This is a genomic window from Arcicella lustrica (assembly GCF_034930985.1).
Taxonomy (GTDB): domain Bacteria; phylum Bacteroidota; class Bacteroidia; order Cytophagales; family Spirosomataceae; genus Arcicella; species Arcicella lustrica.
Window position 1 is genome coordinate 576,367 of the sequence record NZ_JAYGIM010000001.1, and the last position, 115,343, is coordinate 691,709.

Consider the following 115,343-nt stretch of genomic DNA (forward strand, 5'->3'; position numbering starts at 1 on the left):
GATGAGAGGGAGATATGTAGTGAAAACTGTTATCAAATTAGATTATGTAGTAATAGAATTAAGTATAACATAAAACCTAGAAGATAATGGGGATTATTAAGGAAAGAGGTTTAGCTATTTCTACTTTAAAAAAGCTAACAGAAGATCCAAATAAGGTTTTATTTATACATTATTCCCAAAGTAATACATTTGATGATGACGATTATGGGAGTATTTCTCCTATTATTACATCAATAGTAATAAAATCTTTAGATGGACAAATTGATCAACAATTTGCAATTCATTTTGAGGCAGATAAGGCAGATATTCCAATTGATGAAATTCAAAACTCTTATCGCGATTTAGAACTACGTATATTGAAAGCATTTAATTCATTTGTCAAAAGGCATAGCGATTGTAATTGGATTCATTGGGATATGAAAAATATTCATTTTGGTTTTGAAGGTATTAAGCATAGATATGAAAAAATATTTGGCAACTTAAATGATTTTAATGAAATACCTGTAAATAATAAAAAAAATTTATTTGATATTATTGAAAAAATATATGGAGAGAAATTTGTAGATGGTTCAGATACTCTTAAATCATTAATGAAATGCAACTCAAACAATATTGACAATAATGCATATTTAAGCTCTGCAGTTGAATCAACAGAGTTTGGACGTAAAAATTTTGTAAATGTTATAAAATCGGTTGATTTAAAAGTAGATTTTATAAAAAAAGCAACAAACAAATTGATACAAAGGAAGTTGATTGTATCGAACAAAAATAGGTATGCTATATTTGCTGATACAGTTAATCATCCAATATTTACTTTTATTGGTTGGATAATTGGTATTATAGGTTTTTTTTTAACAATATGGTCTTTGAAATGATTAAAAAAATAAATCTATACCATGATTACAGCAAACAAAATTGAAAAGATAGTAAAAACAGGAGTATTGCATGCTCTTTATCGAGAAGATGGTGGTTGGTATCATCATTTAAAGAGATTTCCTGGTGCATTGTTTGATTATCATGGTTATGTGCTATTTGAAACGAAAGAGGATTATGACAACAATCCTTCTCTTATACATCGTCAGGATTTAAATGTGAAGAATGGAATATCTTCATTACCCAACTATAGAAAGTTTGTTACAGAAGAAATCAAACAAATAGAATCTTTAAAATCTACATCAAAAAAGATTATTATATCAGAACGAAAGATATTAAATATCATAAAATCTGATTTAGATTCGATTGAGGAAGAGAATTCAAACCATTTTGAAGGTGGAACTAAGAAACGCATGATTAGCTATTACGAACGGAATCAAAAGCTACGTGCAAAAGCAATCAAAATACATGGTACTACCTGTAAAGTATGTCAATTCAACTTTAAAGATAATTATGGAGTACATGGGGAAGATTACATTGAAGTTCATCATTTAGTACCTATCCATACACTTACAAAATCGACCAAAGTTAATCCTGAAACTGATATGATTGTTGTATGTTCAAACTGTCATCGAATGATTCACCGAAATAAATATCAACAATTAGCAATTGAAGAATTAATCAAATTACGGAATGATGTAATAAATTCAGTATAATAATGGCAAAAAAGAAAAGACATCATTATATACCAAGATTTTATCTTAAAAGGTTTTCAATAAATAATGAAGGCAAATTCCTAGGGTTGTACAATCATAATAGTGATATATTTGTTCAACAAGCTTCTTTGAGACATCAAGCTTATGAAAATTTTCTTTATGGAGAAGATGATGAAATAGAAAATGCTTTGGCTGACATGGAAGGGAATGTAGCAAGGATGTTTTACTATTGGACCGAAGAGAAACTACTCTATCCTCCACCATTAGAAACAGAGGGCTATAAATTATTAAAACGTTTTATTTTGTACCAGATTTTTAGAACTCCAAAGTCTGGCAATGATATGATACAAGCTCTTAATCAAGGATTTAAAACTCTTGTAAAGGAATGTGAGTCAGAGTTTTGGGGAAATATAAAAGATTGTACTATAGTGCATGAAAGTCCTGTTTTATTTGGACTTCTTAATTCTATTGGGCATGAACACTTATTAGACTATCTTGATTGTAAGTTTTTAGTAAATCTTTCACAATTGTCATTTATAACATCTGATGCTCCTGTAATTCTTTATAATCAATTATTGGAGAAGTCTGAAAACTATATGGGAGCTACTAGTCTTACAGCAAAGGGTCTTCAAATTTTTTATCCAATTCATCCACGATTAATGATTTGCTTATACGATTCTAAAGTCTACGACTTTGGTAATGGGTGTATCAATTGTTGCTCTACTGAATCAATTGAAGAAATACATCAATTAAATGGTTTACAACTTATCAATAGTAAGTCTCAAATTTTTTTTGATGAATTTATTTCAGAAGAATATATCAAGGAATTATGCGATCATTATGAAGAGTATAGAGGAACAGCAAAAAATATTAATAAAATTATCAATAAAGGTTCTAGAAAATTCTTTTTAACAAGTTCTGAAAAAACTCATATAGATTTGAGCTTAAGCTTTTTTAAGTTAAAAGTTAATCCAAATGACTTTACAAAGGAGCTTTGCCCAATAAGACACCCATCATTGGAACGGCCGTCAAATAAGGGAATATCTTTTGAAGATCAATTAAATTAAACTGCTATACTTCTTTTGTTACTATTTTCTATAATAGCACTTTTAAAAACAAATATTCCATTAACTAATAAATCTCATATCACCCCTTTAAAACTATTTTGAAAGGTCACAGTTTTATAAAAGTGTTCCAACATTTCAAACTAGTAATTTACATCCATAAACTATTTTACTTGGTTTTTAAGATAATCAAGCATTTCCGAATAATTTGGCTCAGTTGGCTTACGTAAATCATTATATTTATTTTTAGCCAAAGAGTCAAGAGCATCCTGGACAGATACTTCGCTAGTTAAAACTCCCATGTGGATTTTATTTAGGTTAATAATTGAGAGGTCATTAAGCTGACGCATAGTATAAATATCGAACTTTAACGCTCTTTGACTTGCTGAGTCTACAGCGTATACTCGGTAAATATCTTCAAGTTTACCAACGATAATTGCTCTATCTGATGGAAAATGGAGTTTTAAAAATGGCCAGCTTTCGGCTCTTAATGGCGTGAAATGAACATCAAGATTTAATGGATCCACAGTATTGTCTTTTTGTTCATGAAATGCTGACACCATTTCTTCGAATACACTTCCATTACCATGTCGGCGCAACTGAAACTCAATATATGATATAATACCGCTCTCGGATTTTTCGTATGGGAAATCTTTGTCACTCATTACGTCTTTGGCCAAGTCACCAAGTGGTGTGTCAAATGATACTTGTGATTTTAAAAATTCTATGATAGTCATAATATGAAATTTAATAAGAATAAATATGTGGTGAATAATCAAATGTGTAACGCTTATGGTATCTGATATTTATACAAGTTATAGACTTAAGTTTGGCAACATTTGCTAACGAAATATTTCATCCAATTTCCAAAGTAAATCCAGTGCGACCGGCCATCCTGAACGTACGTAAATATTTAGCAAATTCATGATTTGTGCAAATGCTTGTGGTTCTGTTAACATACTTTTATGGTCTGCCAGTAGTCGTTCTGTGTATTTAACCACCTCCTGGATTGCAGAATAATCGAAAGTATAATTGGTTCCTACAGCCATCGTAGTGATCTCGCTAGTAGTAGCTAAAGAAAACCGTGCATCAAAACGAAGTACTTCACCCATGATCTCAATAAAATAATGGGCACTGTGACCTTGCATATGCCCACCTTTCAATTGCCGTGATATACCAAGAATCTTTTCAAGTAACGGTTTGGCAAAAAAGTAAAAACGGAGTTGATGTTCCTGGTTTATTCTGATGGTGTTCTGCTGTGGGATTACTTGGCTGACTTGCATAGAAAAATAAATCTGTTTGATTACCGTATCGATAATTACAAAGGATTGTTGAACTTCTTCTATAACTTCGTCATTAGATTTTGTAGAAAGTAGCATTTTCTCACACATATTAAGTAACATCATTAATGTATCCAGCACCCTTACACTTTTTTCGACATCAGTAGGATCTAAATAATTACGATTTTCAGGCTTAATAATTTCAAACGCATTAGAGACCAAGACTGGGCCAATGGATAGATTATTTTCTAAGCATTGTCGCAGTATGTCTTTTATTCTCACATCTCCCGTAAATCTTAAAAAGGCTAATGCTATTGACAAAAATGAGGCCAGATATGAATAATGTCCTTCTGGTATTTTAAATATCTCCGACTTTGCCAGTTGATAAGCATTAATGAAGCGATCTGGTTCTGTTGTGAATATCTTAACGTTGTTAAGACGGCCAATAATTACAGATTTGGTAAACCAGTCTGTCTCTTTGTCAAGTCGTTCGTTAACTATTTCCCAAAAAAGTTCTTTTTGCGTAGGGTATAAATGATGTAAGGATTGCATGATACCAAACCTAGTTATGGCATTTTTGTCGTTAGCATACTGTTTGATAAGTGGTAATAGGTCAACATCTTTTGTACATGCAAATAATTTAGGAAGGGCAAAGGCAGCATTACTGCGAGGTGTTTGTGAATATATACTTCCTGGAGATGAATTTTTCTCCGCAAAGATATCTGAATCAGTATAATAATTCAGGCAAAAAAAGAGCATCTCTTTGAAAGTTATGTATTGCTCAGGTGATAGTTGAACCTCATGCTTAAGAGTTAAATTGGAATGAAGAACTATTCTGCAAACATCTGCGACATTGGTCAAAATAGTTTGTTTCAATCGCTGTGATACTTCGGTATTGTCTCTGACTATTACAAATGTTTTGTTTGCAGCTTTTAATGGCTCTGCATAGTTTTCTGCATCGGGAACATCATTCGAAAAATGATTTGTCAGCCACTCCATTTTCTGGTTTTCGGCAAGAAGTTGTTCATTTTCCTGTTTTTTGATGTCCACACCTTGCTCTGTCAAAAACATTTCGGTAGTATATATCTCAGAGGTTGAGGTATACGATACCAATGGTTCATTTTTCATCACTTCTGATGATGACATTATAGCAATGGATTTCGCCTCTGTTAGTCTTTCTTTGGGTATCCTACTGAGCAATCGCAAAATGTTCATATTTCCTAATGCTGACACACTGATATTTTCAGGATATGCTAGTATCGTTTTTTCCAATTGATGTACCTGTTCTTTGGTGTAAAATTGAATAGCTGATTCCAGAAATGTGCCAGCAGCAACGATAGTATCGTCGCAGTATAATATAGCTGGTTGTAACAGAAGATTAAATAATAGATCGTGTAAAATCTCTGGGTATGATGTCCCAAAGTCAAGTAGCATTTTCCAATTGTAAGCACTATTAGCACATGAGAAATACGATTTCAAGAGTATCTTTAGCAATTCAATTTCATTTGTGCTTATAAGTTTTTCAAAATAATTGAGAATGTACTGTGTATATTGAATGGGTTCTGTGCTACTCATAGGATGATACCACGAATGTGATAAATCAACCTGATAATGTGCATTTATGTCATCAACTAAAAAGTCAAACGGGATTTTAATTGTGTCGAGAATAACCAATCCGTCCAAATTCTTTTTTTTAATAAAATTATTTGAAATTGACAATGCGATGGGTATTGCCAGTTCTGGGCTAGAACTTATAAATTTCGGAAATATCTGTTGTAATCTATAATGACAAATATCAAATTGGTCATGTCTACTTGATGTAAAACTCATTAACACTCCGGAGTACATTGGTGCCTGATCGAAGGAATTTTCCTCATGAGCGGAAACTTTTTCATAGATTCTCGCACAAAATTGTGGATCAATCATATAAAACTCCTTAATATTTTCAGTTAAGGTAGAAACATAAGCGATGTTAAAATCTGGTTGGTCTATAATATCCAAAATCAGTTGTAAGCAAGTCCTTGATGCTTCAATGTCCGTTGAATAAGTTTTTGCAATAAGTGATATACCTGTATAGCTTGCCAGTTGGTCGACACTTTGGTTTACCTTATTAGCTAGTAGGAAATTTATTAGATTTCTCGCTGAATTTCCACATATTGAAAAAGTAGCAACATCTGCTTGTATAATAGGATCTTTAATCAATCCTTCGAGTATAAAACTAAAGTCCCATACAAAAGCTAATTGTAGATTAGTAGACAATCTTAAAAGTAACGAAGCCTGGGCTGCCTTATTTGTTGTTTCTTTTATGAATCGTAGTGCCTGTAGTACATTAATTGTCTGTGAAATATTATAAGAGGTAGGATCATCTAAAAATTTAAGCTGATTCGTATCAACAAATTCCTTTGCTACTATCGTTGAAGGTATGAGTTTATTAAACAAGGAAATCACATCATCTGTACTCAGAGATAATTCGTTATAAATCGTCCAAAACTTAGCAGGATTTACATACCATAGATTCGCAAAAAAATATATAAAACTTGGGCGTAGAAAGAATGGCCTTGCCTGATCAGCAGCAATAAATTGAAGTAGCTCTATTGTATTATCTTTTAATACAAGTTTACTGACTGCAAAATCAAATAGAATATTATGAGCAAAGGCCATTTTGGGTGAATAAGAACCCTGCTCTGTTAGTATGTTCTCTCCTAATAACTGTTCTGTGATTAATAGTTTATCAATGTCAATGTTACTCAAATAATCTAGTTTATCAACTGATATTACCCGATTTTCGACCATTTTTAGTGTAAAGTCTTTTAAAAACAATTCCATCTGAATAGATGGAGTAACCTTATACACTACTTTTATCCAATACATTTGGAGTAATTCAATTTCAGATTTTAATACTCTAATTGTGTCAGTACTGGTATCTGTTTTTGAAAGGATGATATCCAACAAAGAAAGGAAAAATGGTATTCTAAATATTTCTTTTAGTTTGGCTGTGCCTTCTTTATAAATGGTATTTAACTTTTGATACCCTGTAAGAAATTCACTAAGTTCTTTTTCAGATAGTATAGGAATTTTAAATCTCCGACAATGAATATTGTCATTGTTGAATTCAGCTGGAAACAATTCGATTAGCTTTTGTGATCGGATAGCATCATAAGTTCTTACACTAACCACAATTGACCAGTTAGGAAGCTGTTGTTTTGCCTTAGTAATCTGTTTAAGTATTACTGTTTTTAGCTTTTCATCTTTGATGGTATCATAGGCATCAAAGATGAAAATTCCTTTTGTATTGTCTGGTAAGCTGATAAGTCTAAGTGCATCAATCCAGTTTTCACCACTTACACCAAGTGCTTCAGCTATATCTTTATCGCTGCCATCGCTTAAAAAGTCTATTTGTACCATTGTTGCTGGAATTTTTTTTTCCAGTAATAGGCTAACCATTTTGCTTAATAAATAAGTTTTACCAACACCAGGTTCTCCGATAACCACCCCACTTTCCTGTTGAAAAAAGGTGTGCATTTCCTCAAGGAGTTTGCTTCTATCAATCTTCATTTCTGATTTCTTTGGCTAATGATTTGTCTTTTTTTAATATCCATTGGGGTAGGGTGCCCTTCTCTTCTGAAAAGTCAGTTTCTAGAATGTCTTCTTGTACAACAAGCCCGAGATCTTTAAAACCAGATGGCTTACTAAACACTAGTTCACAAAGTGTCACGGCGCTATCTATTGCCATCTTTTGATTTTTGTGTTTGTTCTTCCCCTTGTTTCCATCTGCAAAGTCGCAAATTCCTTTAACCAATATCCAATCGACCTTTCGTTGGTCGCAGGCAGTATAGATTCCAGCGCCCTCCATTTCGCCACCTTTTGCCTCGGGATACTCTTTCATTAATTGATTTTTGAATAATGTGTCGTCAATTAATTTCTCACCAGATAATATCAGACCTGGAATTATCTTAGGAATTCTACCTTTCTGTTCATAGCTCCATCCACTAACTGATTTAAACCGATCCAGTAATAGCGAGCTTGTAGCTCCTTCTTTTCCTCGGAACAATATATCATTTTTGCCTATTCTCTGTGGATCATAAGGTTGAATGCGCTCAGCAACCAATATATCACCTATTTTTTGCTTACTTTTGTTTGCACCAAAAGCAATTCCTACCATCAAAACAATTTTAGGGCTCCAGGTAGTTATTGCATCAAGAGTGGTAATGATTGATGCATTTTTTCCAATTGATCCCATCTCGTTGCAAGAAACATGTACAGTAAAAAATACACCAAATACACCTACATAGTAAGTGTATTTGTGCGTTTGAATTTGGAGAATATCAGTGAATCCAGGTAGCGGCTTTATATGTTCATGTAGAACTGTTTTTTCAATCTCGGTCGCTGTTACGATCAATAAATTGAATTTGGATTGATATGCATTGACAAAACTGTCATCTAAGTATTTATAAGTGGCCATTGAATTGAAGTTGTTCTAAAATGCTAAATTTATTGAAAAAAATAAGCATTTTGAAGTTTTGATAACTGTTATGAGTTAGCAATGTCAAGATTTAACTTGCAAATTTCTATCTGGAATAGTGTGAGAATTGTTTTCCATTATTATAAGGACTACACTACAACTTTTGATAAAGAGGTACTTTTAACCATTTCCAGTTATTCGACAATACAAACCAGAAGAACCTATTGGAGTATTTGGGCGAATTAGTAGGCTTGTGTATATACCAATTCTTCCAGAAACGTCGTTAACCTCAACTTGATTAAAAGCATTTGTTGTTTTCTTCCTATTTGTTGCTTTCAATCGTATAGTATAAATTGAGTTAATTTGGTAGGTATGGTATAGCTCTTTGTTTGAAATCGGTTCTTGGGTACCATCTACCCAAACAATAGTAGCAGACTCATACATATTTGAGGTATTAGTTACCGATACAACACCCTCTCCAGATTGTTTACTCACTTTGAAAGATGCTTGTGGCTCAATGTCAGATTTACAGCCACTGTAGATTAGAACTAATGAAGTTAATAGAACAAAATGTGTTTTTTTCATTTAAGTGTTATTATTAAGGGATAAAAAATGTTGTAAAAGTATTTATTTTAATATGAATATTTTAGCGTAAAAGTACCTGTTTTTATTGATTGTTTCTTTTCATTTAAAAAACGCTATTTTTTTAGATGATTGAGAGAACTAAAATGTTATAGCATTAATAGTAAATAAAAAACCTAACTGAGAAGCTCTTAGTTAGGTTTTTTTATTTACGAAATTTATTATTTATCAGTTTTGATATTATACCCCTTCCCTAAAACAGAAGTGTTGTAATTAACATAAGTAAAAAGAATAAGAGGTATAAAAAACCTTTTGGTTTCATATTTCGGTTGCAAAATACCATCTACTTGGTTTTGTTTACAAGCCTGCAAATACACTCGTTCTCTTCTTGTTTCCTCTGATTTCCCTCCGAAGGGGATAAAAAGAAACCAAACTTTACTGTAAGTTTTGTCAGATTCTACGTTTTTACCTACAATGATGTCTTCTTTTTTGAGATTTTGGATGTTAGCAGCTTGGTCGATGGTGTTAACACCCTGACCTACTCGGTTATGATTTACTGAAGTACAAGATGAAATAAACAGTGAAATAATTGAACTTAGGCCTATAATTGTCTTTTTCATTTAAGTTTTATATTTAAGGGATAAAAAATGTTGTAAAAGTATTTTGCTTTGTATGAATAGTTTAATGTAAAAATGCCTGTTTTTTTATTGATTGTTTCTTTTCATTTCAAGAATCACTCTTCTTTCATCTGGTTTTGCATATCTTTTTACATACTTTTCGTTCTTAATCCCTAATAAAACCATTAAAGCCTCATTAGTCCAACCCTTAACGTTCAAAAGCCAGTCTGATAGTGTTTTACGTCCTGCTTTAACAGAGATTTTCAAAATTAACTCTTCAGGAAACCCTAATTCATCTGCAATTAGTTTTAAAGTATCATTCATTTTAGAATTCGATTTGATTGAGATATTTTGCCAACCACCATACTTTTCAATTATTTGATGTACTTCCTGAAAGTATGGTACTTTAGCTGTAACAGTTGTTTTTACACGAGCTTTGAATAACCACTTTTCTCCATCAATACCTTTTCTCTCAGCTTTATTAATATTTGAATCATTTTGTGTGTTTTTGATAATTTCTTTAAGGTCGGCATAATGGAATCCAGTCCTACAATAAAGTACAAATACATCTGCTACTTCTTGCTTAGCCTTTGTCCGAAATTTATGATTTTTCAAAATCTCAAACTGGTCTTGAGTTAAAAAGATATTTTCATCTGGTTCGGGTTCTTTAAACATTATATCATAAATTGGAGTATGGTGGCATTGCTTTAAGTTTTTGAAACCCCATTTGGCAACTTGTTTAACCACTTGGCATCTTTTGTGTACAGTTAGTGGTGCAAAGGCTTGGATGTTTTTCATCCAGCTTCTGAACTTCCTCAACTTATTTACATCAAATTCACTGATTTTTAGGTTTAATTGTTTTTCATAAATAAAGAAATTCAGTAAACTATCTCTAACATTTTTATACTTTGTTAAAGTGCCTTTGCTCAATTCTTCTCTTTGCTCCAATGGGTCAGGTTCTTTGATTGCAATTAGAAACATATCGAATACTTCTATAAATGAAGGCTCTTTTAAATCAACTTCATTTTCACCCACCTTTAAAATAGCCTCTTTGAGCATTTTAACATTAAAGCTTTTTTTCTTTCGTAACAAATCGTTGTAAGCAATAAAAATGTCTGATTCGATTGTTGCTAATATTTCATTTTTAATTGAGGCATTAGGAGCATTACTTCTTACTCTCTTTTTCTCAATATCCCAATCTTCTGTAGCAATTTTGATGTTTGTTGAACCTAATTCTAACCTTTCTCCATTGTAAGAAATTTTCGTGTAGATTTTTGAAAAATTAACATCTTTACATCTGTGGCGGATAAACAGTATTTCCATACGGTGTCCAAGTATTTTTTTTGACTCATCGGTGATTAATATTATGTAGTTTAATTCTCAAATATTAAGAAACTATTAAATTAAGCACCGAAGCTTTTTGTGAAAATATTTTTCTTTCATCAAGTGCCACCAGTCAAAACTTTAGTGCCACCAAAAGTGCCACCAACTTGAAAGGTGTTTGTACAAGCATTTGAAAATGATATTTTGAATTTTGGGATGGGAATATTGCTTTGAATGGCTTAAAAGCAAAAAATCCTACCGTTTGGGCGGTAGGATTTCTTAGGAGAAAAAGAATATTTTCTGTGGATGTAGAGAGTGAGGGATTCGAACCCCCGGACCTGTTACAGTCAACAGTTTTCAAGACTGCCGCAATCGACCACTCTGCCAACTCTCTTCGTTTTTGATGATGCAAAATTAGTGCTTTCTTTCTTTTTGTGCAACTTTTACGCAAAAAAAATATCAAAAAAAATATCAGTGAATGTAAGTTTGGCTGATTATTAGGGAGTTAATGTGTAAAAAAACTTTAAAGTTTTTTTACACATATCTATTTTAAAGGTCGCTCAATGGCTTTTTGAGCTTGTTTTTTCAGTTTTATCTCTTTTTGATTTTAAAATGTAAAGCAATTTTGATCAAGTTTTTGATGATGAATCAAAGCCTACAAGGAAATATCAATCCAATAACGCAATACTTTAATTTTTGTAAAAAAATAATCAACAAAATATTATCAAATTGATTCATCAAGTAAATCTCAAAAAACTGACTTATGAATCAATTTTTAATGTTAAAGCTTTCAATTTTCTATCTTGTTTCACTCCTTAATCTAAAACTTTTGTCGTAAATTGTCGCCTATTTTAGTTTGATAAATAAGTACACGATGAACAAGATAAAACAACTCATTCAAAATCTTAGTGTTATTATTCAAACAGCGCTGTTGAATTCTCTGCATTTGCTTTGGCTTCAAATAGATAAATTGTTGGTAATAATATTGGGTGAAGAACAGGTACAAATACTTTATAAGCGCCTCGATAGTATAAAGGCTTATTTTTCAGATGCAAAACAAAAAATTAGCCAAAGTTTTGATAAAGAATCTGCTTATTATAAACCGATAAGAACACTTTGGAAATCATTTGTATGGACAGTACTGGCAGGTGTTTTCTATCTTTTTTGTATCCAAACCAACTTTTTGTGGTTAACTGGTGAAATGCCTTCGGTAGGAGAATTACAAAACCCTAAACTTTCTCAATCATCAGAGATTTATTCAGAAGATGGTGTTTTAATGGGGAAGTTTTTTCAAGAAAATCGCACACCTATCAAAAACTATAAAGACCTTTCTCCTTTTTTGGTAAAAGCATTAGTAGCTACAGAAGATGCTCGTTTTTATCAACATTCAGGAATTGACTTTAGAGCAATTTTTGGCGTAGTAGCTGGGATTGTCACTGGAGCAAGCGAACGTGGTGGTGGAAGTACCATTACGCAGCAATTGGCCAAAAACCTTTTTAAAACCCGTAAAAAAGAAGGAGTTGCCAAAAAAGGAGTATTTGGTTATGTACCAGTTTTGGGCAAGTTTGTCATCAAAACGAAAGAATGGTTAACAGCCATCAAACTTGAAAGATATTATACCAAAGAAGAAATTATTTTATGGTACTTGAACACCGTTGATTTTGGCAGTAATTCTTACGGAATAAAAGTAGCCGCCAAAACATATTTTAATACTTCACCAGATAGCTTAAATGTGCAAGAAGCTGCGGTATTAGTTGGAATGCAAAAAGCAACCAATACTTATAATCCTAGAAGGAATTACGATAAATCTTTGAAAAGAAGAAATACCGTTATGTCACAAATGGTGAAGTATGGTTATTTAACGAGAGTTCATTATGACTCGCTTTCAAAATTACCAATTAAGTTGAAAATAAATGAGGAATCTCCTTACGATGGTTCAAGTAATTATTTTAAAACAGCCGTAGCGAAAGCATTAAAAGAATGGGCAGATACAAGTGATGTTGAATTAGATTTGTATAGAGATGGACTAAAAATTATTACTACTGTCGATTCAAGAATGCAAATCTATGCAGAATCATCTGTACAGGAAGGAATGCGAGCTTTGCAAAAAACTTTTGATAATCATTGGTCTGGAAAAAATCCTTGGTCGGATGAAAAAGGAAATGAAATTCCGGGATTCATCGATACTGTTGCCAAAAGAACTAGCTATTATAAAGCTTTAGCAGCAAAATATAAAAACAACTCAGATTCTATTTGGCATTACATGAAAAATGTAAAGCGTAAAATGTGGGTTTACTCAAGAAATGGTTCTGGAGAAGAACAAATGACGATGAGTGCTTACGATTCTATTGTGTATTACAAGCGTTTTTTACAGGCTGGTATGATAAGTATGGATCCGTTCACGGGGCATATTAAAGCTTGGGTTGGTGGTTTAGATTTTCAATATTTTAAATATGACCACGTCAATCAAGGGCGTCGTCAACCTGGTTCTACTTTCAAACCATTTGTTTACACGACTGCAATTGATGGTCCGAAAGACATGTCGCCATGTACACAAATTAAGGATGAACCTTTTGAAATTGAAGTAGAAGAAAAAGGCGAGAAAAAAATCTGGCGACCACATAATGCCGACGGTCGATTTACTTATACTTCGATGTCGCTACGAAGGGCGATGGCTCGTTCTATCAACTCTTGTGCAGCTTGGCTAACGAATGAAGTCGGTCCCGATTCTGTAGTTTATTATGCTCATAAAATGGGTATTAAAAGTCCATTGGCGGCTGTTCCATCCATTGGTTTAGGGTCTAACGATGTTACTTTATTTGAGATGGTAGGTTCTTATGGCTGTTTCTTGAATGAAGGAATTTATACACAACCCATGTTGGTCGTTGAAATTCAAGATAGAAACGGAAATACGATTCATACTTTTGAGCCAGAACGCCATCAAGCCATCAGAAAAGAATCTGCTCAGTTAATGAGATACATGTTAGAAGGTGGTTTAGAAGAACAAGGAGGTACTTCACAAAACCTTTGGTCGTTTAAAGATTTATTTGATGGAAAAGACCGCTACAAATCACGTTTTGCTGGAAAAACGGGTACAACTTCTAATCATTCAGATGGTTGGTACATGGGTTTAACCAGTAATTTGGTAACAGGAACTTGGGTAGGAGGTGACGATCGTTCCATTCACTTTAGGAGTGGAGCTTATGGCGAAGGTTCTAAAACGGCATTGCCACTTTTTGGGCGATATATGTCAAAAGTGATTAAAGACCCAAGTCTTGAGGCATATCATCCTGTACCTTTTGAAAAATTAGATCCCAAACGAATTACTAAGCCTTTCAACTGTACGGTAAGATATGCTGCTGTAAACGATTCAACCAATGCCGATAGTAATTATGTTAGGTCTGATTCACTTGCACCAGTAAGGTCACCCAATGAAGCAAGACCAGATTCATCGGGTAGAGGAAATTAATTTATCGGAAAAATAGCAAGAGCATCTAAGTATATTTAGATGCTCTTTTAAATAAATTATAAAGTTATGACCAAAGAAAGCATCTCGGAATACTTCAAGGAATTACAAAATCAGATTTGTGCTGCCTTAGAAAATGCCGATGGAAAAGCAACTTTTCATGAGGATAATTGGCAGCGTGAAGGCGGTGGCGGAGGAAGAAGTAGAGTTATCCAAAACGGAAATGTTATCGAAAAAGGTGGAGTAATGTTTTCTGCTGTTTGGGGAGATTTACATGAAAAAATGTTAGCCTCAATGGGCTTGACAGAAAAGGTTGATTTTTTTGCAACAGGAGTATCTATCGTTTTGCATCCAAACAGTCCGAAAGTGCCTATTATTCACATGAATGTAAGGTACTTTGAGATGTCTAACGGAACATATTGGTTTGGCGGTGGAATAGACCTGACGCCACATTATGTTGTGGAAGAAGATGCAGTTTGGTTTCATCAATACTTAAAATCTGTTTGTGATCAACACGATGAAAGTTATTATCCTAAATTTAGAAATTGGGCGGATGATTACTTTTTCAATACGCATAGAAATGAAACTCGTGGGATTGGTGGAATATTTTTTGATTATCAAAAACCAAATGAATCTCGTAATAAACAGGACTTGTTTGCTTTTGTAAAAGCCATCGGAGAATCTTTTGCACCGATTTACACACATTTTATGCAAAAGAATAAAGATTTACCTTTTACTGAAAATGAAAAAACATTCCAAATGTTACGCCGTGGACGTTATGTAGAATTTAATTTAGTTCATGACAGAGGTACGAAGTTTGGACTCGAAACCAATGGACGAACAGAATCCATCTTGATGTCGATGCCACCAATGGCACAATGGGTTTATGATTATAAAGCAGAGAAGGGTTCGGAAGAAGAGAAAACCTTGAGTCTTTTAAAGAAGGGAATTAATTGGGTTTAGAGGCAACTCTAAACCTTTTTTTATTGATGACGAATTTTTTCTTCTAGTAATTTGATTTGAATTTGCAAAGATTTTATTTCAGAAACTTTACTTTCAAGCAATTGCTTTAGCAATTGTAATTGAATTCCCAAACCTTCTATTTGTTGGTGAAGTAATTTGTTATGAAATTCTAATTGTTTGGAAGGATTACTAAAATCGTTAATATTATCTTTTGGCGTTTCAACTTTAATCTGTTGATTTTGTCGTAATTCTTCCACAGAAACTACAGAAAAATCTAGTTTCTGCAAATTATCTAAGTTGATTCCGAAGTAATTACAAATCGCATCACAAACATCCAAAGAAGGGAAAGTATGCCCATTTTCATAATCAGACAATGCACTTTTACTTACATCCAGTATTTTGCCTAATGCTTCTAATGTCAACTTATTTCTTTTTCTCAGAATTCTGAGATTGGCACTAAACTTACTTTCCATTTAATCTTTGTATTTATTATGGCAATTGAAGTATTGATAGGATGTTCGTAAAATTAATAATTTGCTTAAATGGGTTTTTGTTATTTCAAACCAGAAAGGTCTCCGCAACATCTTTCGCAGAGACCTTTTTGTTTAATTATTCAACTAAAGTACATGCTTTGGCAGAAAAATTCAATTGATAGCTCCGAAGATATTACTCAGCATCTGCTGACCATACAATTTTTTTCTTTTTACCAACCACTAAAACAATTCTAGTTGGGCTTGGTAAAAGCATCAATCTTGCATTGGCAATTGGGTTTTCTTCTAATTCTACTTCAACACCAGCATCAGCACCTACTTCAATACCACCATCGCTAGTTTCTTTGAAAGAGCGAGCTAAATAAGCGGTTGGTAAAAGTACATCAGACTCTGGACAATATTCTTTGTGAATTTCTTGAAGAATATTTTCTAAAAAGTCGCCGTATTTATCGTTAAAATCATCTTCTAAATCGTGAAGTGCTTCTTCTACATCATCATAATCACGATGGTCGTAACCCATTTGGCTAAGAGCGATTCGTTTTTCAAACAAAGAAAGAAGTTCTTTATCAAGTTCCTGAATATTCATTGAATTAAATTTTGTAATTGATATATGATACAAAATTGCAAAGTCCTGCGTTGAATCTCAAATTTATCGACAAAAATTTATCTTTACAAAATCCTAAATTAAGAAGCTCAAGGGAGCTAAATCCCAAGCTTGTTGTGGATTATGTAAAATTTTTCCATCACTAATTTCTAATGGAGAAGCGATATTATTATGGTAAAGTTGCCCAGTTCCTAGTCCTTGAGGCAATGGATTGTTGAATTCTGCGGTAAATTGTGTGATGGCATTCAAACCAACATTCGATTCTAAAGCTGAAGTAAGCCACCAACCAATTTTTAAACGATTGGCATTTTCAATCCATTCTCTACATTGTTGAAAACCGCCAACTAAAGTAGGTTTCAAAATAATGTATTGAGGCATTATTTTTTTTAGCAATTTATATTTTTCAGTATATTCACGAACGCCGATGAGTTCTTCATCCAAAGCAATTGGGATAGGCGTAACCTTGCAAAGTTCTGCCATCAAATCTTCATTTCCTTGACGAATGGGCTGTTCAATAGAATGTAATTGGTATTCTGAAAGTCGTTGAAGCTTTGGTAATACTTCATCAATCGAAAAGGCTCCGTTGGCATCTACTCTTAACGTAACTTGTTCGGGTGTGTAGCGTTTTCGGATATATTCTAATAATTCACACTCTTTGTCAAAATCTATCGCCCCAACTTTTATTTTGATGGTATCATAACCAGCTTCCAATTTTTGGTCAATCTGGCGAAGCATAAAATCTTTACTTCCCATCCAAACCAATCCATTGATGTCAATTTGGCGTTCAGCTTTGGCAAAAGCATTGTTGAAAACTTTTCGTTTTCCACCATTCATTAAATCAAGCATGGCGGTTTCAAAACCGAAAACGACAGATGGAAATGATTTTTCTAATACTTGTTCAAGAATGATGTTGAGATTCCAAGGATAAACTTCTAATTCGAGCGTATTGAAGTTCTCGCAGATACCCAAAAGCTGTAATTCAAAATCTGGTCGGTCGTCGATACTGAGTCCTTTCAATGGCGCACACTCGCCTAAACCGAAAACCGTCGGGTTATCAGAGTCAAAAATCTTAATGAAGTAGCTATCTTTGTGCGTTAGCACACCCCGAGACGTTCCTGCCTCGAATTTAAAATCTAGCGTATATTTTGCAAAGACAGCTTTAAGACTCATTTTCTGGTAAGCCCAATTTTTTTAAAAGAATTTAGCAATAAGGTTTGTGCCGAAATAAATAAATTTCAGCAATTATTTTACATTAATCGTCTGATTGTCTGTGTATTAATGGTTCTGGAAAGATCTTCTGTGAGACAAGTACTCCGTTAAAGTATCTTAAAAGGGATTTGAAATTAGTAAAAAGTCAGAACTCTTTATGAATTTTGCAGTGTAAAATTTTTATTTTTTATGAAAACTGGAAATTAGATAATTTTTTGAATTTGATTTTAAAGAAAAAATAAAACCATAATCCCAGCAATAGCTAATATTTTGCTAGCGCCCATTTTATTCTTAATGCTAAAAATATGCGTTTTCTTCTTTTACCTTTTTCTTGGCTTTATGGTTTGGTTACCGATTTTAGAAATTACTGCTACGATAACCAGTTTTTTAGCGTGAGTACTTTTGAAAAACCAGTAATCAATATTGGTAATTTAACCGTTGGCGGAACAGGGAAAAGTCCACACGTTGAATATTTAATTCGTTTGCTTAGAAAGGATTTTAACATTGTTACGCTAAGTCGTGGTTATGGTCGAAAAACAAAAGGTTTTATTGTCGCAGATGAAAATGCTACAGCCGAAACGATAGGAGATGAGCCTATGCAGTTTTACAATAAATTTAAAAATGAAGTAAAAATTACAGTTGGTGAAAAAAGAGTAGAAGCTTTGAACACTATTTTTTCAAATTTCCTTGCAACAGATTTAGTGATTTTAGATGATGCCTTTCAACATCGTGCCGTAAAACCCTCTTTGAATATACTCTTGATGGATTTTCATCGACCGATTGACAAAGATTTTACTTTTCCTGCTGGCAGACTTCGTGAAAAAAGACATGGCGCTGAAAGAGCAGATATTTTAATCGTCAGTAAATGTCCTGATAATTTGTCAGAAACAGAGCAGCAACAAATTGCCAATAAAATTACTCCATACTTGTCAGCTGAAACGCCCATTTTTTTTACTGGAATTCGTTATGGAGAACCGCAAGTAATGAGTCAAAATTCAAACAAAGATTTTGCTGAAACAATATTATTGGTTTCGGGCATTGCCAGACCAGAACCTTTTGAAACGTATTGTCAGCAACATTTTAAAGTAACACAACATTTAATTTATAAAGATCATCATCATTTTACGGAACAAGATTTTAGGTTTATTTTGGATACTTTTGATAAAATTCCTGCAACAAAAAAAAGTATTTTGATGACAGAAAAAGATATGGTGAAATTTCAGATTTTTCTGGAAAGTGAAAAATCGAAAGCAATTCCAATGTTTTATTTGCCTATTGAAATTTACTTTCTGAATGAAAGTGAACAAGTATTTAATGAATTAGTATTGAAAAGCTGTAAATCATCAAAAAGTAAAGCCTAAATTGGTAGATAAAAGACTTTTATATTTTTTGAGTCATTACAAGCGAAATCCGCTTGACCCTCTTTCGCCTTTTTTATTTAATTTTGCATCGTGAATTTCAAAAGATATATCCTAACATTTTTAGGGCTTCTCATTTCAGAAGTCTTGTTGGCTCAGTTCTCTACTTCAGGTTTTGGTACGGGAACGCAATCAACCAATAATTTTCCACAAGGAAAAACAACAGATAAAGCTAAAAGTCCAACAGGAAGAGCAGGCGTAGATGACTCAACAAAAGTGATTTATGGACCAACTTCTACCAAGTACTTTTTAGAAGAAGATGTTTTTAATAATCGTAAAAAACTTTATACGATTGATACAACAATTGGCGAAGGACATAATTTCAATTTTGTTCAACGCTATAGAAATATGTACCAAGATTTAGGAAATATTGGTACAGCCATTCGTCCAATTTTCTTTCAAGCACCCGAACAAATCGGGACAATGCTTGGCTATGATGCCTATACATTGTACGCTTTCAAGCCCAATCAAGTACGATACTTCAATACTCGTTCGCCTTTTACCAATTTAGTTTATGTAACGGGTGGGAATACCCAAGATTTATTACAATTTGAATTCAGCCGAAATGTTGATTCTTTGTGGAATTTCAGCATCAATCTACAAAGAATTGTGAGTAACAAACAGTTGGTAACAAGTTCTACTTCTACCAATAAAAATGCTTTGGGTCATTGGGATTTTATGATTCATACCAATTACCAAACCAAAAACAGAAAGTATCAACTTTTGGCTTATGCCAATTTATCAGATCATAATTCAAACGATGAAGGCGGTGTTTTGCCACAAGGTAGAAGCTATGATTTGATACTTCAACAAGGTAATAATGCTGCTATTTTGAATAATGCTGCTACCAGAGATAAATTTTATAACCTTCATCTTTATCATGAATACGTGGGTTATAAAGCTTTTCAGGTATATCAAGTGCTTGATTATCAGACAAGAAAAGTACAATTCAGAGATCCAGATTATATTGCGAATTGGACGAACGGTTTTTATCCAATCGCTTACGATACTTTAGGAAAAGCTTCTCGCTATACCACAGATGCCACAGTAACGGGCAAAATGAAATTAGATTCACTTTATAACGAAAGTCAATACAGCATTTTTGAACATAAATCAGGTATCAAAGGCTTTTACAAAGGTTTTAATTATCGCTTGCATTTGCGTCAGCGTTTCTTTGGATTCACCAATCCTTTGTACAATTATAGCATTAGTAGAAATGAAAATTTCTTGGGAGTTTGGTTGAATCAATACTTCAAAGATAGTACAAGGGCTTTTGCTGAATTGGAATACTTATTAACAGGAAGTGATTTTAAATTGAATGTAGAATTTCAAGGAAAATGGTTAAATATTGGCGGAAAAGCCATGTCCACTTCGCCAACTTTGGTACAGCAAGTAACATTTAATGATGGTTTTCGCTGGGATAAAAATACTACAGCTTTCGTGACTGACCGTGGTATCAGTAACAATATGCAAACTTATCATGCTTATGCTTCGGCAAGTCCTAAGTTTGGGAAATTGACGCTTCGACCAAGTGTAGATATTAATTTAATCAACAGTTATATTTATTATGATACTCTGGCTTTTGTAAAACAGGCAACAGAAGATATTGCGATATTCAGGGCTGGTTTGGGAATGGATTTAAGAAAAGGAGCTTTTTCCACCATCAGCCAATTGTATTTGACAACAACAACTGGTCCAGATTTAATCAGAATTCCAAAGATATTTGCCAGTACTCGTTTAGCTTTTGATTTATTGTATAAGAAGAAACTCTTTATCCAAACAGGTTTAGAGCTTCATTATAAATCAAATTATTATGCCGATGCCTACATGCCAGCCATTCAGCAATTTCATTTGCAAGATAAACAGATGATAAATGGCTATTTGCAAGCAGATGCTTTTGCCGATATGCGTATCAACAGAGTGCGTTTATTTTTCAAATTTGCCAATGTAGCTCAGGGAATTTTAGGAAATGGATATTACGCCGCTCCAGGTTTTTTAGGAATGGGCAGAACTTTTGGCTTTGGCTTGCAGTGGTTGCTTTTTGATTAGTTAGTGAATGAGCGAATTAGTGATTTGTGAATGATTTTATTTTGTTTTAAAAAAATCTAAGTTGTTGCTCAATATCAAATTTAGTAATGAATTGTTAAGTCAAAATTTTGAAGTCAATCACTAAATCACTCATTCACAATTCACAATTTCAAAACATGACGAACGAACAAAAACAATACGCTACCAAAACGATGTTAGGATTAAAACTCCCGACTGACCCACGTTGGGTAAATATCGCTGAAAAAAATATTGAAGAAATCTTGATTGACCACGCTTATTGCGAGCAAAAAGCGGCTTCGTCTTGTATTTCATTAATAATTCAATTTCCTGAAAAAGAAAAACTCAGAGAAGTATTGATGCCTGTGGTTTCGGAAGAATGGGCGCATTTTAGAATGGTGATTAAAGAATTGGATAAACGTGGTTTGCCTTTGGGGAATCCTCGAAAAGATTTGTACGTGCATCAATTGTATGAAGGAATGAAACGTGGCGGTTCTCGTGAAGAACAACTGGGCGAAAGATTATTTATGAATGCCCTCATTGAAGCCCGCAGTTGCGAACGTTTTAGATTACTTTCTTTAGAAATTTCGGATGAAAGTCTTAGAGAATTCTACCATGAATTGATGATTTCGGAAGCGGGACATTACGTAAACTTTATTGACCTAGCGAAAGAGTACTTGTCTGAAAATTATGTAAAACAACGTTGGAATGAATGGCTAGAAATGGAAGCAAACATTATGAAAAATTTGGAGTTGAGAGGGGATAGAGTGCATTAAATTGAGGACTTTAGGATTTTGGGACTTTAAGACTTTAGGACAAAAGATTCAAGATGCAAGAGACAAGATTTTTTGATTTTGAGATAAAAGACTCAAGATACAAGAAGAAAGATTTTTTAGACTCTGGGATTTGAGAGCCAGAGATTTTTAAATTACAACTTGTCTTATACTAAGGTTTTGTTTTGTCTATAAAATAAAATTGATGTAGCGGCAACTCTTGCAGTTGCCGCATTCAAAATGGCAACCGCAAGGGATTGCCGCTACTTGTTTAGTTTATCAAGCTCTTTTATCTTTTTGTCAGCTTAATGAACTACATTTCATAATTTATACTTCATACTTCATACTTCATACTTCAAATTTATATTTATCTACAAAAAATGAAGTTTGATAAATTTTCAAATCTTCAAATTTCCAAACTTTCAAATTAAGCTCATGCAAACCTTCCTCGACCAAGCCGCTGAATATATTTTTAAACAACATTCCCTCAATCAGCTTAGTCGGGTTTGTATCGTGATTCCTTCTCGACGTGGGGTTTTGTACTTCAAAGATGCTTTGGCGAAGCTTTCTGATAAACCCTTTTTAGCTCCTGATGTACTGGCTATCGACGATTTTGTGAATACGATGACGGGCGTTCGCCAAATCGATCAAGTGGCTTTGTTGTTTGAATTGTACGATGTTTTTAAAGAAATTGACCCGAACGTTGTCTTTGAAAGATTTATGACTTGGGCAAGTACTTTGCTAAATGATTTTGATAAAATAGACCAATATTTAGTAGATGCCAAAGCCTTGTTTTCGTACATGACGGAAGCCAAAGCTATAGAACGTTGGCAAATGCAATTGGGAGAGTCGCAGAAAGATAAAAATCTTAAAACCGACCGCACCGACCGTTACTTCAAACTTTTCGAGAATATTTTTACGGTTTATCAAAACCTTCGTCAGCGTTTGGCAGACAAAGGTTTGCATTACCGTGGAATGGCTTATCGTGAATTAGCCGAAAATGTCGAAAAATATATTTTAAGCAAAGAGCGTCATACAAAGTATTACTTCGTAGGCTTTAATGCCTTGAGTGATGCCGAAGAAAAAATCATTCGTACTTTATTAAAAAGAAAAGATTTTGCCGAAACTCTTTGGGATTCAGACGCTTATTATCTCTACAACAAAGACCAAAAAGCTGGAAACTGGCTTCGCTATTATAAAAATGGCGATGAGAAAAATGGTATTACTCCTCTTTTTAATGAAGAATGGAAATGGCAGTCGGATGAATTATTAAAGGGTAAAAAGAAGATTCAAATTATTGGAGTAGCCAATGCAAGTGTACAAGCGAAAGTAGCTGGACATATTTTTAAGGATTGGGAAAATACTTCAAAAACAGACGCAACAGTTCCTAAATCGCAAACGGCTATTGTTTTGGGAGATGAGAATTTATTAGTACCTGTGATGAATTCTTTGGATGAATCAGTCAAAGATTTTAACGTCACGATGGGACTTTCTTTGCGAAATTCTATGCTTTTCACCTTGGTTGATGCCCTTTTTGAATTACAAAAGAATTTAGTAGAATTTAAAACAGAAGACGGCGGAACGGTAAAAATTCCAAAATTCTCACATCGACAAATTGTAAGAGTACTGAATCATCCATTTTTGAGGAGGTATGAGTTGATAAGGTTTAAAGTGGAACAAAATGAACCGAAAGAAAACCCCATCCGCAAAACCCTCCGTGAAATCACTGAAAGAAATCGTGTTTTTCTTAGCTCAAAAGAGCTTTTAGAAATTGCTGAAAATGAACCACTTTTCGAGAGTATTTTTAAACACTGGCATAACAAACCTAAAAATGCAGTCAAGTGTTTTTATGAGTTAATCGACTTATTAAGAGAAGTTTATAAAGAAAATCAAGATGCGATAGAAACTGAATATCTCTATCAATTTTACTTGATTTTACAAAGAATGGAAGTAATTCTGGAAGAACGTGGCGACACCGTTAGTATCCGAAGTTTCAAAACTTTCTTGTATGAATTGATTAAACAAACCAAAATTCCTTTTGAATCTGAAACGGATGAAAGTTTACAAATCATGGGAATGTTGGAAACCCGTACCCTTGATTTTGAAAAAGTAATCATTTTGTCGGTCAATGAAAAAACACTTCCGCAAGGTAAAAGACAAAATACTTTAATCCCTTTTGATGCCCTCAGCGACCCACAATTTAATTTACCTACTCATAATCACGCTGATGCTGTAATGGCTTACCACTTTTTTAGGCTCATGCAGCGTGCCAAAGAAGTAGTACTTGTGCATGTTTTGCCTTCGGATACTTATGGTGCTGGCGAGAAAAGTCGCTTTATTTTGCAGATTGAGCATGAATTATCTAAGCTAAATCCTAATCTTGATATTACTTATCCGAATGTAAAATTTATTGGTTTGGAAGAAACTGAGGATAAAGAAGAAACACCTTTGTTGATTCAAAAAACAGCCGATATTTTGGCATTTATTGAACAAGAAATTACTGAAAAGGGGATTTTCCCTTCTCAGATTAATCAGTTTTTGGATTGTTCGCTCAAGTATTATTTCACACGTATTGCTGGAATTGCTCAGGAAGAGGAAGTAGAAGAGAAAATAGGAGCGGATACGTTTGGGAATTGGATTCATAAAACTTTTGAAAATATCGACAAAACCTTTGTAGAAAAAGGAAGTAAAGTAGAGAAAGAAGATTTACAAACAGTACTCGAAAACATTGATACTTATCTGAAAGAAGCCTTTCTCCAAACCAATCAAGGTTTGAAAGCTGATGATGGCATGAACTTTATTCTCTACCAAATTGGGGAAACGATTGTTAAGAAATTTATCAATTACCAATTGGAAAATGAGGTTTTCCCGATTGAATTATTGGATGTAGAAAAAACGCTGAAAGTAACGTTCAATGCCCAAGTAAATGATAAAGTATTGCCAGTGAAAATTGCAGGTAGAATAGACCGATTGGATAGAGTGTCGGGCAATAAAATTAGAGTAATTGATTATAAAACGGGTAAAGTTGAAGCCAAAGAACTGACCATGAAACCAGAAGATTTGGAAGAAAAACTATTGGGCGATACTGATAAAGATAAATTCAGACAACTTTGGTTGTATAAATACATGGTATTGAAACAAATGCTTTCAACCAGAGGCTTGAGTATCAGAGGAACAAAATTGCCCGAAATTGATAATGAAGTAAGTGCAGGTATTTATTCATTCAGAAATATTGATGCAGGTTTATTAGAACAAAAAATCGCCTTCAATGCAGGCGAAACAGCGATGGACTTTGTAGTCGATTCCGAAAAATACTTACAACAATTCGTCAGCGATTTACTCAATCCCGAAACACCTTTTGAAAAAACCAAAGACCAAGACAAATGTCAATACTGCGATTATAAAAGGATTTGTGGGAGGTAAGTTTGATGATTCTTATCTCACAAATTCCGAGTCTTAACTCAGAAAAGCTGTATGCTAATACACTTTTTCTGACTTGCAATACACAAAATCTGAGTTAAGAGTCTGAGAAATGGAGTTAAAGCTCACTAAAAGTGTATTGTATCTCAGAAAATCCGAGTTAGTACTCAGATTGACTGCCTTATTACTCAGAGAAAGTGAGTTCTAATGCACAAAAGCTGTATTCAAGCTCAGTTTTTCTGAGAACACTCTCGTAAAATTTCATTGCTATAAAAAATAGCTGATGACTCACAGCTTAAATCAATGAAACTTCAATTCATGTCTCAACCCTGAATACTTTCTTAAATCTAAAGCCAAAGCACCAATTTTTAAGGAAACTTCTGCTCTTACTGGAATTTTATTTTCATCGTCGGTCACCCACATTTTTACAGATTCTTCATCTGAAAAGAAATTATTTTTAGGTAGCTGTGGCGTGATTTTGAAAGTACTTATTTTACCAAATTTGGTGTTAATCGTTTCTTTTCCACGATATTTCAAACGCATGTTATATACTTCGCCTTCAAAAAAGAAAGTAACTGGAACGGCATCACCAACATTCATTTTGGAAAAATCAATTGTTCTGATAAAATAATAGCCACTTACTACGTCTTGGATATATTTAGGAAGTGTGTAGTTTTTCTTCTCTTGTTCATCATTCAATTCGAATAATTTAGCCGTATTCGTATTATGATTAAAGATGACTCTTTGCTCTTTTCTATAATTTCCCTCTTGTTTTTTCATGTAAAACTGTTGAGGTAAAATCTGCGAAGCATCAATATAGGAAGTCCAAGTATCACGTACTTTGCTAATCCAATCTGTCACGCCAACGGTTCGGGCAACAATTCCAACTTTATAACAAGGACGCCCATTGGCATTTTGTAATTTATCATCAACATCAACAATCGCTTCAGCGGCATTTACAAAACCGTAATGCACACGATATTCAATATGCTCGCCAGTGCCAAAACTATCTTGTTCAATTACTCTTTCCTGAAGTGCTGATTTGAAACCCATTGCTGTGATGATGACGATGAGAAGCAAAAATATTTTTTTCATATCAATATCTACTGATTATATTTCTTTTGGAAGAATTTCAAAAACTGGTCGAAATTCCCATTAAATTGTTTTTGGAATATTTCTTCAAATTCATTCTGTTGAGAATGGTAGGTTTTAAAACCTACGAAATAGGCATTGTTGGGTAATTCTTTTTTGCTGATTTTTGGTTTGGGGAGTACTCGTAAGCTCTTATAAATAGTATCTTGGTTTACTTCAATTTTTTCAATTAACGCATACTTTAATGAATCCTTGCGTGCATCTAAAATATTTTTACCTTTGAAAGTTTGATAAAGGCTATCCAGTTTCAACGTTCCTCGGTTTAAATGTCTTACATACTTGTCTCGGATGATTTTTGCTTGAAGATATTTTTTTAATTCTGGCGAATCAAGACCATATTTATGAATTAAAAAACGCTTCGCACCATATTCTCCAATTGAATTTGCAAGGTTTTCACTTGTTTCATGATTATCCTTCACAAAAATTGTTCCATGAGACATTTCGTGAATAATAAGGTTCGCTAATTTCCCATCTGAGTAATAAAGCATACTTGATAAAATAGGTTCGGGTAGCCAACCTAATGTAGAGTATGCGATGCCTTGCCCCATTTCGGTATCATAACCTTTTTGTTTCCAAATATTTTCTTCTTGATAAGCAGCTGTAGAATCAAAAAAACCTTTGTAGGCAAAACTACCAATAATGGGGAAATCAAACATAACGGCTTCCATTTCATAGCGTTTTGCCACCGTCAGCAAGTAAACCAAAGGTTTGCCAGATTGGTCATAGAGCGTCTGATAGACATCTGGATTATCGTGTAATCCCAGAGAATCAATCGCAAAACGGCGTACTTCACCAATAAATAAGATACGTTTTTTTAAGGAATCGGGTACGGTTTTATCTGCTAAAACTTCTTGCAATGGACGAGTATTAAAAGCAACATCCAAACCGCCTTTGGCTTGTTGGTAAAAATAGACTACCCATACTCTTTGCCAGAAAAGTATTAAAGTAATTAGGGCTAAAAACAAAAAAACAATTTTATATTTTCGACGAATATTGAATGCCATAGAAAGCAGATATTTAATACGATTAAATTCATTGTGAGCAAATTATTGAAAATATCTTAGAATACACCTAAAATCTTTTGATATGAGTACCGATTTGCTTGCCACAAAATTATCATGATTTGAATAAATGCCTTAAAACAGCTAATCATTTTGTAACTTGCACAAAATTTCGGGAAACCAATTAAAGATACAAATCAACAATGAAACAAATCATCTTCACTGAAAAAGCACCCGCTGCTATCGGCCCATATTCGCAAGCAGTACTTTCTAATGGAACTTTGTACATTTCAGGGCAAATTGCCTTTGCTTTGGCAGAATCAGGAGCAAGTATTCAGGATGAAACTCGTCAGGTAATGGAAAATTTGAAAGCAATTTTAGAAGCTGCCAACATGACTTTCGCAAACGTAGTAAAAGCTTCTATTTTTGTAAAAGACATGAATAATTTTGTAGCCATTAATGGTGTTTATGGTGAATATTTTTCAGAGAATCCTCCTGCACGTGAAACCGTAGAAGTGGCACGCTTGCCAAAAGATGTGAATGTAGAGATTTCTTGTATTGCAGTAATTTAATTTTCAAAAAATGTCAGATCAAGTAAGAGTACGTTTTGCACCAAGTCCAACGGGAGCTTTGCACGTGGGCGGTGTTAGAACAGCATTATATAATTATTTATTAGCCAAAAAGTTGGGCGGTAAAATGTTACTTCGTATTGAAGATACCGACCAAACTCGTTTTGTAGAAGGTGCAGAAGATTATATCATCGAAGCCCTTTCGTGGATTGGTATTACAATTGATGAAGGCGTAGGAGTAGGCGGCCCACACGCACCATATCGCCAGTCAGAACGCAAGGCGATGTATATGGATTATGCGATGCAACTCATCAATTCAGGAAAAGCTTATTACGCTTTCGATTCAAGTGAAGAATTGGATGCTATGCGTCAAACTTTTGAAAGCCAAGGTTCAGCGTTTCAATATAATGCCGCTACTCGTGGACGTTTGAAAAACTCTTTGACGATTTCGGAAGAAGAAACACAAGCTAAAATTGCCGCAGGCGAGCCATTCGTGATTCGTTTGAAAGTACCAGCCAAAGAAGAAGTACGTTTCAAAGATATTATTCGTGACTGGGTTCATGTACATTCTTCAACGATGGACGATAAAGTACTGATGAAGTCGGACGGAATGCCAACTTATCACTTAGCCAACGTTGTGGACGACCATTTGATGGAAATTTCACACGTAATTCGTGGAGAAGAATGGTTGCCTTCAGCACCTTTACACGTATTATTGTATCGTGCTTTTGGTTGGGAAGATACCATGCCACAGTTTGCTCATTTACCTTTATTATTAAAACCAGAAGGAAATGGTAAACTTTCAAAACGTGATGCAGATTTAGGCGGTTTTCCAGTTTTCCCTTTAGAATGGAAAAATCCAGACGGTTCAATTGCGAAAGGTTTCAGAGAAGAAGGATATTTGAATGATGCAGTGGTGAATTTCTTAGCCTTTTTAGGTTGGAATCCTGGTACTGAGCAAGAATTATTCTCGATGAATGAATTAGTTGAAGCTTTTACTTTAGAAAGAATCAACAAAGCAGGAGCGAAGTTTGATATTAATAAAGCGAAGTGGTTCAATCAGCAATATTTGAAATTACGTTCTGATGAAACTTTGGCAACAGAATATTTGCCGAACTTTGAATTAGATAAAGCGTTGAAAATCGTACATTTATTCAAAGAAAGAGTAACTTTCCCACAAGAAATTACGAAAGAAGCAGAAGCGCTTTTTGTAGCACCAACTACTTACGACGAAGCCGTAGTTGCTTCAAAATGGAATGATGATGCGAAGAATGGAATCACTGCCTTCAAAGATGCTTTGCCAGCTTTAGATAATTTTGTAGCCGATGAAATCAAACACGTTTTGAATGATGAATTACAAAAATTGGGCATCAAAATGGGAAAAGTAATGCAAGCTTTACGTGTAGCAACCACTGGAGCAGGAGCAGGACCAGACTTAATGTTGTCGATGGAAATTATCGGAAAAGAAGCTGTGATTACTCGTTTGGAAAAGGCTTTGGCGGTTATGTAAGTGATGAGTTGTGAATTGTGAGTGATGAGTAATTAATATGTTGAATGTACTAATTTTGAACTTCAAATTTTCAAATTCATAAAATGGCAAAGAAAAAAGAAACTCCTAAAAAAGAACTCCCAAAAGTTCATAATGAACTTGATGGATTCGATATTTCAATCAACTCCTTTGGTGAAATCAATAGAAGTATTGATATTGAAAAAATCAATGAGTTTTTGAATAAACACATGGACGATAAAAAATTGAGAGGAAGAGAATAATCTTTGCTTTCAATCAATCAAAAGATGAATATAGATCAAGAATTATTACAAAAGATTGCTCATTTGGCTCGTTTAGAAATGCCAGAATCTGCTGAAAAGGAAATGAAAGATTCTTTGGAATCGGTATTGAATTGGATGTCGGAATTGGATGAAATTGATACTTCAAATGTAAAGCCACTCACGCACATGAGTTTAGAAATCAATGCTTTGCGTGAAGATAAAGTAATTCCAAATATCAGTCGTGAACAAGGTTTGAAAAATGCTCCTAAGCAAGATGGGGAATATTTCAGAGTTCCGAAAGTAATGGAGTCATAAAATTAAAAAAGAGGATGTCTTTCTAAGGCATCCTCTTTTTTGATGAATTATTTTTTGTTTTATAAAAGCTTGCTAATAATATTCTCAACAGATATTCCTTCTGCTTCTGCCTTGAAGTTTCTAACAATTCTGTGGCGAAGTACAGCCATTGCTACAGCCTTTACATCTTCAATATCTGGCGAATATTTTCCACTGAGTAAAGCATTACATTTAGCCGCTAAAATTAAGTTTTGAGAGGCTCTTGGTCCAGCTCCCCACTCTAAATATTTATTTGAAATAGCATCTGCTAATTCTGTGTTTGGTCTTGTTTTATGAACAAGCGTCACTGCATATTCTACTACATTATCAGCAATAGGTACTCTTCTTACCAATTGTTGATAGGCTAATATTTCTTCGCCTGAAACTTGTTGTACAACCTTATATTTCTTGTCTGAGGTCGTATTTTTAACAATGTCTAATTCTGCTTGATAAGATGGATAATCAAGCGTTACCATGAACATAAAACGGTCTAATTGTGCTTCTGGTAATGGATATGTTCCTTCTTGTTCAATTGGATTTTGAGTTGCTAAGACAAAGAAAGGTTTATCTAAAGCATATTTTTTTCCAGCAACTGTTACCGAATACTCTTGCATGGCTTCTAAAAGGGCAGATTGCGTTTTTGGGGGCGTTCTGTTTACTTCATCTGCTAAAACGATATTGGCAAAGATTGGACCTTTTACAAATCTGAAATTTCGTTCATTATCTAATGTTTCTGAACCGATAATGTCAGAAGGCATTAAATCTGGAGTGAATTGTATTCTGTTGAAATCTAAATCTAATGCACCAGCAATAGTTTGAATGAGAAGTGTTTTTGCTAAACCGGGTACACCAACCAATAAACAATGTCCTTGACAAAAGATAGCGGTAAGAAGCATTTTAACCGTTTCATCTTGACCGATAACAACCTTTCCGATTTCTGAAGTAAGTTTCTGATAGGATTCTTTTAAAGCATCAACTGCTTCAACATCTGACTTAAATTGAACCATATTTTCTATTTTGTTTGTCGATTTTGTGTCTTTTTACACACAAAATTTTACTTACTATTTTATGAGATGTACTTATAACGAAAAATGTCAGATTAATCGTAGTTTAACCTGACACAATTTAATTTAAAACAAGATTTTTACCAAAGAATAATGAATCTTAAAATCACTGATCATTCGTTTTCATGATATTACATTCTTTATATTCATCAACAATGTAAATAAATACATCGTTTTTGGCGGTAGCAAACCATTTTTCAATGGCAGTATTTCGTTTTCTGTTCAATGCGTAATTTGACATTCTTTGGAAATCGTCTTCTAAATTCGCATAGTGTGGAGGATGTTTTGCTTTGTAATATAAAATTCTTACTGCCGAACGTCCATCTTCAGTTCTGTATGGCATTGGTGGAGTAATTGTTCCTACCGTCATTGAATCAATCGTGAAATATAAACCAGATTCCATCGTGCCATCTAAAGCCATTTTTATCGAACGAGTTTGTGGGTCAGTAATCATTCCACCACCATCTTGTGTTGCTTTATCTTCTGAGAATTCTTTCGCAGCACGTTCAAATTTGATGCTATCTCTTTGAATTAATACTCTGATACTATCTAAGAATTTTGTTGGTTCTACAACGTCTAATCTTTGATAGTCTGGTCTTAATAAAATATGTAAAGCATGATATTCTTGTCCACGTACTTCTAATAATTTAATTAAGTGAAACCCAAATTCAGATTCTACTACATCCGACATTTGATTAGGCTTTAATTTCAACGCTGCTGCTTCAAATGGAGCAACCATTTGCCCACGTTTAGCAAAACCTAAATCGCCACCTCTTTTTCCTGAACCTAAATCTTCGGAATATAATTTAGCCATCTCTTCAAATGACTCCCCATTTTCAGCTCGTTTCTTATAATCGTATAACCTTTTGTATAATTCGTCTCTTTGTGACTTGGTTGTTTTTGCGAGCCTTACGATGTGTCCTATTTCTACTTCAGAAGGCATATAAGGAATAGAATCTTTAGGAATTGCTTCAAAGAAACGTCTTACTTCTTTAGGCGTAATTTTTACATCACTCGTAATTTTTTCTTGCATTTTACGAGTTGTCAATTGTTCTTTAATAGCTGAACGAAGTTCATCTTTTAAGGAAGCAATACTTTTGCCATAAGCTTCAACAATATTTTTCTGAGAGCCAAACTGTTGTTCCATTTGTTCCATTCTGGAAGTAAGTTCAGACTCTACTCTTTTGTCTTCAACAGTAATTGAGTCAATCTCAGATTTTGCTAACATCATTTTGCCAACTACTAAACTTTCAAAAATTTGACAAGTAGATGGTGCTCCAGCCTGACCACTTTGTTTGTATTGTTGTACTTGAGATTCTAACTCTGATTTTAAGATATAATGGTTGTCAACTTTTGCAATGATTTTATCAATTACAACTGGCGTTTGTGCCTGTATTGCTTGACAAAAAAGCAGACAGATTGCAAAAAGGGAAATGAAGAATTTCGAAAATTTCATCTAAAAAATGAATTAATATGAAACGTACAGGGCTTTATGGTTTTTGAAAATGTACGTAGATTGACAAAGATAACGTTTTTTAATCTCTAATTTGATATGCTTGCACCGTTAAAAAGTGTTAAGAACATCGTCTAAATCATAAAGACAGAATAAACAGGCTGTTGAATATGAAAAAAGTCAAAAGAGAAATGTATTTACTTCTGCTTTTGACTTTCTTGTTTAATCTAATACTCTTTGAATTTCACTTTCATTTATCGTTAATGGATACTTAGCTTTCAATTGATTGAGCCATTCATCAGATAGTTGTTTTTGGTAGTCTCTGGTTACTTGTCCACGAGCTTCTTTAAAAGTTTTTGTTCTTGGTTCTTCAACTTTCTGAATATTGATTGAAACAAATCTACCTTTGACGTTAATATTTTTTTCTCCTAAAGTCCATTCAACAGCACTTAAGTACTCATTTTCATCTTTTTTGAAATAACCTTCTTCGGCACTTAAACTGTTTGGTTTTAAAGCATTAAAACGTTTTACAACATCTTCCATCGAATCAGATAAGAATCTAATGCCAATTCTGCTGTTTTTACTTCTATCCGTTTTCGAGACTGGCTTATATTTTCCATCATCTTTTTCGATGATTCTCATTGGCGATACGCCACTATTGATTAAGAGATTCACCGCTTTTTTCGCTCTTTCTGCCGAAATACTTTCTTGCTCTTCAGGGTCGGAATTCCCAGTTACTTCAACAACATAATCTCTGTTTTTTAATAGAATGATGTTTAAATCATACAACATTTTTTGAGCATCGGCAGAGAATGCAGATTTATCTTTTTCAAAATAAATATCAGGAAATCTACGATTCATCGGATAAGGCGCTTTGGCTAACAGCGTTTTGGCTTGTTCCAAAGTTTCTTTGCGGTCGCTGGTGATTACTTTCGCTAAAACTCTGTGCGTGTATTGATATTGATCGATATGCTGATTGTAGAATTTTACTTGTGCTAAAGAATCTAGCGATTTTTCAAACACATTATCATTCAACATCTGTTTTTGAAGAATACCTTCTCTGTATTCTTGAATATCAGCACGGAATTCTGGGAATTTTACTTCAAGGTTAGCTTCTTCAAATCTTAAGTTCTGGTTTTCTACAAATAAATCGTACCAATCTTGTGGAGTCTTTTCATCAAGCGCTTTTAATTTGGCTAATTGACGTTGATGTTTGGTGACGAAAGTATAAAAATCTTTAACGGTTGAAACCGATTGATTGATTGTGAAAAGAGTTTTACTTAAATAGTCTTCAGAACCAATTCTGTCTTTGTAGAAATTGTCGATAGCTTCTTGTTTTACCGAAACAGTTTCTTGGAAGTTATTATCTTTTTGTAAACGCTTTACTAAATTATTTTTGATGATGACATTGCGTGAAGCATCAGCATTGATTTTTTGGCGGATAAAAGGTGCCATTTCATCATATTTTGGCAAACTTTTCTTTTCAATAAGTCTGAAAATATGCCAACCCAATGAGGTTTGAATAGGCAAAGTGTAGTCGTTTTTTTCTTTTAATGCAAAAACCGTTTCTACAATTTTCTGGTCAATCAATGTACCAGCATCCCAAAATCTATTCATTACGCCACCATTATCTTTGGTGCGTGGGTCTTCAGAAAATGCTCGGCAAACTCCTTCAAAAGGTTCATTTCTTTTGAGGTATTCATAAGCTTCGTCAATTTTCTTTTTAGCAACAGTGGCTTCGTCTGATGAAGCATTTGGAGCAAGACTTACAAGAATGTGTGCTAATTTTACCTTCCCTCTGAAAGAATGTCTATCTAATACTTTTATCAAATGAAAACCTTTGTTGGTTCTAAAAGGAATAGACATTTCGCCTTTTGGAGTATTGTAGGCGGCAGTTTCAAAGGTGTAATTGTTTTCTAATACAGATAGAAAACCTAAATCGCCGCCTTTTATTGCGGAGTAAGTATCTTTAGAATTTGTTTTAGCTAATTGTTCAAATGATTCGCCTTTTGTAATTCTGGCTCTGAGCGCCCTTAACTCATTGTAAGCCGCCATTGTATCGGCTGGGCTAGCATTTTTTACTAAAGGAATAAAAATCTGAGCTACTCTTACTTCCTCACGCATTCTTTCATACGATTCTTGGATGAGTTTTTCTAATACCTGTTTATCAACTAAATATGGATTGGCTAATTCTTTGCGATAACTATCTATTTCTTCACGAAAAGCACGAGTAGTATCTTTCCCCATGCGTTCTGCCGCATACACAACTAACTTATAATTGATATAATTATTGATAAATTCTTTCTGATTATCTTTTCTGATGCTATCGCTTTGAAGAAGCTTTTGGTAGGTTTGGGCGAATTCCTTTGAGTTGATAGTTCTATTCCCGATTTTAAGTACATAATTTTCATTTTGAGCTTCGGCAGTGGCGACCGTTATCAATAGTAATGCAATTAGCCTGTATATTCTGGTTAGTGATTTATTCATTATTTTTCAATCTTAATTGTTTGAAGCAATTATTTTCAAACCTTGATACCCCTAAATTTATTCGCTTCAACACACAAAACGTATAAGTACATAGTACCTTATGTAACTATTAAATGCTTATGTTTATTGTAAGAGAATTACAAAAATATAAATAAAAAACCAGCAAAGTATTATGTGTATTTTATTAAAAACCAGACATAATGCAGTAACTTGTTGTTTATTAGTAGATTACTATTTTAATAAAAAAGAATCAACGAATTTTTAACTCATAAGTGAGTTTGTATCGGAAAGTGTTTTTGAGATGTTCGCCTTCAAAGGTTAAATCTACAGGATAGTTTTTCTGAGTATTTGAGAGGGAATCTAATTTTAGTTCAAAAGTGCTTTGTCCGAGTAAATCGTCTTGGTCGAAACGATCGGCTACTTTCAAGCCTAAACCAGCAGCTTGTAAACTGGCGAAAACAATTGCCAAAGGGGTTTCGTATTCAGCAATATTGATAATGGTAGCGGGTATTTTTGCTAAACCTCCTAATTCATTGATTTTCTTGATGGTACTCATTGCTTTTTCGTAATTATCAACTTCCATCAAAATTACAGAAGATAATAATGTTCCCTTTTCAGGAATAACAATTTCTAATTTTTTGAATTGATCAGCTTTTACAATTTGTCCTTTTTTTAAGCTTTTTACCCCCCAAGAAGTATTCACTACTTTCAATATTTTTTTGTTTTCATCTACTAGCGTTAAAGCATAAGTCAAAGAAACTTCATCTGCAAAACTTAAATCTTCTTCCAAATCAATGGCTTCAATTGATTTAATAGAGATTTCTACAATTTTATCTTTTTTAACCACAGGCGTTGTAACTGTACTTGTTGTACTGGCTACTTTAGCACTTTTACAAGCAGTAAAACAAAGACTGATAGCAAAGAAGAAAACGATTTTTTTGAAGGCAAAACGCTTTGCGATATGTTGAAGATGAATATAAAACATTGTGATAGTGTTAGTGATTTTGTTTATTACTCAAAATAGGGCATTTCTGTGCTTCTTTGCAAATTTTCTTTTAAGTGATTGAAGATGTCAATCGTATTCATTAAATCTTGGTATTTACCAACATTTATTATTTGCTCATGTACCAAATTTGTAACATCAATTTTTAACCTCATCAAATATTTTAATTTGTCATGAAAAGTATTGAAAATCAGTTGTTAGTCAATCATTTAGAAGACAGAGTGGAGCTTCATTTAAAAGAGAGTATTAGTCTGTTTCAGAATCTTCATGAAAGTGTTTTGTTAAAGCCTTCCATTAATGGAGGTTGGAGTATTGCTCAATGTTTAGAGCACCTCAATACTTATAGTCGTTATTATTTGCCAGTCATTAAAAAGGCATTAATCAATCAGCCTCAACAGGAGGGAAGTCTGGTTTTTAAAAGCTCATATTTGGGTGCTTACTTTACTCAATTGATGGAACCTAAAGAAAATATGAAGAAAATGAAAGCCGCTAAAAATCATAGTCCAGTAACAAATTTGGATGCTTATGCAGTAGTGGCAGAATTCATTGAACATCAAGAAGAATTGTTGAATTTATTAAAGCAAAGTGTTGCAATAGATATGAATGCCATTCGTATTCCGATTTCAATTACAAAATGGATACGATTGAAATTAGGAGATGTTTTTCAATTTTTAATTGCCCATAATCAACGCCACATCGTACAAGCCAAACGGAATTTATACATCAGTTATAATGTACCTGTAGAAGATTAGCCTTTTTCTGTTTCCTCTAAATGCTATTGATAAACAGTGTAGCAATACATATCCTAAAGAAAATGCTTGATGTAATATATGTCAAGCATTTCTTTTTTGGATTTATGAATGAAAATTCCTCAAACTCATTATTTTTGTTTTAACAATTATTTTAAAACACTTATGAACGAGGCTTTTCTACACTTTCTCTGGCAATTTCAATATTTTGATAAATCTTGCCTTCAAACTACTGATAATGAATCTCTTCAAGTATTAAAAATTGGGAGATACAATACGGATGCTGGTGCTGATTTTCAAGATACTCGTATCCTGATTGGCGAGGTTGAGTGGGTGGGTGCTGTAGAAATTCATTTAAAATCTTCTGATTGGAATCTTCATTCACATCATTCTGATGCTGCTTATCAAAATGTGATTCTTCATGTAGTATGGGAGGACGACAAACCGATTTTCCGAAGTGATAACACTAAAATTCCTACGCTAATACTTTCAGACAAAACAGACAAAGCTTTCATTAAAAAGTATTCAGATTTAGTAGAAAGTAAGGCACAAATTGCTTGTCAAGCGCAATTTCAACAGGTTTCAGCCTTAAAGAAATTTGCGATGCTGGATAAAGTATTAATGCAAAGATTGGAAAGTAAGGCTTCTATTATCCACGAATATCTTAGCAAAAACAAACAAGATTGGGAAGAAACTGCATATCAAGTATTGGCAAAAAACTTTGGTTTTAAACTGAATGCTGAACCTTTTATGAGATTATCACAAAATTTACCGCTGAAAGTATTGAGTAAACATCGTGATAATCTTTTTCAAATAGAAGCTTTGTTGTTTGGCGTAGCTGGTTTTCTTTCACTCAATAATGTTGAAGATGAGTACCAAAGTAAACTAACCAAAGAGTTTCAATTTCTTTCCGCAAAATATCAATTGCAAGAAAAAGTATTGGGTTTGCATGAATGGAAGTTTTTACGTCTTAGACCCGCTAATTTTCCAACTGTTCGATTGGCACAGTTTGCTAAAATTATTCAAGAAAACATCAATCTATTTTCAGTGATGTTACACCTTGAAAATGTGGAGAATGTTTCTAAAATCATGCGAGTGAAGCAATCTGCTTATTGGCAAGAACATTATTTATTCGGTAAAAAAGCTAATGGGAAAGTAGCAATCATTGGTGAAAGTTCTGTGCAAAATGTAATTATCAATACAATTGTACCTTTACTAGTGGCTTATAGCCAGCAAAAAGATGAAGTTCATTATCTTGAAAAGGCGATTCGTTTTTTAGAAGAATTACCTGCTGAAGAGAATAATATTACGAAACATTGGCAAATGTTAGATTTATCAATGAAGTCCGCTTTTGATTCGCAAGCTGGCATTGAATGGTTCAATGTTTTCTGTCAGCATAAAAAATGTCTTTCTTGTGAAGTAGGCATTAGTCTGTTGCGAGAAAAACTATAGTTTCAAACCATAAGCTAAATCGCCTGCATCGCCTAAACCTGGCACGATGTAATATTTTTCATTCAAACATTCATCAAGTGCAGCGATGAAAAGCTCTGCTTCGGGTATTTGTTCTTGCAAAAAAGTAATACCTTCGGGTGCAGCTATTGCTGATGAAATAATTACTTTTGCTGGCTTACCATATTTCAATAAAGCTTGATAAGATTTCAACAAAGATTTTCCCGTAGCCAACATTGGGTCGATTAAAATAATAGTTTTATCCGTTAAATCTGGACTTGCCAAGTAATCCATTTCCACTTCAAAGCTTTCGTCTGCAAGATGTTTTCCTCTGTAAGCACCAATAAAAGCATTTTCTGCTTTATCGAAAACATTAATAAAGCCTTGATGAAAAGGTAAACTCGCTCGAAGAATTGTCACTAAAACAGGTTGGTTAAACAATAAATTAGTTTGAGCAACCGCTAATGGCGTTTGTACTTCGGTACTTTCGTAAGTTAATGTTTTTGAAATTTCATAAGCTAATACTTCTCCTAATCGCTCCAGATTTTTCCGAAATCTCATCGAATCTTGTTGGATTTTTACATCACGAAGTTCAGCGATAAAGTGATTGGCTATCGAGTTATTTGAAGTTAAGATAAACATAGTTTTTTGTTTAGAATAAAGTTTCAAGGATGTTTTACTCAATCACAATATCATATTGATACAGTAAACCTCTGATGCCATCATAAGAAAATTTCGCCTTTTTAATGTTATTTTTCTCTGGATTGATGGCGTAATGTTCGGCTGTTCTAAAATCTGTTTGAGCCAGATTGGTTTGTTCAAAAACAGTATTTAATAAATCGCAATGATTAAAAATTGCTCCCGTTAAATCTGCTTCACTAAAATTTGCTTCTTGAATCTGACAATGTTCAAATTTAGTTTTCTTCAATTTGTTCCTGAAAAAGTAAGTATAATTTAGCGAACAATTTTTAAAATATACTGAAAATAAGAATTCTTTGCTGATACTAAAATCTACACCAATGATTTTACAATCGATGAATTTCACCGTTTTTAAACTTGTATTGTTCAGGTTGACGCTACTGAGATTACAACTCTCGAAAGTACAATCAATAAAATCTTTATTGGATAGGTTGGTATTTGAAAAATCACAGTTTTTGAAAGTACAGCTATCGTACTCTTTTCCTGTAATTACTTGTTTTGAAAAATCGATTTTTTCAAAAACTTGTTCATAAAATTCTTCGTTCATTCTTGTATATTTTATCGCAAACTAAAGCTTTTTGTTATCCATCTTATCAAGTTTCTTCTTGATTTCATCAAGTAAAGCAAATTGTTTTGCCTGAGATTCAAACAAGGTTTTGATTTGTTCTTCCAACAACAAATCCATTTTTTGTTGTAAACTTCTGATTTGCATTTCTGCTTTCAGGTTAATCAAGTAGTCATTTTCACTTCTCATTCTATCTTTTTCTTCCTGACGATTTTGGCTCATCATAATGATTGGCGCTTGCAAAGCGGCAATACATGAAAGTATCAAATTCATCAAAATGAATGGATAAGGGTCGAATCGATATTGAACAATCATGGCGGTATTGAAAATAATCCAAAGCGTGAGGATTATACCAAACATGATGATGAATTTCCAACTTCCACCAAACTGAGCCACTTTATCAGAAATAGCTTGCCCTTTTGTGATGGTTTCGATAGGAGGATTTAATAGATTCTGGACAATCAATCGTTCAGATTTTATCGTTTCTTCAACGATTTGATGGAGCTTCTGTAAATGCTGATTCTCATCCGCTAAAAGTTGCTCAAAATTGATGTCTTTTTTCATAATTTTTTTAATGCGTAGTGCGTAATGATGAATGAGTAATAAGTTAAAAGTTTATCGTTAAAAACACTACGCATTCATCATTACGCATTAAATAGATAAAAGTTTTTCCAAATGATGATACTCTATGCCAAAGTACTCTTTTGTGGCTTTTAGCTTTGCCAAAATTTCTTCTTTTTTAGATACCGCATTCGGATTTTTAATTCCTACGACTAATACATTTTTAGGCGTATGAGCATCTGAAATAAATTGAAACACTTTAGTTTTATAGCCGAAGTATTCCAAAATCATCGCTCTGATGCCATCCGTTACCATTTCTGCTTGTCGCTCTAAAAAGATGCCGTACTTCGTCAAGAAATCTAATTCATTAGACGCTTTATGTTTTTCAATTTCTCTTCTGATTTGTTTATGACAGCAAGGTGCAACCACAATCAAATCGGCATTGGCGGTGATTCCTTTATAAATGGCATCGTCTGTGGCGGTATCGCAAGCGTGCAAAGCAATTAAAATATTAGTACCTGTACTGTCATAATCTTCAATAGTTCCTTCTACAAAATTGAGTGTTGAAAAACCTGTATTTTGAGCAATGTTATTACAAAGTGCCACCATGTCTGGGCGGAATTCAACGCCTGTTACTGTTGCTTCAAGTTTCAACACATTGGTTAAATAATCGTACAGAGCAAAAGTTAAATAGCCTTTTCCAGAACCCATATCGGCTACTTTTAATTGATTTTGCGTAGGAATATCTTTGATTAAAGTACTCAAGATTTCCACATAATGATTTATCTGACGATACTTGTCTTGTGCATTTTTATAGACATTTCCTGTTTCGTCAGTAATCTTTAATTCATGTAAATAAGGTTTTTCTTGTGGCTTTATCAAGCGATGTTTCGCTTTGTCATGTTCCAAAGAAATAGCTTTCGGATTACTTGAATCAGTTTTACGCAAAACGGTTTTCTGATTTAATTTTTCGATGATTAAATCAAATTTGCTTGTGAAAAGCGTAGCAATATTAAAGCCTTCTTGCAAGGCTTTTTCAACATCTTTGATGCCTTCTGATACCGTAAAATTCTTTACAATATCACGAGTTTTGTAGCGATAAGTAAAGCTAAGTTTTTCTTCTTTTTTGATTAAAACTCTTTTGATATAAATATTCTTGAGTTGCTCTTCTGTGCCTTTATAATTGCCCAAAGAGATTTTTACGAAGGAATTATCTTGCAGACTTTCAGAGAAAGTATTGATAAAAGTCGCTAAGTGTTCTGATTGATTCATAATATTTTTTATTTACTCAGCGATTTCAAATTTTTGAGGAATTTGCAATTCTTTAGCGTAATAAGCCGTAGCGTATTTGTGCAAATATTCCAATAAAGTATTCATATCTGCATGAAAATCAAATTGAATATCTGGGTGCATTTTCACTACTTTTTTTAACAGAAAATCTGTTCTTTTTACGACATAAAGTGCTAAAGTATCCGATTTTGAAGAGTATTTTTCAATCCATTTTAACTGCTTTTCAAAACACTCTTTCAGCAATTTCAAGGTCAATTCTACTTCTCCATATTTGTCTTTGGTTACTTTTACATGGCGAGTAATTTCTGCATTGGTATAACGCATATCCATCATCAAATAACCCGAAGAGTAATTGGTGGTATCATATAATTTATCAATCAATACTTTAATGTCATCCCTTCTCGACTCCATCGTTAAGCTTTCTTCTACCAAAGTAAAAGTCAATTGTTGAATCAAAATATCATCTTTGCCGATGAGTCTTAGCAATAATTTATCTTTCTCTTTCTGAGGCATCGCCACAATTGCCTGCTGTAATTCTTTTTCTATTTTTGCCATATTGAATGCAAAACTGGATGCTAATGATTTATCTTATCTTTGTAACAAAGTTACGGATAAATGAGTTTTTAAAGTATTATTCCTGAATTACTTGTGCCGACACTCAATCTTATGAAATATAAAGGACTCTTTTTTGCCATCAGTATTATTTCACTTTGGGGCATTTCGCTTGCCTATTTGTTGAATTATCCGATAGATTTTTATAATCCTTTGGTATATGTTTTCGTGTTGCTTCAAATGCAACTTTATACTGGCGTTTTTATTACGGCACACGATGCTATTCATGGCGTTGTTGCTCCGCACAATAAAAAACTCAACTATGCCATTGGTTTTTTGTGTGCTACGCTTTTTGCTTATAATAATTATGAGAAATTATCGAAGAAACATCACTTACATCATAAAAACGTAGTGACTGACGAAGACCCAGATTATTATGATGGAAACTTTTTTAGATGGTATTTAAAATTTGCGTTAGAGTACGTTACTTTCTGGCAGATTTTGTTGATGGCAATTACTTATAATCTATTGAAATTAGTTTTTCCGATGGAAAACCTGATTGTTTTTTGGGAAGTGCCAGCGATTTTGAGTACGCTACAACTTTTTTACTTTGGTACTTATCTTCCGCACCGTGGCGAACATGAGGCGAATGATATTTATAAATCTCGAAGTCAGAAACTCAATCATTTTATGGCTTTTATTTCATGTTACTTCTTTGGCTATCATCACGAACACCACGCTTATCCATACTTGCCTTGGTGGAAATTGGCGGAGGCTAAGGAGAAAGAAGAATTGAAGAGTTTGCAAAATTGATGAAGCTCACATAAAGTGCATTATGTGTGAGAAAATGATAGTTAAAGGTCACAGGTGAAATTTCCTTTTTACTCATGGCATGACTTCAAGTCATGCCATGAGTAAAAAGGAAACAGCTTAAGGATGTTGTCGTTGAAAGCTATAAAGCCTCCATTTAAATCCCGAAGGGATGTCAGGATTATAATAAAGCATTGAAATATCGTTTACAGAACCCTGAAAGGGTGAAACATTTAATCGTATCATCCCTTCGGGATTTATATATTTATATCAATTGCACAAAAAAACGGCATCAAGAAAACATATTCCTGATGCCATTTTTTGATTAACCACACTGAGCCAATTCTGTTAAAAACCGCAATTTCCCGCAAAAAAGAAGGAGTATTCCTTCTCTGAGATAGAATTTTGGTACTTGAAATAGCAAAGTTTCTACCTAAAACCGCAATTGTCCGTAAAAAAGAAGGAGTTTTTCTTGTTAAAACCGCAATATTCCGCAAAAAAGATAGAATTTTGCTACTTGAAGAAGCAATTTTCCATATAAAAGATACAAATTTTCCTCTTTTATATGGAAAATTGGGGTAAAAAGAGGAAAATTTTATCCTTTTTGTTAGAATTTAGCTTTGACAAATTCAAATTTGTCAAAGCTAAAAGTTAAAAACTAAGCGACTTAATTAGTCAAATTATCTAACAAGTAAATTAAGCTTGCCATTGATGCCGCACCCATTTCTAATTCACGTTGGTTTACGGTATCAAAAGTGTCATTTGAGGCATGGTGATATTCGAAATAACGTTGAGCATCTGGTTTAAAACCGATCAATACTGAGCCTTGTGGTGCCAAAGGGCCAATATCAACACCGCCACCGCCACGTTCAATTTCATGTAAACCATAAGGTGCTAACAGTGTACGATACGATTGAACTTTCGCTAATAATTCAGCCGATGCACCTTGCATACCAAAGCCACGAGGAGTAAAGCCACCATTGTCAGACTCTAATGCGAAAATATGTTTCTCATTATTTTGCTTGGCTAATTCTGCATATTTCACACCGCCACGGTTTCCGTTTTCTTCATTCATAAACAATACTATTCTGATAGTATGCTTCGGTTTGATACCTAAATTTTTGAATAAACGAGCCACTTCCATCGACTGTACAATACCTGTTCCGTCATCATGCGCACCTTGCGCTAAATCCCATGAATCTAAGTGTCCGCCCACTACAATAATCTCTTCTGGATGTTCAGAACCTTTAATCTCCGCCACCACATTATGCGAAGGAGCATCAGGTAAAGTTTCGCAAGACTGTTTGAAATAGAATTTTGTATTCGGATTTTCCTTCAAAGTTTTGCTCAATAAAGTAGCTGCATTGGTACTCAAAGCTGCCGCAGGAATCAATGGCACACCCGTTGCATAGACCATAGAACCTGTATGCGGAAAATCGTTTTCAGTACTACTCAACGAACGAATGATAACGCCTATAGCACCTAATTTTGCTGCTTCATTTGCACCACTACGACGTTGGTCGCCAGCTTGTCCATACGCTTCAAAAGTATTAATCTTGGTAGGATCCATCGGGCGATTGAAGAAAATGATTTTGCCTTCGCATTTTTCTTTGCCCAAAGCTCTTAGTTCTTGAAAGGTTTTTACTTCAATTACTTCTGCCGTAATCCCTTTTTTAGGCGTAGCCACCGACCCCCCCAAAGCTACTAAAGGTACTTTGATTTTCTGTTTGCCATCTAAAATATAGCCTTCTTCTTTAGCACCACGCACCCAATGTGGCACCATGACATCTTGTAAAAAAACACGGTCGTAGCCACCGCTTTCTAAAAGTGTTTTTCCCCACTGTACTGCTTTTTTAGCACCTTCCGAGCCACTTAATCTTGGTCCAACATTGGTGGTTAAATCACGAAGCCATTCATAAGATTTGCCATTTGAGAGAGATTCATTGAAGAATTTACGAATCACGGTTGAATCATTATCTTGAGCAAAAGAGGATAATGATAACGATAAAATTAAACTTGTGATGAAGGTAGTTTGTTTTTTCATTTTTTATTGGTTGATGATTCCTTTTTAGTTTATGAGCTTATGAGTCAATGAGTTTATTTAAAAAGATGAAAATATGATTAACAAGATTAAAAATCTTATGAGAATTAATGAACCCACAAACATAAAAAGCGATTCCCACTCATAAACTCATAAACTCATAAACTCATAAACTACAAAGAATTCATTGTGAAGTATTGAAGTTTCAATTTAGCACTTTCTGCCAAGATTTGCTCTAAAAAATGTATATCAAAGCCATATTCTTCTGGTTTATGAGTGATTTTACGCAGAGGCTTATGACCAAAAAGCATCATAACGGCTTGTTCTTTTTGTGCTTTGGCCAACCCTTTTTTAATATCTTCGATAGTCAGATTAGCACTTACATCAATGATTAAGGCATTTACTTTTCGGGTATCATCGTGATGATGATATATTTCATCCATGTTTTCTACTTCTCGGCGATAGGTAAAACCGAAAATGTTTCTTTCTTTCATCGAAACATCACGTAACAAGCTAAAATGTTTTAACAATTCACGGTCGATATACCAAATCTGTGAGCCACCCGGATGTGCAAAAGTAGTAGGAGAGAAACCTTGTCGCTTCATAGTTTTCAGGGCTTGGAATACTTCTTTTTGCATATATTCTTCCAGAGAGTTTTCCCAAACATATCTTATCGAAGCCACGTGCATAGCACCATGACAGCCGATTTCATGTCCATCGGCTTGTAATTGATGCAACATTTCAATTTCTTCGGTCGATAAACTATCAGGTTGCGTAATGTAAAATGTTACTTTTGCATGATACTTTTTAAAGAGTGGTCTTAATTCAAACCATTCTTTAATAAATCGGTCATCAAAAGAAAGCGCAATTCCAGCAGGCTGAGGAGCTTTTTTTTCTTGACAACTGATAAAGAAAAGAGCAATTAAAATATAAACGATGTTGAATTTCATAATTAGCTTTTTACAAACCTGTGAGGTTTTTAAAACCTCACAGGTTTATTAATCCTAAAGTCTTCAAGTCCTAAAATCCTTAAGTTCATAAAGATATGTTTACCAAACCCCAAATATTTCAACAATTCCCCAAACTAATTGCCGCTGAAAGTACTCGGAAAGATGGTTATAGCGAAGCACCTTATACTTCATTGAATTTAGGTTTGCATTCAGGAGACAATCTTGAAAATGTTTATAAAAATAGAGATAAATTCTTTGAAGCACTCGGTTTTTCAGCAGAAAAGGTAGCCTATTCTTATCAAATACATGAAGATAAAATATTAAGTACAACAAAAGCAGGTGCTTATGAAGGTTTTGATGCTTTGATTACTAATCAAGCCGATGTATTTGTAACCGTTACAGTGGCAGATTGCACACCCATTTTGATTTATGATGATAAGCAAAAAGTAGTCGCTTCCATTCATGCAGGTTGGCGAGGAACGGTTTTGGGAATTGTCACTAAAACTATTCAACAAATGGTGGCAGACTTTGGTACAAATCCCGCAGATTGTTTTGCATACATTGGGACTTGTATTGATGAATGTTCTTTTGAAGTAGGAGAGGAGGTAGCCCAAAATTTTGAAGAGAAATTCAAAAGATTTGATGTTTAAAAAGCTAAATACTTTGTCGATTTGAAACAAGCCAATCAGGCACAATTATTAGAAGCGGGAGTGCCCGTCAATCAAATTGAAATCTCTAAATTCTCCACTGTTTTAGATAATGAAAGTTATTTTTCGCACAGAAAAGAAAAAGGAAAAACAGGAAGAATGTTAGCCATTATTGGCATTAAAAATGGTTGACTTCTGAGAATAATCAAATATAATTGCAGTATTTAAAGAATCTGTATTGGAATAGTTATATTTTTTGCAATTGTGAGAACTAATATTCGTAACTTTGTGTCTGTCAAGTAATTAACTCGGATTAAACGATTATCACTTTTTTATGTGAACCTCAGCTTAGAGTATCGACAATCATTAACCGTGTATCATTAAACAACACAAATTTATGAAATACTATCCTTTATTGGCCGAAATGATTCTGGAAGAATCAAAGAGCCACAAAACAGAAAACTTGAAAGCATCTCAAGCAAATGATGCGAATAAAAGTTGGTTAGAGCGTTTTTTCGATTTCCTAACGCCATCTAACATTCACGTTGCCACTAAGTAGCAATTTATAGATTAGAGAGAGGTTTTCTTGAATAAGGAAACCTCTTTTTTATGGTCATTAAAACAAAAGAGAATGCCTTTAACGACATTCTCTTCGAATTTTCTAATTAAATAGATTTGAGTTATTTTTCACTGTAATGAAAAATCATTAATTAGTTGCCTCCACTTTTTACACGACCTTTTTCGTCTTCTAAACCAGTTTTACGTTGGCGTGCGGCGGCTACTTTACTATTTCCAAAACGGTATGAGAAGTTTAAGCGAATCACTCTACTTTCCCATTTGTTTCTTACTTGTACATCAATATCGTTGAAAATGAACGAACCACGGAATTGGTTAGACCAGAATACATCGTTAACATTCAATTTCAAAGTAGCTTTGTCTTTCATTAATTTCTTTTGAATTCCGAACGACATTGCTCCCATCGGGCGACCCGCCAATTGTCCTTCTACAAATGGTGACATATACCAACCACTTAATTCTAAAGTATATTTTTTAGGCAATGTAAATTGGTGAGTCATATTTAATTGATAAGTAGTAGCACGAGCATCCAATGGTTGAAGGATAGTCGAAGAACTACCATCTGAAGCAATAATTGTTTTTGGAATATCGCCCACATAATGATTGTTATACAAATTCAAATAAGTATTACTAAACCACCATTTTGTAACGGGAACAGGCACTGAGAACGAAATTCCCATGTTTTCGACATAACCAATATTGATTTTGGTAACGTTAGTCGTTTTCAAAGCATTATTTTGTTCTAAAATATCAGTCATTACACCATTTGTACGGCTAAAGTTTACTGTAGTTGTAATGGCATCTTTGAATGTATGCGATACTTCAAAAGCGTTGGTATATTGTGGTTGTAACAATTCATTTCCTCTTTGGAAAGTATATGGGTCAAGGAAAAATAAGAACGGATTCAAATCTTCATAACTTGGACGGTCGATTCTACGACTGAACGAGTAACCCAATTGGTGGTCTTTTGATAATTTCTGACGGAAAAATACACTTGGGAAAAGATTCGTATAATTTCTTTTCAATAATTCTTTTCCTAATAAAGTACCTTGTCCGTTGGTATTTTCAACTCTTAAACCTAATTGAACACTTACTTTTTTGAATTCCTTAGAATAGTTTACATAACCAGCATTAATGTTTTCTTTGTAAACAAAATCACGAGTACGAGTTGGGTCATTTACATGAGTATTGGCATCACCCACTAAGAAATCAAAACGCATATCATTGCCAGAATGTACATAACTTGTTTTTAAACCAGCTTCAAATTTTGATGTTTTATTGATTGGATAAACTAAGTCTGTTTTGAAAGAATAAATATTGATTTTAGAATCAGTTAAACCATCTTCATTTCTTTTTTCACGTAAAATATTCTGAGTATCGTATTTTGAAGTGCGATACTTCATCGAATTATTGGCATCGTAACGAGCATAGTCTAAATCTGCAGTGATTTCTCTACCAGTTGAATCAATTACATGTTTGAAGTTCAAATTAGTTGAGTAATTTCCCCAATTGTTATTAATACTTCCTAAAGTTCTTGAAGTAGTATCCAATTGTGCCATCGCATTTTTGATTAAAGTTTCGTTGTTTAAATCTTCGCTCCAATTACCATTCATGCCATTGAATAAGAAACCAATCGTATTCTTTTTGTCAAGGAAATAATCAGCTCCCATTTTATAAGAGAAAGAATTATTTCTACGGTCATTATCTCCAACTTGGTCGAATCCAGAAATTACTTTACCATTTTCAAAAAACTTACGGTTAATGGTTTGAACTTGAAAACTTTTACGGTCATTCGCAGAAAAATTTCCGAATAGGTTTACTTTACCATTTCTGTAATTTAAGTTTAAACCAGCACTTTCTTTTGGTAAAGATTTATATGGACCAAAACCCAAACCAACATTAGCCGAACCATTCAAGCCAGTATTTTGATTCTTTTTTAAGCGAATATTAATTACTCCTGCATTACCTGCTGCATCGTATTTAGCAGGCGGATTGGTCATGATTTCGATTTTATCCAACTGAGACGCTTGCATGTTTCGAAGCATATTGGCTAAATCACCAGCCGACATATACGTTGGTTTACCATCTAACATTACCATTACATTTTGCTTTCCTTTCAATGAAATATTTCCGTCTTTGTCAACCGTAACGCCTGGAGATTTTTCTAAAACTTCAATCGCTGTATTGCCTGCTGAAACAATTGAGTTCTCAACATTCACAACAGTTTTGTCGATTTGCTGTTCGATGAAAGGTTTTTTGGCGGTAACCTGTACTTCACCCAGCTCGTTTGAAGCTTCTGATAGTACTAATTTTGTTAATTTAATATTTGGAGTTTCAGCAGAAAGAATAAACTTTGGCGTGTAATATTTTTTATATCCCAATTGAGAAATATTAACGATGTAAGTACCATAATTTACTTTTTCGAATTCAAAAGTGCCGTTAACGTCGCCTAAAGCACCTTTTACCAATGATGAGTCTTTTGCGTTCAATAAAGTAACTGTAGCAAATTCTACAATTTTACTTTTATCGTCTGTGATTTGCCCTGAGATTTTTCCTTGAGCTTGTGCCTTAATATTAGCTAAACTAAATATGGTAAGGATAGCGTAAAAAATTGTTTTCATGATGAGTGAATTTTAGGTTTTTAGATTTATTGGTTAAACATTTTGGATGATTACTGTGTCAAAATTAATATTATGCCAACTACCTTGTTATGCAAACTACTTAATCGGCTTCCCTAAAGGATAAATGGTTTGTTATTTACCGTCAATGAAAAATTGAAACGTTAAGGGGAATGATTTGTAGCTAAGATGCAGCCATGCAGAAAAAGGTTGCAGAGAATTGAAAAAAAATCTAAAAAAGATTTGAGGACAAAAAAATAGGCGATTCAGTATATCAACTAAATCGCCTATTAGAGGGATGGATTATTGATTATTTTACAATTTCAGAAATGATTTTTAAGCCATTCAAGGTTAGTAATTTATCCACTTCATCAAATTCATCACGAAGTGGTGTTAGAATAGACGACAGTCCACCAGTAGCTAAAACGAGACAATCTTGCCCAACTTCTTTTTTGATTTGCATAATCATTTCACGAACCATTCCTACATATCCCCAAAGAATCCCTGCTTGAATAGCATGAACCGTATTTTTACCAATGGCAGATTCTGGCATTACCAAAGGTACTTCTGGTAATTGTGCCGTGTTTGAAAAAAGCGATTTTACGGCTGTTTTCAAACCCGGAGCAATTGAAACTCCTAAAATTTTACCTTCGGCAGTAACAACGGTAAACGTTAAAGCAGTACCAAAATCAACAATTAAACACGTTTTCTTGTAAGTATAATAGGAATAAGTAGCGTTGCAAACCAAATCCGTACCGATTTCATAAGGGCTTAGAATTTCCATTTTCAATTGGTCATAGATTTCTGGACCAATGATGATTGGGTCGAGACCAAGCATTTCTTGAACCGTTTCTTTCAAAACATGTTTTAAATCTGGCACTACGCAACTAATAATCGAGCGATTGATTTCACTGATTCTTAGGTTGTTTTCCAAGAAAAACAAGCGAAGTTTTGCTTCAAAATCAGAAGAACGGCGAGAAGAATCAGAAGGAATTCTGAATTGATGAATCCATTCCTGTTGATTATGAATTCCGAAAACTACGTCGGTATTACCAATGTCTATGGCTAAAAGCATATTCTGTAATTTATAATATTAAAAGCCAATTTTGCCTCTTCGTTTTCCTTTTCCAGCGTTATTAGCATAATCCAACATCTCTTCAATTTCTTTCTCAAAACCACCAGAAAGAATAGGGAATCTCAACCAACTTCTTGGATCAAGGTTGCGGTCGTCCACATGGAAACTTGGTGCATAGCGTTCACGTTTCCACTGATTTCTAGCGAAAAGTCTGAAAAATCTTTCGATAGAAGTAATTAATTTTTCACGAGTGTAAACACCTTCAAATTCCATTTCCATGATTTTTAAACAATCTGTAGGAGATTTTTTATCACGAATTGCGGAGGTTTCAATAGCGTTTAATAAATCATAAGGCATTAAATCTTCTTCGTCAATCTGTTTAGCTTCTAGCGGGCGTAATTCAGCAGTTGGCTGTAAATTATTCATGGCATTTAAGCCTTTTATTTTATGGGTTCCGCCCAAACCAGTGTTTTCTAACCAACGCAACCAATGACGCAACCAATGTTTGTCGATACCCGCAATTGGTGAAATAGAACCAGAAGTATCGCCATCCATCGTTGCATAGCCAACCGATGCTTCAGAACGGTTAGAAGTCGATAAAAGTAAAGCATTATTGATATTTGCCAACAACCAAGCACTTGGGCTACGAACCCTCGCTTGAATATTTTGTAATGCAAGGTCGTCGGTCTGCCAAGATAAATCTCTTCCAATAGCACCTTGAATCAATCCTTTATAAGTTTCAACCAAACCATTAATGTCAATGTCATAAAAAGTAGTGTTCAAATCTTTGGCTAATGAAGTAGCAGAGTGACGAGTATCCGATGAACTATTTTGTGTTCCTTGGTAAATATTTGTAATCAAAGCAGCGGATAATTCTGCGACAGAAGTACATTGTTGAATCGCTTTGATGTATTTTAATTTTTCTTTGAAACCATCTAAACCAAGTTCTGTAACAGCCATTTCGATGGCTAAGTAACACAGTGCAGTAATGGCAGAAGAATCAGCCCCACCAGAAAGTGAAATAACCCAACCATTTGAACGTGATTTTCTTAAATAATCGAACAATGCTAAAGCGATAGCTCTTGCAAATTCTTCTTCTTTCTGAAAGCCATTTGCTTCCCAATGTTCCAAAGCATAATGATTTTTGAAAGGAGGAATCTCTGGATAATCAAAAAGTACTTGAATTATTGCATTGCTTGCCTTGAATTGAAAGAGATTCTGACTTTGTTCTAAACGAATTTTATCTAAATCAATTACCGCTGAAGTCAAGTAATAATCTTTATAAGAAAATCTTGTACCAGAAACGAGCATTTCGCCCGCTTGGGCAATCATCGCATCTCCGTCGAAGATGGCTCTTCCTGCCTCATTTCCGAGTAAATTCGCATAAATATAAGCAACACCGAAAGCACGAGAACCATCTTGAACAAGGCGTTCACGAGTTTGGGTTTTAAAGAAAGCAAAATGAGAAGCCGTTGGATTCAGAATAACATCACAACCTTTTAAGTAAAGCTCTCTTCCCGGACGATTCGCTACCCAAGCATCTTCACAGATTTCAAAACCAATTTTTACACCACCTACTTCAAAAAGTAAATCGCCAACAGGATAAGTAAATTCTCCGATTCTTAATTCAGTTTTCTCACCCACAGGCCAATGTTGAAACCAGCGAGTTTCATAATGAATACCATTGTTCGCCAAAGTTTTCTTACAAGCGAAGCCTCTAATTTGCTTATTGACAATTAAACAAGCAGCATTATAAATATGATTATTGATACGAATGGGTAAACCTACACAAACTGCAATGCTTGAAGTATGCAGAACAATATCTTCTAAAGCATCTAAAGCGCTGTCGCAAGTACTTTGTGCATAGAACATATCTTCGCAGCCATAGCCAGTAATACATAGTTCAGGAAGGCACAAAAGACTGATTTCTTGTTTTTTCGCCTCTTCAATACAAGCAATGATATTGTTTTTATTACTTTCCCATGCTAGAGGTGTTTGATTAACTACTCCAGCGGCCACTTTAATTAGATTCATATTATTGTATTTGAATAGCTAAGGCTAGTTCTTTTTATCGAAATTCACTCTTTCGCCCGGAAGCGTATATTTGAATTTAGTTTTACCTGATTTTTTATCTTTCTTTCCGTTGAATTTCTTATTTCCTTTTACAGGATTCCACGGTAAATGTTTTTTGGTAGTTGTCCATGAAAAGGCAGCTCTTGGTCTAAAAGTTCCGCCTTCGTGTTTATGCTCTACAGCAACCCTACAGTTTTTCTCAGGGCAGCGCTTCGCCCAAAGACATCCCGATAAAGAAAAACAGGAAAGCAAGAAAAGGAAAATGTAGTAAAAAGGATTATATTTCATCAGCGTTGAGTTTGCCTGACAAAAATACATCATTTTGAACCATAACGAAAAAAGGGGAGGAGAGATTTGGAGACAAAAGTATGAGTCCTCAGGATGAAATTAAATTTATAAAGTAAGAATAGCCATTCACAATATCTTTTGAAGAAGTTTTGCTCAGCATTCAGGATAACTCATGTTGGTTTTCTGAGCGTATTTAAAAAGCGTTATGAAATAGTTCTACAGATTGTGTTGTACTAACAAAACCAACATCAATACTGATTACAAAAAGTATTCAGGAACGTATCAAAGCGGTTTATCCTGTGAGTTCAGAAATTGGCGGTTGTATCTCGATGAAAGTTTTAGAAGGCGGTTCGTTGGCATCAACCAATGTTTACTTTTTCCGAAACACTCAAACAGATTCATCAAAGTACAGTCCTGACTATTCAGAGTTTTACAGAGCCGTTCAACTGATTCAAGTCAACAACGAATTACCGTTCTTTTTCCACACGCACCCAACAAAACTAGGAATTAACGGCTACGACTTTAAAAGTGCTAATTTCTATCTAACAAGTAGTTTACAAGATAGAGACGCAAGTTTTTACCCGATTCTTTATTCAGATGTTTCTTTGGTAATGCAACAATCAATTTTTGTAAGAGACGAAAGATTTACGGGTGGTTTGGGTGTTGGGATGTACTCAGGTGATATTTTTCCGCTATCGTTCAACCGTTTAGGCAATGTTGAAATTATCGCTTTAGAAATCGTCGCTTTGATAGTGTTTGTCACGTTGCTCAACAAAAAATACAACGTTTTGAAATTTGCCTTCGTTATTATTGCAATTGTAGTAATTTATTATTTATACCACAAACCAAAGTATGTTTCTCAGAGTAACGGGGATATTTTAATAACAGTTTAAAAATCATAAAAATGCCATATCCAGATTTAGCACTAAATAAATACCTGTATGAGGTAAATATAGGTATAAAGGAAGAATCAAAAAGAAATGACAAACTTTTCTCAGGATATTCAATAAATGAATTAAGAAATCTAAAACTAGAAGAGGTTAAAAGAGTTCAAGAATTTTATTGTAATGTTTCTGGTAAAACAGGTTATTATAAATATGATGCTTCAGATACTGTTACTGTTGATGATTGCGGGTATTGTCTTGTAACAACCGAAGGTTTAAGACTTAAAAGAAACGTCTCTGATAGAGTGTTGTACACTTGGTTTGAAGAGTATCAGGGTTTAATTGACCATACTGAAATTTTAGATAAAGCCGTAAAGGTTTCAAAGCTTTTGCAAAAGCCATTATTCCTTAAAGAGTATTCTACTATTATTGTTAATAAAAGCTATCTGATTTATCAGAATTTAATTGGAGTCAATTCTATTATCAAACTAATCGACAATAGCACAATTCCACACAATAAACCTATCCTAGAAATAAAAAATCATAACGTTTTATTAGATGGCTTTAAGATAGATGGAAATAGAGCTAATAATATAGGCTTATTTGATAGAGGTATTAGAGGTATTTATGCAGATAAATGCAAGAACTTAACCTTTAGTAATATAGATGTTGTTAGTACTCGTGATATAGGTGTTTATATTACCAACTGTCCGAAATTTCTATTTAAGAATTCTAGTGTTGATGATTGCGGCCGCTATGGGCAACAAATGATTAATGCACAGGCTGATAGAATTGGTTGTTTAGTTGATAACACAGTAACAAAAGATAGTGAGTTTTTTATGTGGAAAGAATCTGCTATTGAAAACGTATCTTTTACAAATTGTGGGCTTGATGGCTTAGTCTTGGGTGTAGGCTTGAAGTTATTCAGAGCTACTTTAAACTATAATGGCAAAGAATTTAATGAGAACGATATTGGTGCAGGCGGTGTATATGTTCGTCCACCACAGCAACTAGAAAATGCGGTTTTGGATGGACTAAGTATTTTAGACTGTATTGCAGTTGGCAATAGTGGTCTTGGTATTGATGTGGGGAATAATAATGGTTCCTTATTAAACCCTAAGCTTACTAATCTTATAGTTTCTGGTAATACCTGTTATGATAATTACCTAAATGGTATTGGTGTAGCAAGTGCGGAGAATTTTGTGATTAGTAAAAATATCTGTTATAATAATGGTGTTAGAGTTCTCTTAAATAACAATACTGCAAACAAAAGGCGTTCTGGGATTCTTGTAGCTTGTGTTAATAATATTGCCTTTAAAAATGGTACTGTAGAAAATAATGTATGCTATGATTCTCGCACTGAAAAAACTCAACAAAATGGGTTGATGTTTTGGGGAACTACAAAGGCTTATGGTTCTGAGAATATAGTAGTTCAGAATAATGATTTTACTAGAAATGCAGGAAAGGCAATTCTTTTTGAGTCTGAAAGCCCCGTTATTTCAACCAGTTTATTGACTGTCCAAAACAATCAAGGGGTTAACTCTTTTACTTTTGTGCCTGTTAATGGTGCAAAATTACCCCCTATAGGTTCTCATATTTATCTTAATCCTAGTGTGGGCATTAATTGTCTGGGTATTGAACAAAGTACAATTAATAACATAGTTACCCTTGAAAATGTATCCGTTTTTGATATTACATTGGTCAACTCTGCAAGTTTTAAAATGCTTGGTAATGAAAATTTGGTTCTGAAACAAAATAAACCTGTTACGTTTATTTTACAGTATGAAACAGGTGCATTTGTTTGGAAACAACTTGCTAATAAATCAAGCGATGTATTTTATAATGGACAAACGGTATTGCAAAATGGAGGGGTCGTTACATATCCACCATCATCCCGTTTTACTGTAAACTCTACTTATCAAGGTTCTTTGGCGGTACCCCGGATGACAAAAGCCCAAAGGCTTGCCATCGTTTTACCTGCCATCGGCTTAAAGGTATATCAGCTTTCAGAAACTGGCATAGAAAACGAAGAGGGGGAATATATGTTTAAGTCAACTGGGTGGGTAAAAATCAATTAAACAACTAATAGCAAAGAAAAGAATGGAAACATAGTTTAATATCTCAAATCATCCTGCGATAAATGGTTTTACTCGCAAAGTACAAGTAGTTGGTCCATACGTGGACTTTGTACAAAAGACGGTCGTTTGTCCTATCGACATTCAGCATTATCAAAATGATGTGCTTTCCGTAAACTATATTCCTTCTCAAAGAGTAGCACTGATGACAAGCAATGAAAAATTTGTTGACGCATTGGGGCAAAGAGTTGAACTTGTAGAAGAAGATTATTTAGACGAACAAGGCGTACAGCAAACAAAAAAAGTACCGCCTGTAGGTGCTATTCCTGAATTTGATTTTTTGTTTTCTTATGTAAGCCAACTACCAAACCAAACGCTTGGTGATACTATTTTAGAAGTGCTTCATTTTATGATAGCACTAAACGACCAAACTGGCAACTTCAACGATTTAAGCAATTTCAATTCATAATCATTTATGAACCGCCCAATACTTTACACCCTAACATTTGTATTAATGTTAGGGTGTATTTCTGAAAAGAAAGCCCGATTCAAAGCAGAGCAATTTTACAAAGACCATCCAAAAGAACTTGCTCAAACCTGTGCGAAAAAGTTTCCTATTCATTCACAATACATTGAAGGCATAACCATTGTAAGGAAAAATACCACGATTGAAAAAGGCATCTTGCTTGATTGTCCAGAACAACAAAAAACATTATGTTACCCTGATAGCAAAACAATCTATATAAAAACCGTTCGGGTTGATACCGTCGTAAAAGAAAATACTGCAAAGGTTGCCATGCTTTCAAATCAACTCAATACTGCTAATAATTTGATGCTTGAGGAAAATAAAATTAATCTTAGCTTATATAATAAAATTGAAGAAAGTAAAAAGAAATCTGAACGGTTATTGTTGATACTTATCGCAATTGGTACACTGTTCGGAATATCGGTATTCTTCAGATTAAAAAATATTATTTGATGCTGGCCATCACCAAAGATTTTATATTTAATGGTTTGGTAATAATCAAAAAGCCAGTTCGATTGAACGGGCTTTTTTTGTGGTACTGGAGTATCGTGTTTTTGTGTGATACTGGATCGCTTATTTGTTTATTTATTCTTTTTGAAAATGTCAAAAATACTTTCAATCAGGTTTAAACTTTGTTGTTGAATATTATAATCTTTTAAGCATCTGTTTACGCTTCCTATTTCATAACCAGTCTTAAAAGCTCGCATTCTTGATTGAGCATCTCCATGAGCTTGCGGGTCGGTCAATATTTTTAGTCCTTGGTTTCCCTCTGAAAAATCAGAAAGTAGATTCCATAAAGTATTTATGTTTATCGTAGGTTCAGCGGTTACTTTATTCTTTTCGATATTAAATAAAAAAGTACCTGATAAACAATCCGCTTGTAGTTCTTTATCAATGGAAAGTATCGAACTCTTTTGTAATTGGTGTTGTACTGAGTGTCCGTACTCATGAGCAATAATATACCGAATTACTTTAAAATCATATTTGTTTTGTACAACTTCTAATAAATCCTTACTTATGGCAATTGAAAGTGAACCACCGCAATAAAATGCATTTGATGTTCCGCAAGCTGTAGTAATTGGGTTTTCTTTATTGTAGTAATAAACAGAAGGGGGAATAAAAGTAAGTTCTTTCTGTGAAAACTTCATTTTCCAGTAGTTTTCAATCTCTTTGATAGAATCGTCTATTTCTTGTTTGTTTACTTGTGCAGAAACAAAAAGTGGGAGTGTGTAGAAAATTAAGGAAAATAAAGTTTTCATAGTTTAAGTTTTTTACAAATATAATTTTTTACATCAAATGTTTGGTTTCTGCTAATACTCTTTTCTCCACAACCTTCAAATAATGCCTTTGGGTGGTAATGATAGAAGTATGTCCCAAAATCTTAGATACCACGTCAATACTCACACCACGTTCAGAAAGTAACATTCCTGCCGTTTTTCTAGCCGTATATGTTGTAATTGAGATGTCCACACACAAAAGCCCTTCAAAGACGTGTAGATGTCTATTAATCACATTAATGTCATGGCTGGGTAATTGGTAATTGATGGCTTCTAATAATTTCCTGAGTTCTGGCAATATCGGGATAATGGCTTTATCGGTGTAACGTTTTAGGTTCTTTTGTCTATCTATCTTCAAAACGATTGATTCAGAATCTTTGATGCGTTCCAAATAATGTAAATCACAATGGTTAAGCCCTGAATAAGCCATCGCTAAGAAAGTAATTCTAGCATCTTCCAAAATTCCCGTAAACTGAAAGCCTGCCAATGTTTGAAGCTCATTTTGTGTTAAGCTTTCAATCTCTTTAGGCGGGTTCCGTTTATACTCTTCAATATCCAACGGATTGGCAATAATGTAAGTTTTACGTTTGGCAAAGTCTAACACCTCACTCAGGTAAGTAAGGTTTCTTACTGCATAATCGTGACCAATTTTCTTTTCTGTATTTCTTCTTTGTTTTTTCTTGATAAGGTACAAATACAAACGGTGACCGAAATCAATGTCAATTTCGTTTAGTTCCATATCCTTATCTTTCAAAAATTCAGAAAGATATTTCATACAGTTGTACCAACGTTGGATAGTGTTTTTTGCTAGTTGCTTAGGCGTACCGTTCCAACATTCTTTTTTGTCTGTGATGTACTTTTGGTAAACTTTCAGGAGTGTGAGGGCTGGTAAATCTTTACCCATGTACAAAGACAAAGCCCTGATTTGTTTTGCTGATTTGGTTGGTTCTGATAAGCTCCACAATGTCCGATTCTATTTTTAGTAACATTGCTCGGTTTGTGTAGTCTAGTGGAGAATTACCGATAATAGTTTGTTTGAGATTATCCCATTGTTCGGGATTGATTGAAATTGACGTTGCGATGTCAGAAGCAGAAACACCATTGATTTTGATGCGGACGTAGATTTTACGTTTTTGGGCTTTTACAATGTCGGTGCGTAATCTGAAATTAATAGAATACATAAGCCTTTTTTTGTCATGAGTAGATATTTATTTAAGATGAAACTTTCTGTACCTCAGAAACAAAAAGTGTACCTCAATCTGTACCTCAATATAAATATCTAAGTGTGAAACGGATGAGAAAATGAAAAGGGCTATTGCGAAGAATTAAGGCATAAAAAAAGCCATTCAAGTAAATGAATGGCTAATGAGTTTTGTACTTGAGCCTTCTATCGGGATCGAACCAATGACCTACTGATTACAAGTCAGTTGCTCTACCAGCTGAGCTAAGAAGGCTTTTCTCAACGATTAGCGAGATGTTCTTCGTTTATCGTGATGCAAAATTAGTAGGTTTTGTATTACTGTGCAAACGTTTTGGAAAGAAATTTTTAACATTTTCTTAAACTTTTTTGCAAGTTTCTGAATTTCAAAAGATTAAGCAGTGAAATTTTTTTCAAAAAAAACAGGGCTAATGATTAAATTAGCCCTGTTTTGGTGATTTTTCATCTTTCAGCTTCTCTGATTATTTTAATTTGATGTTTCAAATCTGCTAAATCTTTTGCCGCTTTTTGAATTTTTGCTTCAACATCTTGGCGAAGCTTATCCGCATTTTTAGATTTTGCGAAAAATTCTAAGTTATTTCTGTAAACTGCAATGTCATTTTCAATGGTCTGCATTTTACGACGGATGTCATTTTCTTTACGGATTAAATCTTTTGGCGATTCTCCGTGCGCTCTCACCATTTCAACTTCATTCTGTAAACTCAATTGCTCTCGTTCTCTACCAGAAAGTTTAGCCATTGCACTCACATATTTGTTGATGGCATTAATATAACGTTTTCCGATATTTTGCATTTCCTTTTTAGGAACAAAACCTATTGCCGACCATTGTGCTTTGAATTCAGCTAGTCTTGCTGTTTCAGCACCTTCAGAAGCTTCTTTTTCGATTTGCTCACAAAGTGCAGTTTTGTTCACTAAATTAGCTTCAAATTCTTTTTCTAAAGTTTGATTTTTAGCTCTTTTGGCATTGAAGAAAGTATCACAAACGTTTTTGAATTTACTGTAAATGACATCTTTTTCTTTTTCAGGAACATGACCAATCTCACGGAACTCTTTTTGTAAACGAATTACAGTATTGGTAGCTTCTTGAGATTCATCTTCATTGGCTAATAATGCTTCTACCTCTTCAATAATTGCATTTTTAGCTTTTAGATTTTCTTCTCTTTTGATTTCTAGTAAACGGAAAAACTCTGTTTTGTTTCTGAAAAACGTTTTAATATCCGACCAGAACTTATCGCTCAATTCTTTGCCTTTTTCTTTAGGCATAAAACCTTTGATGTTATTCCATTGGTCTTGTAAAGCCAAAAGTGCTTTGGTGCGGTCGTTCCACTCGGTAATTGAAGCAGAATTGAAGCTTGCAAAAGGTTGAATAAGCTCAGCAATTGATGTTTTCAAAGCGAATACTTGTTCTGCTTCTGCTTTTGAGGCTTCTAATTGTTCACGACGTTTGCCATAAATAATGTCCAAAGCATCTTTTACTCTTTGCCAGATAAGTTCGTTTTCTTCTTTTGGTGCTGGACCAACGTGCTTGTACTCCTCAAAAGTCGCTACAGCTTCATCTAACATTTTACCAGTAACGTTTTCTGTTTTCGACGTTTCTGCTATTTTTTCGATTTTACTACACAACTCAATTTTGTGTTGAAGATTACGCTTGCGGTCAAGTTCTAATAACTCAAAATAAATACTACGATTACTGTAAAATCTATCAACTAAAGCGTGGAATGTTTGCCAAAGAGTATTGTTGTGTGGAGAATTTACATTTCCAGCAGTTTTCCATTCTTCTTGAATCTTCTTGAATTCATTGAAACCAGATTTGATATGTGCTGGATCACTGCTGTCTTCACCTTCAACCAACGTGCGAAGACGATTGATAAGTACAGTTTTTTGACTGAAATTCTTATCTTTTTCTTTTTCAATGTTGGCAAAATACTTTGAACGTTCCTCTTTAATAGCTTTAAAAAGCGTATCAAATTGTTCACTTGCAGTGTCTAGCTTAAATTCGAATCCATCTTCAGAACCTTCGTTGGCTTCTTTAAATTTAGCAAGTGCTTCTGCTTTTTCTGCACTTTTAATTTGCTCAAATAATGGTCTAATTTCTTTCAAAGTATCTTCAGATTTTCTGAAAATACCTACCGAAGGATTTTCCTTTACTTCTGCCAATACTTTCTCTAAAGTTTTCACAAAATCTGCTTTTTGAAAGCTAGAATAATCAATTGCTTGGGTTTCAATTGTTTCTGTCTCTTCAATTGTTTCAAGTACCGCTGATACAAGAATAGGCTCAGGTGTTACTTCAGAGATTGTTTCAATGGGTTCAGGGGTTGCTGCAACCTCAAGAATAGATACTTCTTCCGCTTGTGTGTTAGCTGCGGATTCTGTTACTTCGATAGCTTGTGCTTCGATTTCTTCTTTAATTTCTTTTGCTTCTTCGTTAATCATGCGTTCTTTTGACAGCGCTCTACAAATCAGAATTTAATAAGATTAGAGTCGGCTGTTACATTTGAGATAAACATTTAACAATCAGGTTTTTCAACCTGCTGACAGACAGTTAATGATTGTTGGTTTGAATTTATTACTAAAATAATGAATTAAAGACTCAATCATTAAAAGAAAATATCAAATTCTCTTGATGAGTTTTTTAGGTAATTTTTTTGTTTAATTACTTCACAAAGAATTTGCTACAAAAATAAGTAAAATACTTACAAACAAAGCTCAATAATCATCTTTTCACAGAATCCTTGTCGCTTTTTTAGGAAGATTAAGCTTCTTTACTCGAAATCCTCAGTTCTTTTGGATAATAATTATTGATTCTATTAGGAAGTATTTTCGCCCAACCTAATCCAAAGCCTTTGAAAGTCATTAAAGACCAGCCTTTTATCACTTCTTCCAAAACAAAATCTTCTCTTCTTAAATACTTATTTGCTTCTTCTGTGCTGAGTTCAACTTTGTTTGTTTTTTCGGATAAAAATATACTCATAGCAAGCTCATGGTCAGGAATTAAATCTTTATTAGATAGTTTTCCGATTTTTGTGCCTACTTTTTTAAGATTAAAATTAAACTGGATTAAATTAATGGCATGTTCGTGTGTAGGCTTGATTAAAAAATAATCTCCATTTTTTTCAAACCAAGTATGGTCATCAACGTCTTTTATCCAATTTCTGAAAATTTCTCGTTCAGTTCTACGATTGTTATTTTTGATGGGTTTACCAGAGCGAATAAATACTTCTTTTTCTGACGATTTTTTTTTGAAGGCTGTAATAAAAAAGCCTTCTCCTTTTACATGGTCAGGGAAAAGTCTAAATGAGCCTTCCGAAATTATTTCTCCACCAAGTTTATCGGTATTTTTTGCGGTTAAATGCTCAGCATTAAAAGTAGTTTCTATCCAATCTACCATTTCTTCATTTTCTTCTTTAGAATAAGATGATGTTGAATAAATTAGAATTCCGCCTTGCTTTAAGCTAGACCAAGCATCGCTAATCATTTTCTTTTGTTTTAATGACCAAGCTAAAACATTTGCATCCGACCATTCTTTCAAAATATTGGGGTCTTTTCTCATTAAACCTGAATTCGAACTTGGTGCATCAATCACTAATACGTCAAAAAAACCAAAAAGACGCATGAAATCTTTTGGGTCATTATTAGTCACAATCGTGTTCATTGTACCCCATTTTGTCAGATTATCACTCAAATTATTACTTCTATTTTGAATAACATCATTACAAATTAATAAAGAATCAGGCGTTAATAAACTGGCAATTAATGTACTTGTTCCACCTGGTGCAGCACATAAATCAAGCACTTTTAAATCTTGAGATAAATCGACTGTGTTTTTCAAAACTTGTTCTAAGTACATCGAACTTGCTTCTTGAACAAAAAAAGTACCAGCATGGAAAAGTGGATTTTGCGAAAAGTCGCTACGAGAGGCTAGGTATTTTCCATAATCAGACCAAATTACGGGAGCTTCATCATTAAAAAAATCTGAATTTTTAAACGGATTTATGCGAATAGAAGTAGGAGATGCGTCATTTTCATGCGCTTTAATAAAGGTACTTTCATTAAAACCTTGAATGTTTTGCAATGAATTAATTAATGTTTGGGGGACTTTCATAAAGTGAAATTACACAAAAAAGCCAAACTGACGACTAGTTTGGCTTTTTGCTTAAATTTTTCAATATTTAAAACGTTTGAAAACGCATCTGATTACTTAGTTTTTATTTTTCCAACAATCCAGTTTCCTACTTTTCGGCCTTGCACTAAACCATTTTCTAAAGCTGGACGGAAATGAATTCCTCCATATAAACGGCTAATAGAAGCTTCTTCAGCGGCTTGTTTGAAAGAGGTAAATTGACGAACTGGTAATCCATAAGGAATTTCAGTTGAGTCCGCAAAAGCAACGTTATCGCCTAAAATTGATGATAATGCCACTGACGCTGCTCCAGAAATTACCGAGTGTCCAGAAGTATATTCTGGGAAAGGAGGTGTTTGCAAAACAGGTTGCCAATCTTTATCAATATTAGCGTTGATAACACTTTCTGGACGAATACGAACCGAACGATATTTTTCAGTCCAGCAAGAAATGAATCCGTCAAAAACAGCAATTGACGTCATTAAGTAAGCCTGTGCTGTTTTATAAATATCAGCATTGGTATTTCTGCTTACTTGCGAAACAATTCCCATCCAATGTCCGCCTGGAGATACTTTTTTAGTAGCAAACATAGCATGACCAGTAATGTTCATCTTGAAAGGGTTACAATCCCAGAAATTACAGATAGCTCTTTGTTCATCCGTCAAATTTTTAACGGTATTGTAGCAATCCATTACTTCATTATAATATTCACTTCCTTTTGTTAAATCAAATTTTGAAGGTGGTGGCGGAGGAAATTGAGCAGAAGAGTCTAATGTGAAAGAGCGAATCTTTTGCCAATTTGGCTCAACGGCATCCATATAAGCAGGAGGAGTAGGCACCCAAGTTCCTACTTTATTAGTCACCGTAAAACGGAATCCACGTGTTTGTTTATAATTATCCTTTTTAGAGTAATTCATGATAGAAGCCGCTACAGAGTCACCAAAGGCAATCGAATTATCAAAAACCTCTTCCGGAATACCTGTAGCTTTGTATTCTTCCCAAAGTTTTTTCTCGAAATCTACATAAACATCTTGGGCAAAAGTAAGGTTTTTACCAATGGTTAAAAATGCTCTGGTAGCCGCCAATGGATAACAATATTGTTTACTTGAATCTGGCTTATAAACTTTCTCAAAACCATTGAATTGCCCAACCATTGATTTCAGCCCTTTGTTCGCTGGAACAAGTGCTTCATAAGCAGCTAAAGAGGCATAACTATATATACGACTTGAAACTGGAGGAGGAAAAATGTCATGAATAATTGATTCAGTAACTTGTAACTGTGTTTTTCTTAGGAACTCAGGATTTTCAGCGGCTTGTTTCCAACTGCCGTCATCTTTTTTACAACTGAATAATAAAGTAATACACGATAATATCAGTAGAATGTTTTTGTTCATTGTTTGGGTTTTAAAATGGTAAATCAAAATTACAAAACTTTTTTTCCTAAAAAATGGAAATTGTTAATTTTAAGGATGATTTTTATCTTTTTTTTAATTATTCTGATAATAATTCTGAAAATGAGCAAATTGAAAATGCTTTTAATTACTTCTTTAGGCTTGTCTTTTGTCATCAATTGTTTATTCTGTAAATTTTAAAACATAAAGCTTTTTTTGAAGTTAACTAATAGAATCAAATCATAGAACATTGAAAATACTTATTGTTGGCGCAGGCATAGCTGGACTTTCAGCCGCTAAAATTTTAGCAAAACATCATGAAGTAACTGTTATTGATAAAGGCAGAGGAGTAGGAGGGAGAATGGCTACCCGAAAAATTGGTGACTGCCAAGCTGATCATGGAGCACAATATTTTTCTGTACAATCGAAAGATTTTCAGTATTTTATAGATGAATTGTTAGCAGAGAGTATAGTCTCAAAATGGCAATTGGCACAACGGACAAATATTCGATATTTTGGAAGTAAAGGCATGAAAATGATTCCAAAGAAAATGGCGGAAAATATCAACGTGATTCTCAATGAAAAAGTAAGTAAAATTGTTGATAATAAGCTTCTCTCAGAAAGTGGAAGGGAATATATTTTCGACCAATTAATCCTTACTCAGCCCGTTCCACAAATTCAGGAATTATTAAAGCAATCATCAATACTTATTTCTGCTAAAGATGAGTCTGCCTTAAATTTGGTTAAATATGAGCCTTGTATTGCCGTAATGGCTGTTTTAAATAAAATGACAGAAATCCAAAATGGAGGAATAATGCTGGAAAATCAACCAGTAGCTTGGATAGCAGATAATTTTCAAAAAGGCATCTCAACAAAACCTTGTGCGACACTTCATGCTTCGGCTAATTTTAGTACTGAAAATTTAGAAGGAGATTTAAACGTAATTGCTCAAAAAATGCTTGAATCGGTGGAAGAATTTATTCCAAAATCATCCGTTGAAACGTTTCAAATACACCGCTGGCGTTACAGTTTAGCATCAAGTCGTTATCCCGCAACTTTTTATCAATTTGATGACAAAGCTATTTTTATGGCAGGAGATGGTTTTGGAATTGGAAATGTTGAAGGTGCATTTTTATCAGGTTTAAATGTGGCTGAATTTATACTAGAAACTTCACTTAAAACGGCTGAATAATCCACCGTTTTAAGTGAAGTAAATTTATAAGCTTTCAGCAACCTTTCTACCAGTCAACATCGCTGCATTCAAAGATGGATAAGCAGTATAATCGCCACATTGATAGAGTATATCACTGATTTGCAATGGAAATGTTTCCTTATTTTTCTGCTTAAAACTTGGTAAAGCTTGTGGAATATGATAGGTTTTCAAATGTTGCCAAGTGGATGCTTCTTTGCCAAACCAAGTAATTAATTCCTTTTTAATACTTTCGGTCAATATTTTTTCATCCTCTTTCACATCTCCTTGAGTAGAAACAGCAATTAAAGATTTACCAGCTGGGGCATAATTAGGAGCAATATCACTCGGTACGCACAGATTATGGATTTTAGCTTTTCTATCTGGATTGAGTACTAAAAGTTTTTCTGTAAGGGGTGATTTATTTGCTGAAAAATAAGTACAAGTAGTTTTGTTGAATGTCAGACTTTGAGTTTTCCCTAAAAGCTTTTCAGCAGTTAAACCATCTGTTGCTAAGACAATTTTTTCGCCATACAATTTTTCTCCATTTTCTAAATAAACCCTATTTTCTTCAATTTTTACGACTTTGGTATTGAAAAGTATGGCGTTTTTTGGCAAATGATTAGCAATCTGTAAAGGAATTTCTTGCATCCCATTGGCTGGAATTACAGCATCACCTTCATAGAATTTTCCAAAAATAAATTTGAAAAAATTGGCAGAAGTATTTAACTCATCTTCAAGAAATATACCACCGAAGAAAGGCTTGAAGAACTGCAAAATCATTTTATCAGAAAATCCAAAGTTTTGTAGATATTGCAAGGTTGACTGATACTTATTTTCAAAAATATCTTCTTGCATATTTTGGGTTTCGATAATCAAACGAAGGATTCTGAGCTTGTCGGCAAATGTCCCAACATTTGAAAAAAGCGCTGCAAACAAAGCCGATGGTTCTTGTATCGGATTAAGCATTTTCGTGAATTTATGTTGTTCATTGTCACAAATCAAAGCGCCAGATGTGAAAGGTTGGAGATTTAATTTTTCATAGTTTAGCAATTTTTGTGCTTCTGGATAAACAGTCAATAAAATCTGAAAACCTCTATCAAGTAGAAATCCATCTTGTTTGTCTGTTTTTACTCTTCCGCCAACTGTATCACTAGCTTCTAAAATCAAAGAGTCAATTCCTCTGTCTTTTAAGTATTTGGCACATGTCAATCCAGCTATGCCAGCTCCGATGATGATAATCATTTCTGTATTGATTTAATAATGATAGAATATATTTCAGCCTCAATTTTATGTAAAATCTAGTATGTTTATAGGATTTATATTATTTTGACTGTTTTTCTTTATTTATTAAAAATAACTAGCTATTTCGTAAAGAGTTTTGACTTTCTTGAAAATTATATAAAACCATTATGACAAAATGAAGGAAAATATAAATATTCTAATATTGAAAAATGGGTCATTTGCCTGACAAATTAAGAGTAATCAGTTTTTTATATTTACATTCATCTAAAGAATTACAGAAAAATGATTTTCTGTTTTAATATATAATGTATTGGTATTTAGTAGTTTATGTATTTTTTTGCTTTAAAATGAATTTATCTTAATCTAATTTGTTAAAACTAATAACATACAAATAATATACTTTTCAGAGATTTTTTATTATTTTGCATCACATTTAAAATCTATATAAAATTGAATTAAACCGATAAACTATTTAATAGATTATTAAAATTTCGAGGAAAATTGTATTTTATTTAGATTGCTTAAAGGGTTGATTTATCCATATACAAGTATTTTGATTGGGCTGAAAAGTGAAATCATCATCAAATTTTTAATATTATAAGATATGAACTATCAAATTCACGAAGAAAATGGTTACAAGTACATCGACGAAGGAGAAGGCGAAATTCTTTTTTTACTTCACGGACTTTTCGGTGCATTAAGTAACTGGGAAGGAGTAATTGAGGGCTTCAAGGGTAAATATCGAGTAATTATTCCGATGATGCCAATTTACGAAATGCCAATCGCAAAAGCTGGATGTGAAGGATTAACTGAATTCATCGAAGGTTTTGTGAATTGGAAAGGCTTTGATGAGTTAACACTTTTAGGAAATTCTTTAGGTGGACACGTTTCATTGATTTATACATTGAGAAATCCTTCAAAAGTAAAAAGATTAGTGTTGACAGGAAGTTCAGGGCTTTTTGAAGATGGAATGGGTGGTTCGTATCCAAAACGTGGAAATTATCAATACATCAAAGAAAGAGTAGAATATACTTTTTATCGTCCTGAAACAGCTACAAAAGCATTAATTGACGAAGTATTTGAAATTACCAACAGTGCTTCTAAAGTAATTAGAATAATCTCGATAGCAAAGTCCGCACAACGGAACAATATGGCGAAAGATGTTGTTAAAATCAAAGTACCAACACTATTGGTTTGGGGATTGAACGACACCATAACGCCGCCACAAGTAGGTCATGAATTCAATCGTTTAATTGAAAATTCTGAATTGCATTTTATCGATAAGTGTAGTCATGCTCCGATGATGGAGTGTCCAGAAAGATTTAACGAAATTTTGGATGGCTGGCTCGAAAAAACTCCTATTCGTGTAGTTGAGTTGGTATAATCAACTTAAAATTTGGAATTTATCTATAATTAACTATATTAGCTTTAATTATATAAATTTCATCGACATAATATGCACGCTAAAGACTTCATTAATCCAATGTTACCAGTGCTAAAATCTACAGATACTGTAGGAGAGGCGTTAAACTGGATGGAAGAATATAGAATAGGACAATTGCCATTGATTCATGAACAAGAATATCAAGGTTTGATTAGCCATGATATTTTGCTTGATGCCGATGAAGATTTACCACTTTTGGCATTACAACCTGAATTTGAAGACGCTTTTGTCAATATAAATCAACATCTTTTTGAGATTCTGAAAATTGCTCAACAGTACGATTTACAAGCAGTTGTTGTGCTTGATGAAGAACAAAGTTTTATAGGTACAATCAGTGTTCAAGAATTATTAAATCAGTTTTCTAAAAACTTAGGCTCACAAGAAATTGGGGCTGTATTAGAAATTGCAGTTGAAAACAGAAGTTATTCACTTTCAGAAATTAGTCGTTTAATAGAATCTAATAATGTTAAAATTATCAGTTCATATTATACAAGTGGTTCTGGACTGGAAGACTCAAAAGATATTTTAACCTTGAAATTAAATCAACAAGATATTTCAAGAGTAATCGCAACACTCGAACGTTTTGAATATGATATCGTTGGTGCTTATAATTTTGAAGAAATTACTTCACCCGATAAAGAACGATACGATATGCTGATGAAATATTTGAATTTATAATATTAAGCTCTTGAGAAAACCTCAAGAGCTTTTTTGTTTTTAAAGTGATTGTGAAAAACTTTTAAAAAGAGTAAAAAACGCAATTTGTTCGAAAACTATCAATAAATCCAATATTCAATTCCCAAAAGTTTGGGAATTCACATTCTTCTTTCTTCTTTTGTTTTTCAGATAGAAAATCAGGCTTTTTTCTTAAATTTAGAAAATAAGCTTCCAATCAACACAGATCATACAAGATGAAAATAGCCATTAACGGGCGAAATTTTAAGGATGAAATCAAACCTTTTGTTCAACTAATGTTTGATTTTTTGGCTCAGAAAGGAGTTGAAATCCAAATTTCCGAAATCTATCAACAATTTTTGACTGAGATTGGAGTCAGCCATCATGCAACGCAATTTTATACATCTCAAGAAGATTTATTTGATGCAAATATTGTATTGAGTTTGGGCGGAGATGGTACTTTGCTAGATACTGTTACGCATGTAACTAAGCGAGAAACACCAATACTTGGCATAAATACTGGTCGATTAGGCTTTTTAGCGACAGTTTCACCCGACAAGATTAATGAAAGTTTAGAAGAAATTTTTGCAGAACGCTATACCTTAGACCCACGAACGTTGGTAAGTGTGGAAACCCGCTTAAATAATGAACCAATAGATGTTTTTAATGGGATAAATTTTGGATTGAATGAATTAGGAATTATGAAAACCGATACTTCTTCAATGATTATGTTAAAAGCATATTTGAACGGTGAGTTTCTGAATACTTATTGGGCGGATGGGCTGATTATTGCTACTGCAACAGGTTCAACTGGCTACAATCTTAGTGTTGGCGGTCCTTTGGTAATGCCGAGTTCAGATATTTTTGTGATTTCGCCCATGAGTCCTCACAACTTAAATGTGCGTCCTTTGGTAGTTTCAACAGATGTAATTCTGGATTTTGAAGTAGAAAGTAGAAGTAACAGTTGCTTGATTTCTTTGGATGCTCGTTCAAAAGTGATTGATAGCAATGTGAAAATCAGGATGAAAAGAGAAGCTTTTAAAGCCAACATTATTAAACTGAGCGATAGTAATTTCTTGAATACTTTAAGAAGTAAACTTAATTGGGGATTTGATGCAAGGAATTAATAAATCATTTTAATTAAAATTAAGCAAGACGAATCCATTTGAATATATTATTTTCGTTGTAAAATTTAATTGATACTCATAACAAACTTAATGGTTTTACGTTAACAAATTGTTTGTTGATTCAATTGAAAAAGAATAACCACATAGATTCCATCCATTACCAGACAAATATGAAAAAATATTCTTCAATACTTCTGATACTGATAATTTGTGCTTTGAATACACAAGATTCTGAGGCACAATTTAGATTTTCAAATCTTTTCGGAGGCAAAGATAAACCACGTAAAAATAGATTGTTTGAACCAAATTCAACAGTTAGTTTAGGCGTAGGTACTTCAAGCTATTATGGTGATATTTCTCCTTACAACAGATTTTTACAATCTACAGTAAATGGAATGCGTTGGAATGTTAACTTCAATTTTACTCGTCAGTTTTCACCAACTTTTGCGCTTCGTTTTGGTCTTACTTATGCCAGAATTTCTGGTGATGATAATTATCTTGAAGGAGTAAAAGGTTATGAAGGTAATTTTATCAGAAACTTGCATTTTAGAAATGATATTAAAGAACTTTCAATTGTTGGGCAATATGATTTAGTACGTACAAGTCGTAGTTATTTGCGTAGAGCTAATATTATTCCTTATATTTTTGGAGGAGTTGCAGTTTTTGCTCACGATCCGATGGCTAAACCAGATGCTTCTTTGTATGGTAATGATTGGGTTCGCTTACAGCCTTTAAATACAGAAGGGCAAGGTCTTCCGGGCTATGCCAATAATCCTTATTCATTAATTAGCGTTTCTTTTCCACTAGGTGTTGGCGTAAAGTATAAACTGAATAAACATTGGGATTTAGGGATAGAAATGAGCTACCGTTATACTTTGACGGATTATTTGGATGATGTAAGTGGTAATTTTGCTGATCCTGCTGATTTAGCAGCTCAAAGTCCACTGGCAGCTTCAATGGGAAATAGATCATTAGAACAAATTGCTGCTCGTTCTGGAAATGACCGTACACAAGGAGTAATAAATTATTTGACAGATATAGGCATTTATAGTGCATCCGCACCTATCAACCCTTTTAGTTTGACTGCAATTCCAGGTTTTTCAGACAAAGCTGATTTACGTGGAAATCCAAAATATAATGATGCTTACATGTTAACAACAGTGAAGTTGATTTATCATATTCCTAATAAAATTAAATGTCCAGTTACTCGTTAATCAGTCTGGAATAACATTCATGAACGGTCAGGTGTTTTTCGCCTGACTTTTTTATTAATTATGACATTATCAAAAAAGTTTCTCCTTTTAGTATTTAGCTTATTAAGTGTAAATACTTTCGCACAAAAAATAGAAATAGGAGGTGGTTTAGGAGTAATGAATTATAAAGGAGATATTTCTCCCGATTTTCACCCAGCTTTTGCACGTTTGGGTGGAAATTTGCTTTTTAGATATAATCCTAACAAAATCGTTAGTTTCAGGTCGAGCATTGTTTTGGGCTCAATTTATGGAGATGATAGCAAAGTAAATGATTCTTTTAATCAATTAAGAGGACAGACTTTCAAAACATCTATTAATGAATTAAACCTAATTACTGAATATAATTTTTTCGACTACAAGTACAATCGTTATCACAAAGATTGGAGTCCTTATGTTTTTGGAGGATTAGGTTTAATAAAGTTTTCACCTAGAGATACACCTGTAACAAATTATAAAACCTTACAAGTAGTAATTCCTTTTGGAATTGGCGTGAAATATAATCTGGCTGGACCTTGGGATATTAACCTTGAATTTGGTGCTAGAAAAACCTTTACAGACTATTTAGATAATTTAGGTGGAGACAACCCAGCTTTACCTAAAAACCAACAAAATGACTACAGTCGTGGTGATATGTATTATTATACTTCACTGTCTTTAACCTACAAATTTATCAAAGTATATTGTCCTTAAATAAGAAATTTTCATGTTTTGAACTATTGAACGTAAGAGTAAAAGCTGAAAAGCTTTACATTATTTATGTTTGATACCGTTTTTATGCCCTTTTAATATCATACTTGCCAGCAATAAGGGCTTCCTTGATTTTGAATAGGATAGGGAATTCGTTAAATTTGTCATATTATTCCCAAAAAGTACTCCTAGTCTATTTTTTGACTTATTATCCAAGTTTCAAAAGCTACAAGAGTTACCCATCTTGCTAGGAATAAAGGGCTTCAAACCTGCTTATTGCGTATTTGGAAGCCTATTATTATAAGTTTTATGTGTTAAAAAGTGTTAAATCGGTGAAAGAACAATTAGACCCTAACAATCTACCAAAACATATTGCCGTTATCATGGACGGAAACGGACGTTGGGCAAAACAGCAAGGCTTCGTTGACAGAATTTTCGGACATAGAAATGCTTTAAAAGCAGTAAAAGAAGCCATTGAAGGTAGTGCAGATTTAGGTGTGAAATATTTAACACTTTATGCTTTTTCAACTGAAAACTGGAATCGCCCAAAGGCTGAAGTTGATGCTTTGATGATGCTTTTAATCAGTGCGCTCAAAGATGAACTTGAAGATATGAAGAAAAATAATGTACGACTAGATACCATAGGTGCTATCGACACATTACCTGAAAGTTCACAACGAGTACTTAGAAATGCCATTGAAGAAACCAAAGATAATACTGGTATCACAGTTATTTTGGCACTAAGTTATAGTGGAAAGTGGGACATCGTTAAAACTGCCAAAAAACTAGCCGAACAAGTAAAAAATGGAGAGTTGGCTGTTGAGGATATTAATGAGCAACTTTTCGAACAATCATTAGATACCAAAGGAATTCCAAATCCTGATTTGATGATTCGTACAGGAGGCGACCACCGTATTAGTAATTTCTTGCTTTGGCAATTAGCTTATTCTGAATTGTATATTTTTGAAGAATTGTTCTGGCCAGACTTCAGACGTGAACACCTTTTTGAAGCAATCCTTGATTATCAAGAACGTGAACGTAGATTTGGGAAAACCTCAGAGCAAATTAAAAACCCGGTAAATGCTTAAAATACAAATGTTTTCTTTCTCATCTGAAATGAGAACTATTCGCAAAATGAAAAAATATACATTATTACTTTCATGCTTATTCATTTCTTTTCTTTCACAAGCCCAATTGCGTGGAGCAATGGGAGCACGTTCGCCAATTGCTGAAAAAGCAATTGAAATGAATTACGCTGAACCTAAAGAATATGAAATTGCTGAAATTACTACTACTGGCTCTAAATTCTACGATGGCAATTCAATGATTTCTCTTTCTGGGTTAAGAGTAGGAGATAGAATTAAAGTACCAGGAGATGCTGCTACGTCTGCCATTAAAAAATTGATGAGTCAAGGGATTTTGGAAGAAGTACAAGTAGAAGCTACTAAAATTGAGGGAGAAAAAATTTGGTTGAATATCGTTATCAAAGAGCGCCCTAGATTGTATAAATTAGAATATACAGGTATTAAAAAAGGAGAGCAGGAAACATTAAGCGATAAAATCAAAACCTACAAAGGAAAAATCGTTACTGAAACGGTTAAGAAAAACGTAGAGTTGGCCATTAGAAAGTTCTATCAAGATAAAGGCTATTTGAATGTTAGTATCAAAATTGCTGAAAAAACCGATTCACTTCGTGGTAATAATGCAACGATGAAAGTAGCTATTAAAAAAGGAGATAAAGTAAAAATTTCTAAAATTGAATTTGTAGGTAGAACAGAGATAAAAGAAAGCGTACTTCGTCGTAAATTAAAAGGAACGAAACAGAAAGCATTTTATAAAATCTTTACTTCTTCAAAATACGTTCCTAAAAAGTTTGAAGAAGATAAACAGAAATTGATAGAATTCTACAATAAAAAAGGATATAGAGATGCACAATTGATTTCTGATTCAGTTTTTAAAGATTCTGATAGAACTGTTAAAATTATCTTGAAACTAGATGAAGGGAAACAGTATCATTATAGAAATGTATATTGGGAAGGAAACTACATTTATCCAGATTCTGTCTTGACTGAATTATTAGGCGTTAAAAAAGGAGATGTTTATAACGTTGAAGATTTAGAAAAGCGTTTGAACGGTAAGCCAGGCGAAGATGTTAGTTCGGCTTATATGGATAATGGTTATTTATTTTATCAATGTGAGCCTATTGAAACAGCAGTTGCTGGAGACTCAATGGATTTAACTTTCAGAATTACTGAAGGTAAACAAGCGACTATTAATAAGGTAATTGTAAACGGTAATACTAAAACTTCTGACCACGTAGTAATGCGTGAAATTAGAACTTTACCGGGACAAAAATTTAGTAAATCTGCTATCATTCGTACCGTTCGTGAATTATCAACTATCGGTTATTTTAACCCTGAAAAAATTACACCAAACCCAATTCCAAAAGCAGATGGAACGGTTGATATTGAATATAACGTAGAAGAAAAACCTTCTGATCAAATTGAGCTTTCAGGTGGTTGGGGTGGTTACATCGGTTTCGTAGGAACTTTAGGTGTAACTTTTAATAACTTCTCTGCAAGAAATATCGGTAACTTAAGTGCTTGGAAACCATTGCCTTCTGGAGATGGACAAAAACTATCTGTTCGTTTTCAAGCGAATGGTACTTCTTTCCAAAACTACTCTTTATCATTTACTGAGCCTTGGTTAGGAGGGAAAAAACCAAATTCATTCTCTATTTCATTGAGTAGAAGTATTTCATATCCATACAAAATTCAACAGTACAATCAGTTGAGTGGTTACGGTTCAGGTTATGGTTACGGAAGTAGCTTATATGGAAGTGGTTACGGATATGGCTATGGTACAGGTTTAGGTTTAAATACTTCAACGTCTGATAGTGCTACAGCTGCTCAGAATGATGCTCACTTTAACAGTACTACTTTAGCATTCAGTTTAGGTAAGCGTTTGAAAGTACCAGATGATTATTTCTCGTTAAGTAATTCATTATCGTTACAATTAATTGATGTGAAGAACTTACCATATTATGGTTATCCAGAAGGTAATTCGGTAGCGGTTTCTTTTGTAACGAATTTTTCAAGAAACAGTATTGACAACCCAACTTTCCCACGTTCAGGTTCTAGTTTCTCATTGACGGCTTCGTTAACTCCTCCGTATTCTTTATTTGGAGGCGATAATAAAAATTTAATTGAATACCACAAATGGATGTTTGATGCCTCATGGTTTACACCAATTACAAGTAAATTGGTTTTCCACATGAGAACGCACATGGGTTTCCTTGGTTCATATAATTCAAATAAAGACATTACTCGTTTTGAACGTTTTGACCTTGGTGGTTCTGGTATGCAAACAGGTTATAATGTCATCAGCCGTGACATCATCGCTCTTCGTGGTTATAAAGACAGAGTGTTTGGTTCGCAAGGTAGTTTACCAAGTGGTGGGGTTGCTTACAATAAATTTGTAATGGAAGTTCGTTATCCAGTTTCTTTAAACCCATCAGCTACGATTTTCTTATTAGGTTTTGCAGAAGGCGGAAACAACTTTGCTAATTATTCAGAATACAATCCATTCAAATTATATAAATCAGCAGGTTTTGGGGCTAGAATTTTTATGCCAGCCTTCGGTATGATTGGTATTGATTACGGTTTTGCTTTTGATAAAGTACCTGGACAAACTTCAAGTAATGGCTTTGGACAACAAGCTTTTACTTTCTCGATTGGTCAGCAAATACGCTAATATAAAATTGAAAAACCAAGCCGATTTGATAATTGGCTTGGTTTTTCGGTATTGTTAATCTTTTGTTAATCGACATAGAATAGCAATAAGATATTGTTCAAGGCGTTAATCAAATACATTCACTAAATTAACCACCTTAGCCATGAAAAAGCGGATATTTTTACTAATTTTGCCATTCCTGTGTTTTTGTGAAAGTATAAAAGCCCAAAAGTTTGGTTATATAGATACCGAATATGTTACTTCTAAATTACCTGAATACAGAAATGCTCAGGAAGAAATTGAGAAATTAACAAGTAAATGGATAAAAGAAGTTGCCGCTAAAAATGATGAGCTTTCTAAATTAGAAAAAGCTTATAGATATGAAGAGGTACTTCTTACAGAGGAAATGAAAGTACAGCGATTGAAAGTAATTGCTGAAAAAGAGAAAGAAGCGAAAGAGTTACAAAACAAAATATTTGGTTTTGAAGGTGAGTTGTTTAAGAAAAAACAAGACATCATGAAACCCGTTTTGGACGAAGTAGCAAAAGCGGTAGAAAAAGTAGCTAGACTTAAAAAACTAGATATTCTCTTTGATAAATCTTCGGAAGGTTTAGCTATGTTATATACCAACCCAACCCATGATTATACAGATTATGTAATGGAAGAACTTGGAATTTCGCCTGAACAAATCAAAGAAAAACAGGAAGAAGAAGCCAAGCAGACTGAAGATAACAAAGAAAACAGTAACACAACAAAAAGTAAATCAAATAGAAAAGGAGCGGTAAGCAACTTCAAAAAAGAGTAATTAACCAAATCAGAATAACAAACAAAATGAAGAACAAATTTTTAATTGCTTTATTTGCAATTTTTGCTTTAGCAACAGCTAATGTAAATGCACAACAAAAAATCGGTTACATCAGCTTAGATTACATTTTAGCTCAAATGCCAGAAGCAAAACAAGTAGAAACTGAATTGACGACTACTAAAACGCAATATGACAACATGTATCAGCAAAAAGTGAAAGATTTCCAAACGAAATTAGCTGATTATGAGAAAAATGCTGCTACAATGGCAGATGTAATTAAAGCGGATAGAGAGAAAGAATTGCAAGGAATGCAAAGCAGTATCGAAGAATTCCGTCAGAATTCATCTACTTCTTTACAAAAGAAACAAGCTCAATTGTTACAACCATTGTTGAAGAAAATCGAAGACAATATGCACGGTGTAGCAAAAGAAAATGGTTTTGCTTTCGTATTTAACTACGATGCAGGACAAGGAACTACTCCAATCGTTTTACATGCTCCAGACGATGCAAATATCTCTGACTTAGTGTTAAAAAGAATGGGTGTTACTCCAAAACCATTTACTCCAGCACCAGCAACACCAGCGGCTACAACTCCAGCAGGAGGAGCTCCTAAAAAATAATTGAAGTTTATCTAAAAAAGAATAGGCTGTCTCATTGAGACAGCCTATTCTTTTTTAACCAATATAATAAAGTAAGGATTCTTTCATTTCGCTGGTAGAAACCGAAATGTCATAAGTACATTTCCCGATTCCTTCTAATAAAGAAAATCTGATTTCTTTGCCTTTGTTCTTTTTATCTTGTGCCGTCAATGCGATAATTTCTTCAATTTCAGTTTCTTTAATCGTCGCTTTTCCATAGACTGCAAAGATAAATTCTTCAATTACTTCCAATGATTTTTGGTCAATCATTCCTCTTTTAAAAGAAATGTAAGCTTCGCAAATCATTCCAGCCGCTATGGCTTCGCCATGAAGTAAGTGTAATTTTGGTTTGCCTAAATAAAACGTTTCAATGGCATGACCTAATGTATGCCCGAAGTTTAATATTTTTCTTAAACCTTTTTCTGTTGGGTCTGCTGCTACAACTTCTTGCTTAATTGCCACAGAATGAGCAATTAAATCCGCAAAGTTTTGCTCTTCAAAATCAATTTTACGAATCTCTTCCCATTTCACGGCATCTCTGATTAAACAATGCTTGATAATTTCTCCGAAGCCAGAACGTAATTCACTTGCAGGTAAAGTTTGTAAAAAAGCTGGGTCGATAAGTACCGTATTCGGAATTTTAAAAACACCAATATGGTTTTTCAAACCATTAAAATCAATCCCTAATTTACCGCCAACACTGGCATCTACTTGTGAAAGTAAAGTGGTTGGAATCTGAATAAAATCAATTCCACGCTTGTAAGTGGCTGCACAAAATCCGCCCATATCGCCAATTACTCCACCACCAATATTAATCACCAAACTATGTCTATCTAAAGATTGATTCGTTAAGCCTGTCCAAATTGCTTCACAAGTACTTAAATTTTTATTGGCTTCGCCAGATTTAATTTTTGTTACTTGGTGCTTTGGCAATAAAGGTTTAACGATTGGATAGCAATGACGATGCGTTTTTTCATCAACAATTACATGAATTTTGGTGTATTGGTTTTCAGCCAGAAATGCTGGGAGACTTTCAGAAATATTGGAAATAATGACAGACATTTTTGAGTTTGATTAACGTTTTGGACTTCCTTTTCATCCATAGCTTTGAATGGGCTACAAAATTAATCAATTATTTTCCATCAAGGCTTACCTTTTTGGTTTTATAAAATGTATTTCACCAAACCTTTGTAGGGTTTTAATAAGTCATTTTCTGGCGAAAGCTCTGTAATTAAGTAATCAATTTCATTTAATGTACATACTCTTAAACGTAAATCTGAGTTTAATTTTTCAGAAATCGTGGTGGCTACCACTTGTCTGGACGATTTAATCATCGCTTTTTTTACTTGTACCACTTCATAATCAGAATCGCTGATACCTTCTTGGTCGAAACCATTAATTCCCAATACACATAAATCGGCTTTGATGTCGTTGATTTTACTCACTACTTCTCCTCCCACGCTAATTTTAGAAATATTAGAAATTTTTCCGCCTAAAAATATTACTTCAACATTTGGGTGTTCGGCTAATTCCAAAGAAATTAAAGGACTTACTGTAAAAAAAGTAACATGCAAATTATTAGGAAGCTGATTCGCAATGGCACGCATCGTAGTTCCGCCACTGGTCAGAATCGTCATGCCATCTTTAATTAGTTTAATCATTTTTGTGGCAATTACCTTTTTTTCATCATAAGCATAAGTATCAGCTTGTGTAGCGGAAACATTGTATGATTTCGAGAGTGCGCCCCCATGTACTTTTACGATTTTATTTTCCAGTGCCAATTCGTTCAAATCACGACGGATGGTATCTTCTGAAACATTCAGAATCAGACTGAGATCCGAAGAAAGTATTTTATTATGAAGATTAATCTGATGAATAATCTCCAATTGTCTTTCTTTCTTGAGCAAGATTTTACTTTCAATAATACTCATGCGTTTTTTTGCGGGTTTTTGATTGAATGTTTGTTAAAAAAGCAGATTTAGGGTGAAATTTTACAATAAAAATAAACATTTTTGAATAAATTCATTATTTTTGTTTAAATATGATTCTGATTTCTGCATGAATTCGCCTGTTTTTTGTTTTTGTGGCGAATGAAAGATGCATAAAAAGGCATTTAAACCTTCACTCAACCCCCAAAAATCCAAATGAAAAAACATTTCCTATCTACTTTGCTTGGACTGTTTGTCATGTTGTTCTCTCTGAACGCTTTGGCACAATCCACTGTCGTAAAGGGTAAAGTTTTGGATGAGAGTAATGAGCCACTCATCGGTGCTTCTGTCATCTTAAAAGGTACTCAACTTGGTACAGCTACGAATGTCAATGGTGAATTTACTTTAAATGTCAATGTAAAAGCTGGCAGTTATGATTTTGAATTTCGTTCTGTAGGTTTTCGTTCAGTGATTAAAAAAGTAATGATTGGCAAAGAGAGTCCAATTGTTTTGTCAGTACAATTACCAACTGATGCGCTTGGTTTAGACGAAGTAATCGTAACAGGTACTTCTGTGGCAACAAGCAAAAAGCAATTAGGAAATGCAGTTACTTCATTAAAAGCATCAGATTTACAGTATTCAGCAGCTACTTCAATCGACCAAGCTTTATCTGGTAAAATTGCTGGGGCACAAATTACACAAAATTCTGGAAACCCTGCGGGTGGTATCAGCGTTCGTTTACGTGGTCCAAGTACGATTGTTGGTTCTTCAGACCCACTTTATATTGTAGATGGCGTAATTGTCAATAATGATTCTCGTGAATTATTAGACTTGGGTGGTTATGCACAAAACCGTTTGGTAGATTTAAACCCAAATGATATTGAGAGAATTGAAGTAATTAAAGGAGCAGCGGCTGCTGCTATTTATGGCTCAAGAGCAAGTAATGGTGTTGTGCAGATTTTTACGAAAAAAGGAAAAGATGGAAAGGCAAATGTTAGTTTTTCATCAACTTTCAGAGTGAGCGAAGTGCGCAAAACTTTACCTTATAATACTTATGGAAAAGCATTTGTCAATACTACAATTACTGACAAAACGCAGATGGACGTAACTCGTTACGATTATCAAAAAGATATTTTCCGTCAGGCAGTTGGTAATGAACAATATTTATCGGTTTCGGGTGGAAATCAAAATTCTAATTACTTCTTTTCAGGTTCGATGTTCCAAAATCAAGGAATTATTAAAAGTTCAGATTTTGGTCGTTCAAACGTAAGAATGAGAATCGGTCAACATTTGAATAAATGGGCAAGTATTACTGTAGGTGGAAATTATACTTATAGTAGCTCAAATGAAATTCCAAATGGTGGTATCAATGAAGCTTATGGAGCTTTAACAGGATTTATTTTCTCGAATAATTTCGTGAATCCTGCTAAAAACGAAACTACTGGTGCTTATCCTTCAACAGCTCCAACGGCAGTATTGCGTAGAACAAATCCTTTAGAGGCAATCGACCGCTTCAAATTCAAACAAAGTACTTCTCGTTTTACAGGTGATGTTCAATTAAATCTTACACCGATTGATGGTTTAGGCATTGATTATACTTTTGGTTTGGACACTTATTCTCAATTAGGAACTGCATATATTCCTCCAGTGAATACAACGCCAAGTTATGATGCAGGTTTGTCTCGTCGTGCAGATGCGAATGTTTTACAAGTAAACAACGATTTGAACATTCGTTATCAAACAAAAATCGGAGATTTAATTGAATCAACAACAGGAGTTGGTGGAACGATTCAATACGACCGTTCACAAACTACTTCTATCAATGCACAACAATTAGGTGTTTTTGGAGAAACTGTTAATAATGGTGCTTTGATAGTATCGGGAGAAAGTCGTTCGGAAAGAGCTTTTGCAGGTATTTTTGTGCAACAAACTTTTGGAATTGCTAATAAATTGTACTTGACGGGTGCTGGTCGTTGGGATGCTGCTTCGGTTTATGGTTTAGATAATCGTTGGCAGTTTTATCCTAAAGCAAGTGCATCTTATGTACTTTCTAACGAAGAATTCTGGAAAAATACTTTCGCTGATGTTTTACCGAACTTTAAAGTAAGAGCCGCTTGGGGACAAGCTGGTAACTTAACGGCTATCGGTGCTTACGACCGCTTTACGAATTATTCGCCAGTAACAACGGCGGGTTTGAATGGATATTTAGCTCCATTGACTTTAGGAAACTTCACGGTAAAACCTGAAAGACAAACAGAATTAGAAATCGGTACAGATTTCAGTTTATTGAAAGATCGTATCGGTGTTGAATTTACTTATTATAATAAAGAAGTAAAAGACTTGATTTTGAATCGTACATTGGCGCCAACTACAGGTTACAACAACCGTTTTGTAAACATTGGAACGATGACTAACAAAGGTTTTGAAGTAATGGTTAGAGCGATTCCAGTACAAAACAAAGATGTAAAATGGACTTCGACTATCACTTATACCCAAAATAAAAATGTTATCGATGGGGTAGAGGGGAACGGAGTATTACCATTTGCGGGAGGTTTCAGTCAAGTTGCCGCAGTAAATGGTTATTCTCTTGGAGCTTTCTATTCAACATTCTTTGCTCGTAATCCAGACGGCTCTTTATTGTTGACTCCAACTGGTTTTCCCCAACGTGAAAGAGGTACTCAGTTAGCAAATGGGCAATATACAGTTGGTAGAGATGCAACAGGACAACCGAGTGGAGCGATTTTGAGTAAAGTAATTGGTAATCCGAACCCAACAGCGGTGTATTCATTCATCAATGAAGTAGAGTATAAGAAATTTACTTTCCGTTTACAATTAGATGCAATGCAAGGTTTTGATGTGTTCAACTTTACTCGTAGAGTTGGTGAACGTGATTTGTACGGAGGTTTGGCTGGTTACGAAGCAGAATTAAAAGGAGAAGTACCAAAAGGAACAAGTGCGGCTTTGTTTAGTATTTTCGAAAATTATATCGAGAAAGGTTCATTTGTAAAAGTACGAGAATTATCTATTTCTTACATGGCTACTCCAAAAGCATTGGGTTTGAAAAACATTCGTATTTTATTGGCAGGACGTAATTTATTGTCGTTCGATAATTACAGTGGTTATGATCCAGAAGTAAATTCTGCTGGACAATCGAATGCTGTTCGTGGTTTTGACTTTGTGGAGGTGCCAATCCCACGTCAATACTCAATTGGCTTAACGGCTAATTTCTAACAATCCAGTGATTTAAAGATGTTTAATATTCATAAATAGATTATTCATTTTTTAATAAAGAATAGACAATGAAATTCAAGATAAAAATATTAACAACCAGCCTTTTAGTAGCTTCAAGTTTGATGCTGACTAATTGTAGTTTGGATATTAAAAATCCGAATGGTCCAACAGACGCTCAGATTTTAACAACTCGTGACGGACTCATTACTTTAAGTGTAGGTTTACGTCAGAATTATTCAACTTTAGGAATAAGTTCCTTGATTTTAACACCAGGTACAACGACTCGTGAAATAAAAGGAATTACGACATTTACTAACATTATTGAAATAGAAGCGGGTGGAACAGCTTTGCCAACTTTCAATGGAAATGTATTGGGAGTATGGTCGAGAATGTATCGTGTAATTGGTATGGCAGACGACATCATTGCCAGTGCGCCAACGGCATTAGCAAGTGATGCAGCGATGAAGAGTGGAGTGGTAGCTCATGCGAATTTATTTAAAGCGATGGCTTTAGGAGGCTTGGCTACTTCATTCGAGAAAATGCCTTTACAAACGGATAAATTAGGACAAGCCGTTTACTCAGACCGTACAGAAGCCTTAAAATTAGCTGTAAAATTATTAGACGAAGCTGTAGCGATGATTTCAGCAACAGCTCCTTCAGCAGAGTTCAGGACAAAAGTAACAGGTGCAGATTTCGACCTGATTAATAGCATTCAAGCTTATCGTGCAAGGTACAACATGATGCTTGGCAACTTTGACGCAGCCATTGCAGCCGCCAATGCAGTGGACTTGTCAAAGAAGTCATCATTCGTTTACTCTTCACAAAGCCAGAATCCAATTTACACAGCCACGCAAATCAGCAAGGATTATGCGCCTCGTGACAATTTTGGTTTACCATCTACTTTGGTGGAAAGTGACGACAAGCGTTTGGCTTTCTATTTAAGTACTCCTGATGTGGTAGTAGGAGGAGAGAAGTTGAAGAAATTAGTTGGTTTCTTTGATGCTGTTGACCGTGCGATTCCTGTGTATTTACCAGATGAAATGCGTTTAATCAGAGCAGAGGCTAATCTAAGAAAAGCTACTCCAGACCTTGTTTCAGCATTGGCTGATATTAATGCCGTTAGAACACAAGCTTCTGGTGATGTTTTTGGCGTAAATGCTGGTTTAGGAGCTTATTCTGGAAGCCCAACAAAAGATGCTTTACTTGTAGAAGTTTACAAACAACGCTGTGTGGAGTTGTTTATGACAGGTATGCGCTTAGAAGACAGTCGTCGTTTTGGAAGACCAGCGCCACCAACAAGCTTGGTAGAACGTACCCGTAATTTCTATCCATATCCAGATCAAGAAAGGTTGACGAACCCAAATACGCCAACCGACCCAACCATTTAATCATCATAATCAAACTAATATATGCCAAATAACAGGGCGAGCGAAAGCTTGCCCTTTATTGTTTTTTGGGATAAATGAATTTTAAAGCTAGTTAGCAAAGATTTCTTTTATGAGAAATAGTAATGTTTATAAATGCCAAAAGCCCCAGTAAAACTGAGGCTTTTGGCGTTAAATCATTGAGCTGTTACTAAATATGCTTTTCAGCATGATAACTTGAACGAACCAAAGCTCCTGATTCTACATATTTTAAACCACGCTTTAATCCTTCTTCTTTATACATCGCAAAAGTGTCTGGATGTACCCATTCTATTACTTCATGGTGCATTTTAGTAGGTTGTAAGTATTGTCCTAATGTTAATACATCTAAACCATTTTCAACTAAATCGTCCATTGCTTTGAATACTTCTTCTTGCGTTTCGCCCAAACCCAACATAATGCCAGATTTAGTTCTTTTCCCAAATTCTTTGGTACGTTTGGTTTGTTCTAAGGAACGAGCATATTTTGCTTGTGGACGAACATTTCTGTACAAACGCTCTACTGTTTCCATATTGTGAGAAACTACTTCTTGTCCACCTTCAATCATTCTATAAAGTGCATCCCAATTTCCTTTTGTATCAGGAATCAATGTTTCAATTGTCGTTTTTGGTGATGCTTCTTTTACTTGTACTACTGTTTGATACCAAACTTCAGCACCACGGTCTTTTAATTCATCACGGTTTACTGAAGTAATTACAGCGTGTTTTACGCCCATTAATTTAATGGCTTCAGCTACACGACGTGGTTCATCGGCATCATATTCGTTAGGACGTCCTGTGGCTACTGCACAAAAAGTACAAGAACGAGTACATACATTTCCTAAAATCATAAAGGTTGCTGTACCTGCACCCCAACATTCGCCCATGTTTGGGCAATTTCCTGATTGACAAATGGTATGTAGTTTATATTCATCTACAATATTACGTACTCTTGCATATTCTTGACCAATCGGTAATTTTACTCTTAACCAACTTGGTTTTTTAGAATGCGTTGAGGCTGTCTCTGCTTTTGGAGCTATTACTGGAAGTTCTATCATCGTCTGTCTATTCCTTGAACAATACTATTATGCTACAAAGTTAAATGCTAATAAAATAAAAACGTCAGGAAAATGAAATTGGTTTACATTTTCCTGACGCTATTTTTGAATATTCAGTTAATTCAAGAGTAATATTTGGTTTAAATATCTTTCAACCAATTCATTTTTAGGTTTTCAGCTTATTTGATAATTACCTTTTTCCACCAAAAAAGATGGTTAAATAACCTGAAGTAAATACACTTCTATTCTCCGCCGTCGCCATGATATTTACTTTTTTAGTATATGCTTCTGCTAAAAAACCAATCTCTAAACTAATATTTGATTGGCGAAAAGCGTCTAATTCAAAGTTTAAAGCAGCTTTTAAATTCACTCCAGGCACTAAATTTGCATTGCCTAAACCTTCAAAGAAACCACCGCTTCCATAAATATTATTGTAATTATGTTTGGCAGGGTCGTATGCTTCGTCACGAATATTTCCTCTTCCATAAAATACTTGTACGTAATATGGCTTTACAACTCCAATCGTTGGTCCGCCAGCAATAATTCCATTAATATTTACGCCACCATCTGATGATTTATGAAACAAATTAATTTCACGACCATATTGAGGGCGAATCGCAAAAAGGTAATTCTGTTTTCCATCAACATAACTACTTCCGTTGCCTAAGAAACTAATTGTATTTTCTTTTGGATGGTTTACATTCACAATTTCAAGGTTGAAATAATGAAATTGGCGATGCAAAGCATTATTATCAATCACAATTTCTTTACGTGCCATTAAACCGCCTAACAAACCAGAATTCGTATTGGTTGTTAAGCCAAACGATAAAATAGAATGGTAATTTTCTTCATCGACCACTTCTCTTGTCTGAGTAGTTTTAGTCGAAGTATTTCGGCGCTGTGCTTCAATTGTATGAAACGACAATGAAGCTAAAATGAAGAATAAAAGTGTATTTAGTAGTTTTTTCACAATGGTTTAATCAAAAATTTTATATGAATGAACTAAACATACAATGAATATTGATATTTATCAGACAATCCACAGTTTTTGTTTCTAAAAATGAAAATCAATGTCAACAAATTATATAATTATGATAAAAATACGGAATATGACGCTATTTGTTTAAATTTAGGACAAAAATCATCAAATATTTAACACATAACAACAACATAATGCCAACAGTAAAAACTACCTATTTAGGCGACCTCCGTACCGAATCAACACATTTGCAATCCGGTACACAATTACTTACTGATGCACCTACCGATAATATGGGTAAAGGTGAGGTTTTTTCTCCAACCGATTTATTGGCGACTGCTACGGGAACTTGTATGCTAACTACTATGGCAATTTTTGCACAACGTGACGGAATTGAATTAGCAGGTTCTGGTGTTGAGGTAGCAAAAATTATGTCTCAGACACCCCCAAGAAAAGTAGCTCGTTTAGAAATAAACTTAAAAATGAAGACAAATATTGTCTTGACAGAAGAACAAATTAAGAAACTAGAGAACATCGCACACAAATGTCCTGTTTCACTAAGTTTGCATCCAGATTTGGAACAAGTGGTGAGTTTTGAGTGGAATTAGTATTATTGAGTGAGTTAGTGAATTGTGAATTAGTGATTTTTCATAAAAAAAAACATTCACTAATTCACAACCCACTAACTCACAACTATTATACTACGCTACTTTTTCTGCTAATTCAGCAAATGAAATATCAAAATGTGAAGCATCATAAATACATTCACCATTTTGAATTACTAATACTTGTGGAGATTGATGTTCAACATCGAAAGTATTAGCAATTTCGGTTGAAATTGGACGAAATTTCAATAAATCTAAGTAATAAGGTTTTAGTTCGCCTACACTTTCTTGTTTCCAATTTCTTTCCAAACGATTTAAGGCAGTAGATGAAATTGAACACGTTGTGCTGTGTTTCAAAATCAAAATGGGTTGTTGTTTAGATTCCTCTTTGATAGCCTCTAATTGAGATAAATCTGTTAATTGATTCCAGTTCATTGTAATTATTTAGCGCTTCTTCGCTACTTCAGATTATGTAAATGCTTTGTGTTTGTTTTAATATGAAACTAATTAGCTGTAATTTTGATTCAAAATTAATTCAAATTTCATTTGTCAAAGCTACTTTATCATATTTCAATTTACATTTACCAGTTATTAGTCTGGTTTGCAAGTCCTTTCAACAGTAAAGCTAAGCTTTGGATTCAAGGTAGAAAAAACTTTAGCAATCAGGTTTATGCTAGTGATTTCTGGATAAAAAAAAATACTTCTGAAGTGCCATTGGCTTGGTTTCATTGTGCTTCATTAGGGGAATTTGAACAAGCCCGACCAGTAATTGAAAAATACAAAGAGGAATTCCCAACGCATCTTATTTTACTTACTTTTTTTTCGCCTTCTGGTTACGAGATTCGTAAAAATTATGCTGGAGCAGATTATATCTGTTATTTACCTGCGGATACTTCTGCGAATGCCCTTGAGTTTATCGAATTGTTCAAACCAGCTGTAGCCTTTTTTGTGAAGTACGAATTTTGGTATAATTATTTGAGAATACTTTCAGAAAAAGGAATTCCAGTAATTTCTTTCTCGACTATTTTTAGAGAAAATCAAGTTTTTTTTAAAAAATATGGGGGCTTTTATAGAAGTATTCTAGCTTACTTTACGCATATATTTGTACAGAATAAAAAATCGTATAATTTGCTGAAAAGTATTGGTATTCAGCAAATTAGTGTTGGAGGAGATACACGTTTCGATAGAGTAAAACAAATAGCCGATGCCAAAAAAGAAATTGAAGTAGTAGCCCAATTTAAGGATAAAAAACCTGTGTTAATTGTAGGTTCATGTTGGCAACAAGATTTTGAAGTAATTGCGCCAATGTTGAATGATTTTAAGCATGATTTAAAAGTAATTATTGCACCACATGAAATTCATGATGAAGAAATAACGGCTTGGCAAAAAGTGTTAAAAGGAAAATCTATCAAATTTTCTGAAATTCAACAGTTAAAAAATGGAGAATTAGAAGCTGCCCAAACACTTTTTATTGATAATATAGGAATGCTTTCTTCGCTATATCAATATGCAGAATTTGCTTGGATTGGCGGTGCTTATCGTAAAGGTTTACACAATACTTTAGAGGCAGCTACTTTTGGCTTGCCTATCTTTTTTGGCAATAATAATTACCAAAAATTTCAAGAAGCTATGGATTTGATAAGTATTGGTGGAGCATTTGTGATTGCAGATACTGCGCAATTTAAAAGTAATTTCGAGCAACTATATTTTGATGAAACGTTAAGAAAAGAGAAGTCTGCTACGATATTAAGTTATGTGAAAGAGAATTTAGGAGGGACAGCAAAAATTATAAAATTTATCAAGGAATTATCAATATTCTGATACAATAATGAAAGGATTAGTATTACGTTCAACGGGTTCATGGTATGAAGTGCTAGACGAAAATAAGCACGTATGGCAATGCCGTTTGAAAGGAAAATTTAAAATACAAGGATTAAAAACATCTAACCCGATTGCGGTTGGCGATAGAGTAGAATTTGAAATTGAAGATAAATTAGAAAATATGGCGACAATCTTTAAAATTGCGCCTCGTGAAAATTATATTATCCGTAAATCAGTTCATAAAACAGCTCATGGACATATTTTAGCTGCGAATCTCGACCAAGCGGTGATTATTGTTACTTTAAATTATCCTAGAACTTCATTGGGTTTCTTAGACCGTTTTTTAGTTTCAGCTGAATCTTTCCGAATACCAACAACCATTGTTTTTAATAAAATAGATTTACTTTCTGAGGAAGAAAAAGATTACTTGGCTGATTTAGCAGCACTTTACGAAAGTATTGGTTATCCATGCGTATTTACTTCTGCGGTTGGGAAAATCGGCATCAAAGCCTTTAATGATATTTTGAAAGATAAAATTTCACTAGTTTCTGGTCATTCGGGGGTTGGGAAATCTACTTTGGTGAATCAGATTGCGCCAGAATTAGATTTAAAAACAATGGAAATTTCAAGCTTTGCTAATAAAGGAGTACACACTACAACTTTTGCAACGATGTTTGAAATCGAAGAGAATTCTTATATCATTGATACGCCCGGCATTAAAGAATTAGGATTGATTGATATTGAAAAGCAAGAATTATCACATTTTTTCCCTGAAATGAGAGCGTTATTAGGTGAATGCAAATACCATAATTGCAAGCATCTTAATGAACCTAAATGTGCAGTAATGGAAGCCGTAGGCAGTGGTGAAATTGCAGAAAGTCGATATAATAGTTATTTGAGTATGATGGGTGATGATGATAACAGAAGATAGTTTACACAGTTATATCTTCTGCTATCGACACCGAAACACGCATATCTAATAAAAAAATACTGCCAAATTGTGTTGCTAAAGCAACATCAGCAGCATCTCTGCCATAAGCTAATACCACTCTGTTGCCTTTTGGATAGTCTTGTGTGGCATCAAAAGTGTACCAACGTCCGCCAATGAAAGCTTCAAACCAAGCATGTAAATCCATCGGGTTTAATTCGTGCAAATAACCCACAACCATTCTAGCAGGAATACTCAAGCTTCTACAAAGGGCAATTCCTAAATGTGAGAAATCTCTACAAACGCCAACTTTAGCATAAGCAGTATCTTTGGCAGAAGTAGAAACATTACTGAAACCATATTGATAAACAATATTGTAATGAATCCATTGTCGGATTAATTCCACTTGGTCATATCCGGGATAAGCATTTCCAACAATTTGAAAAGCGAGATTTCCTAATTGGTCAGATTCGCAATACCTACTTGGGAGTAGATAAATCAATTCTTCGGCAGGTAAATCTTCAATCAACACAAATTCCGCTCCGGGCGCTACATCAATTTCATCAGCAGTTTGTACAATTGATGAAGTAAAAACGGTGAATTTACCCTGAGGACTTAATAAACGTTGACATAAGTTTCCATAAATATCGGTGTACTCAGTAATAGGAACACTAGGCTCAAGAATATATTCCTCCTTGATAATCCATTGCCCAGAACCGCTTCTTGGTCTGAGCATCAGAATTAACGGAGTAGAGGAGTAAGCTTCGTAATCAAGTTGGCAACTTATTTGAAGTTTCATGATTTTAGCTTTTATTCTGATTTAGATATTTGTGAAAATGCTTGAATTTGTTTTGATTAAAAATAATTGAGTAACCGTTTGCCGAAAAATTAGTTATTTCGTCTGCCTCTTAAAAAACTAAATACGGCAAATATTAAGGCTACAAAAAATAGTATTTTAGCGAAATAGGCAGCATTGGCGGCAATACCTCCAAAACCCAAAATGGCTGCAACTAAGGCAATAATTAAGAATGTGATTGACCAGCGTATCATAGCTATAAAAGTTTAAGTTGAACAAGAATATATTGTTACTAAACTTAAAATTTTTATACCATGATTAATCACACCAAATTATTGTCATTTCCTCAAAATGATGATAAATAACAAATAAAATGAGTAAAAAGCTACTCATTTAGGGGAGATTGTTTGAATTACAGGGTAAATAAGTGTAAAAAGTGATTTCCTTCCAAAAGTAAGAATAAATAGTTAATTTGCAGTGCTTAAAATTTGTAAACTATAAATTAAATAAATCCAAAAACTTGAAACCATCAATTACAAATCCTACACATCTTTGGGGTATTGATTTAGGAGGTACAAAAATAGAATGTGCCGTTTTAGATAAATCAAATGACTTGGCTGTAATCTGTAGAAAACGTATTCCTACAGAAGCTGATAAAGGGTATCAACATATTATAAGTCAAATTGTTAAGTTAGTTAGTTTGGTCATTGAGGAAATCGACGAGCAGCCAGCTCAAATTGGTTTTGCTACGCCGGGTGTTTTAGACCCTGCTACACTAACCATGAAAAACTGTAATACTGTTTGTATGAACGGACAACCAATGCACGAAGATTTAGAAAAAGCATTGGGCATTCCTGTGAAATTAGCCAATGATGCCAACTGTTTTGCATTAGCAGAAGCATTGATGGGAGCAGGGAAAAACTTTCCAAAAGCAGAATTAGTATTTGGAGTAATTATGGGAACTGGCGTTGGTGGTGGTTTAGTCGTTCATGGAAAAGTAATTGCTGGACATCATGGAATTGGTGGCGAATGGGGACATAATATCATTGAGGAAGGTGGCGACCCATGTTACTGTGGAAAAGCAGGTTGTGTAGAAAAAGTAATTGCTGGCCCAGCCCTTGAAAAATATTATCAAAAAATAAGTGGTGAATCACTAAAGTTGAAAGAAATACTTGAACGTTATTTAGCTAATACCGATGAATTTGCCACGGCAACGATTGAAAGATTATTAGAATATTACGGAAGAGGAATTTCAACATTGATTAATGTACTTGACCCAGATTTAATCGTGATTGGCGGAGGAGTAGGAAATATAGACTTACTTTATACGGAAGGTTACGAAAGAATCAAGAAATATATTTTCAATAATAAAAAGATTTCAACTCCTATCGTAAAACCAATATTGGGTGATAGCGCTGGCGTTTTTGGTGCAGCACTTTTGTAAGGAAATTTTATTGATTTAGAAATGGGATTTTGAACTTGTTTTGTTCGAAATCCTATTTGTTTTATCAGATAACGAAATCAAAAATTATTTTCTAAAAACAATCGCTTTGACAGGTTCTATACGAGTAATGACGAAAGTGGGGATAATCAGTACGAACAACACCAACGAAACTGTAGCCAAATTCAGTAGGAGTATTACTGGCCAATTCATCATAATCGGAACAGTATTCATATAATAATTCACAGGGTCGAGAGGAATGAGCTTAAATTGTTTTTGTAAAAGACAAAGTCCAATTCCAAGCAAATTTCCATAGATTAATCCTCTGAAAATCATCGAAAAGCCACTCCATAAAAATATCTTTCTGATTTGCCAATTACTTCCTCCCAAAGCTTTTAAAACGCCAATCATCGGAGTACGTTCTAACATCAAAACCAATAAAATTGAAATCATATTAAAGGATGCTACAAACAAAATAAGGCTCAAGAAAATCACCATATTTCTGTCCAACATTCCTAGCCAATCGAATAAACCCATGAATGTAGTTGTTACTTTTTCTAACTTCATATCAGGTTGAATTTTGCGTTGAATCTTTTTCGTAACAGCATCCAATTGCTCAAAATCACTGATATAAATTTCATAACTTCCCACAGAGTCTGCTCCCCAATTATTCATTTTTTGTATCAAACGAATGTCGCCAATGATTAAGGTTTTGTCAAACTCTTCCATTTGGGTTTCATAAATACCTTTTACGATTAATTTTCTTGGGCGGTCTGGGGCATTTAAGAAGTAAATAATTACATCGTTTCCAACGGTTAAATTCAGTTTGTTGGCAATAATATTACTGATTAAAATATCTTTTGAATACTCATCTTTTGAGAAACTAATTTGCTGACCTTTGATGATGTTCGGCTCAAATCTTTTAAAATCAAAGTCACGATTAATGCCTTTCATTACCACACCTAAAATATCTTGACGAGTTTTCAAAATGCCCGCCTTTGTAGCCGCAGTTTGAATATGAGCAATTTCTTTGATGCTTTTATGATTTCTAAAAAGGTCGCTTTGCTGAGTAATGGGATTTTCTTCGTAAGATTCGTTTGCCGAAAACTTCGAAACTTTGATGTGTGGTGTAAGGCTAAATAACTTCTGATGAATGGCATCTTTAAAACCAAATAATACTGCAAAAGCAACAATCATCACCGACAAACCAATTGCTATACTGCCCACACCGATGCGAGTAACCGTCCCAGAAAAAGAAGTAGTTTTAGTATTTTGAATGCGCTGAGAAATGAAATAAGGGAAATTCATGCAGTATTTTGTAATTTTGTTTCTTGACTACAAATTAAGTAGTTTTTACTGGTAAAATAATTGATGAGTCGATTTTCATTCTGTGTAATTTAGTAAAGCGCTTGCTTTTTTATCTTTGAAAAACTTAAATCTCATCACTAAAAACTCACAACTCAAAGCTTACCTTATGCTTCATACAACAAAAATAATCTTCATTCTAACAGGTTTTTTGCTAATTTCTTGTGTTTCTATCCAAAAAAATACAACAGAAACGCTAAAAACGGGTGCTGAACAAACGGCTTTGTATTTACCAATGTTGAAAGGTAAAACTGTGGCTTTGGTGGTGAATCATACTTCTGTGATTGGGAAAACACATTTGGCAGATTCTTTAATTGCGTTGGGAGTAAAAGTTAAAACGATTTTTGCTCCAGAACATGGTTTTAGAGGAACAGCAGATGCTGGCGAACATGTAGCCAATGGCATTGACAAAAAAACAGGCTTGCCAATTGTTTCTTTATACGGTTCAAATAAAAAACCAAGCGTAGCACAATTAGAAGGAATTGATATTGTGATTTTTGATATTCAAGATGTTGGAGCTAGATTTTATACTTATACTTCTACCATGCACTATGTGATGGAAGCTTGTGCAGAAACTGGCAAAACAATACTAGTTCTTGACCGACCAAATCCAATGGGTCATCTTGTGGATGGTCCAGTGTTAGATAGAAAATTTGCTTCATTTGTGGGTTTAAATCCTGTGCCAGTGGTTCATGGTTGTACCGTTGGCGAATTGGCAGGAATGATTAATCAAGAAGGTTGGTTGAAAGATGGCGTAAAAGCAAATCTAAAAGTCATCAAGTGTTTAAATTACAAGCATTCAACGCCTTATACTTTACCAATTGCTCCTTCGCCAAATTTGCCCAATTTACAATCTATACTTTTATATCCTTCTATTTGTTTTTTTGAAGGAACAGAAGTAAGCGTGGGTCGTGGAACGGATAAGCAATTTCAAGTAATTGGTTCGCCAAATCCAGCAAATGGGAATTTTACTTTTACGCCTGTAGATAAACCGGGTGCAAAAAATCCACCACAAAAAGATAAACTTTGCTACGGTTTAGATTTAACCCAAGTTGATGCCCGAAAAGAGGGCTTTACTTTAAAATATGTACTCGACTTTTATCAAAAAGCGACGGATAAAACTAAGTTTTTTACCAGTATTCCTTCGTTTGATAGATTAGCAGGTTCTGATGATTTACGTAAACAAATCATTGCAGGAAAAACTGAAGCTGAAATTCGTGCTACTTGGCAAAAAGAGTTAGAAGCCTATAAAGTTATCAGAAAAAAGTATTTGCTATATGCTGAATAAGCTCTAGAGCAATTATGTCGATTAATAAACATTAAATAAATCACACATTTTGAAACTCCTAAAGTTCTTCATAAAACTGTTTTTGATTGGAATTTTACCATTGTTAGCCATTGATGGAGCAAGGAAATTAGATTTAAGCCTTGACCCTCGCTCGCAAAATGCGTACATCGCAACAATTATCGACAAAACTAAAATGCTAGCATCCGTGCCTACTCCGAGATTGGTGTTGATGAGTGGCTCAAGTATGGCGTTTGGTGTAGATAGCGATTTGCTCGAAAATGAATTGAAATTACCCGTTGTCAATGCGGCTTTGCATTATAATTTCGGTAGTCGCTACATGATGGAGGAGCTGAAAACGTATCTAAAAAAAGGCGATGTCGTATTGTTAAGTTTAGAGTACATGGTTACTTCTGAAGGAGAATATAACGAACAATTGATTGCTGCTGATTTTTATCTTCCTTCAAAAAAATGGATTCATTTTCCGTCTTTTACTGAAGAAATGGGAGCTTATGCTGTACACCGATTGACGGATTGTAGATTAATTATCGGTGAAGCCATCAATCATTCCAGAAGTAAACCCATCAGTATTGCCGATACTACTTCTATTTTTTATAGAAACTGTTTTTCACCAAAAGGAGATTTACTCTGCCATTTGAATAACCCTAAAACTGAAATTGTTTATCCAACCTTGTCTTCATCGGACTTTACGAAACAAATCAGAGATTTGAACGATTTTTATGCTTTTGCACAAAAGAAAGGAGCGAAAGTATATTTTACTTTTCCATGTTTGGCACAAAAAAGTTATGAAGAAAATATGGATACGATTCGGAAAATAAGTCAGCAAATTCAAAAAGAACTAAAAATTCCGATTTTAGGAACAGCAGAAAATGCCTTGATGGACGATGCTTTTTTCTACGATAACGCTTATCATCCAAATGTAAAAGGAAGAGAGATTTTTACAAAAAGACTTTTAACACTCTTTGAAAACAGTGAATTCAACGAAAAAAAGGAGGATTTAGAATAAGTTATTATCGCTAACTTCGCATCAGCAAATTGTAAAACGAAAAGCTTTTTCACAACATTCCTCATTTTAGCCTTTGTGGATTATCCTAAAAATATAAAAACCAATGCTTAATTTTCTTATTTTATTTACCATCATTTTAGCTTTTTTTGATTGTTATTTTAATTCAAAACAAATCAGAGAATCTTTGCTAAAGGCTTTATTGGTAAATGCTGTTTCGATTGTTTTTAGCACTGAAATTTTAAATGTATGCTTCAAAATTAATTTCGTTTATATTCTAGGTTTTTGGATTTTACTCATAGCTTTCCTGCTATTTCGCTTATCAAAACACGTAAATAGAAAAGAGAAAGTAGTTGAATTGATTGAAAATATTAAAAAAGAAAGTACTGGTGTAAGTCTTTTTTTGATTCCTATTTTTATCATTTTGAGCATTACACTTTTCCTCGCATTGATTTCGCCCGTCAATAATACAGATTCTCTTACTTATCATTTGTCAAGAATTATGTATTGGCTTCAAGATGAACATCTTAGTCATTTTGCAACGAATAATCACCGACAGGTAGCCTACAATATTTTTTCTGAATTAGTAATACTTCATTTATACGTTCTGGGGAAATCTGATTTTGCAGCCAATTTGGTGCAATGGTTTAGCTTTTTGGGAGCTATCGCCGCTTGTTCATTATTGATAAAACAATTAGGAGGAAGTATCAAAACACAATGGTTTGGCGCATTGATTGTAGCAACAATTCCGATGATTGTGCTTCAGGCAACTTCAACACAAAATGATTTAGTTGTTTCGTTTTTTGTAGTTTGTGGGGTTTACTTTTCTTTCAAATATGTTCAAGAATTTTCACTAGAAAATGCTATTTACTTCGGGTTGAGTTTGGGATTGGCTGAATTAACCAAAGGAACGGGTTATATTTTTCTTTTTCCATTTTGTCTTTGGTTGGCTTTTCGTGTTTTGCTGGAAAAAAACTGGTGGAAATTATCTAAGATTTGGATTGGGCTTATCCTAATTGTAATGCTAAGTGTTGCTATTAATTTGGGTTATTATGCCAGAAATTGGGTAATTTTCCATGACCCACTCGGTCATGCTTCTGACAGAATTTCTTTGGAAAATCACTCTCCAGCAGCTTTAATTTCAAATATTACTCGCCAGATTTCGCTTCACATTGGTATGCACTCACCAGGAAATATTTGGAATAATTTCTGGATGAATATTTTACTGACACTTCATGATTTTTTAGGAATTAGTATTTCTGACCCTCTGACTACTTTTGGTGAAGACAGTGTTTTTAAAATTCCAAGGTTCAGCACTACCGAAGATTTTTCTGGAAACTTTCTGCATTTTTTACTCATTATATCCGTGTCTTTTTTCTATTTTCTGAAAGGGAAAAAAGAACAAACACTTAGTTTATTTTGGTTTGCTTGTGTATTAGGATTTATTATGTTTTGTGCTTTACTTAGATTTCAACTTTTCGGGAGTCGCTTGCATAGTCCTTTTTTCTTGTTAATTTCATGTTTTTGTGCTTTAGTAATTGCTGAAAGAAAAGCGATAATCAAACCAGTCGTAATCGTATTAAGCTTGGCTACTTTACCTTTTTTACTTTTGAATTTTCAGAAACCAATTCTTTCGTTTCATGGACTGACGATGCTTGCTAAGAAATTTGTACCAATTAATGAAAAATCAGGTGCTTTGGCTTTGTATCAAAAAAAGAGTATTCTTGATGCTACTTATCAAGATGTGCTTACGCATGAAGGTTTGGATATTCAAGCGGCAGATTTTTTAACGATGGATGAAATTATCTTAAAAAAACACTTCAAATCTATTGGTTTAGAATTGCTGGAAGACGATAAAGATTATTTAATGCTCAGAGTATTAATTCCTGAAGGTATAGAAGTACGCCAAATTGCAGTGAAAGGCATTTTAGGAAAATTAGAAAGTAAAACATTTTTGCCAGAAGCCATTGTTTCAAGTAGAAGTACAGCTCAAGAAATTCAATATCACGGACATATTTATCAGAAAATATCGACAGGTAAATATTTAAGTATTTACAAAAGACAATAAGTAGTAATTAGTAAATAGTGATTGGTGATTAGCATTTCAACCTTCTAATTATCATTTATTTACGAAAAACTAAAATATCAACATATCTCGTTGAAAATCTTTATACCAAAGCACGAAAAACTGATTTGGGCTTTCAAAAATTATGTTATTTAATTCATTAGAATTTTTAATCTTTTTTCCCGTCGTAACGATACTTTATTTTTTAATGCCGTATCGTTTTCGTTGGCTGTTATTATTGGTGGCGAGCTGTTATTTCTACATGGCTTTCGTGCCGATTTACATGCTTATTTTGGGTTTTACGATTGTCATCGATTATTACGCTGGTATTTATATTGAGCAGTCGGAGGGAAGTAGGCGAAAAATGTTTTTAACGATGAGTCTCATTGCCAACATTGGTGTTTTGGCTGTGTTTAAATATTATAACTTTTTGAACGAAAACATTGGTTTCTTACTCAAAGGTTTTGCGCTTGAAAACCCGATTCCTTATCTCAAAATCTTATTGCCAATCGGTTTATCGTTTCATACTTTTCAGGCGATGTCTTATACAATTGAAGTATATCGTGGGAAGCAAAAAGCAGAAAGACATTTTGGAATTTACTCTTTGTACGTGATGTTTTACCCACAATTAGTGGCTGGACCAATTGAAAGACCACAAAATGTGCTACATCAATTCTATGAAAAATTTGATTTTGATTATCAAAGAGTAACAGATGGTTTGAAATTAATGGCTTGGGGAATGTTCAAAAAAGTAGTAATTGCCGACCGTTTGGCGGTGATGGTCAATCAAGTGTACGACCATCCTTTTGAGCAAAAAGGCATTCCACTTTTGGTAGCAACTTCACTTTTTTCAATTCAAATTTTTTGTGATTTTTCTGGATATTCCGACATCGCTTTGGGTTCGGCACAAGTAATGGGTTTTGATTTAATGAAAAATTTCGATCGCCCGTACTTTTCAAAAACCATTTCTGAATTTTGGCGTCGTTGGCATATTTCACTTTCTACTTGGTTTCGTGACTATCTGTACATTTCAATGGGCGGAAATAGAGTGTCAAAATGGCGAAGAGAATACAACGTTTTTATCGTTTTTTTAATGTCAGGAATTTGGCATGGAGCGAGTTGGAATTTCGTTATTTGGGGTGCTATGCACGGTTTTTACTTGATTTTTGCCAATCTTACGGTTGATTATAGAAATAAAATAGTAGAAATAATTGGGATTAAAAAGTTACCTTTTTTCTATAAAATTATTCAGATTCTAACTGTTTTTTGTTTGACAAGTTTTGCATGGATTTTCTTCCGTGCAGTCGATTTTAAATCGGCTTATTATATCGCTACACATTTATTTACAGGAATTGGTGAACAGCTTTCTCAGATAAGTAATAGAAGTTTTATTGAAAAAAATATCTTTCTTGGGCAAGGAATTGCCAATTTTGTGATGGTTGCTTTTGCTTTGTTGGTGATGGAAACGGTGCATTATTTCCAAAGAGGAAAAAGTTTAAGAACAGTATTGAATCAGCAACCAGTTTTGTTTCGTTGGATACTCTATTACGGTGTCATTTTAGCGATACTTTTCTTGGGAATGTTCGATGCACCGTCGCAGTTTATTTATTTTCAATTTTAAGTTCTGAAGAGATTTTTCAAAAAAAGTAAAATATATTACTTCAAAACCGCAAATTTTCCCGAAATTTGCGGTTTATTTTTTAGCATAGTTTTCGGGTCGCTCCATTTTGCTATCCGAATTCAGCAATCCGAAATCGAAAATGTCCGAAAAAATTCTTATCCTCGACTTTGGTTCACAAGTCACTCAATTAATTGCCCGTAGAGTTCGTGAACTTAATATTTATTGCGAAATCCATCCATACAATAAAATTCCATCGATTGGCGAAGACGTAAAAGGCGTAATTCTATCAGGAAGCCCATGTTCTGTACGTGAAGAAGATTCTCCACGAGTGGATATGAGTCTTTTCAGAGGAAAATTACCAGTTTTGGGCATTTGTTATGGCGCACAATTATTGGCTTTTACAGCTGGTGGAGAAGTATATAATTCTGGACATCGTGAGTACGGAAGAGCAAAATTGCAGAAAGTAGCGGAGAATCCATTATTGAACGATGTTTCTGAAAATAACCAAGTTTGGATGTCGCACGGTGATACCATCATGTCGATTCCAGAAGATTTTGAAATCATTGGTTCAACAGAATCTGTAAAAATTGCCGCTTTCCATATTAAAGGAGAACAAACTTATGGGATTCAGTTTCACCCAGAAGTAACGCACTCTTTAGAAGGAAAGACGATGTTGAAAAACTTCGTGATTGGCGTTTGTGGATGTTCACAAGATTGGACGGCAGATTCATTCGTTGACACAACTGTAGCTGAGTTGAAAGCACAATTGGGCGACGATAAAGTAGTTTTAGGGCTTTCAGGAGGTGTTGATAGTTCAGTAGCAGCCGTTTTGATTCACAAAGCCATTGGCAAAAACCTTTACTGTATTTTTGTTGACAACGGTTTATTGAGAAAAAATGAATTTGAAGATGTTCTGGAATCATACAAAAATCTTGGTTTGAACGTAAAAGGTGTTGATGCCAAAGAACAATTCTATTCGGCATTAGCAGGCTTGACAGACCCAGAAGCTAAACGTAAAGCCATCGGTAAAGTATTTATCGACGTTTTCGACCAAGAATCTCATTTAATTGAAGACGTAAAATGGTTAGGACAAGGTACAATCTATCCAGATATTATTGAATCAGTTTCAGTTAGTGGAGGTCCTTCACAAACAATTAAATCTCACCATAACGTTGGCGGTTTACCTGATTATATGAAATTGAAAATTGTTGAACCACTAAAAACTTTGTTCAAAGACGAAGTACGTTTGGTAGGTAAAACATTAGAAATTCCACAGTTTATTTTGGGTCGTCATCCATTCCCAGGACCAGGCTTAGGTATTAGAATTTTGGGGGATGTTACGGCTGAGAAAGTACAGATTTTACAAGAAGTTGATTATATTTTTATCAACGGATTGAAAAATAAAGGTTTGTACGATAACGTTTGGCAAGCAGGGGCGATGTTATTGCCGATTCAATCAGTGGGAGTAATGGGCGATGAACGTACTTATGAAAGAGTAGTAGCGTTAAGAGCAGTTTCATCGGTTGACGGTATGACGGCTGACTGGTGCCATTTACCTTATGAGTTTTTAGCAGAGATTTCTAACGAAATTATCAATAAAGTAAAAGGCGTAAACAGAGTAGTTTATGATATTTCGTCAAAACCACCAGCAACAATTGAGTGGGAGTAATCAATAAAATTCTTTAAAAGTAGAGAGCTCGATGAATTGTCGGGCTTTTTGCTTTTGTTTTACACAAGTACTCATCAAAATCTGGTTTTTTCTAATAATCAACCTGTTGCAAAAACCAATAACAATCACAAATTACTAATCACATCTTACCGTTTAATAATTTTTAGCTTGACTTTTTTACATATTTATTAAATTTGATTTTAAACTCTAAAAATCTAACAAAATGAACAAAATCACCCTATTCCTCCTCTTAGTAATTTCTACTATTTCTCTTGTTTCTTGTGAAGAAAAATTTGGACCGGATGTTGATCCAACACCAGCAGAAGCAACCATTACTGGTAAATGGTCATTTAAAAGTTTGGGTACAATTACTGACAAAAAAACGTATGAATTAACATTGGATGACATCAGAAAAATACCTGGTACCAATACTTCAAGTGTAGATTCAATTTCTAACACTTACGCTTATGAATTTAAAACGGATAGTACTTACCTTTCAGGAACAGACTCTGGAAAATGGAAATCTTCAAGTGATGGAAAAACAATCGTTTTGACTTCAAAAGTAACAAAGGGGATGAATGGGAAATACCAAGTTCAGACATTATCTGTATTAACTCTTACTTCAAATGAATTAGTATTAGGTTACAAGAAATTTACAGCAGATGCTGATGGCGATTTTAATGCTACAACTTTTGAGGATTTTGTTTTTTTAGCAATGGGAGGTCTTGCCCTGCAATACAAAGGAACTGAACAAGAAGCTAAAAGTGCAACTTCTATTCAAGGTACGATTAATCTTAAACGCTAGTAAAGGATTCAGACAATGCGGATTAATCATACTTTTACATTCAATTTTGCGTTTACAAAAAATTGAATGCTAATTGATTTTATTTTAACTGAAAAATACAACCCAATGAAGATTAAATTCTTGCTGTTTTTGGCATTAATAACATGCCTACCAACTTTCGCACAGAAAGTAACTCAAAATGCCAATTATCAGTTTTTTATTGATTTAACAAAAGTTCAAAACGATAAATTAGAAGTATCATTGACCACTCCTAAAATCTTGAAAGATGAAGTAGTTTATAATTTTCCTAAAATTGTTCCGGGTACTTATGCCAATTATGATTTTGGACGTTATATCTCAGCGTTGAAAGCTTTTGATGAAAAAGGGAAAGAATTGTCTGTCACGAAGGTTGATGTTAACAGTTATAAAATAAAAGGAGCGAAGAAACTCAATAAAATTACCTATTTGGTAGATGATACTTGGGATTCACCTGAGATTTCTGGCGAATATGTTTTTGAACCTGCCGGAACAGATATTGAAGAAAATACACTTTTTGCGATAAATACGCATGGTTTCTTTGGTTACTTCGATGATTTAAAGCGTAGTACTTTCGAACTTACTTTCAGCAAACCAACTGGTTTTTATGGGGCATCGTCATTAACGGCGACTAAATCAGACGACAAGAAAGATGTTTTCAGTGTTTCAAACTATAATGATTTGGTAGATGCTCCCATCATGTACTGTAAACCAGATACTACAATTTTGAAAGTAGGTGGTGCTGATATTTTGATTTCGGTTTATTCACCAAACAAAAAAGCTACTTCTGCTGAAATTGCAGATAATGTAAAAACTTTATTGGAAGCACAAAAAGAGTATTTAGGAGGTACTTTGCCTATCAAAAAATATGCTTTTGTAATTGTACTTTCTGACAATTTGAAAAACGGAAGCTACGGTGCTTTAGAACATTCTTACTCTTCTTTTTATTATTTGCCAGAATCTTCTTCAGAGGAGCTTTCGCAAACAGTAAAAGATGTTTGTTCGCATGAGTTTTTTCATATCGTAACACCGCTAAGTATTCACTCGAAAGAAATTGGAGATTTTGATTTTAACAAGCCAAAGATGTCTAAACACCTTTGGATGTATGAAGGAATGACTGAATATGCCGCTGGACACATGCAAGCGAAATACGGTTTGATTGAATTGCCAATGTACATGAATATGCTTCGTTCAAAAATTGGAAATATGTACGACCGTTACAAAGATGATGTTCCATTTACAGTAATGTCGGCAGATGTGCTGGAAAAATACAAAGACCAATACCAAAATGTATATGAAAAAGGGGCTTTAATCGGACTTTGCTTGGACATTAAACTTCGTCAATTGTCTGGAGGAAAATATGGTACTCAGAATTTAATGAGAGATTTATCAAAATATTATGGGAAAGATAAATCATTTAATGATGATGAGCTTTTCGATAAGATTGCTGAAGTAACTAAATTCCCAGAAATTCGTCAGTTTTTTGCTAAATATATAGAAGGGAAAGAGCCTTTACCATTAGAAGAAAGTCTAAATAGCGTTGGGATTAATTTCCAAAAAACGAATAAGAAACTTGAAAAAACTTTAGGTTTCTCTGTGTATAATCTAGGAATCAATCCAGAAACTAAGGGTATTTTTATCATTGATGAAGATGGAATTGATGCTTTTGGAGCAAAAATTGGTTTCAAGGCTGGCGATGAATTGGTGTCTTTAAATGGAAAAGCATTAGGTTTAGAAACGTTCAGAGCTACTCGTTCAGACTTTATCAATAATAGTAAAGAAGGTGATAATGTTGATTTTGTGGTGTTGAGAAAAGACGGAGACAAAAAAGTAGAAACAAAACTTTCAGCGAAAATCTTTATACCAGAAGTTGTTGAGAAAAACCTTCTTTCTCCAATGGAGAACCCAACTGATGCGCAAGTTGCTTTGCGTAGAGCTTGGTTAGTGCCAGAAGGACAATAAACAAAATAATCAAAGCCAGTCATTTTACATTTGACTGGCTTTTTTATTCTCACAGCTATGCAACGAAAATAAAGCTATTAATGTCTAATCTTTAGCGTGTCCTATCATATACATTTAATTGAATTTAAACTCTTACAACTATGCAAAGCAAACAAACCTATTTGTGCCTAATTTTTAGTTTCCTAATTCTTCAAGCTTGTAGCCATAATGATTGTGGTTGTGTTACTCCACCTCAGAGTGGTTATGGCTTTTTTTATCCAATTTATAAACAATATATTGAATACGAAGTAGAAGAAACACAATATGCTTTAAGTCAAGAACCTTTGGTAAAAACCTACCAAGTAAAAGAATTAGTAGATAGTTTTTTTACAGATATTGATGGGCAAGAAGCCATTCTTGTTAAAAGATTTTATCGCAATAATGAGCAGCAAGCTTGGAAATTAGACTCTGTTTTTACCTCAAAAAAACTCCAAGACAAAGCTTTGAAATCAGCCAATAATATTACTTATTTGAAGTTTATATTTCCTTTAAAAGATAAAATGACTTGGGATATAAATCAATTTAATGATTTAGGGAAAGATGAAGTAATCGTTGAAAATCTTTATAAGCCTTACACTGTCAACAATCAATATTTTCCAAGTACGGTTGGAATTGTTCAACAAAATGATTCTACCTTAGTTGATTTAAAAAAGAAAGTAGAAATCTATGCAGATGGAGTAGGCTTGATTTATGCAGAAAAAACAGCACTCGCTTATTGTAATACTCCTGATTGTATCGGCAAAAGTAAAGTTGATTTTGGAACACGTTTCATCATGAAATTTAAAAAGAATGGAAAAGAGTAATACCTGTCACTTTGTATCACCCTATAAAATACTGATTTTTTTACTCTTTTTTGTGAGCTTACTAAGCTTTCAGACTGCTTTTACACAAGCTTTACCTGCGAAATACCTTTTAGTTTTTAAAGACAAAAACAATTCTCCTTATTCAATTACTCAGCCTTTAGCTTATTTGTCTGAACGCTCAGTGGCTCGTCGCCAGAAACAGAAAATCGCTTTTACCACTAGAGATTTACCCGTTAATCCTAGTTATATCGAAGAAGTAAAGAAGAAGGGAGCAAAAGTAATTTATACTTCACGTTGGATGAATGCAGCTTTGATAGAATGTTCTTCCACAGTTTTGACAAGTATTTTACAATTATCTTTTGTGAAAGGTTTGGAAGTCAATACTTCAATTGATAATCCCAACAACAGAACAGCCAGAAAATCATCTAAGTTTGAAAGTTATGAAACCAATGCCCTCAATTACGGTTTATCCAAAACTCAAATTGAAATGATTGGAGCAGATAAAATGCACGAACAAGGTTTTCATGGCGAAGGAATGATGATTGCAGTATTGGATGCAGGTTTTAACAATGCCAATAATATTGCAGCCTTAAAGCCTCTTTTTGATGAAAATAGAATTGTAGGTACTTATGATTTTGTAAAAAAAGAAAAAGCTGTTTATGAAGACGATGGACATGGTACATCAGTTTTATCGTGCATGGGCGCTTATTTAGATGGACAAATCGTTGGTACTGCTTATAAATCTTCTTTTTTGTTATTACGTACAGAAGATGCTTTTTCGGAATACTTAATTGAAGAAGCCAATTGGCTTTTTGGGGCAGAGTACGCCGATAGTGTTGGGGTTGATTTAATTAATTCGTCGCTAGGTTACAGTACTTTTGATGATGCAAGTACCAGTCATAAATATTCAGACCTGAATGGAAAAACAACCATTGCGGCTAAAGCTGCTACTTGGGCAGCATCTGTTGGGATTGTTTGTGTAATCAGTGCAGGAAATGAAGGAAATGATGCTTGGCGATATATCTCAACCCCTGCCGATGCCGATTCAATCATTACTGTAGGCGCAGTAAATGCGTTGAAATCTTATGCTATTTTTAGTTCGATTGGTCCTTCGGCTGATGGAAGAGTTAAACCCGATTTAGTAGCATTGGGACAAAGTTCCGCCATTGCTACTCCTTCAGGCACGGTTACTACAAGTACTGGAACTTCTTTTTCTTCACCAATTTTATGTGGAATGGTAGCGGGCTTTTGGCAAGCAAATCCAACGCTTACAGCGATGGAAGTAATAGATAGATTAAGAAAATCGGGAAGTCAATATGAAAATCCAGATGAAAGATTGGGCTATGGTATCCCTGATTTTACTAGAGCGAATACTCCAACTGTTGTGTTATCTACTCAAAATGAAAGCAATGCGCTTTTCAAAGCATATCCGAATCCGACTTCTGGAGAAATTACGATTCAACTTAACGAGACTAAAGTCAATCAATATTTTACCAGTTTAATGGACATTACTGGCAAGACGCTACTTTATCAGCCCATCAATTCGCAAATCTTCAAACTATCATTAGTGCATTTAAACAGAGGCACATACTTCTTGCGAATTGGCAATGAAAGTAAAAGTACTTTGGTAAAGGTTTTGAAAGTGGAGTAAGGAATAATTATAACTTTATTTCAGGATAAAACTATTTGTGCCTAATTCATAATCAAAACATCCAATTCATGGTTTGGAAAATAATCTTAGAATTTAGTAGCCACCTAATTACTGTATTGGCTTTATTGTTGTTGGCATCTTTTTTTCCCAGTGCTAATAAGAAACAGTTAGAAAAAGAGTACAATTTTGAAGAACTAGAAAAGATTTATAAGAAATATGATATATATGGTTCTTTTATTTTTATTGTGATTACACCATTAACCATATATGGATTATACTGTTTGTTTTCGAGAATTACACCATTTTTTGAGACAAAACATGAGGAGTATCTCTACTTCATTAGAACGCAAGATTTATCATGGTGGTTGTCAGGTGGACTAACAATAACTTTCATAAGTTTAATAGTAGATATTTTTTTTCGTTCAATGATGGATTATGATAAGTTACTTGAGTATGAAATTTATTCCAATATGAAAAATGGAATTGACGGAAGACGTTTTGTGAAAGGTTGGATAGTCCTTTGTAGTATTTTATCTATAATAGGATTTGAATTAGCCAATGATTCCTATTTTGGCGTCAAAGGGAATATGGTTGAGTATAATTTTTTAGAGCGTTTATCTCCTGAGAAATACCTCTTTGATGAAATACATAAGATAGAATATATCACTGAAACACCCAGAGGTATTTTTAGAGTTGCACCTTATTATAAAGTGTATTTCAAGGATAGCATTATTTGGAATACAGATCAAATTCCTTCTAAACAGCCTATGCTTTCCCAAATGATTAAATATTTATCTGTTCATTCAAAAAGGAGAATAGATTCTTTACATGTAGTGAATATATCTTATGTTAAATAATTTGTTTGAAAATCTGCATTTCAGCTGTTTCACTTGTTCAGAAGAATAAGTGAAACAATAAATAAAAACTTTCTCCTAAATACAATCCAATATCGTTTATCACTAATACTATTATTGCACTGCCCAAAGCTTAAACCTGTACTTACCTGATATGGTTGCTGTAGTTGTTCCTGGCAACTGTTGTCCTTTACAGCTATACTCACCTTCTATCCAGTAGATTCGCTTATCATTTTCAACACCAGCTTTGGTGATAGATTTTATAGTATGCTTGTGAGTTGCCTCAGATGGAGCCAAGCCATAGAAATAATCGGTACCACCAGTGGTTTGAGGCACTTTGACACTTAAGTGCATGGGAATGGCTGTTGCAGTTGGTGTAAAGCTGGAATATGCCAATAGCGGATGAATGCCAGCTTTTACTGTATCTAGGGCTGCTGCTGCACCATAAAAAGCAAAAGTAAATGTTGATTTTGTAGAAGCAGAAGTTGCTACAATCGGCACCACCGAATTGCCACCACTAGTAGCCTCAAACTTGATAGCACTACAATCGACATGCACGGCTGTGCCACTGTTAATCTTATACTCAAAATACGGTTCTTCAGATGTACCAGGAGTAACTGGAGTGATGGTACCAGATGGGTTATCTTCTTTAGCACAACTAACGAAACCCAGCACGAATAGTGCTAACAGTAAAATAGACAGGTTTTTCATATAGAATAATAGAGAAAATTATACATAATATTACTGCATTTTTCCCTATTAACCATGAAAATAAAAGAATTTTAAGGCTAATTATGTGGGTTTCCCTTTGATTAACCACATTGTTCAAATAATCCGGCAAGTATTGAAACAACAGTAAAATAGGTTCTCAGAAAAATCAAGCATTTTTTGAAGAAAATTCTATTTGAACTTTAATAACTCTTGGTTTAGTCTTTTGCAGATTCTTTAAAAACTTGATTTCTCAAGAAAGATTTTGCTTCATTATGTATGATTAAAGCTTTAAGACATAATTTATTAGCTTTGGAAGTTGGTTCGGACTGAAATTCTAAATAATTTTCTAACTCTCAATACTAATGATATACAATAGTGAAGAAAAAATAGGCGTTTATTCAGTCGCTAAGATTTTTACAGAGGAACTGAAATGGATTTTTAGAGAACAACCAATAAATGACTTTGGAATTGACGGATTTGTTGAGATAACAAGTAATTGTTTCAAATTTAAAGATTTAGTTCCTACTGGGAAGTTACTTGGAGTTCAAATAAAATCAGGTAAGAGCTTTTTTAAAGAAGGGAAAGACTTCAGTTATGTATTTAGAGGCTCAAAAAGGCATTTGAAATACTGGTTAAACTATTCAATTGCTGTTATTTTAGTGATATATGATAAAGAAACAAACTTAGCATACTGGCAAGAAGTCAATAAATCAACAATTACTACAACAGAGAAATCATTTAAAATCAATATTCCTAAGTGTAATTTACTTAAAAATGAAAGTGGAGAACAGCTTAAAACGATTGCCCATTTTAAAGATAAGTATCAATATAAACTTAACCAATTATTAATGTCGAACGATGAGGTTAAACTATTGGTAAAACAGCCGTTATTTCTTTATATTGAAATAGATGATATTCCTAATTCAAGTTATTATCACATTACATTATTAGTCTGCGATGAAAACTGTGATAATTCTCTAGAAATTATTTATCGTTATGATGACATAAATCCAAATAGGTTTGAATATATGTTTTATCTTTTGGAAGGCAATAGTTTAAAAGAAGCTATTACAGATACAATACCTTGGGCAGATTTATTTTTAGATGATATTGATTTTACTGACAATCTATTAGCAAAATATATTATAAGTGAAACACTAGACTCAAATAATCTAGAATTTGAACAAGATATTGTAGAATTAAAGGACAGAAATGCTTTTCTTAAACTAGCATGTTATTCATCAGGTTTGTATGATTTTAAACTGGAAATAAAAGCAAACGAGCTGGCATCTTCTTTTCTAGCACTTGAGGCATTTTTTAATAAAGAACCGAGTGTAAAACAAAGAATATATTTATAATTACCAGATTACGATATTTCAAAAAATATTGTAACAACAAGAAAATAGGTTCTCAGAAAAATTAGACAGCTCTTTGTTGAGGATAAAATTCTTATTTATCAAAGATTTTACTTCTGCTTTAAGACATTATACTCCTTCTAAAACGGCCTTTTAAACAAAGTATATTCGGACGTTTAAACAAAGTCGTTCCTATACAACCTTTCTAACTTTGTCTCATCGAAACAATTAAAATTTTAACAAAATGAGACAAAATAATAATTATCAAGGAGCTTTGCAGAAACCAATAGGTTCTGGATTTAACGCAACATCTACTTCAAGCGATGTCATCAGAGGTATTGACTTAACTGGAAAAATTGCCATCGTAACAGGTGGAAACACTGGTATTGGTTTGGAAACAACCAAAACACTTGTAGCCGCAGGAGCGACTGTCATCGTGCTTGCAAGAGATACTGAAAAAGCAAAGAAAAATCTGGAAGGAATTGTTAATGTTGAATTGGAAAAAATGGATTTGATGAATCCTGATTCCATTGACGCATTTGCTGATAAGTTCTTGGCTTCGGGCAGACCTCTTCATTTACTCATCAATAATGCGGGCATTATGTGGGTTCCGCTTCGTAGGGATAGCCGAGGTTTTGAATCGCAGTTAGTCACTAATTATTTAGCTCAGTTTCAACTAACGGCAAGACTTTGGCCTGCTCTTAAAAAAGCCAATGGAGCAAGAGTAATTAATGTTTCTTCGCAAGGACATCAATTTGCCCCATTCAATTTTGAAGACCCTAATTTTCTGAACCGAGAATACGAAACTTTACAAGCTTACGGACAATCAAAAACTGCCAGTAATTTATTTGCCCTTGAATTAGATAATCGTGCTAAAGCCCACAAAGTAAGAGCCTATTCATTGCATCCCGGTTCAATCTATGGAACAGAATTAGCCCGAGAAGCATCCTTAGAGTTGTTCCAACAAATGGGTTTCTTCGATGCCGAAGGTAATATTTTACCTGAAATTGTAGCCTCTCTGAAAACGATTCCGCAAGGTGCGGCGACTACTGTTTGGTGTGCAAGCAGTCCTTTGCTTGATGAAATTGGAGGAGTATATTGTGAAGATGCTGACATCGCTGAATTGGCTTCTGATTCCTCAATATCAAATGGTGCAAAATTATATTCTTTGGAGGAAGCTAATGCAAAACACTTATGGAAATTGACGGAAGAAATGATGGGTATTTCATTCAATATTCTTTAAGGACTAAGTCAAAAACACGAACAATATCAGTTTATCAAAATAAGTAAACCGATATTGTTCATGGTAAAATTTCAAAAATATTAACCTTCACTATATAAGCTAAAGCAGATGATTACTTTTGTATTACTGAATTTGATACTCAATGAAATAAAAAAAAGGCAATGGAATATAAAGCAAAATACATAACAGATGATATAAAACTTTCATGTTATGAAGACAAGTTTTTTAAGTCGGATATTATGTTCGACCACCACATGCTGATTTGGTTTATTTCTGGAGAAACCAAAATCGTTCAAGCGGATGCCACTTATATTTTCAAAAAAGGAGATATATTTTTAATTCCAAGAAATCAGTTAGCTACAATTATCAATTACCCTAAAGATGGACAGCCGCATAAAACCGTAGTAATGCACTTATCCACCGAAAGGCTAAGAGATTTTTACGCAAACCTGAATGTTAAACCCAAAGCGGTGGAATCACAAAAAATATATCTTTTCAACAATCATCCTTTGCTGGAAAGCTGTTTGGTTTCGTTGATTCCATATTTTGAAATGAAAGAATTGCCCGAAAATATTTCATCCCTTAAGATTACCGAAGCAATCAGTATTCTTAGGGCTATCGACAAGGGCATAGACAACGTATTGGCAAACTTTGAAGAACCGGGTAAAATTGATTTGATAGACTACATGGAAAAGAACTTTATGTTCAATCTACCTTTGGAAAAGTTCGGTTATCTAACAGGAAGAAGTTTGACGACTTTCAAACGTGATTTTGGTAAAGTCTTCAATACCACTCCACAGCGTTGGATTACTCAAAAGCGTTTGGAATTGGCACATTATCAATTTGTAGAAAAAAAGAAAAAACCCATAGATGTATGCTATGAAGTAGGTTTTGAAAATCTATCACATTTTTCCTTTGCCTTCAAAAAACAGTTTGGTTATTCTCCCTCGGAATTAATCGGGCGGCAGAATATTAGTCTTTCTTAATGAGTGATTAGTAAATAGTAATTGGCGATTAGTATTTAAATTGTTGATTATCAAGTATTTGAAATAAATATGAGTGTCGCTCAAATTGTATTTATTACTTAAATGTGACTAAACCCTTAATTAACCTATGTAAACGTCATTTGTTTTACATAGGTTATTTTTTGAAGTGGAAATTGTTATTTTAACAAACCTTTCTTCCTCCTGCTGAATAAGTAAATAACCCATTCTAAATATTTTTTACAAGTCTATTGTTTTATTGAAAATTTACTCTACATTTGTAGAGCAAATTACATAAACATAGAGCAATGCAATTGTCGAAATCAGAAGAGCAATTAATGGAAGTAATCTGGAAACATGAAACTGTCTTCATGAAAGATTTAATTGATAGTTATCCAGACCCAAAACCCGCAACAACAACCATAGCAACCCTATTAAAAAGAATGCAAGACAAAGGTTTTGTAGCTTATAATCTGTTTGGAAACTCCCGACAGTATTACGCTTTAGTGAAAAAGTCCGATTACTTTTCGAAGCATGTAAAAGGAATGATTGAAAACTTTTTCAACAATTCGCCTATGCAATTTGCTTCGTTTTTTACAACCTCTACAGATTTGTCATCCTCAGAATTAGAAGACCTTAAAAAAATTGTTGAACAAGAAATCAAAAGAAAAGAACAATGATAACCTACATCATCAAAATAGTTCTCTGTTCGGCAGTGTTTATTTTCACCTATAAACTACTGCTTGAAAAAGAAAAAATGCACAGCTTTAATAGAGGATACTTATTGTTAAGTATGCTATTATCATTTGTGATTCCCCTAATAACTTTTAATTATTCTACACCTACATTGCCCATTTCAGAGAATGAAATTCTGCAAACTAATTTTATAAAAGATTATAATACTACTGTTCAAGAAGTATCAGCTATAGAAAAGACAGATTATACTTTTTTAGTGTTGACAACACTTTATGGCTTGATTAGTACTTTTTTCCTTTTACGTTTTATCATTAATCTATATAAGATTCTTTCAAAAACCCGCAACAGTAAAACGATTCCTTTTAACAATTCCCAAATAGTCTTAAGCGATGAAGCATTGAGTCCTCATAGTTTTTTGAACTATTTGTTTGTCAATAATCAAGAATATGTCAGCGGAGGAATTGAAATGGAAATCTTATTGCATGAGTGCGCACACATTCAGCAGAGACATTCTTATGATATTCTGTTAATAGAAATATTACAAATAGTTTGTTGGTTCAACCCATTCCTCTTAATGTATAAAAAAGCAGTTCAGCTAAATCATGAATTTTTAGCGGATGAAGCCGTGATAAAGACATATCCTAACGTCTCTAGTTATCAGTATCTACTGATTGAAAAAGCCAGTAAAAGTAATACGTATCATCTATCAAGTTCTTTCAATTATCTCATAACTAAACAACGATTAATCATGATGACCAAATCAAAATCACCTCAAAATGTTTTGTACAGACAATTGGCTATTATTCCAGTATTAGCAATAGCAGTATTTGCATTTAGTACAAAATCTTTTGCTCAAGAAAAGCCTAATAACGTTCCAAAAGCCAAACAGATTATTGTACCAGCTACTCAAGATGGCGTTTCTCAAGCATTATTAGATGAGTACGAACAAATTCTTAACAGTAAAAAGAATAAAAAGGGAATTCCTCTCATATATAAGTTTACAGAGGCTGAAAGAAAAAGATTAGAAACTATATTCTTATCGATGAATGAAGAACAACAGGCTAAACAGAGAGTAATATTTAGACCAAGCCTACCACCATCTCCAAAGAGTGTTCCAACACAAGAACAAATTGAAGCTTGGAAGAATGATAAAATTTATGGTATTTGGATTGACGATAAAAGAGTCAGTAACTCAGTATTAAACCAATACAAAAACACTGATTTCTCTTATGAGTCTGTTAGTAAGCTTGAGAAAAATGCTATTAACTATGGTAAACATTATTATCAGATAAGTTTAATGACTCATGCAGGTTATGAGAAATATTATCAAGAAACAATGGCAACTAAGGATCTGTATCACATGGTTGTATTCATAGATAGCAAACCTCGTAAAATGATTAAAAAGAGTTAATTTTCTGGATTTTAAGAGTAAGAGTAATATGAAGAGCTTTGCTAAATTTTCAACATTTAGCAAAGCTTCTTTTTTTTAAAGTCTCAAAGTCTGCCGTTGGTTCAAGTATTTTTTATTTCGATTACTTGTTGCCTCTACTTGTTTATCGTTATTTCCTCAGTCCCGCTAATCCAAATACATTTCCACACATCATTTACACTAATTTACAATTTATTTACACTTTTTCTGCTTGTATAGAGGGTATTAAAGATAGCTTTGTTACACTAAGTACCAGTTTTGGAAGATAATCTGGAATGGTTACTCTTTTACTATAAGTAGAAATAATTTAGCAAATGACTATAACAACATTCAAACCAATCTTCTCTTTTCTAGTAGTATCCATCTTTTTTTTATCTTGTAATGGACAGACAAAAAGTAAACAATCAAATGAAACGGTTGTAGAACGCCAATCATTTACCAGTAAAAATCCAAAGCTAACCAAAACCCAAGGCACAACCGAACATCAAAACGTACATTGTAGTCTGCAAGACAAAGACGGCAATCTTTGGTTTGGAACAACTGGCGAAGGTGTTTATCGATATGATGGAAAAGAATTTATTCAGTTTACAGAAAAAGATGGTTTAAGTAATAATAAAGTTTGGTCTATTTTAGAAGATAAATCTGGTGATATTTGGTTTGGTACAGACGATGGCGTTAGTAGATACGATGGGAAAACAATATCAAAAATTCCTTTTATACTGACTAGTATGAGTGGTTTTGGTATCCCAACGCCACAATCTGGTATAAATGCCGTTTGGAGTATGATGCAGGATAAAAGTGGCATAATTTGGTTCGGTACTTCGCTAGATTTGTATTGCTATGACGGAAAAACGTTTAGTCGTTTTTTAGACAAGTTCACCATAATAAACAATCAAAATCTTAAACTTAAATGGGTACAGTGCTTTTTAGAAGATAGCAAGGGAACAATTTGGATGGGTTCAGGACCAATTACAGAAGAAGGCGTTGTTCGGTATGATGGAAAATCGATTAAGAGTGCAAAACCCAATAGTGACGGATGGATAAGGTATATGCTAGAAGATAAAAACGGACATATTTGGTTTAGTGGAAGACAGAACGGAGTATTCCGTTACGATGGTCAAACATTTACAATGTTTGCAGAAAAAACAAATATAGGTTCAGCCATTTTTAAAGACAAAATTGGAAACATTTGGTTTGATGGTGGTGAAAAATTGAATTCTATAGAAAGTATAGGTGGATTATGGCGATATGATGGAAAGACATTTGAAAATTTTACTACCAAAGACGGAATGGGTAAATATTCAGTGTGGAGTATGCTTGAAGATAGAAAGGGAGACATTTGGATTGGAACACGAAACTGCGGACTTTATCGTTACGATGGACGAACATTTACAACTTTTTCTGAAAAAACAAAGACTAATTGAAACGATGGCAACTCCGCTGGTCTAAGTGTTTTTTCACTTAGACCTAAAATAAATGCAGTCTCCGACTGCACACTAGTCCCACGATAAAATAACAAAGTTCGCTGAACGTTAAAGCATTTATCTTTTTAGATTAAAAACTTTCTCACAAATCTTTTTCCTTCTCAAAGCCTAAAGTCCTGAAGTCTCAAAATCCTAAAGTCCAAAACAAAACCTAAGATTGGTCATTTGTTGAACGTATCAAACTGATGCCTGAAGAAAAGAAAATAAAGCCAATAATTCCATAAGTCAAGAGTGCCTTGATATTTTGTCCACCAGATTTATTGACAAATAAAGTAGCAGCATAGATAAGTCCTACAATACCTAATAGGGTGAGTATAGCCCCGAAAATTCGTTTAATGTTCATAATTAATCTATTATTGCTATTAAAATTATCTTGTAATTTATTTAATGGTATCGAATATCCTGATAGTTCAGTATCGACAAAGGTATGGTGCTAATTATCTAAAATGTTACATAATTATAGGAATAACTTACATCATTCACAGATTCTTCTTTCAGCCTTCTAAGTGAAAAAATCGTTTAGATTCATTAATAAATGCAGTCTCTCAACGTTCAAGTATTTTCTTTTTAGACTAAATCCTGTTTTATCAAAGCGTCTTAAAGTCCTTAAGTCTAGCGTCAAAATCCCCAATCCTAAAGTCTGAAACAAGTGTTGGCTAACTCTCTCTGTTAAAAAAATAGCTTTTGATAAAGTATTTTCTAAGTTAATTTACTTTAAATCAAAAA

97 protein-coding genes, 2 tRNA genes and 1 pseudogene (1 of these 100 running past the window's edge) are annotated in these 115,343 nt (G+C 33.9%); 55 read left to right on the top strand and 45 right to left on the bottom strand.

Annotated features, from left to right (window positions below):
* The 4 genes in view from VB798_RS02375 to VB798_RS02390 are tightly spaced (at most 21 nt apart) and all read left to right on the top strand, a layout consistent with a single transcriptional unit that may run on beyond the window.
* On the top strand, nucleotides 1-87 hold the end of the coding sequence (locus VB798_RS02375; RefSeq protein WP_323255566.1) for an ATP-dependent DNA helicase. It extends 2,775 nt beyond the left edge of the window; 87 of the gene's 2,862 nt are visible here — the last part of the coding sequence; the start codon falls outside the window, past its left edge; its stop codon occupies nucleotides 85-87.
* Complete coding sequence (locus VB798_RS02380; RefSeq protein ID WP_323255568.1) at nucleotides 87-875, top strand: hypothetical protein; 789 nt, start codon at nucleotides 87-89, stop codon at nucleotides 873-875. The genes VB798_RS02375 and VB798_RS02380 overlap by 1 nt, the downstream gene beginning before the upstream one ends.
* A 21-nt stretch (nucleotides 876-896) precedes the next feature.
* Nucleotides 897-1,589 carry an HNH endonuclease gene (locus tag VB798_RS02385; protein ID WP_323255570.1) on the top strand — a complete coding sequence of 231 codons (693 nt, stop codon included), beginning with the start codon at nucleotides 897-899 and terminating at the stop codon, nucleotides 1,587-1,589.
* Between the two features lie 2 nt (nucleotides 1,590-1,591).
* A complete protein-coding gene (locus VB798_RS02390; RefSeq protein ID WP_323255572.1) occupies nucleotides 1,592-2,656 on the top strand; it encodes a DUF4238 domain-containing protein in 1,065 nt (354 codons plus the stop codon).
* A gap of 161 nt (nucleotides 2,657-2,817) precedes the next feature.
* On the opposite strand, the gene VB798_RS02395 is transcribed toward VB798_RS02390, so the two are convergent.
* The 7 genes from VB798_RS02395 to VB798_RS02425 form a co-directional block, all read right to left on the bottom strand.
* The gene (locus tag VB798_RS02395; RefSeq protein ID WP_323255574.1) at nucleotides 2,818-3,390 is read right to left on the bottom strand and encodes a YozE family protein; all 573 of its coding nucleotides are present in this window, start codon (nucleotides 3,388-3,390) and stop codon (nucleotides 2,818-2,820) included.
* A gap of 105 nt (nucleotides 3,391-3,495) precedes the next feature.
* Nucleotides 3,496-7,488 (bottom strand): NACHT domain-containing protein, encoded by a 3,993-nt coding sequence (locus VB798_RS02400; RefSeq protein WP_323255576.1) that lies wholly within the window; start codon nucleotides 7,486-7,488, stop codon nucleotides 3,496-3,498.
* Complete coding sequence (locus tag VB798_RS02405; RefSeq protein WP_323255578.1) at nucleotides 7,478-8,395, bottom strand: 5'-methylthioadenosine/S-adenosylhomocysteine nucleosidase family protein; 918 nt, start codon at nucleotides 8,393-8,395, stop codon at nucleotides 7,478-7,480. Before VB798_RS02405 ends, VB798_RS02400 begins: the two co-directional genes overlap by 11 nt.
* 180 nt (nucleotides 8,396-8,575) lie before the next feature.
* Nucleotides 8,576-8,980 carry a hypothetical protein gene (locus VB798_RS02410; RefSeq protein ID WP_323255580.1) on the bottom strand — a complete coding sequence of 135 codons (405 nt, stop codon included), beginning with the start codon at nucleotides 8,978-8,980 and terminating at the stop codon, nucleotides 8,576-8,578.
* 218 nt (nucleotides 8,981-9,198) lie between these two features.
* The gene (locus VB798_RS02415; protein WP_323255582.1) at nucleotides 9,199-9,597 is read right to left on the bottom strand and encodes a hypothetical protein; all 399 of its coding nucleotides are present in this window, start codon (nucleotides 9,595-9,597) and stop codon (nucleotides 9,199-9,201) included.
* Between the two features lie 84 nt (nucleotides 9,598-9,681).
* Nucleotides 9,682-10,917, bottom strand: coding sequence for a phage integrase SAM-like domain-containing protein (locus tag VB798_RS02420; RefSeq protein WP_323255584.1), 1,236 nt, complete (start codon nucleotides 10,915-10,917; stop codon nucleotides 9,682-9,684).
* 309 nt (nucleotides 10,918-11,226) lie between these two features.
* Nucleotides 11,227-11,311: transfer RNA gene (locus tag VB798_RS02425), tRNA-Ser, on the bottom strand.
* A gap of 480 nt (nucleotides 11,312-11,791) precedes the next feature.
* Here VB798_RS02425 and VB798_RS02430 point away from each other — a divergent pair.
* Nucleotides 11,792-14,386, top strand: coding sequence for a penicillin-binding protein 1A (locus tag VB798_RS02430; RefSeq protein ID WP_323255586.1), 2,595 nt, complete (start codon nucleotides 11,792-11,794; stop codon nucleotides 14,384-14,386).
* Between the two features lie 66 nt (nucleotides 14,387-14,452).
* Complete coding sequence (gene hemF / locus VB798_RS02435) at nucleotides 14,453-15,346, top strand: oxygen-dependent coproporphyrinogen oxidase (RefSeq protein ID WP_323255588.1); 894 nt, start codon at nucleotides 14,453-14,455, stop codon at nucleotides 15,344-15,346.
* Nucleotides 15,347-15,366: 20 nt separating this feature from the next.
* On the opposite strand, the gene VB798_RS02440 is transcribed toward hemF, so the two are convergent.
* The 3 genes from VB798_RS02440 to VB798_RS02450 all read right to left on the bottom strand — a co-directional run bounded on the left by VB798_RS02440 (nucleotide 15,367) and on the right by VB798_RS02450 (nucleotide 17,611).
* Nucleotides 15,367-15,819: a helix-turn-helix transcriptional regulator gene (locus tag VB798_RS02440; protein WP_323255590.1), complete on the bottom strand. Its 453-nt coding sequence runs from the start codon at nucleotides 15,817-15,819 to the stop codon at nucleotides 15,367-15,369.
* Between the two features lie 193 nt (nucleotides 15,820-16,012).
* The gene (locus tag VB798_RS02445) at nucleotides 16,013-16,423 is read right to left on the bottom strand and encodes a hypothetical protein (RefSeq protein WP_323255592.1); all 411 of its coding nucleotides are present in this window, start codon (nucleotides 16,421-16,423) and stop codon (nucleotides 16,013-16,015) included.
* A 93-nt stretch (nucleotides 16,424-16,516) separates the two neighbouring features.
* Complete coding sequence (locus tag VB798_RS02450; protein ID WP_323255594.1) at nucleotides 16,517-17,611, bottom strand: o-succinylbenzoate synthase; 1,095 nt, start codon at nucleotides 17,609-17,611, stop codon at nucleotides 16,517-16,519.
* Between the two features lie 344 nt (nucleotides 17,612-17,955).
* Here VB798_RS02450 and lpxK point away from each other — a divergent pair, with 344 nt between their 5' ends.
* The 4 genes from lpxK (at nucleotide 17,956) to VB798_RS02470 (ending at nucleotide 25,310) form a co-directional block, all read left to right on the top strand.
* Nucleotides 17,956-19,011 (top strand): tetraacyldisaccharide 4'-kinase, encoded by a 1,056-nt coding sequence (gene lpxK / locus VB798_RS02455; RefSeq protein WP_323255596.1) that lies wholly within the window; start codon nucleotides 17,956-17,958, stop codon nucleotides 19,009-19,011.
* Between the two features lie 90 nt (nucleotides 19,012-19,101).
* On the top strand, nucleotides 19,102-21,117 hold the full coding sequence (locus VB798_RS02460) for a putative porin (RefSeq protein WP_323255598.1): 2,016 nt from the start codon (nucleotides 19,102-19,104) through the stop codon (nucleotides 21,115-21,117).
* 155 nt (nucleotides 21,118-21,272) lie between these two features.
* A complete protein-coding gene (gene miaE, locus VB798_RS02465) occupies nucleotides 21,273-21,890 on the top strand; it encodes a tRNA-(ms[2]io[6]A)-hydroxylase (RefSeq protein WP_323255600.1) in 618 nt (205 codons plus the stop codon).
* A gap of 432 nt (nucleotides 21,891-22,322) precedes the next feature.
* Nucleotides 22,323-25,310, top strand: coding sequence for a PD-(D/E)XK nuclease family protein (locus VB798_RS02470; RefSeq protein WP_323255602.1), 2,988 nt, complete (start codon nucleotides 22,323-22,325; stop codon nucleotides 25,308-25,310).
* Between the two features lie 297 nt (nucleotides 25,311-25,607).
* On the opposite strand, the gene VB798_RS02475 is transcribed toward VB798_RS02470, so the two are convergent.
* Both VB798_RS02475 and VB798_RS02480 read right to left on the bottom strand, forming a co-directional pair.
* Entirely contained in the window at nucleotides 25,608-26,402 is a 795-nt protein-coding gene (locus VB798_RS02475) for a DUF3108 domain-containing protein (RefSeq protein ID WP_323255604.1), read from the bottom strand.
* Between the two features lie 8 nt (nucleotides 26,403-26,410).
* Nucleotides 26,411-27,463 (bottom strand): aminopeptidase, encoded by a 1,053-nt coding sequence (locus VB798_RS02480; RefSeq protein WP_323255606.1) that lies wholly within the window; start codon nucleotides 27,461-27,463, stop codon nucleotides 26,411-26,413.
* Nucleotides 27,464-27,663: 200 nt separating this feature from the next.
* Here VB798_RS02480 and VB798_RS02485 point away from each other — a divergent pair, with 200 nt between their 5' ends.
* The 4 genes from VB798_RS02485 (at nucleotide 27,664) to gatC (ending at nucleotide 30,114) form a co-directional block, all read left to right on the top strand.
* Entirely contained in the window at nucleotides 27,664-28,032 is a 369-nt protein-coding gene (locus VB798_RS02485) for a Rid family detoxifying hydrolase (RefSeq protein ID WP_323255608.1), read from the top strand.
* A gap of 10 nt (nucleotides 28,033-28,042) precedes the next feature.
* Nucleotides 28,043-29,539 carry a glutamate--tRNA ligase gene (gene gltX / locus VB798_RS02490; protein WP_323255610.1) on the top strand — a complete coding sequence of 499 codons (1,497 nt, stop codon included), beginning with the start codon at nucleotides 28,043-28,045 and terminating at the stop codon, nucleotides 29,537-29,539.
* A gap of 83 nt (nucleotides 29,540-29,622) precedes the next feature.
* The gene (locus tag VB798_RS02495) at nucleotides 29,623-29,799 is read left to right on the top strand and encodes a hypothetical protein (RefSeq protein ID WP_184134445.1); all 177 of its coding nucleotides are present in this window, start codon (nucleotides 29,623-29,625) and stop codon (nucleotides 29,797-29,799) included.
* A gap of 24 nt (nucleotides 29,800-29,823) precedes the next feature.
* Entirely contained in the window at nucleotides 29,824-30,114 is a 291-nt protein-coding gene (gene gatC, locus VB798_RS02500; RefSeq protein ID WP_323255613.1) for an Asp-tRNA(Asn)/Glu-tRNA(Gln) amidotransferase subunit GatC, read from the top strand.
* Between the two features lie 59 nt (nucleotides 30,115-30,173).
* Here the strand turns inward: gatC and VB798_RS02505 are convergent, their stop codons facing one another.
* The 4 genes from VB798_RS02505 to VB798_RS02520 all read right to left on the bottom strand — a co-directional run bounded on the left by VB798_RS02505 (nucleotide 30,174) and on the right by VB798_RS02520 (nucleotide 36,121).
* Nucleotides 30,174-31,139, bottom strand: a complete 966-nt coding sequence (locus tag VB798_RS02505) for an AAA family ATPase (protein WP_323255615.1) — start codon at nucleotides 31,137-31,139, stop codon at nucleotides 30,174-30,176.
* A gap of 163 nt (nucleotides 31,140-31,302) precedes the next feature.
* Nucleotides 31,303-32,652: a peptidylprolyl isomerase gene (locus VB798_RS02510; RefSeq protein WP_323255617.1), complete on the bottom strand. Its 1,350-nt coding sequence runs from the start codon at nucleotides 32,650-32,652 to the stop codon at nucleotides 31,303-31,305.
* Between the two features lie 219 nt (nucleotides 32,653-32,871).
* Nucleotides 32,872-35,136 carry a peptidylprolyl isomerase gene (locus VB798_RS02515; RefSeq protein WP_323255619.1) on the bottom strand — a complete coding sequence of 755 codons (2,265 nt, stop codon included), beginning with the start codon at nucleotides 35,134-35,136 and terminating at the stop codon, nucleotides 32,872-32,874.
* A 250-nt stretch (nucleotides 35,137-35,386) separates the two neighbouring features.
* Nucleotides 35,387-36,121, bottom strand: a complete 735-nt coding sequence (locus VB798_RS02520; protein WP_323255621.1) for a hypothetical protein — start codon at nucleotides 36,119-36,121, stop codon at nucleotides 35,387-35,389.
* 191 nt (nucleotides 36,122-36,312) lie between these two features.
* Between VB798_RS02520 and VB798_RS02525 the strand changes: the two genes are divergently transcribed.
* On the top strand, nucleotides 36,313-36,891 hold the full coding sequence (locus tag VB798_RS02525) for a DinB family protein (protein WP_323255623.1): 579 nt from the start codon (nucleotides 36,313-36,315) through the stop codon (nucleotides 36,889-36,891).
* Nucleotides 36,892-37,053: 162 nt separating this feature from the next.
* Nucleotides 37,054-38,340 carry a DUF2851 family protein gene (locus tag VB798_RS02530; protein ID WP_323255625.1) on the top strand — a complete coding sequence of 429 codons (1,287 nt, stop codon included), beginning with the start codon at nucleotides 37,054-37,056 and terminating at the stop codon, nucleotides 38,338-38,340.
* On the opposite strand, the gene upp is transcribed toward VB798_RS02530, so the two are convergent.
* From upp to VB798_RS02555, 5 genes are all read right to left on the bottom strand, one after another.
* Nucleotides 38,335-38,979, bottom strand: coding sequence for a uracil phosphoribosyltransferase (gene upp / locus VB798_RS02535; RefSeq protein ID WP_323255627.1), 645 nt, complete (start codon nucleotides 38,977-38,979; stop codon nucleotides 38,335-38,337). The two genes, VB798_RS02530 and upp, sit on opposite strands and share 6 nt — an antisense overlap.
* Before the next feature lie 34 nt (nucleotides 38,980-39,013).
* The gene (locus VB798_RS02540; protein ID WP_323255629.1) at nucleotides 39,014-39,583 is read right to left on the bottom strand and encodes a pentapeptide repeat-containing protein; all 570 of its coding nucleotides are present in this window, start codon (nucleotides 39,581-39,583) and stop codon (nucleotides 39,014-39,016) included.
* A gap of 21 nt (nucleotides 39,584-39,604) precedes the next feature.
* Nucleotides 39,605-40,165 (bottom strand): DUF1003 domain-containing protein, encoded by a 561-nt coding sequence (locus tag VB798_RS02545; protein WP_323255631.1) that lies wholly within the window; start codon nucleotides 40,163-40,165, stop codon nucleotides 39,605-39,607.
* 87 nt (nucleotides 40,166-40,252) lie between these two features.
* Nucleotides 40,253-41,434 (bottom strand): class I SAM-dependent methyltransferase, encoded by a 1,182-nt coding sequence (locus tag VB798_RS02550; protein WP_323255633.1) that lies wholly within the window; start codon nucleotides 41,432-41,434, stop codon nucleotides 40,253-40,255.
* 12 nt (nucleotides 41,435-41,446) lie between these two features.
* Nucleotides 41,447-42,007: a hypothetical protein gene (locus VB798_RS02555; RefSeq protein WP_323255635.1), complete on the bottom strand. Its 561-nt coding sequence runs from the start codon at nucleotides 42,005-42,007 to the stop codon at nucleotides 41,447-41,449.
* A gap of 111 nt (nucleotides 42,008-42,118) precedes the next feature.
* Between VB798_RS02555 and VB798_RS02560 the strand changes: the two genes are divergently transcribed.
* Complete coding sequence (locus tag VB798_RS02560) at nucleotides 42,119-42,817, top strand: fatty acid desaturase (protein WP_323255638.1); 699 nt, start codon at nucleotides 42,119-42,121, stop codon at nucleotides 42,815-42,817.
* A 664-nt stretch (nucleotides 42,818-43,481) separates the two neighbouring features.
* On the opposite strand, the gene VB798_RS02565 is transcribed toward VB798_RS02560, so the two are convergent.
* Together VB798_RS02565 and VB798_RS02570 are read right to left on the bottom strand one after the other, a co-directional pair.
* Nucleotides 43,482-44,858 carry a M20/M25/M40 family metallo-hydrolase gene (locus VB798_RS02565; protein ID WP_323255640.1) on the bottom strand — a complete coding sequence of 459 codons (1,377 nt, stop codon included), beginning with the start codon at nucleotides 44,856-44,858 and terminating at the stop codon, nucleotides 43,482-43,484.
* A 170-nt stretch (nucleotides 44,859-45,028) separates the two neighbouring features.
* Complete coding sequence (locus VB798_RS02570) at nucleotides 45,029-45,805, bottom strand: polysaccharide deacetylase family protein (RefSeq protein WP_323255642.1); 777 nt, start codon at nucleotides 45,803-45,805, stop codon at nucleotides 45,029-45,031.
* A gap of 95 nt (nucleotides 45,806-45,900) precedes the next feature.
* On the opposite strand from VB798_RS02570, the pseudogene pgeF reads away from it, so the two are divergent.
* Together pgeF and VB798_RS02580 are read left to right on the top strand one after the other, a co-directional pair.
* A pseudogene (gene pgeF, locus VB798_RS02575) lies at nucleotides 45,901-46,644 on the top strand (peptidoglycan editing factor PgeF).
* A gap of 205 nt (nucleotides 46,645-46,849) precedes the next feature.
* Complete coding sequence (locus VB798_RS02580; protein ID WP_323255644.1) at nucleotides 46,850-47,011, top strand: hypothetical protein; 162 nt, start codon at nucleotides 46,850-46,852, stop codon at nucleotides 47,009-47,011.
* A 151-nt stretch (nucleotides 47,012-47,162) separates the two neighbouring features.
* Here VB798_RS02580 and VB798_RS02585 read toward each other — a convergent pair whose 3' ends face one another.
* The 4 genes from VB798_RS02585 to VB798_RS02600 all read right to left on the bottom strand — a co-directional run bounded on the left by VB798_RS02585 (nucleotide 47,163) and on the right by VB798_RS02600 (nucleotide 53,115).
* Entirely contained in the window at nucleotides 47,163-49,649 is a 2,487-nt protein-coding gene (locus VB798_RS02585; protein ID WP_323255646.1) for an outer membrane beta-barrel protein, read from the bottom strand.
* Nucleotides 49,650-49,956: 307 nt separating this feature from the next.
* Nucleotides 49,957-50,721 (bottom strand): type III pantothenate kinase, encoded by a 765-nt coding sequence (locus VB798_RS02590; RefSeq protein ID WP_323255648.1) that lies wholly within the window; start codon nucleotides 50,719-50,721, stop codon nucleotides 49,957-49,959.
* An 18-nt stretch (nucleotides 50,722-50,739) separates the two neighbouring features.
* Nucleotides 50,740-52,755 (bottom strand): NAD(+) synthase, encoded by a 2,016-nt coding sequence (nadE, locus tag VB798_RS02595; protein WP_323255650.1) that lies wholly within the window; start codon nucleotides 52,753-52,755, stop codon nucleotides 50,740-50,742.
* 24 nt (nucleotides 52,756-52,779) lie between these two features.
* Entirely contained in the window at nucleotides 52,780-53,115 is a 336-nt protein-coding gene (locus tag VB798_RS02600) for a hypothetical protein (RefSeq protein WP_323255652.1), read from the bottom strand.
* A gap of 266 nt (nucleotides 53,116-53,381) precedes the next feature.
* Between VB798_RS02600 and VB798_RS02605 the strand changes: the two genes are divergently transcribed.
* The 4 genes from VB798_RS02605 to VB798_RS02620 all read left to right on the top strand — a co-directional run bounded on the left by VB798_RS02605 (nucleotide 53,382) and on the right by VB798_RS02620 (nucleotide 57,020).
* Entirely contained in the window at nucleotides 53,382-53,975 is a 594-nt protein-coding gene (locus VB798_RS02605; protein ID WP_323255654.1) for a hypothetical protein, read from the top strand.
* 11 nt (nucleotides 53,976-53,986) lie between these two features.
* Nucleotides 53,987-56,044, top strand: a complete 2,058-nt coding sequence (locus VB798_RS02610) for a hypothetical protein (protein WP_323255656.1) — start codon at nucleotides 53,987-53,989, stop codon at nucleotides 56,042-56,044.
* 100 nt (nucleotides 56,045-56,144) lie between these two features.
* Nucleotides 56,145-56,510 (top strand): hypothetical protein, encoded by a 366-nt coding sequence (locus VB798_RS02615; RefSeq protein WP_323255657.1) that lies wholly within the window; start codon nucleotides 56,145-56,147, stop codon nucleotides 56,508-56,510.
* Nucleotides 56,511-56,516: 6 nt separating this feature from the next.
* Nucleotides 56,517-57,020, top strand: coding sequence for a hypothetical protein (locus tag VB798_RS02620; RefSeq protein WP_323255659.1), 504 nt, complete (start codon nucleotides 56,517-56,519; stop codon nucleotides 57,018-57,020).
* Between the two features lie 128 nt (nucleotides 57,021-57,148).
* On the opposite strand, the gene VB798_RS02625 is transcribed toward VB798_RS02620, so the two are convergent.
* The 7 genes from VB798_RS02625 to VB798_RS02655 form a co-directional block, all read right to left on the bottom strand.
* Complete coding sequence (locus tag VB798_RS02625) at nucleotides 57,149-57,826, bottom strand: neutral zinc metallopeptidase (RefSeq protein WP_323255661.1); 678 nt, start codon at nucleotides 57,824-57,826, stop codon at nucleotides 57,149-57,151.
* A 28-nt stretch (nucleotides 57,827-57,854) separates the two neighbouring features.
* Complete coding sequence (locus VB798_RS02630; RefSeq protein WP_323255663.1) at nucleotides 57,855-58,808, bottom strand: tyrosine-type recombinase/integrase; 954 nt, start codon at nucleotides 58,806-58,808, stop codon at nucleotides 57,855-57,857.
* Nucleotides 58,741-59,025 carry an Arm DNA-binding domain-containing protein gene (locus VB798_RS02635; protein WP_323255665.1) on the bottom strand — a complete coding sequence of 95 codons (285 nt, stop codon included), beginning with the start codon at nucleotides 59,023-59,025 and terminating at the stop codon, nucleotides 58,741-58,743. Before VB798_RS02635 ends, VB798_RS02630 begins: the two co-directional genes overlap by 68 nt.
* Before the next feature lie 200 nt (nucleotides 59,026-59,225).
* Nucleotides 59,226-59,298 (bottom strand) — tRNA-Thr (locus VB798_RS02640).
* A gap of 206 nt (nucleotides 59,299-59,504) precedes the next feature.
* A complete protein-coding gene (locus VB798_RS02645; protein WP_323255667.1) occupies nucleotides 59,505-61,496 on the bottom strand; it encodes a DUF349 domain-containing protein in 1,992 nt (663 codons plus the stop codon).
* 319 nt (nucleotides 61,497-61,815) lie between these two features.
* Nucleotides 61,816-63,165 carry a methyltransferase RsmF C-terminal domain-like protein gene (locus tag VB798_RS02650; protein WP_323255669.1) on the bottom strand — a complete coding sequence of 450 codons (1,350 nt, stop codon included), beginning with the start codon at nucleotides 63,163-63,165 and terminating at the stop codon, nucleotides 61,816-61,818.
* 92 nt (nucleotides 63,166-63,257) lie between these two features.
* A complete protein-coding gene (locus VB798_RS02655; protein WP_323255671.1) occupies nucleotides 63,258-64,577 on the bottom strand; it encodes a vanadium-dependent haloperoxidase in 1,320 nt (439 codons plus the stop codon).
* A gap of 247 nt (nucleotides 64,578-64,824) precedes the next feature.
* Here VB798_RS02655 and VB798_RS02660 point away from each other — a divergent pair, with 247 nt between their 5' ends.
* Nucleotides 64,825-65,766 carry an NAD(P)/FAD-dependent oxidoreductase gene (locus VB798_RS02660; protein WP_323255673.1) on the top strand — a complete coding sequence of 314 codons (942 nt, stop codon included), beginning with the start codon at nucleotides 64,825-64,827 and terminating at the stop codon, nucleotides 65,764-65,766.
* 24 nt (nucleotides 65,767-65,790) lie between these two features.
* On the opposite strand, the gene VB798_RS02665 is transcribed toward VB798_RS02660, so the two are convergent.
* Nucleotides 65,791-67,008, bottom strand: a complete 1,218-nt coding sequence (locus tag VB798_RS02665; RefSeq protein ID WP_323255675.1) for an NAD(P)/FAD-dependent oxidoreductase — start codon at nucleotides 67,006-67,008, stop codon at nucleotides 65,791-65,793.
* Nucleotides 67,009-67,612: 604 nt separating this feature from the next.
* Here VB798_RS02665 and VB798_RS02670 point away from each other — a divergent pair.
* The 9 genes from VB798_RS02670 (at nucleotide 67,613) to VB798_RS02710 (ending at nucleotide 77,351) form a co-directional block, all read left to right on the top strand.
* Nucleotides 67,613-68,392: an alpha/beta fold hydrolase gene (locus VB798_RS02670; protein ID WP_323255677.1), complete on the top strand. Its 780-nt coding sequence runs from the start codon at nucleotides 67,613-67,615 to the stop codon at nucleotides 68,390-68,392.
* Nucleotides 68,393-68,464: 72 nt separating this feature from the next.
* Nucleotides 68,465-69,130 (top strand): CBS domain-containing protein, encoded by a 666-nt coding sequence (locus VB798_RS02675; RefSeq protein WP_323255679.1) that lies wholly within the window; start codon nucleotides 68,465-68,467, stop codon nucleotides 69,128-69,130.
* A 233-nt stretch (nucleotides 69,131-69,363) separates the two neighbouring features.
* Nucleotides 69,364-70,254 (top strand): NAD kinase, encoded by an 891-nt coding sequence (locus VB798_RS02680; RefSeq protein ID WP_323255681.1) that lies wholly within the window; start codon nucleotides 69,364-69,366, stop codon nucleotides 70,252-70,254.
* 170 nt (nucleotides 70,255-70,424) lie between these two features.
* Nucleotides 70,425-71,468: a DUF6089 family protein gene (locus tag VB798_RS02685; RefSeq protein WP_323255683.1), complete on the top strand. Its 1,044-nt coding sequence runs from the start codon at nucleotides 70,425-70,427 to the stop codon at nucleotides 71,466-71,468.
* A gap of 60 nt (nucleotides 71,469-71,528) precedes the next feature.
* Entirely contained in the window at nucleotides 71,529-72,197 is a 669-nt protein-coding gene (gene porG, locus VB798_RS02690; RefSeq protein ID WP_323255685.1) for a type IX secretion system protein PorG, read from the top strand.
* 308 nt (nucleotides 72,198-72,505) lie between these two features.
* A complete protein-coding gene (locus VB798_RS02695) occupies nucleotides 72,506-73,282 on the top strand; it encodes an isoprenyl transferase (protein ID WP_323255687.1) in 777 nt (258 codons plus the stop codon).
* 46 nt (nucleotides 73,283-73,328) lie between these two features.
* Complete coding sequence (gene bamA, locus VB798_RS02700; protein ID WP_407654133.1) at nucleotides 73,329-75,947, top strand: outer membrane protein assembly factor BamA; 2,619 nt, start codon at nucleotides 73,329-73,331, stop codon at nucleotides 75,945-75,947.
* Between the two features lie 142 nt (nucleotides 75,948-76,089).
* Nucleotides 76,090-76,731: an OmpH family outer membrane protein gene (locus VB798_RS02705; RefSeq protein WP_323255691.1), complete on the top strand. Its 642-nt coding sequence runs from the start codon at nucleotides 76,090-76,092 to the stop codon at nucleotides 76,729-76,731.
* Between the two features lie 26 nt (nucleotides 76,732-76,757).
* Nucleotides 76,758-77,351 (top strand): OmpH family outer membrane protein, encoded by a 594-nt coding sequence (locus VB798_RS02710; protein WP_323255693.1) that lies wholly within the window; start codon nucleotides 76,758-76,760, stop codon nucleotides 77,349-77,351.
* A 54-nt stretch (nucleotides 77,352-77,405) separates the two neighbouring features.
* Here VB798_RS02710 and aroB read toward each other — a convergent pair whose 3' ends face one another.
* Both aroB and VB798_RS02720 read right to left on the bottom strand, forming a co-directional pair.
* Nucleotides 77,406-78,431: a 3-dehydroquinate synthase gene (gene aroB / locus VB798_RS02715; protein WP_323255695.1), complete on the bottom strand. Its 1,026-nt coding sequence runs from the start codon at nucleotides 78,429-78,431 to the stop codon at nucleotides 77,406-77,408.
* Nucleotides 78,432-78,532: 101 nt separating this feature from the next.
* Nucleotides 78,533-79,300, bottom strand: a complete 768-nt coding sequence (locus VB798_RS02720; protein ID WP_323255697.1) for a DeoR/GlpR family DNA-binding transcription regulator — start codon at nucleotides 79,298-79,300, stop codon at nucleotides 78,533-78,535.
* Nucleotides 79,301-79,513: 213 nt separating this feature from the next.
* Here VB798_RS02720 and VB798_RS02725 point away from each other — a divergent pair, with 213 nt between their 5' ends.
* Together VB798_RS02725 and VB798_RS02730 are read left to right on the top strand one after the other, a co-directional pair.
* The gene (locus VB798_RS02725; RefSeq protein ID WP_323255699.1) at nucleotides 79,514-82,528 is read left to right on the top strand and encodes a SusC/RagA family TonB-linked outer membrane protein; all 3,015 of its coding nucleotides are present in this window, start codon (nucleotides 79,514-79,516) and stop codon (nucleotides 82,526-82,528) included.
* Nucleotides 82,529-82,596: 68 nt separating this feature from the next.
* A complete protein-coding gene (locus tag VB798_RS02730) occupies nucleotides 82,597-83,916 on the top strand; it encodes a RagB/SusD family nutrient uptake outer membrane protein (protein WP_323255701.1) in 1,320 nt (439 codons plus the stop codon).
* A 187-nt stretch (nucleotides 83,917-84,103) separates the two neighbouring features.
* Here VB798_RS02730 and lipA read toward each other — a convergent pair whose 3' ends face one another.
* Both lipA and VB798_RS02740 read right to left on the bottom strand, forming a co-directional pair.
* Entirely contained in the window at nucleotides 84,104-84,988 is an 885-nt protein-coding gene (gene lipA, locus VB798_RS02735) for a lipoyl synthase (RefSeq protein ID WP_323255703.1), read from the bottom strand.
* 190 nt (nucleotides 84,989-85,178) lie between these two features.
* The gene (locus VB798_RS02740) at nucleotides 85,179-85,958 is read right to left on the bottom strand and encodes a hypothetical protein (protein ID WP_323255705.1); all 780 of its coding nucleotides are present in this window, start codon (nucleotides 85,956-85,958) and stop codon (nucleotides 85,179-85,181) included.
* Nucleotides 85,959-86,161: 203 nt separating this feature from the next.
* On the opposite strand from VB798_RS02740, the gene VB798_RS02745 reads away from it, so the two are divergent.
* A complete protein-coding gene (locus VB798_RS02745; protein ID WP_323255708.1) occupies nucleotides 86,162-86,575 on the top strand; it encodes an OsmC family protein in 414 nt (137 codons plus the stop codon).
* 93 nt (nucleotides 86,576-86,668) lie between these two features.
* Here the strand turns inward: VB798_RS02745 and ytxJ are convergent, their stop codons facing one another.
* A complete protein-coding gene (gene ytxJ, locus VB798_RS02750; protein WP_323255710.1) occupies nucleotides 86,669-87,007 on the bottom strand; it encodes a bacillithiol system redox-active protein YtxJ in 339 nt (112 codons plus the stop codon).
* A gap of 111 nt (nucleotides 87,008-87,118) precedes the next feature.
* On the opposite strand from ytxJ, the gene VB798_RS02755 reads away from it, so the two are divergent.
* Together VB798_RS02755 and rsgA are read left to right on the top strand one after the other, a co-directional pair.
* Nucleotides 87,119-88,393, top strand: a complete 1,275-nt coding sequence (locus tag VB798_RS02755; protein WP_323255712.1) for a 3-deoxy-D-manno-octulosonic acid transferase — start codon at nucleotides 87,119-87,121, stop codon at nucleotides 88,391-88,393.
* 7 nt (nucleotides 88,394-88,400) lie between these two features.
* Nucleotides 88,401-89,324 carry a ribosome small subunit-dependent GTPase A gene (gene rsgA, locus VB798_RS02760; RefSeq protein WP_323255714.1) on the top strand — a complete coding sequence of 308 codons (924 nt, stop codon included), beginning with the start codon at nucleotides 88,401-88,403 and terminating at the stop codon, nucleotides 89,322-89,324.
* A 1-nt stretch (nucleotide 89,325) separates the two neighbouring features.
* Here rsgA and VB798_RS02765 read toward each other — a convergent pair whose 3' ends face one another.
* Together VB798_RS02765 and VB798_RS02770 are read right to left on the bottom strand one after the other, a co-directional pair.
* Nucleotides 89,326-90,120: a transglutaminase family protein gene (locus VB798_RS02765; RefSeq protein ID WP_323255717.1), complete on the bottom strand. Its 795-nt coding sequence runs from the start codon at nucleotides 90,118-90,120 to the stop codon at nucleotides 89,326-89,328.
* 89 nt (nucleotides 90,121-90,209) lie between these two features.
* Nucleotides 90,210-90,371 (bottom strand): DUF1328 domain-containing protein, encoded by a 162-nt coding sequence (locus tag VB798_RS02770; RefSeq protein ID WP_323255719.1) that lies wholly within the window; start codon nucleotides 90,369-90,371, stop codon nucleotides 90,210-90,212.
* Nucleotides 90,372-90,637: 266 nt separating this feature from the next.
* Here VB798_RS02770 and VB798_RS02775 point away from each other — a divergent pair, with 266 nt between their 5' ends.
* Nucleotides 90,638-91,561, top strand: a complete 924-nt coding sequence (locus tag VB798_RS02775; protein WP_323255721.1) for an ROK family protein — start codon at nucleotides 90,638-90,640, stop codon at nucleotides 91,559-91,561.
* A gap of 84 nt (nucleotides 91,562-91,645) precedes the next feature.
* On the opposite strand, the gene VB798_RS02780 is transcribed toward VB798_RS02775, so the two are convergent.
* On the bottom strand, nucleotides 91,646-92,866 hold the full coding sequence (locus VB798_RS02780; protein WP_323255724.1) for an ABC transporter permease: 1,221 nt from the start codon (nucleotides 92,864-92,866) through the stop codon (nucleotides 91,646-91,648).
* A 166-nt stretch (nucleotides 92,867-93,032) separates the two neighbouring features.
* Between VB798_RS02780 and VB798_RS02785 the strand changes: the two genes are divergently transcribed.
* From VB798_RS02785 to VB798_RS02830, 10 genes are all read left to right on the top strand, one after another.
* Entirely contained in the window at nucleotides 93,033-94,211 is a 1,179-nt protein-coding gene (locus tag VB798_RS02785) for an exo-beta-N-acetylmuramidase NamZ family protein (protein ID WP_323255726.1), read from the top strand.
* An 82-nt stretch (nucleotides 94,212-94,293) separates the two neighbouring features.
* Nucleotides 94,294-95,235, top strand: a complete 942-nt coding sequence (locus VB798_RS02790) for a hypothetical protein (RefSeq protein WP_323255728.1) — start codon at nucleotides 94,294-94,296, stop codon at nucleotides 95,233-95,235.
* A 103-nt stretch (nucleotides 95,236-95,338) separates the two neighbouring features.
* Nucleotides 95,339-97,300 carry an ArnT family glycosyltransferase gene (locus VB798_RS02795; protein ID WP_323255730.1) on the top strand — a complete coding sequence of 654 codons (1,962 nt, stop codon included), beginning with the start codon at nucleotides 95,339-95,341 and terminating at the stop codon, nucleotides 97,298-97,300.
* A 142-nt stretch (nucleotides 97,301-97,442) separates the two neighbouring features.
* Entirely contained in the window at nucleotides 97,443-98,918 is a 1,476-nt protein-coding gene (locus tag VB798_RS02800) for an MBOAT family O-acyltransferase (protein ID WP_323255732.1), read from the top strand.
* A 139-nt stretch (nucleotides 98,919-99,057) separates the two neighbouring features.
* Nucleotides 99,058-100,587 (top strand): glutamine-hydrolyzing GMP synthase, encoded by a 1,530-nt coding sequence (gene guaA, locus VB798_RS02805; protein WP_323255734.1) that lies wholly within the window; start codon nucleotides 99,058-99,060, stop codon nucleotides 100,585-100,587.
* 223 nt (nucleotides 100,588-100,810) lie between these two features.
* Nucleotides 100,811-101,392: a hypothetical protein gene (locus tag VB798_RS02810; protein WP_323255736.1), complete on the top strand. Its 582-nt coding sequence runs from the start codon at nucleotides 100,811-100,813 to the stop codon at nucleotides 101,390-101,392.
* A 105-nt stretch (nucleotides 101,393-101,497) separates the two neighbouring features.
* Nucleotides 101,498-103,369, top strand: coding sequence for a M61 family metallopeptidase (locus VB798_RS02815; protein WP_323255738.1), 1,872 nt, complete (start codon nucleotides 101,498-101,500; stop codon nucleotides 103,367-103,369).
* A gap of 140 nt (nucleotides 103,370-103,509) precedes the next feature.
* Nucleotides 103,510-104,211, top strand: a complete 702-nt coding sequence (locus VB798_RS02820) for a hypothetical protein (RefSeq protein ID WP_323255740.1) — start codon at nucleotides 103,510-103,512, stop codon at nucleotides 104,209-104,211.
* Entirely contained in the window at nucleotides 104,198-105,862 is a 1,665-nt protein-coding gene (locus tag VB798_RS02825) for a S8/S53 family peptidase (protein WP_323255742.1), read from the top strand. The genes VB798_RS02820 and VB798_RS02825 overlap by 14 nt, the downstream gene beginning before the upstream one ends.
* Nucleotides 105,863-105,930: 68 nt before the next feature.
* The gene (locus VB798_RS02830) at nucleotides 105,931-106,719 is read left to right on the top strand and encodes a hypothetical protein (protein ID WP_323255744.1); all 789 of its coding nucleotides are present in this window, start codon (nucleotides 105,931-105,933) and stop codon (nucleotides 106,717-106,719) included.
* Between the two features lie 111 nt (nucleotides 106,720-106,830).
* On the opposite strand, the gene VB798_RS02835 is transcribed toward VB798_RS02830, so the two are convergent.
* Entirely contained in the window at nucleotides 106,831-107,274 is a 444-nt protein-coding gene (locus VB798_RS02835) for a hypothetical protein (RefSeq protein ID WP_323255746.1), read from the bottom strand.
* Nucleotides 107,275-107,789: 515 nt separating this feature from the next.
* On the opposite strand from VB798_RS02835, the gene VB798_RS02840 reads away from it, so the two are divergent.
* The 6 genes from VB798_RS02840 to VB798_RS02865 all read left to right on the top strand — a co-directional run bounded on the left by VB798_RS02840 (nucleotide 107,790) and on the right by VB798_RS02865 (nucleotide 114,557).
* Nucleotides 107,790-108,785, top strand: coding sequence for a DUF4365 domain-containing protein (locus VB798_RS02840; protein WP_323255748.1), 996 nt, complete (start codon nucleotides 107,790-107,792; stop codon nucleotides 108,783-108,785).
* A 241-nt stretch (nucleotides 108,786-109,026) separates the two neighbouring features.
* Entirely contained in the window at nucleotides 109,027-110,025 is a 999-nt protein-coding gene (locus tag VB798_RS02845) for an SDR family NAD(P)-dependent oxidoreductase (RefSeq protein ID WP_323255750.1), read from the top strand.
* A 161-nt stretch (nucleotides 110,026-110,186) separates the two neighbouring features.
* Entirely contained in the window at nucleotides 110,187-111,011 is an 825-nt protein-coding gene (locus tag VB798_RS02850) for a helix-turn-helix domain-containing protein (protein WP_323255752.1), read from the top strand.
* A 305-nt stretch (nucleotides 111,012-111,316) separates the two neighbouring features.
* Entirely contained in the window at nucleotides 111,317-111,688 is a 372-nt protein-coding gene (locus tag VB798_RS02855; protein WP_323255754.1) for a BlaI/MecI/CopY family transcriptional regulator, read from the top strand.
* Nucleotides 111,685-113,115: a M56 family metallopeptidase gene (locus VB798_RS02860; RefSeq protein ID WP_323255756.1), complete on the top strand. Its 1,431-nt coding sequence runs from the start codon at nucleotides 111,685-111,687 to the stop codon at nucleotides 113,113-113,115. The genes VB798_RS02855 and VB798_RS02860 overlap by 4 nt, the downstream gene beginning before the upstream one ends.
* A 332-nt stretch (nucleotides 113,116-113,447) precedes the next feature.
* Nucleotides 113,448-114,557: a ligand-binding sensor domain-containing protein gene (locus tag VB798_RS02865; protein WP_323255758.1), complete on the top strand. Its 1,110-nt coding sequence runs from the start codon at nucleotides 113,448-113,450 to the stop codon at nucleotides 114,555-114,557.
* A 211-nt stretch (nucleotides 114,558-114,768) separates the two neighbouring features.
* Here VB798_RS02865 and VB798_RS02870 read toward each other — a convergent pair whose 3' ends face one another.
* Entirely contained in the window at nucleotides 114,769-114,960 is a 192-nt protein-coding gene (locus VB798_RS02870; protein ID WP_323255760.1) for a hypothetical protein, read from the bottom strand.
* Nucleotides 114,961-115,343 lie beyond the last annotated feature (383 nt).

What these genes read in the sequence shown, in the direction of transcription:
- VB798_RS02380 (WP_323255568.1), top strand. Translation starts at nt 87, where the DNA reads ATGGGGATTATTAAGGAAAGAGGTTTAGCTATTTCTACTTTAAAAAAG.
- VB798_RS02385 (WP_323255570.1), top strand. Translation starts at nt 897, where the DNA reads ATGATTACAGCAAACAAAATTGAAAAGATAGTAAAAACAGGAGTATTG.
- VB798_RS02390 (WP_323255572.1), top strand. Translation starts at nt 1,592, where the DNA reads ATGGCAAAAAAGAAAAGACATCATTATATACCAAGATTTTATCTTAAA.
- VB798_RS02395 (WP_323255574.1), bottom strand. Translation starts at nt 3,390, where the DNA reads ATGACTATCATAGAATTTTTAAAATCACAAGTATCATTTGACACACCA.
- VB798_RS02400 (WP_323255576.1), bottom strand. Translation starts at nt 7,488, where the DNA reads ATGAAGATTGATAGAAGCAAACTCCTTGAGGAAATGCACACCTTTTTT.
- VB798_RS02405 (WP_323255578.1), bottom strand. Translation starts at nt 8,395, where the DNA reads ATGGCCACTTATAAATACTTAGATGACAGTTTTGTCAATGCATATCAA.
- VB798_RS02410 (WP_323255580.1), bottom strand. Translation starts at nt 8,980, where the DNA reads ATGAAAAAAACACATTTTGTTCTATTAACTTCATTAGTTCTAATCTAC.
- VB798_RS02415 (WP_323255582.1), bottom strand. Translation starts at nt 9,597, where the DNA reads ATGAAAAAGACAATTATAGGCCTAAGTTCAATTATTTCACTGTTTATT.
- VB798_RS02420 (WP_323255584.1), bottom strand. Translation starts at nt 10,917, where the DNA reads ATGGAAATACTGTTTATCCGCCACAGATGTAAAGATGTTAATTTTTCA.
- VB798_RS02430 (WP_323255586.1), top strand. Translation starts at nt 11,792, where the DNA reads ATGAACAAGATAAAACAACTCATTCAAAATCTTAGTGTTATTATTCAA.
- hemF (WP_323255588.1), top strand. Translation starts at nt 14,453, where the DNA reads ATGACCAAAGAAAGCATCTCGGAATACTTCAAGGAATTACAAAATCAG.
- VB798_RS02440 (WP_323255590.1), bottom strand. Translation starts at nt 15,819, where the DNA reads ATGGAAAGTAAGTTTAGTGCCAATCTCAGAATTCTGAGAAAAAGAAAT.
- VB798_RS02445 (WP_323255592.1), bottom strand. Translation starts at nt 16,423, where the DNA reads ATGAATATTCAGGAACTTGATAAAGAACTTCTTTCTTTGTTTGAAAAA.
- VB798_RS02450 (WP_323255594.1), bottom strand. Translation starts at nt 17,611, where the DNA reads ATGAGTCTTAAAGCTGTCTTTGCAAAATATACGCTAGATTTTAAATTC.
- lpxK (WP_323255596.1), top strand. Translation starts at nt 17,956, where the DNA reads ATGCGTTTTCTTCTTTTACCTTTTTCTTGGCTTTATGGTTTGGTTACC.
- miaE (WP_323255600.1), top strand. Translation starts at nt 21,273, where the DNA reads ATGACGAACGAACAAAAACAATACGCTACCAAAACGATGTTAGGATTA.
- VB798_RS02470 (WP_323255602.1), top strand. Translation starts at nt 22,323, where the DNA reads ATGCAAACCTTCCTCGACCAAGCCGCTGAATATATTTTTAAACAACAT.
- VB798_RS02475 (WP_323255604.1), bottom strand. Translation starts at nt 26,402, where the DNA reads ATGAAAAAAATATTTTTGCTTCTCATCGTCATCATCACAGCAATGGGT.
- VB798_RS02480 (WP_323255606.1), bottom strand. Translation starts at nt 27,463, where the DNA reads ATGGCATTCAATATTCGTCGAAAATATAAAATTGTTTTTTTGTTTTTA.
- VB798_RS02485 (WP_323255608.1), top strand. Translation starts at nt 27,664, where the DNA reads ATGAAACAAATCATCTTCACTGAAAAAGCACCCGCTGCTATCGGCCCA.
- gltX (WP_323255610.1), top strand. Translation starts at nt 28,043, where the DNA reads ATGTCAGATCAAGTAAGAGTACGTTTTGCACCAAGTCCAACGGGAGCT.
- VB798_RS02495 (WP_184134445.1), top strand. Translation starts at nt 29,623, where the DNA reads ATGGCAAAGAAAAAAGAAACTCCTAAAAAAGAACTCCCAAAAGTTCAT.
- gatC (WP_323255613.1), top strand. Translation starts at nt 29,824, where the DNA reads ATGAATATAGATCAAGAATTATTACAAAAGATTGCTCATTTGGCTCGT.
- VB798_RS02505 (WP_323255615.1), bottom strand. Translation starts at nt 31,139, where the DNA reads ATGGTTCAATTTAAGTCAGATGTTGAAGCAGTTGATGCTTTAAAAGAA.
- VB798_RS02510 (WP_323255617.1), bottom strand. Translation starts at nt 32,652, where the DNA reads ATGAAATTTTCGAAATTCTTCATTTCCCTTTTTGCAATCTGTCTGCTT.
- VB798_RS02515 (WP_323255619.1), bottom strand. Translation starts at nt 35,136, where the DNA reads ATGAATAAATCACTAACCAGAATATACAGGCTAATTGCATTACTATTG.
- VB798_RS02520 (WP_323255621.1), bottom strand. Translation starts at nt 36,121, where the DNA reads ATGTTTTATATTCATCTTCAACATATCGCAAAGCGTTTTGCCTTCAAA.
- VB798_RS02525 (WP_323255623.1), top strand. Translation starts at nt 36,313, where the DNA reads ATGAAAAGTATTGAAAATCAGTTGTTAGTCAATCATTTAGAAGACAGA.
- VB798_RS02530 (WP_323255625.1), top strand. Translation starts at nt 37,054, where the DNA reads ATGAACGAGGCTTTTCTACACTTTCTCTGGCAATTTCAATATTTTGAT.
- upp (WP_323255627.1), bottom strand. Translation starts at nt 38,979, where the DNA reads ATGTTTATCTTAACTTCAAATAACTCGATAGCCAATCACTTTATCGCT.
- VB798_RS02540 (WP_323255629.1), bottom strand. Translation starts at nt 39,583, where the DNA reads ATGAACGAAGAATTTTATGAACAAGTTTTTGAAAAAATCGATTTTTCA.
- VB798_RS02545 (WP_323255631.1), bottom strand. Translation starts at nt 40,165, where the DNA reads ATGAAAAAAGACATCAATTTTGAGCAACTTTTAGCGGATGAGAATCAG.
- VB798_RS02550 (WP_323255633.1), bottom strand. Translation starts at nt 41,434, where the DNA reads ATGAATCAATCAGAACACTTAGCGACTTTTATCAATACTTTCTCTGAA.
- VB798_RS02555 (WP_323255635.1), bottom strand. Translation starts at nt 42,007, where the DNA reads ATGGCAAAAATAGAAAAAGAATTACAGCAGGCAATTGTGGCGATGCCT.
- VB798_RS02560 (WP_323255638.1), top strand. Translation starts at nt 42,119, where the DNA reads ATGAAATATAAAGGACTCTTTTTTGCCATCAGTATTATTTCACTTTGG.
- VB798_RS02565 (WP_323255640.1), bottom strand. Translation starts at nt 44,858, where the DNA reads ATGAAAAAACAAACTACCTTCATCACAAGTTTAATTTTATCGTTATCA.
- VB798_RS02570 (WP_323255642.1), bottom strand. Translation starts at nt 45,805, where the DNA reads ATGAAATTCAACATCGTTTATATTTTAATTGCTCTTTTCTTTATCAGT.
- VB798_RS02580 (WP_323255644.1), top strand. Translation starts at nt 46,850, where the DNA reads ATGAAATACTATCCTTTATTGGCCGAAATGATTCTGGAAGAATCAAAG.
- VB798_RS02585 (WP_323255646.1), bottom strand. Translation starts at nt 49,649, where the DNA reads ATGAAAACAATTTTTTACGCTATCCTTACCATATTTAGTTTAGCTAAT.
- VB798_RS02590 (WP_323255648.1), bottom strand. Translation starts at nt 50,721, where the DNA reads ATGCTTTTAGCCATAGACATTGGTAATACCGACGTAGTTTTCGGAATT.
- nadE (WP_323255650.1), bottom strand. Translation starts at nt 52,755, where the DNA reads ATGAATCTAATTAAAGTGGCCGCTGGAGTAGTTAATCAAACACCTCTA.
- VB798_RS02600 (WP_323255652.1), bottom strand. Translation starts at nt 53,115, where the DNA reads ATGATGTATTTTTGTCAGGCAAACTCAACGCTGATGAAATATAATCCT.
- VB798_RS02610 (WP_323255656.1), top strand. Translation starts at nt 53,987, where the DNA reads ATGCCATATCCAGATTTAGCACTAAATAAATACCTGTATGAGGTAAAT.
- VB798_RS02620 (WP_323255659.1), top strand. Translation starts at nt 56,517, where the DNA reads ATGAACCGCCCAATACTTTACACCCTAACATTTGTATTAATGTTAGGG.
- VB798_RS02625 (WP_323255661.1), bottom strand. Translation starts at nt 57,826, where the DNA reads ATGAAAACTTTATTTTCCTTAATTTTCTACACACTCCCACTTTTTGTT.
- VB798_RS02635 (WP_323255665.1), bottom strand. Translation starts at nt 59,025, where the DNA reads ATGTATTCTATTAATTTCAGATTACGCACCGACATTGTAAAAGCCCAA.
- VB798_RS02645 (WP_323255667.1), bottom strand. Translation starts at nt 61,496, where the DNA reads ATGATTAACGAAGAAGCAAAAGAAATTAAAGAAGAAATCGAAGCACAA.
- VB798_RS02650 (WP_323255669.1), bottom strand. Translation starts at nt 63,165, where the DNA reads ATGAAAGTCCCCCAAACATTAATTAATTCATTGCAAAACATTCAAGGT.
- VB798_RS02655 (WP_323255671.1), bottom strand. Translation starts at nt 64,577, where the DNA reads ATGAACAAAAACATTCTACTGATATTATCGTGTATTACTTTATTATTC.
- VB798_RS02665 (WP_323255675.1), bottom strand. Translation starts at nt 67,008, where the DNA reads ATGATTATCATCATCGGAGCTGGCATAGCTGGATTGACATGTGCCAAA.
- VB798_RS02670 (WP_323255677.1), top strand. Translation starts at nt 67,613, where the DNA reads ATGAACTATCAAATTCACGAAGAAAATGGTTACAAGTACATCGACGAA.
- VB798_RS02675 (WP_323255679.1), top strand. Translation starts at nt 68,465, where the DNA reads ATGCACGCTAAAGACTTCATTAATCCAATGTTACCAGTGCTAAAATCT.
- VB798_RS02680 (WP_323255681.1), top strand. Translation starts at nt 69,364, where the DNA reads ATGAAAATAGCCATTAACGGGCGAAATTTTAAGGATGAAATCAAACCT.
- VB798_RS02685 (WP_323255683.1), top strand. Translation starts at nt 70,425, where the DNA reads ATGAAAAAATATTCTTCAATACTTCTGATACTGATAATTTGTGCTTTG.
- porG (WP_323255685.1), top strand. Translation starts at nt 71,529, where the DNA reads ATGACATTATCAAAAAAGTTTCTCCTTTTAGTATTTAGCTTATTAAGT.
- bamA (WP_407654133.1), top strand. Translation starts at nt 73,329, where the DNA reads ATGAAAAAATATACATTATTACTTTCATGCTTATTCATTTCTTTTCTT.
- VB798_RS02705 (WP_323255691.1), top strand. Translation starts at nt 76,090, where the DNA reads ATGAAAAAGCGGATATTTTTACTAATTTTGCCATTCCTGTGTTTTTGT.
- VB798_RS02710 (WP_323255693.1), top strand. Translation starts at nt 76,758, where the DNA reads ATGAAGAACAAATTTTTAATTGCTTTATTTGCAATTTTTGCTTTAGCA.
- aroB (WP_323255695.1), bottom strand. Translation starts at nt 78,431, where the DNA reads ATGTCTGTCATTATTTCCAATATTTCTGAAAGTCTCCCAGCATTTCTG.
- VB798_RS02720 (WP_323255697.1), bottom strand. Translation starts at nt 79,300, where the DNA reads ATGAGTATTATTGAAAGTAAAATCTTGCTCAAGAAAGAAAGACAATTG.
- VB798_RS02725 (WP_323255699.1), top strand. Translation starts at nt 79,514, where the DNA reads ATGAAAAAACATTTCCTATCTACTTTGCTTGGACTGTTTGTCATGTTG.
- VB798_RS02730 (WP_323255701.1), top strand. Translation starts at nt 82,597, where the DNA reads ATGAAATTCAAGATAAAAATATTAACAACCAGCCTTTTAGTAGCTTCA.
- lipA (WP_323255703.1), bottom strand. Translation starts at nt 84,988, where the DNA reads ATGATAGAACTTCCAGTAATAGCTCCAAAAGCAGAGACAGCCTCAACG.
- VB798_RS02745 (WP_323255708.1), top strand. Translation starts at nt 86,162, where the DNA reads ATGCCAACAGTAAAAACTACCTATTTAGGCGACCTCCGTACCGAATCA.
- ytxJ (WP_323255710.1), bottom strand. Translation starts at nt 87,007, where the DNA reads ATGAACTGGAATCAATTAACAGATTTATCTCAATTAGAGGCTATCAAA.
- rsgA (WP_323255714.1), top strand. Translation starts at nt 88,401, where the DNA reads ATGAAAGGATTAGTATTACGTTCAACGGGTTCATGGTATGAAGTGCTA.
- VB798_RS02765 (WP_323255717.1), bottom strand. Translation starts at nt 90,120, where the DNA reads ATGAAACTTCAAATAAGTTGCCAACTTGATTACGAAGCTTACTCCTCT.
- VB798_RS02770 (WP_323255719.1), bottom strand. Translation starts at nt 90,371, where the DNA reads ATGATACGCTGGTCAATCACATTCTTAATTATTGCCTTAGTTGCAGCC.
- VB798_RS02780 (WP_323255724.1), bottom strand. Translation starts at nt 92,866, where the DNA reads ATGAATTTCCCTTATTTCATTTCTCAGCGCATTCAAAATACTAAAACT.
- VB798_RS02785 (WP_323255726.1), top strand. Translation starts at nt 93,033, where the DNA reads ATGCTTCATACAACAAAAATAATCTTCATTCTAACAGGTTTTTTGCTA.
- VB798_RS02795 (WP_323255730.1), top strand. Translation starts at nt 95,339, where the DNA reads ATGCTTAATTTTCTTATTTTATTTACCATCATTTTAGCTTTTTTTGAT.
- VB798_RS02800 (WP_323255732.1), top strand. Translation starts at nt 97,443, where the DNA reads ATGTTATTTAATTCATTAGAATTTTTAATCTTTTTTCCCGTCGTAACG.
- guaA (WP_323255734.1), top strand. Translation starts at nt 99,058, where the DNA reads ATGTCCGAAAAAATTCTTATCCTCGACTTTGGTTCACAAGTCACTCAA.
- VB798_RS02810 (WP_323255736.1), top strand. Translation starts at nt 100,811, where the DNA reads ATGAACAAAATCACCCTATTCCTCCTCTTAGTAATTTCTACTATTTCT.
- VB798_RS02815 (WP_323255738.1), top strand. Translation starts at nt 101,498, where the DNA reads ATGAAGATTAAATTCTTGCTGTTTTTGGCATTAATAACATGCCTACCA.
- VB798_RS02820 (WP_323255740.1), top strand. Translation starts at nt 103,510, where the DNA reads ATGCAAAGCAAACAAACCTATTTGTGCCTAATTTTTAGTTTCCTAATT.
- VB798_RS02825 (WP_323255742.1), top strand. Translation starts at nt 104,198, where the DNA reads ATGGAAAAGAGTAATACCTGTCACTTTGTATCACCCTATAAAATACTG.
- VB798_RS02830 (WP_323255744.1), top strand. Translation starts at nt 105,931, where the DNA reads ATGGTTTGGAAAATAATCTTAGAATTTAGTAGCCACCTAATTACTGTA.
- VB798_RS02840 (WP_323255748.1), top strand. Translation starts at nt 107,790, where the DNA reads ATGATATACAATAGTGAAGAAAAAATAGGCGTTTATTCAGTCGCTAAG.
- VB798_RS02845 (WP_323255750.1), top strand. Translation starts at nt 109,027, where the DNA reads ATGAGACAAAATAATAATTATCAAGGAGCTTTGCAGAAACCAATAGGT.
- VB798_RS02850 (WP_323255752.1), top strand. Translation starts at nt 110,187, where the DNA reads ATGGAATATAAAGCAAAATACATAACAGATGATATAAAACTTTCATGT.
- VB798_RS02855 (WP_323255754.1), top strand. Translation starts at nt 111,317, where the DNA reads ATGCAATTGTCGAAATCAGAAGAGCAATTAATGGAAGTAATCTGGAAA.
- VB798_RS02860 (WP_323255756.1), top strand. Translation starts at nt 111,685, where the DNA reads ATGATAACCTACATCATCAAAATAGTTCTCTGTTCGGCAGTGTTTATT.
- VB798_RS02865 (WP_323255758.1), top strand. Translation starts at nt 113,448, where the DNA reads ATGACTATAACAACATTCAAACCAATCTTCTCTTTTCTAGTAGTATCC.
- VB798_RS02870 (WP_323255760.1), bottom strand. Translation starts at nt 114,960, where the DNA reads ATGAACATTAAACGAATTTTCGGGGCTATACTCACCCTATTAGGTATT.